At 53.7% G+C, this 115,343-nt stretch carries 105 protein-coding genes, 4 tRNA genes and 3 pseudogenes (2 of these 112 only partly in view); 54 read left to right on the top strand and 58 right to left on the bottom strand.

Annotated features, from left to right (window positions below):
• Positions 1-742 carry the start of a murein transglycosylase gene (sltY, locus tag IP582_RS03255; protein WP_039078262.1) on the bottom strand. It extends 1,199 nt beyond the left edge of the window, so the window shows 742 of its 1,941 coding nt (coding positions 1-742); the start codon lies at positions 740-742; its stop codon lies beyond the left edge, outside the window.
• A gap of 299 nt (positions 743-1,041) precedes the next feature.
• Here sltY and ettA point away from each other — a divergent pair, with 299 nt between their 5' ends.
• On the top strand, positions 1,042-2,709 hold the full coding sequence (gene ettA, locus IP582_RS03250; RefSeq protein WP_039078261.1) for an energy-dependent translational throttle protein EttA: 1,668 nt from the start codon (positions 1,042-1,044) through the stop codon (positions 2,707-2,709).
• Positions 2,710-2,846: 137 nt separating this feature from the next.
• Here the strand turns inward: ettA and nadR are convergent, their stop codons facing one another.
• From nadR to serB, 3 genes are all read right to left on the bottom strand, one after another.
• Positions 2,847-4,073 (bottom strand): multifunctional transcriptional regulator/nicotinamide-nucleotide adenylyltransferase/ribosylnicotinamide kinase NadR, encoded by a 1,227-nt coding sequence (nadR, locus tag IP582_RS03245; RefSeq protein ID WP_193795066.1) that lies wholly within the window; start codon positions 4,071-4,073, stop codon positions 2,847-2,849.
• 142 nt (positions 4,074-4,215) lie between these two features.
• The gene (radA, locus tag IP582_RS03240; RefSeq protein ID WP_039078260.1) at positions 4,216-5,598 is read right to left on the bottom strand and encodes a DNA repair protein RadA; all 1,383 of its coding nucleotides are present in this window, start codon (positions 5,596-5,598) and stop codon (positions 4,216-4,218) included.
• A gap of 10 nt (positions 5,599-5,608) precedes the next feature.
• Positions 5,609-6,580 (bottom strand): phosphoserine phosphatase, encoded by a 972-nt coding sequence (gene serB / locus IP582_RS03235; protein ID WP_193795065.1) that lies wholly within the window; start codon positions 6,578-6,580, stop codon positions 5,609-5,611.
• A gap of 105 nt (positions 6,581-6,685) precedes the next feature.
• Between serB and IP582_RS03230 the strand changes: the two genes are divergently transcribed.
• Together IP582_RS03230 and lplA are read left to right on the top strand one after the other, a co-directional pair.
• On the top strand, positions 6,686-7,330 hold the full coding sequence (locus IP582_RS03230) for a YtjB family periplasmic protein (protein ID WP_193795064.1): 645 nt from the start codon (positions 6,686-6,688) through the stop codon (positions 7,328-7,330).
• Positions 7,331-7,415: 85 nt separating this feature from the next.
• Entirely contained in the window at positions 7,416-8,432 is a 1,017-nt protein-coding gene (lplA, locus tag IP582_RS03225) for a lipoate--protein ligase LplA (RefSeq protein ID WP_193795063.1), read from the top strand.
• Between the two features lie 61 nt (positions 8,433-8,493).
• Here the strand turns inward: lplA and deoD are convergent, their stop codons facing one another.
• The 4 genes from deoD to deoC all read right to left on the bottom strand — a co-directional run bounded on the left by deoD (position 8,494) and on the right by deoC (position 12,862).
• On the bottom strand, positions 8,494-9,216 hold the full coding sequence (deoD, locus tag IP582_RS03220) for a purine-nucleoside phosphorylase (RefSeq protein WP_039078256.1): 723 nt from the start codon (positions 9,214-9,216) through the stop codon (positions 8,494-8,496).
• Between the two features lie 131 nt (positions 9,217-9,347).
• On the bottom strand, positions 9,348-10,571 hold the full coding sequence (deoB, locus tag IP582_RS03215; RefSeq protein ID WP_193795062.1) for a phosphopentomutase: 1,224 nt from the start codon (positions 10,569-10,571) through the stop codon (positions 9,348-9,350).
• A 52-nt stretch (positions 10,572-10,623) separates the two neighbouring features.
• Entirely contained in the window at positions 10,624-11,946 is a 1,323-nt protein-coding gene (gene deoA, locus IP582_RS03210; RefSeq protein WP_193795061.1) for a thymidine phosphorylase, read from the bottom strand.
• Between the two features lie 136 nt (positions 11,947-12,082).
• Positions 12,083-12,862, bottom strand: a complete 780-nt coding sequence (deoC, locus tag IP582_RS03205; RefSeq protein ID WP_197718598.1) for a deoxyribose-phosphate aldolase — start codon at positions 12,860-12,862, stop codon at positions 12,083-12,085.
• Between the two features lie 252 nt (positions 12,863-13,114).
• Between deoC and IP582_RS03200 the strand changes: the two genes are divergently transcribed.
• Positions 13,115-14,680 carry a YjjI family glycine radical enzyme gene (locus tag IP582_RS03200; RefSeq protein ID WP_193795060.1) on the top strand — a complete coding sequence of 522 codons (1,566 nt, stop codon included), beginning with the start codon at positions 13,115-13,117 and terminating at the stop codon, positions 14,678-14,680.
• A gap of 99 nt (positions 14,681-14,779) precedes the next feature.
• Positions 14,780-15,634 (top strand): YjjW family glycine radical enzyme activase, encoded by an 855-nt coding sequence (locus tag IP582_RS03195; RefSeq protein WP_193795059.1) that lies wholly within the window; start codon positions 14,780-14,782, stop codon positions 15,632-15,634.
• A 1-nt stretch (position 15,635) separates the two neighbouring features.
• Here IP582_RS03195 and IP582_RS03190 read toward each other — a convergent pair whose 3' ends face one another.
• The 8 genes from IP582_RS03190 to IP582_RS03155 form a co-directional block, all read right to left on the bottom strand.
• Positions 15,636-16,415, bottom strand: a complete 780-nt coding sequence (locus IP582_RS03190; protein WP_193795058.1) for a TatD family hydrolase — start codon at positions 16,413-16,415, stop codon at positions 15,636-15,638.
• On the bottom strand, positions 16,412-17,488 hold the full coding sequence (locus tag IP582_RS03185; RefSeq protein WP_071193587.1) for a patatin family protein: 1,077 nt from the start codon (positions 17,486-17,488) through the stop codon (positions 16,412-16,414). Before IP582_RS03185 ends, IP582_RS03190 begins: the two co-directional genes overlap by 4 nt.
• A 116-nt stretch (positions 17,489-17,604) precedes the next feature.
• Entirely contained in the window at positions 17,605-17,766 is a 162-nt protein-coding gene (locus IP582_RS03180) for a DUF1328 domain-containing protein (RefSeq protein ID WP_007373037.1), read from the bottom strand.
• A gap of 129 nt (positions 17,767-17,895) precedes the next feature.
• Positions 17,896-18,513: a molecular chaperone OsmY gene (gene osmY, locus IP582_RS03175; protein WP_039078248.1), complete on the bottom strand. Its 618-nt coding sequence runs from the start codon at positions 18,511-18,513 to the stop codon at positions 17,896-17,898.
• Positions 18,514-18,898: 385 nt separating this feature from the next.
• On the bottom strand, positions 18,899-20,488 hold the full coding sequence (prfC, locus tag IP582_RS03170; protein ID WP_039078247.1) for a peptide chain release factor 3: 1,590 nt from the start codon (positions 20,486-20,488) through the stop codon (positions 18,899-18,901).
• A gap of 91 nt (positions 20,489-20,579) precedes the next feature.
• A complete protein-coding gene (gene yjjG, locus IP582_RS03165; RefSeq protein ID WP_071193585.1) occupies positions 20,580-21,257 on the bottom strand; it encodes a pyrimidine 5'-nucleotidase in 678 nt (225 codons plus the stop codon).
• Positions 21,258-21,275: 18 nt separating this feature from the next.
• On the bottom strand, positions 21,276-21,716 hold the full coding sequence (rimI, locus tag IP582_RS03160; protein WP_039078466.1) for a ribosomal protein S18-alanine N-acetyltransferase: 441 nt from the start codon (positions 21,714-21,716) through the stop codon (positions 21,276-21,278).
• Positions 21,685-22,098: a DNA polymerase III subunit psi gene (locus IP582_RS03155; protein ID WP_107223734.1), complete on the bottom strand. Its 414-nt coding sequence runs from the start codon at positions 22,096-22,098 to the stop codon at positions 21,685-21,687. The genes rimI and IP582_RS03155 overlap by 32 nt, the downstream gene beginning before the upstream one ends.
• A 182-nt stretch (positions 22,099-22,280) precedes the next feature.
• Between IP582_RS03155 and rsmC the strand changes: the two genes are divergently transcribed.
• The 4 genes from rsmC to IP582_RS03135 all read left to right on the top strand — a co-directional run bounded on the left by rsmC (position 22,281) and on the right by IP582_RS03135 (position 23,795).
• Complete coding sequence (rsmC, locus tag IP582_RS03150) at positions 22,281-23,309, top strand: 16S rRNA (guanine(1207)-N(2))-methyltransferase RsmC (RefSeq protein ID WP_193795057.1); 1,029 nt, start codon at positions 22,281-22,283, stop codon at positions 23,307-23,309.
• A gap of 168 nt (positions 23,310-23,477) precedes the next feature.
• Positions 23,478-23,563: transfer RNA gene (locus tag IP582_RS03145), tRNA-Leu, on the top strand.
• A gap of 28 nt (positions 23,564-23,591) precedes the next feature.
• Positions 23,592-23,677 (top strand) — tRNA-Leu (locus tag IP582_RS03140).
• 32 nt (positions 23,678-23,709) lie between these two features.
• A tRNA-Leu gene (locus IP582_RS03135) sits at positions 23,710-23,795 on the top strand.
• A gap of 20 nt (positions 23,796-23,815) precedes the next feature.
• Here IP582_RS03135 and IP582_RS03130 read toward each other — a convergent pair.
• Positions 23,816-24,055: a DUF1435 domain-containing protein gene (locus IP582_RS03130; RefSeq protein ID WP_193795056.1), complete on the bottom strand. Its 240-nt coding sequence runs from the start codon at positions 24,053-24,055 to the stop codon at positions 23,816-23,818.
• 251 nt (positions 24,056-24,306) lie between these two features.
• Between IP582_RS03130 and IP582_RS03125 the strand changes: the two genes are divergently transcribed.
• Both IP582_RS03125 and fhuF read left to right on the top strand, forming a co-directional pair.
• Complete coding sequence (locus IP582_RS03125) at positions 24,307-25,377, top strand: GGDEF domain-containing protein (protein WP_071193583.1); 1,071 nt, start codon at positions 24,307-24,309, stop codon at positions 25,375-25,377.
• 104 nt (positions 25,378-25,481) lie between these two features.
• Complete coding sequence (gene fhuF, locus IP582_RS03120; protein WP_193795055.1) at positions 25,482-26,273, top strand: siderophore-iron reductase FhuF; 792 nt, start codon at positions 25,482-25,484, stop codon at positions 26,271-26,273.
• 125 nt (positions 26,274-26,398) lie between these two features.
• Here fhuF and IP582_RS03115 read toward each other — a convergent pair whose 3' ends face one another.
• Entirely contained in the window at positions 26,399-27,739 is a 1,341-nt protein-coding gene (locus IP582_RS03115; RefSeq protein WP_193795054.1) for a PTS sugar transporter subunit IIC, read from the bottom strand.
• A 337-nt stretch (positions 27,740-28,076) separates the two neighbouring features.
• On the opposite strand from IP582_RS03115, the gene IP582_RS03110 reads away from it, so the two are divergent.
• Positions 28,077-28,535 (top strand): YbaK/EbsC family protein, encoded by a 459-nt coding sequence (locus IP582_RS03110; RefSeq protein WP_193795053.1) that lies wholly within the window; start codon positions 28,077-28,079, stop codon positions 28,533-28,535.
• A gap of 40 nt (positions 28,536-28,575) precedes the next feature.
• On the opposite strand, the gene bglJ is transcribed toward IP582_RS03110, so the two are convergent.
• Together bglJ and IP582_RS03100 are read right to left on the bottom strand one after the other, a co-directional pair.
• Complete coding sequence (gene bglJ / locus IP582_RS03105; protein WP_193796174.1) at positions 28,576-29,202, bottom strand: DNA-binding transcriptional activator BglJ; 627 nt, start codon at positions 29,200-29,202, stop codon at positions 28,576-28,578.
• Positions 29,202-29,936, bottom strand: coding sequence for a LuxR C-terminal-related transcriptional regulator (locus IP582_RS03100; RefSeq protein ID WP_039078238.1), 735 nt, complete (start codon positions 29,934-29,936; stop codon positions 29,202-29,204). The genes bglJ and IP582_RS03100 overlap by 1 nt, the downstream gene beginning before the upstream one ends.
• 515 nt (positions 29,937-30,451) lie before the next feature.
• Here IP582_RS03100 and IP582_RS03095 point away from each other — a divergent pair.
• The 9 genes from IP582_RS03095 (at position 30,452) to opgB (ending at position 37,979) form a co-directional block, all read left to right on the top strand.
• Positions 30,452-31,228, top strand: coding sequence for a threonine/serine exporter ThrE family protein (locus IP582_RS03095; protein ID WP_039078236.1), 777 nt, complete (start codon positions 30,452-30,454; stop codon positions 31,226-31,228).
• Positions 31,219-31,692 (top strand): threonine/serine exporter, encoded by a 474-nt coding sequence (locus tag IP582_RS03090; protein WP_039078235.1) that lies wholly within the window; start codon positions 31,219-31,221, stop codon positions 31,690-31,692. The genes IP582_RS03095 and IP582_RS03090 overlap by 10 nt, the downstream gene beginning before the upstream one ends.
• 66 nt (positions 31,693-31,758) lie before the next feature.
• A complete protein-coding gene (locus IP582_RS03085) occupies positions 31,759-32,400 on the top strand; it encodes a TetR family transcriptional regulator (RefSeq protein ID WP_071193580.1) in 642 nt (213 codons plus the stop codon).
• 44 nt (positions 32,401-32,444) lie between these two features.
• Complete coding sequence (locus tag IP582_RS03080; RefSeq protein WP_039078234.1) at positions 32,445-32,900, top strand: MarR family winged helix-turn-helix transcriptional regulator; 456 nt, start codon at positions 32,445-32,447, stop codon at positions 32,898-32,900.
• Positions 32,901-32,982: 82 nt separating this feature from the next.
• Entirely contained in the window at positions 32,983-33,411 is a 429-nt protein-coding gene (locus tag IP582_RS03075; RefSeq protein WP_039078233.1) for an organic hydroperoxide resistance protein, read from the top strand.
• 185 nt (positions 33,412-33,596) lie between these two features.
• Entirely contained in the window at positions 33,597-34,136 is a 540-nt protein-coding gene (gene dnaT / locus IP582_RS03070; RefSeq protein WP_193795052.1) for a primosomal protein DnaT, read from the top strand.
• 2 nt (positions 34,137-34,138) lie between these two features.
• Positions 34,139-34,876 carry a DNA replication protein DnaC gene (gene dnaC / locus IP582_RS03065; RefSeq protein WP_047371948.1) on the top strand — a complete coding sequence of 246 codons (738 nt, stop codon included), beginning with the start codon at positions 34,139-34,141 and terminating at the stop codon, positions 34,874-34,876.
• Between the two features lie 73 nt (positions 34,877-34,949).
• On the top strand, positions 34,950-35,450 hold the full coding sequence (locus IP582_RS03060; RefSeq protein ID WP_193795051.1) for a DUF2501 domain-containing protein: 501 nt from the start codon (positions 34,950-34,952) through the stop codon (positions 35,448-35,450).
• Between the two features lie 237 nt (positions 35,451-35,687).
• Positions 35,688-37,979 (top strand): phosphatidylglycerol--membrane-oligosaccharide glycerophosphotransferase, encoded by a 2,292-nt coding sequence (gene opgB, locus IP582_RS03055; RefSeq protein ID WP_193795050.1) that lies wholly within the window; start codon positions 35,688-35,690, stop codon positions 37,977-37,979.
• 139 nt (positions 37,980-38,118) lie between these two features.
• Here opgB and IP582_RS03050 read toward each other — a convergent pair whose 3' ends face one another.
• Positions 38,119-39,141, bottom strand: a complete 1,023-nt coding sequence (locus IP582_RS03050) for a zinc-binding alcohol dehydrogenase family protein (protein ID WP_193795049.1) — start codon at positions 39,139-39,141, stop codon at positions 38,119-38,121.
• Between the two features lie 139 nt (positions 39,142-39,280).
• Here IP582_RS03050 and IP582_RS03045 point away from each other — a divergent pair, with 139 nt between their 5' ends.
• Both IP582_RS03045 and IP582_RS03040 read left to right on the top strand, forming a co-directional pair.
• Complete coding sequence (locus tag IP582_RS03045; protein WP_193795048.1) at positions 39,281-40,195, top strand: FCD domain-containing protein; 915 nt, start codon at positions 39,281-39,283, stop codon at positions 40,193-40,195.
• Between the two features lie 214 nt (positions 40,196-40,409).
• Positions 40,410-41,771: an MFS transporter gene (locus IP582_RS03040; RefSeq protein ID WP_039078226.1), complete on the top strand. Its 1,362-nt coding sequence runs from the start codon at positions 40,410-40,412 to the stop codon at positions 41,769-41,771.
• 15 nt (positions 41,772-41,786) lie between these two features.
• Here the strand turns inward: IP582_RS03040 and IP582_RS03035 are convergent, their stop codons facing one another.
• A complete protein-coding gene (locus IP582_RS03035; protein ID WP_193795047.1) occupies positions 41,787-42,599 on the bottom strand; it encodes a GNAT family N-acetyltransferase in 813 nt (270 codons plus the stop codon).
• A gap of 83 nt (positions 42,600-42,682) precedes the next feature.
• On the bottom strand, positions 42,683-44,344 hold the full coding sequence (tsr, locus tag IP582_RS03030; protein ID WP_193795046.1) for a methyl-accepting chemotaxis protein: 1,662 nt from the start codon (positions 44,342-44,344) through the stop codon (positions 42,683-42,685).
• Between the two features lie 299 nt (positions 44,345-44,643).
• On the opposite strand from tsr, the gene IP582_RS03025 reads away from it, so the two are divergent.
• The 4 genes from IP582_RS03025 (at position 44,644) to yjiA (ending at position 48,853) form a co-directional block, all read left to right on the top strand.
• Positions 44,644-45,186 carry a hypothetical protein gene (locus tag IP582_RS03025; RefSeq protein ID WP_193795045.1) on the top strand — a complete coding sequence of 181 codons (543 nt, stop codon included), beginning with the start codon at positions 44,644-44,646 and terminating at the stop codon, positions 45,184-45,186.
• A gap of 250 nt (positions 45,187-45,436) precedes the next feature.
• On the top strand, positions 45,437-47,590 hold the full coding sequence (locus IP582_RS03020) for a carbon starvation CstA family protein (protein WP_193795044.1): 2,154 nt from the start codon (positions 45,437-45,439) through the stop codon (positions 47,588-47,590).
• Between the two features lie 95 nt (positions 47,591-47,685).
• The gene (locus tag IP582_RS03015) at positions 47,686-47,889 is read left to right on the top strand and encodes a YbdD/YjiX family protein (protein WP_039078221.1); all 204 of its coding nucleotides are present in this window, start codon (positions 47,686-47,688) and stop codon (positions 47,887-47,889) included.
• Between the two features lie 10 nt (positions 47,890-47,899).
• Positions 47,900-48,853 (top strand): GTPase, encoded by a 954-nt coding sequence (yjiA, locus tag IP582_RS03010; protein ID WP_193795043.1) that lies wholly within the window; start codon positions 47,900-47,902, stop codon positions 48,851-48,853.
• A 7-nt stretch (positions 48,854-48,860) separates the two neighbouring features.
• On the opposite strand, the gene IP582_RS03005 is transcribed toward yjiA, so the two are convergent.
• Positions 48,861-49,646: a hypothetical protein gene (locus tag IP582_RS03005; protein ID WP_108702078.1), complete on the bottom strand. Its 786-nt coding sequence runs from the start codon at positions 49,644-49,646 to the stop codon at positions 48,861-48,863.
• 68 nt (positions 49,647-49,714) lie between these two features.
• Positions 49,715-51,253, bottom strand: coding sequence for a DNA recombination protein RmuC (gene rmuC, locus IP582_RS03000; RefSeq protein WP_228007936.1), 1,539 nt, complete (start codon positions 51,251-51,253; stop codon positions 49,715-49,717).
• A 189-nt stretch (positions 51,254-51,442) separates the two neighbouring features.
• Between rmuC and IP582_RS02995 the strand changes: the two genes are divergently transcribed.
• Positions 51,443-52,723: a DUF445 domain-containing protein gene (locus IP582_RS02995; protein WP_193795041.1), complete on the top strand. Its 1,281-nt coding sequence runs from the start codon at positions 51,443-51,445 to the stop codon at positions 52,721-52,723.
• A 49-nt stretch (positions 52,724-52,772) separates the two neighbouring features.
• Here the strand turns inward: IP582_RS02995 and IP582_RS02990 are convergent, their stop codons facing one another.
• Positions 52,773-53,879: a glycosyltransferase family 9 protein gene (locus IP582_RS02990; protein ID WP_193795040.1), complete on the bottom strand. Its 1,107-nt coding sequence runs from the start codon at positions 53,877-53,879 to the stop codon at positions 52,773-52,775.
• A 338-nt stretch (positions 53,880-54,217) separates the two neighbouring features.
• On the opposite strand from IP582_RS02990, the gene IP582_RS02985 reads away from it, so the two are divergent.
• From IP582_RS02985 to IP582_RS02965, 5 genes and pseudogenes are all read left to right on the top strand, one after another.
• Positions 54,218-55,453 carry an MFS transporter gene (locus IP582_RS02985; RefSeq protein WP_193795039.1) on the top strand — a complete coding sequence of 412 codons (1,236 nt, stop codon included), beginning with the start codon at positions 54,218-54,220 and terminating at the stop codon, positions 55,451-55,453.
• A 112-nt stretch (positions 55,454-55,565) separates the two neighbouring features.
• Positions 55,566-56,717, top strand: a complete 1,152-nt coding sequence (locus IP582_RS02980) for a double-cubane-cluster-containing anaerobic reductase (protein ID WP_193795038.1) — start codon at positions 55,566-55,568, stop codon at positions 56,715-56,717.
• Between the two features lie 9 nt (positions 56,718-56,726).
• Positions 56,727-57,491, top strand: coding sequence for a putative 2-hydroxyacyl-CoA dehydratase activator YjiL (gene yjiL / locus IP582_RS02975; RefSeq protein WP_079497322.1), 765 nt, complete (start codon positions 56,727-56,729; stop codon positions 57,489-57,491).
• A pseudogene (locus tag IP582_RS25265) lies at positions 57,491-57,736 on the top strand (DUF3343 domain-containing protein); the annotation flags it as partial. The gene yjiL and the pseudogene IP582_RS25265, both read left to right, overlap by 1 nt.
• 456 nt (positions 57,737-58,192) lie before the next feature.
• Positions 58,193-58,432 carry a DUF2164 domain-containing protein gene (locus tag IP582_RS02965; RefSeq protein ID WP_110295106.1) on the top strand — a complete coding sequence of 80 codons (240 nt, stop codon included), beginning with the start codon at positions 58,193-58,195 and terminating at the stop codon, positions 58,430-58,432.
• Here IP582_RS02965 and IP582_RS02960 read toward each other — a convergent pair.
• The 9 genes and pseudogenes from IP582_RS02960 to IP582_RS02920 all read right to left on the bottom strand — a co-directional run bounded on the left by IP582_RS02960 (position 58,426) and on the right by IP582_RS02920 (position 65,089).
• Positions 58,426-59,493 (bottom strand): DUF2955 domain-containing protein, encoded by a 1,068-nt coding sequence (locus IP582_RS02960; protein WP_193795036.1) that lies wholly within the window; start codon positions 59,491-59,493, stop codon positions 58,426-58,428. The genes IP582_RS02965 and IP582_RS02960 overlap by 7 nt on opposite strands.
• Positions 59,483-60,550 (bottom strand): HlyD family secretion protein, encoded by a 1,068-nt coding sequence (locus IP582_RS02955; protein ID WP_193795035.1) that lies wholly within the window; start codon positions 60,548-60,550, stop codon positions 59,483-59,485. The genes IP582_RS02960 and IP582_RS02955 overlap by 11 nt, the downstream gene beginning before the upstream one ends.
• Positions 60,551-60,553: 3 nt before the next feature.
• The gene (locus IP582_RS02950; RefSeq protein WP_039078208.1) at positions 60,554-61,021 is read right to left on the bottom strand and encodes a MarR family transcriptional regulator; all 468 of its coding nucleotides are present in this window, start codon (positions 61,019-61,021) and stop codon (positions 60,554-60,556) included.
• A gap of 501 nt (positions 61,022-61,522) precedes the next feature.
• Positions 61,523-61,942 carry a type II toxin-antitoxin system HigA family antitoxin gene (locus tag IP582_RS02945; RefSeq protein WP_193795034.1) on the bottom strand — a complete coding sequence of 140 codons (420 nt, stop codon included), beginning with the start codon at positions 61,940-61,942 and terminating at the stop codon, positions 61,523-61,525.
• A pseudogene (locus IP582_RS02940) lies at positions 61,939-62,249 on the bottom strand (type II toxin-antitoxin system HigB family toxin). The gene IP582_RS02945 and the pseudogene IP582_RS02940 overlap by 4 nt, the downstream one beginning before the upstream one ends.
• A 192-nt stretch (positions 62,250-62,441) precedes the next feature.
• Positions 62,442-63,401, bottom strand: a complete 960-nt coding sequence (locus IP582_RS25260; protein ID WP_228007935.1) for an ankyrin repeat domain-containing protein — start codon at positions 63,399-63,401, stop codon at positions 62,442-62,444.
• A gap of 37 nt (positions 63,402-63,438) precedes the next feature.
• Positions 63,439-63,873 (bottom strand): putative T6SS immunity periplasmic lipoprotein, encoded by a 435-nt coding sequence (locus IP582_RS02930; protein ID WP_228007934.1) that lies wholly within the window; start codon positions 63,871-63,873, stop codon positions 63,439-63,441.
• On the bottom strand, positions 63,864-64,388 hold the full coding sequence (locus IP582_RS02925; protein ID WP_193795033.1) for a type IV secretion protein Rhs: 525 nt from the start codon (positions 64,386-64,388) through the stop codon (positions 63,864-63,866). Before IP582_RS02925 ends, IP582_RS02930 begins: the two co-directional genes overlap by 10 nt.
• Before the next feature lie 53 nt (positions 64,389-64,441).
• The gene (locus IP582_RS02920) at positions 64,442-65,089 is read right to left on the bottom strand and encodes a TetR family transcriptional regulator (RefSeq protein ID WP_193795032.1); all 648 of its coding nucleotides are present in this window, start codon (positions 65,087-65,089) and stop codon (positions 64,442-64,444) included.
• Positions 65,090-65,188: 99 nt separating this feature from the next.
• Between IP582_RS02920 and IP582_RS02915 the strand changes: the two genes are divergently transcribed.
• A complete protein-coding gene (locus IP582_RS02915) occupies positions 65,189-65,851 on the top strand; it encodes an O-methyltransferase (protein ID WP_370551793.1) in 663 nt (220 codons plus the stop codon).
• Positions 65,852-65,964: 113 nt separating this feature from the next.
• Here the strand turns inward: IP582_RS02915 and IP582_RS02910 are convergent, their stop codons facing one another.
• Together IP582_RS02910 and IP582_RS02905 are read right to left on the bottom strand one after the other, a co-directional pair.
• Entirely contained in the window at positions 65,965-66,384 is a 420-nt protein-coding gene (locus IP582_RS02910; protein ID WP_193795031.1) for a FosA family fosfomycin resistance glutathione transferase, read from the bottom strand.
• 19 nt (positions 66,385-66,403) lie between these two features.
• The gene (locus IP582_RS02905) at positions 66,404-67,297 is read right to left on the bottom strand and encodes a LysR family transcriptional regulator (protein WP_193795030.1); all 894 of its coding nucleotides are present in this window, start codon (positions 67,295-67,297) and stop codon (positions 66,404-66,406) included.
• 88 nt (positions 67,298-67,385) lie between these two features.
• On the opposite strand from IP582_RS02905, the gene IP582_RS02900 reads away from it, so the two are divergent.
• Positions 67,386-68,162 carry an NAD(P)H-dependent oxidoreductase gene (locus tag IP582_RS02900; protein WP_193795029.1) on the top strand — a complete coding sequence of 259 codons (777 nt, stop codon included), beginning with the start codon at positions 67,386-67,388 and terminating at the stop codon, positions 68,160-68,162.
• Between the two features lie 107 nt (positions 68,163-68,269).
• On the opposite strand, the gene IP582_RS02895 is transcribed toward IP582_RS02900, so the two are convergent.
• The 3 genes from IP582_RS02895 to IP582_RS02885 form a co-directional block, all read right to left on the bottom strand.
• Entirely contained in the window at positions 68,270-69,319 is a 1,050-nt protein-coding gene (locus IP582_RS02895) for a DUF1176 domain-containing protein (protein WP_193795028.1), read from the bottom strand.
• A 137-nt stretch (positions 69,320-69,456) separates the two neighbouring features.
• On the bottom strand, positions 69,457-70,062 hold the full coding sequence (locus IP582_RS02890; protein WP_193795027.1) for an ATP-dependent Clp protease proteolytic subunit: 606 nt from the start codon (positions 70,060-70,062) through the stop codon (positions 69,457-69,459).
• 92 nt (positions 70,063-70,154) lie between these two features.
• The gene (locus IP582_RS02885) at positions 70,155-70,322 is read right to left on the bottom strand and encodes a DUF1127 domain-containing protein (protein WP_193795026.1); all 168 of its coding nucleotides are present in this window, start codon (positions 70,320-70,322) and stop codon (positions 70,155-70,157) included.
• 176 nt (positions 70,323-70,498) lie between these two features.
• Between IP582_RS02885 and IP582_RS02880 the strand changes: the two genes are divergently transcribed.
• Positions 70,499-71,917 (top strand): PLP-dependent aminotransferase family protein, encoded by a 1,419-nt coding sequence (locus IP582_RS02880; protein ID WP_039076868.1) that lies wholly within the window; start codon positions 70,499-70,501, stop codon positions 71,915-71,917.
• A 131-nt stretch (positions 71,918-72,048) separates the two neighbouring features.
• On the opposite strand, the gene foxA is transcribed toward IP582_RS02880, so the two are convergent.
• From foxA to IP582_RS25445, 3 genes are all read right to left on the bottom strand, one after another.
• The gene (gene foxA, locus IP582_RS02875) at positions 72,049-74,145 is read right to left on the bottom strand and encodes a ferrioxamine B receptor FoxA (protein ID WP_107223760.1); all 2,097 of its coding nucleotides are present in this window, start codon (positions 74,143-74,145) and stop codon (positions 72,049-72,051) included.
• A 164-nt stretch (positions 74,146-74,309) separates the two neighbouring features.
• The gene (locus IP582_RS02870; RefSeq protein WP_071193553.1) at positions 74,310-75,263 is read right to left on the bottom strand and encodes an AraC family transcriptional regulator; all 954 of its coding nucleotides are present in this window, start codon (positions 75,261-75,263) and stop codon (positions 74,310-74,312) included.
• A gap of 248 nt (positions 75,264-75,511) precedes the next feature.
• The gene (locus IP582_RS25445; protein WP_255520038.1) at positions 75,512-75,643 is read right to left on the bottom strand and encodes a hypothetical protein; all 132 of its coding nucleotides are present in this window, start codon (positions 75,641-75,643) and stop codon (positions 75,512-75,514) included.
• Between the two features lie 99 nt (positions 75,644-75,742).
• On the opposite strand from IP582_RS25445, the gene IP582_RS02865 reads away from it, so the two are divergent.
• The 4 genes from IP582_RS02865 (at position 75,743) to IP582_RS02850 (ending at position 82,069) form a co-directional block, all read left to right on the top strand.
• A complete protein-coding gene (locus IP582_RS02865; RefSeq protein WP_193795025.1) occupies positions 75,743-76,318 on the top strand; it encodes a TetR/AcrR family transcriptional regulator in 576 nt (191 codons plus the stop codon).
• 155 nt (positions 76,319-76,473) lie between these two features.
• The gene (locus tag IP582_RS02860) at positions 76,474-77,595 is read left to right on the top strand and encodes an efflux RND transporter periplasmic adaptor subunit (RefSeq protein WP_193795024.1); all 1,122 of its coding nucleotides are present in this window, start codon (positions 76,474-76,476) and stop codon (positions 77,593-77,595) included.
• The gene (locus tag IP582_RS02855) at positions 77,595-80,702 is read left to right on the top strand and encodes an efflux RND transporter permease subunit (RefSeq protein WP_193795023.1); all 3,108 of its coding nucleotides are present in this window, start codon (positions 77,595-77,597) and stop codon (positions 80,700-80,702) included. Before IP582_RS02860 ends, IP582_RS02855 begins: the two co-directional genes overlap by 1 nt.
• Positions 80,703-80,704: 2 nt before the next feature.
• Positions 80,705-82,069, top strand: coding sequence for an efflux transporter outer membrane subunit (locus tag IP582_RS02850; RefSeq protein ID WP_193795022.1), 1,365 nt, complete (start codon positions 80,705-80,707; stop codon positions 82,067-82,069).
• 589 nt (positions 82,070-82,658) lie between these two features.
• Here the strand turns inward: IP582_RS02850 and IP582_RS02845 are convergent.
• Genes IP582_RS02845 through IP582_RS02825 form a run of 5 tightly spaced genes read right to left on the bottom strand, consistent with a single transcriptional unit; the run spans position 82,659 to position 87,402 of the window.
• Positions 82,659-83,552, bottom strand: coding sequence for a MurR/RpiR family transcriptional regulator (locus tag IP582_RS02845; protein WP_193795021.1), 894 nt, complete (start codon positions 83,550-83,552; stop codon positions 82,659-82,661).
• A complete protein-coding gene (locus IP582_RS02840; protein WP_193795020.1) occupies positions 83,549-84,499 on the bottom strand; it encodes an ABC transporter substrate-binding protein in 951 nt (316 codons plus the stop codon). The genes IP582_RS02845 and IP582_RS02840 overlap by 4 nt, the downstream gene beginning before the upstream one ends.
• Positions 84,500-84,512: 13 nt before the next feature.
• Positions 84,513-85,565 carry an iron ABC transporter permease gene (locus IP582_RS02835; RefSeq protein ID WP_193795019.1) on the bottom strand — a complete coding sequence of 351 codons (1,053 nt, stop codon included), beginning with the start codon at positions 85,563-85,565 and terminating at the stop codon, positions 84,513-84,515.
• Positions 85,562-86,578 carry an iron ABC transporter permease gene (locus tag IP582_RS02830; protein WP_193795018.1) on the bottom strand — a complete coding sequence of 339 codons (1,017 nt, stop codon included), beginning with the start codon at positions 86,576-86,578 and terminating at the stop codon, positions 85,562-85,564. The genes IP582_RS02835 and IP582_RS02830 overlap by 4 nt, the downstream gene beginning before the upstream one ends.
• A complete protein-coding gene (locus IP582_RS02825; RefSeq protein ID WP_193795017.1) occupies positions 86,575-87,402 on the bottom strand; it encodes an ABC transporter ATP-binding protein in 828 nt (275 codons plus the stop codon). Before IP582_RS02825 ends, IP582_RS02830 begins: the two co-directional genes overlap by 4 nt.
• A 436-nt stretch (positions 87,403-87,838) precedes the next feature.
• On the opposite strand from IP582_RS02825, the gene IP582_RS02820 reads away from it, so the two are divergent.
• The gene (locus IP582_RS02820) at positions 87,839-89,998 is read left to right on the top strand and encodes a TonB-dependent siderophore receptor (RefSeq protein WP_193795016.1); all 2,160 of its coding nucleotides are present in this window, start codon (positions 87,839-87,841) and stop codon (positions 89,996-89,998) included.
• 164 nt (positions 89,999-90,162) lie between these two features.
• Entirely contained in the window at positions 90,163-93,159 is a 2,997-nt protein-coding gene (locus tag IP582_RS02815; RefSeq protein WP_193795015.1) for an N-6 DNA methylase, read from the top strand.
• A 107-nt stretch (positions 93,160-93,266) separates the two neighbouring features.
• Here the strand turns inward: IP582_RS02815 and IP582_RS02810 are convergent, their stop codons facing one another.
• Positions 93,267-94,892, bottom strand: coding sequence for a class I SAM-dependent methyltransferase (locus tag IP582_RS02810; protein ID WP_039076881.1), 1,626 nt, complete (start codon positions 94,890-94,892; stop codon positions 93,267-93,269).
• A gap of 271 nt (positions 94,893-95,163) precedes the next feature.
• Here IP582_RS02810 and tnaC point away from each other — a divergent pair, with 271 nt between their 5' ends.
• The 4 genes from tnaC to IP582_RS02790 all read left to right on the top strand — a co-directional run bounded on the left by tnaC (position 95,164) and on the right by IP582_RS02790 (position 98,587).
• A complete protein-coding gene (gene tnaC, locus IP582_RS02805; RefSeq protein ID WP_072039686.1) occupies positions 95,164-95,259 on the top strand; it encodes a tryptophanase leader peptide in 96 nt (31 codons plus the stop codon).
• Positions 95,260-95,383: 124 nt separating this feature from the next.
• On the top strand, positions 95,384-96,772 hold the full coding sequence (gene tnaA / locus IP582_RS02800) for a tryptophanase (protein WP_193795014.1): 1,389 nt from the start codon (positions 95,384-95,386) through the stop codon (positions 96,770-96,772).
• Between the two features lie 220 nt (positions 96,773-96,992).
• Positions 96,993-98,237, top strand: a complete 1,245-nt coding sequence (mtr, locus tag IP582_RS02795) for a tryptophan permease (protein ID WP_071193542.1) — start codon at positions 96,993-96,995, stop codon at positions 98,235-98,237.
• Positions 98,238-98,362: 125 nt separating this feature from the next.
• The gene (locus tag IP582_RS02790; protein WP_193795013.1) at positions 98,363-98,587 is read left to right on the top strand and encodes a hypothetical protein; all 225 of its coding nucleotides are present in this window, start codon (positions 98,363-98,365) and stop codon (positions 98,585-98,587) included.
• A gap of 164 nt (positions 98,588-98,751) precedes the next feature.
• Here IP582_RS02790 and IP582_RS02785 read toward each other — a convergent pair whose 3' ends face one another.
• On the bottom strand, positions 98,752-99,873 hold the full coding sequence (locus tag IP582_RS02785) for a cupin domain-containing protein (protein WP_039076884.1): 1,122 nt from the start codon (positions 99,871-99,873) through the stop codon (positions 98,752-98,754).
• Between the two features lie 212 nt (positions 99,874-100,085).
• Here IP582_RS02785 and IP582_RS02780 point away from each other — a divergent pair, with 212 nt between their 5' ends.
• Both IP582_RS02780 and IP582_RS02775 read left to right on the top strand, forming a co-directional pair.
• Positions 100,086-100,343 (top strand): zinc ribbon domain-containing protein, encoded by a 258-nt coding sequence (locus IP582_RS02780; RefSeq protein ID WP_193795012.1) that lies wholly within the window; start codon positions 100,086-100,088, stop codon positions 100,341-100,343.
• A 26-nt stretch (positions 100,344-100,369) separates the two neighbouring features.
• A complete protein-coding gene (locus IP582_RS02775) occupies positions 100,370-100,942 on the top strand; it encodes a DUF1349 domain-containing protein (RefSeq protein WP_193795011.1) in 573 nt (190 codons plus the stop codon).
• 119 nt (positions 100,943-101,061) lie between these two features.
• Here IP582_RS02775 and glgS read toward each other — a convergent pair whose 3' ends face one another.
• A complete protein-coding gene (glgS, locus tag IP582_RS02770; RefSeq protein WP_370551792.1) occupies positions 101,062-101,268 on the bottom strand; it encodes a cell surface composition regulator GlgS in 207 nt (68 codons plus the stop codon).
• 398 nt (positions 101,269-101,666) lie between these two features.
• On the opposite strand from glgS, the gene IP582_RS02765 reads away from it, so the two are divergent.
• Entirely contained in the window at positions 101,667-101,924 is a 258-nt protein-coding gene (locus IP582_RS02765; RefSeq protein WP_039076906.1) for a YjhX family toxin, read from the top strand.
• A gap of 227 nt (positions 101,925-102,151) precedes the next feature.
• Positions 102,152-102,913: an IclR family transcriptional regulator gene (locus tag IP582_RS02760; RefSeq protein ID WP_193795009.1), complete on the top strand. Its 762-nt coding sequence runs from the start codon at positions 102,152-102,154 to the stop codon at positions 102,911-102,913.
• Between the two features lie 12 nt (positions 102,914-102,925).
• Here IP582_RS02760 and IP582_RS02755 read toward each other — a convergent pair whose 3' ends face one another.
• The 3 genes from IP582_RS02755 to IP582_RS02745 form a co-directional block, all read right to left on the bottom strand.
• The gene (locus tag IP582_RS02755) at positions 102,926-104,542 is read right to left on the bottom strand and encodes a glycoside hydrolase family 43 protein (protein ID WP_193795008.1); all 1,617 of its coding nucleotides are present in this window, start codon (positions 104,540-104,542) and stop codon (positions 102,926-102,928) included.
• A gap of 10 nt (positions 104,543-104,552) precedes the next feature.
• Complete coding sequence (locus IP582_RS02750) at positions 104,553-105,932, bottom strand: glycoside-pentoside-hexuronide (GPH):cation symporter (RefSeq protein WP_193795007.1); 1,380 nt, start codon at positions 105,930-105,932, stop codon at positions 104,553-104,555.
• Positions 105,933-106,255: 323 nt separating this feature from the next.
• On the bottom strand, positions 106,256-108,223 hold the full coding sequence (locus IP582_RS02745; RefSeq protein WP_193795006.1) for a YjhG/YagF family D-xylonate dehydratase: 1,968 nt from the start codon (positions 108,221-108,223) through the stop codon (positions 106,256-106,258).
• A 439-nt stretch (positions 108,224-108,662) separates the two neighbouring features.
• Here IP582_RS02745 and symE point away from each other — a divergent pair, with 439 nt between their 5' ends.
• Positions 108,663-108,986: an endoribonuclease SymE gene (symE, locus tag IP582_RS02740; protein WP_193795005.1), complete on the top strand. Its 324-nt coding sequence runs from the start codon at positions 108,663-108,665 to the stop codon at positions 108,984-108,986.
• Positions 108,987-109,346: 360 nt separating this feature from the next.
• Positions 109,347-110,435: a DNA cytosine methyltransferase gene (locus IP582_RS02735; RefSeq protein WP_132439877.1), complete on the top strand. Its 1,089-nt coding sequence runs from the start codon at positions 109,347-109,349 to the stop codon at positions 110,433-110,435.
• On the opposite strand, the gene IP582_RS02730 is transcribed toward IP582_RS02735, so the two are convergent.
• From IP582_RS02730 to IP582_RS02715, 4 genes and pseudogenes are all read right to left on the bottom strand, one after another.
• Positions 110,417-111,277 carry a Cfr10I/Bse634I family restriction endonuclease gene (locus IP582_RS02730; protein ID WP_193795004.1) on the bottom strand — a complete coding sequence of 287 codons (861 nt, stop codon included), beginning with the start codon at positions 111,275-111,277 and terminating at the stop codon, positions 110,417-110,419. The two genes, IP582_RS02735 and IP582_RS02730, sit on opposite strands and share 19 nt — an antisense overlap.
• A gap of 556 nt (positions 111,278-111,833) precedes the next feature.
• Positions 111,834-112,280, bottom strand: coding sequence for a very short patch repair endonuclease (locus IP582_RS02725; protein WP_193795003.1), 447 nt, complete (start codon positions 112,278-112,280; stop codon positions 111,834-111,836).
• Positions 112,281-112,548: 268 nt separating this feature from the next.
• A pseudogene (locus tag IP582_RS02720) lies at positions 112,549-113,410 on the bottom strand (IS3 family transposase).
• A gap of 203 nt (positions 113,411-113,613) precedes the next feature.
• Positions 113,614-113,698, bottom strand: a tRNA-Leu gene (locus IP582_RS02715).
• Positions 113,699-113,943: 245 nt separating this feature from the next.
• On the opposite strand from IP582_RS02715, the gene IP582_RS02710 reads away from it, so the two are divergent.
• Both IP582_RS02710 and IP582_RS02705 read left to right on the top strand, forming a co-directional pair.
• Positions 113,944-114,957, top strand: coding sequence for an HNH endonuclease domain-containing protein (locus IP582_RS02710; protein WP_193795002.1), 1,014 nt, complete (start codon positions 113,944-113,946; stop codon positions 114,955-114,957).
• On the top strand, positions 114,957-115,343 hold the 5' portion of the coding sequence (locus IP582_RS02705) for a bifunctional 2-polyprenyl-6-hydroxyphenol methylase/3-demethylubiquinol 3-O-methyltransferase UbiG (protein ID WP_193795001.1). The gene runs 192 nt beyond the window's last position; 387 of the gene's 579 nt are visible here — the first part of the coding sequence; its start codon is at positions 114,957-114,959; its stop codon lies beyond the right edge, outside the window. The genes IP582_RS02710 and IP582_RS02705 overlap by 1 nt, the downstream gene beginning before the upstream one ends.

Genomic DNA, 115,343 nt, shown 5'->3' with positions numbered 1-115,343 from the left:
CTTCAGCCGCCATCTGGCGGGTAAAATCGGTCGCCCCCGTGGTACGGGCGAAAGTCATGACACTGCCAGGATTATTGGCAAGCGTAATGATGGCAGAAGAGATGGTCTGATAATCCGGGGGCATCTGGCCCGCCAGCAGAATAACCAGTCGGGTATTGCCCGCTTTCATAGCCAGACGGATACGTTCCAGAAACGCCAGCGGGTCTTGCGTGCCGGAAGCACGCCATGCGCCAAACAACCGGTCACAGGCGTTTGGCTGGCTGTTTCCTGTCAGCCACAACTCCTTCGCCCCCTGCCAGGCCTCGTCTGCCTGCCCGGTGTTCCATTTCGCAAAGTAGTAGTTACATTGCGCTTCCGTTGTCGTGGGTTTTTCCGGGCTGAATGCCAGCAGACCACGCCAGTCTTCCCGACGTGCCAGCTCGTTGATAAAACGTGTTTTCAGCGTGCGGGCCGGCGGCAATGTGGGGTTTGCCTGAATAAAATTGGTTACCGTTACGGCGGGTTGGTTCATCAGATCATCGGTTATCTGCCGGTACTGCAGATAAGGGTATAGCGGATAGTTTTGCAGCCCTGGCATCAGTTGCGATACCACATCCATCTGCTTGTTATCCCATGCCTGTTTGATCTGAGCATAGCGATTACGTTGTTCATCCAGTGAGTCCGCTCGCGCCACATTGCTGAGGGACAGCAAACAAATACTGGCCGCCAGAAAACGCCAGGCGGCATGTTTAGCTCTCTGCACAGCTTATTCCCCTTATAAAAACGATACCTACAGCGTCATGCCGCATCATGCCTTAATGCTAACCGCGCCCGCCGTAACGCGCCACGTAATGCACACTTTTTTACCTTTCTTGTGTCATTTAACACTACGGGTGCTGCTGGCTGGGATTGAGCACGGAAAACGGCTACACTTCGCCTTTGAAAACTATCACCATTCATTAGCCCTGAATAATTCAGGTTGCAAGGCGGCGGCAAAGGAATGAATCCTGGCCGGCATCAGCAACCTGATGGATGAAGGGATAAAAAGAGGCGAAGTCCAACGTGGCTCAATTCGTTTATACCATGCATCGTGTCGGCAAAGTGGTTCCGCCGAAACGTCATATTCTGAAAAATATCTCGCTGAGTTTCTTCCCTGGCGCAAAAATCGGTGTGCTGGGCCTTAACGGTGCCGGTAAATCTACCCTGCTGCGCATCATGGCTGGCATTGACACCGATATTGAAGGTGAAGCCCGCCCACAGCCTGGTCTGAAAATCGGCTACCTGCCGCAGGAACCGCAGCTAAACCCGGAACAGACCGTGCGTGAATCCGTTGAAGAAGCGGTTTCCGAGGTGGTGAACGCGCTGAAAGGTCTGGACGAAGTGTATGCGAAATATGCTGAACCGGACGCTGACTTCGATAAACTCGCGGCACAACAAGGCAAGTTTGAAGAGATTATCCAGGCGCACGACGGCCATAACCTGAACGTGCAACTTGAGCGCGCCGCTGACGCACTGCGCCTGCCGGACTGGGACGCGAAAATCGCTAACCTCTCCGGTGGTGAGCGCCGCCGCGTTGCGCTGTGCCGTCTGCTGCTTGAAAAACCAGACATGTTGCTGCTCGACGAACCGACTAACCACCTGGACGCCGAGTCTGTCGCCTGGCTGGAACGCTTCCTGCACGACTTCGAAGGCACCGTGGTGGCAATCACCCACGACCGTTACTTCCTCGACAACGTTGCCGGTTGGATCCTCGAACTGGACCGCGGCGAAGGCATTCCGTGGGAAGGCAACTACTCCTCCTGGCTGGAGCAAAAAGATCAGCGTCTGGCGCAGGAAGCCTCTCAGGAAGCGGCGCGTCGTAAATCCATCGAGAAAGAACTTGAGTGGGTTCGTCAGGGCGCGAAAGGCCGTCAGTCTAAGGGCAAAGCCCGTCTGGCGCGCTTTGAAGAGCTTAACAACGTCGAATATCAGAAACGTAACGAGACCAACGAACTGTTTATTCCGCCAGGCGCACGTCTGGGGGATAAAGTGGTGGAAGTCAGCAATCTGCGTAAGTCCTACGGCGACCGCGTGCTGATTGACGACCTGAGTTTCTCCGTACCGAAAGGCGCTATCGTCGGGATCATCGGCCCGAACGGCGCGGGTAAATCGACCCTGTTCCGTATGATGTCCGGTCAGGAACAGCCTGACGCCGGTTCAATCACCCTGGGTGAAACCGTCAAGCTGGCCTCCGTTGATCAGTTCCGCGACGCCATGGATAACAGCAAAACCGTATGGGAAGAAGTGTCCGGCGGACTGGATATCATGAAGATCGGTAATACCGAGATGCCGAGCCGCGCCTACGTGGGCCGCTTTAACTTTAAAGGCGTTGACCAGGGCAAGCGCGTTGGCGAGCTGTCCGGCGGTGAGCGTGGTCGTCTGCACCTGGCGAAACTGTTGCAGGTTGGCGGTAACGTGCTGCTGCTCGATGAACCGACCAACGACCTGGATATCGAAACCCTGCGCGCGCTGGAAAACGCCCTGCTGGAGTTCCCTGGCTGCGCGATGGTTATCTCGCACGACCGTTGGTTCCTTGACCGTATCGCGACCCACATTCTGGATTATCAGGATGAAGGTAAGGTGGAGTTCTTCGAAGGTAACTTTACCGAATACGAAGAGTACAAGAAACGCACCCTCGGCGCAGATGCGCTGGAGCCGAAGCGTATCAAGTACAAGCGTATTTCAAAATAAACAGCAAAAAGGCAGCGCAAGCTGCCTTTTTAATGGGAGAGGGCATCAGACCGCACAAGGTCAAAGCAAGTAGCCCGGCTAAGTGAAACGCCAGCCGGGGCATGTCCGGATGACGGCGTAAACGCCTTACCCGGCTGCTAATCCCCCATCAACTCTTTTACCAGTTCCACGCAGTGCAGAAACCGGGAATCATAATCAGGTTCTTCCACATGCCGCCATGTAATATTGTTCTCTTTGAGCATATCCACCAGCATCTGCTGGAACTCGCTGCGATCCACTGAACTGCCCAGGCTTCTCAACCCGTCGGCAACCCATGGCGTATTATTTTCCAGTAGAATCACCAGGTCGAAACGGTATTCATCGATCATCGCCTGCACAAAAGGGTGCTCACGCCCTTCATACTTCACGCAAAACGCCTGCGTAGTGACAAAGTCCGTGTCGATAAAAGCCACTTTATTGGCATATTTAACAGCAAAATCAATATACTGCGCCTGCCCCAATGCAATCTTGTCATAGTCGGAATATTGCAGCGCCATCTCATCGCCGCCAAGATGGGAGAAGACATAATCCCGCCCATACTCCCACGCGCTGGTGGTATTGAAGATATTCGCGAGCTTATTGACCAGCGTCGATTTCCCGCTGGATTCCCCTCCCAGTATCGCCACGGTGCGCACGAAAAACGGCTTCACTTCGGTCGGAATGTAATCCCAGTAGCGGAACGGATTCTCACGAATGAGCGCGCCGCTGATATTCATAAAAGTGCGTTTGGGATCGATAAGCACCGTTTCAATACCCAGGTGCTCAAGATACTGGGGAGCGTCCGCCTCTTCCGAACTGTAGATCCAGTCAGGCTGAATGCCCTTTTCATCCATAAAGGCTTTAATGCCTTTACTCCAGACATCCCAGCCATGCGGGTAAGGCTCCATTCCCTCTTCATTAAACGCATGAATACGAATGTTTTTCTGATATTTGAAGGTCTGCAGCAGCCAACGCAGGCGGTCGCTGATGGTCGGCTGCTGGGACATCGCGCTGTCTTCAAACAGTTCGCGGTCACGCTTCTCGTCATACCCCATCACAATATGCAGCTCATCCACCTGACTACAGGCACGCTGAATCAGGTAGATATGCCCGGTATGCAGCGGGTAAAACTTACCAAACACCACGCCAACGCTTTTTTCCCGACGCGGAAATTCTAATCCGAGGAAACGGTGCAGCGCCTCGAGTTTTTGCGCGCTGGGACTTTTGATTTTGGCATTCAGGAGCTGGCTCAAATAGCCTTTGGTCATGCCGCTGGCGTCGGCCACCTGCTGCAACGTGCAGCCTTTCTGACGGATTGCGGTCTTGAGATAGTCGAATGACGACACGAGTGCCTCCTGCTGGCTGAACCTGCCTGGCAGCATCAACGTGCCAGGCCTATTATGCAAAATTCCCTATGCATTTCGGGGCAGGAGGCGGGGAATAAACGCAGCCATCACACCTGCCGCCAGAAAGACGACGGGAATGTAATTATAAGTCGTCAAAGACGCTTAGTGCATCTGCGAGTTTTTTAACACCGAAGACCTGCATCCCTTCTGGTGGTTTTTTCGGCACATTCGCGGCAGGTACAATGGCGCGTCGGAAGCCATGTTTCGCGGCTTCGGAAATACGCTCTTGCCCGCTGGGCACCGGGCGGATCTCACCCGCCAGCCCAACCTCGCCAAAGACCACCAGGTCCTGTGGCAGAGGCCGGTCGCGCAGGCTCGACACCATAGCCAGCAACAACGCCAGGTCCGCGCTGGTTTCCGTCACTTTTACGCCGCCGACAACGTTGACGAATACATCCTGGTCGGCCATCTGCAGACCGCCGTGGCGATGCAGCACCGCCAACAGAATGGCAAGACGGTTCTGCTCAAGCCCGACAGCAACACGCCGGGGATTGGACATCATCGAGTGATCCACCAGCGCCTGAATCTCTACCAGCAGCGGACGCGTGCCTTCCCAGACCACCATCACCGAGCTGCCGGAGGTCACTTCATCGCCACGGCTAAGGAAGATGGCGGACGGGTTACTCACTTCCCGTAGCCCTTGTTCGGTCATCGCAAAGACGCCCAACTCGTTGACCGCGCCAAAGCGGTTCTTATGGCTGCGCAGCGTACGGAAACGAGAGTCCGCATCGCCATCCAGCAATACTGAACAGTCAATACAGTGCTCAAGGACTTTCGGCCCCGCCAGCGAGCCATCTTTGGTCACGTGCCCGACCATGACAATCGCCACCCCGCGCGTTTTCGCGAAGCGCGTAAGATAAGCCGCCGTTTCACGCACCTGCGCCACGCTACCGGGAGAAGACTGAATATCTGCCATGTGCATGACCTGGATGGAGTCAATAACCATCAGCTTCGGCTGCTCTTCATCGGCAATCTGGCAGATTTGCTCAATGCTGGTTTCCGACAACATATTCAGATTGGCAGTCGGCAGGCCAAGACGGTGCGCGCGCATCGCCACCTGCTGCAACGACTCTTCCCCGGTGACGTACAGCGTTTTCATCTGTTCCGCGAGTCTGCACAGGGTTTGTAGCAGAAGCGTCGATTTACCTGCGCCGGGGTTACCGCCAATCAGGATTGCGCTTCCCGGCACCACGCCGCCGCCCAACACGCGGTCGAACTCTTTAAAACCGGTCGAAAAACGCGGCAAGGCTTCCAGGCTGATATCGGAAAGTTTCTGTACTTTCGACGCGCCCGCATTGCCAGCATACCCGCTTAAGCGCTCATTACGCGCCACGACAGGCGAGGCGGCCACACGCACTTCGGTAATCGTGTTCCAGGCATGGCAGGCGCTACATTGCCCCTGCCAGCGGGGATAATCGGCACCACATTCATTACAGACAAATGCGCGTTTTGGAGCTTTCGCCACAGAGACCTCGTTATTTCTTCGCCAGACTGGCTGAGAGAATGCAGAACACCCCCATCAAATCAGCGTGACGGATGGTGACTTCCGCTTTTTCATTTACTTTCGGTTTCGCGTGAAAGGCGATACCTAACCCGGCGGCTTTAATCATCGGCAGATCATTAGCACCGTCGCCAATGGCGATCGTTTGAGTCGCCGGAATCTCATTTTCCTGCGCCAGACGCTTGAGGGTATTGGCTTTGTACTGCGCGTCCACAATGTCGCCCAGCACGTTGCCGGTGAACTTACCGTCAACCACTTCCAGATGGTTGGCTACCGCCGCTGTCAGGCGCAGCATCTCGCGCAGGTGATCGGCAAAGAAGGTAAAGCCGCCAGAAGCAATCGCCACTTTCCAGCCCAGCGCTTCCAGTTTTAACACCAGTTGCGTAAGGCCCGGCATCAGGGGCAGGCTATCGCGAACCTGATGCAGGATGTTTGCGTCAGCCCCTTTGAGCGTTGCCACACGTTGACGCAGGCTGGCCGTGAAGTCCAGCTCACCGCGCATGGCGCGTTCTGTCACTTCCGATACCATTTCGCCCGTACCGGCCAGTTTAGCGATTTCATCAATGCACTCAATTTGAATCGCGGTTGAGTCCATATCCATCACCATCAGGCCCGGATGACGCAGAGACGGAATTTTACCGAGCGGCGCAACGTCCAGCCCTTCATCATGTGCCAGGCGGGTAGCACGCGGGGTGAGTGAACCGGCAAGGCGGATAACCTGATAATCTTCCACACACCAGGCGGCCACGATCACCATTGCCGCGCCCAGTTTACGTTGCCAGGCGGTCAAACGTTCTTTATTCAGGGCGCGTCCATACAGAAGCCAGCCGCTACGACCCGCGTGATAATCCAGGGGCATGACCTCATCGCCACTTAAAGAGAGCGGCAACCCAGGCCACTGTGAAACGTCGTTGGGCAGGTCGCACCAGGTCAAATTATTCGGCATTACAGCTCCTGTAGGGGTATGTGCTGAGGTAAAAATAACGCATGAGGCTACCTTGTAACCAGCGCTTCTGGCAACATTAAGCCGCAAATTTTCAACAGGTGGAATATGGCTCGCGCAAAACTCAAATTCCGGCTTCATCGTGCCGTGATCGTGCTCTTCTGTCTGGCGCTGCTGGTCGCCCTTATGCAGGGCGCATCCTGGTTCAGTCAGAATCACCAGCGTCAGCGCAATCCGCAGCTTGAAGAGCTGGCCCGCACGCTGGCGAAACAGGTCACGCTAAACCTTGCGCCACTGATGCGCGCGGAAACGCCTGACGATAAGCGTATCAGCGTTGTGCTACGGCAATTGACCGAGGAGAGCCGAATTCTCGATGCAGGCGTCTATGACGAACGCGGCGATCTGATTGCCCGGTCTGGCGAAAGCATTGATGTGCGCGACAGGCTGGCGCTGGACGGCAAAAAAGCCGGGGGCTATTTCAACCAGCAGATCGTCGAGCCGATTCAGGGCAAAAACAGTCCGCTGGGCTACCTGCGTTTAACGCTGGATACCCATACGCTGGCGACGGACGCCAAACAGGTCGACAACACCACCAATATTTTACGCCTGATGCTGCTACTTTCACTGGCGATAGGCGTCGTACTGACCCGTACGCTGTTGCAGGGGAAGCGTACCCGCTGGCAACAGTCTCCCTTCCTGCTTACCGCCAGCAAGCCGGTGCCGGAAGAGGAAGAGAACGAAAAGAAAGTGTAATCTACCTACACCCTACGGATTTCACGTTGCAGCCCGCGCAGTAGCAACGTGAAAAACGGCGCTTTTTCAGGAAAGGAAATCTGCCATGTCCACACTGCGTCTGCTTATCTCTGATTCTTATGATCCCTGGTTCAACCTGGCGGTGGAAGAGTGTATTTTCCGTCAGATGCCCGCCACCCAGCGGGTACTTTTTCTCTGGCGTAACGCCGATACGGTAGTTATCGGGCGGGCACAGAACCCGTGGAAGGAGTGCAATACCCGGCGCATGGAAGAAGACAATGTGCGTCTGGCGCGGCGCAGTAGCGGCGGCGGCGCGGTGTTCCATGATTTAGGCAATACCTGCTTCACCTTTATGGCAGGCAAGCCGGAGTACGACAAAACGATTTCTACCGCGATTGTGTTGCAGGCGCTGAACTCGCTGGGCGTGACGGCAGAAGCGTCCGGGCGTAACGATCTGGTGGTCAAAACGCCGGAGGGCGATCGTAAGGTCTCAGGCTCCGCCTACCGCGAAACCAAAGATCGCGGTTTCCATCACGGCACACTGTTGCTCAATGCCGACCTCAGCCGCCTGGCCAACTATCTCAACCCGGATAAGAAGAAGCTCCAGGCTAAAGGCATTACCTCTGTGCGTGGGCGCGTGGCGAATCTGGTCGATCTGTTGCCGGGGATCAGCCATGAGCGTATCTGCGATGCGGTGACGGAAGCCTTCTTCGCCCACTACGGTGAGCGCGTGCAAGCCGAGGTGATTTCACCGGATAAGACCCCGGACCTCCCCAATTTCGCGGAAACCTTTGCCCGCCAGAGCAGTTGGGAGTGGAATTTTGGTCAGGCGCCTGCGTTCAGCCACTTGCTGGATGAGCGCTTTAGCTGGGGCGGTGTGGAGCTGCATTTTGACGTGGAGAAAGGGCATATCACCCGCACACAGGTGTTCACCGACAGCCTGAATCCCGCCCCGCTGGAGGCACTGGCGGCACGCCTGCAGGGTTGTTTGTACCGGGCGGATATGCTGGCACAGGAGTGTGATGCGCTTTTAGGTGATTTCCCGGAGCAAGAAAATGAGCTGCGGGAGCTGTCGGCGTGGATTGCACAGGCCGTGCGCTAGGTGCGGTCTGGTGCCCTCACCCCAGCCCTCTCCCACAGGGAGAGGGAGGGAAGAGACAGAATCACTCTTTATCGCCCAGCAGAACAGATTCCAGCGCGATTTTGATCATGTCGTTGAACGTGGTCTGACGCTCGGCAGAGGTGGTCTGCTCGTGGGTACGGATATGGTCAGAAACGGTACAGATGGTCAGCGCTTTCGCACCGAACTCTGCGGCAACGCCGTAAATACCGGCCGCTTCCATTTCCACGCCAAGAATGCCGTATTTTTCCATAACGTCGAACATCTCGCCGCCGTCCGGTGCATAGAACAGATCCGCTGAGAAGATGTTACCGACGCGGGCATCTACACCCAGCGCTTTGGCAGCATCAACAGCGTTACGCACCATACCAAAGTCAGCAATTGCTGCAAAATCATGGTCTTTAAAACGCATACGGTTGACTTTAGAGTCCGTGCACGCGCCCATACCGATGACGATATCACGCAGTTTCACGTCCATACGTACCGCGCCGCAGGAGCCCACACGGATGATTTTTTTCACGCCGAAATCGGTGATCAGCTCTTTCGCGTAGATGGAGCAGGATGGGATACCCATACCATGACCCATTACGGAGATTTTGCGGCCTTTATAGGTACCGGTGTAACCCAACATGCCGCGCACGTTGTTCACTTCACGGATATCTTCGAAAAAAGTTTCAGCAATGTGCTTCGCGCGCAGCGGGTCGCCCGGCATCAATACGACGTCAGCGAAATCACCCATTTCTGCATTAATGTGAGGAGTTGCCATCTTCAGTTCCTTTTCATTTTAAATTCTCCCTCTCCCTGTGGAAGAGGGCTGGGGTGAGGGCATCAGACCGCACCCGTATTTCCCGCAGGAGAGAGTCGGGGTAAGGGCATCAAACGATGCCCATTCCCAAATCAAAGCATATTTTTGCCGTAGTCCATGGGTGACGTACCGAAGTACGACGCAATAGTCTGGCCGATATCGGCGAAAGTTTCACGGTGACCGAGTGAGCCCGGTTTCACTTTCGGGCCGTAGATCAGCACCGGGATGTGCTCGCGGGTATGATCGGTGCCCTGCCAGGTCGGGTCACAGCCGTGGTCAGCGGTCAGGATCAGAATGTCATCTTCCCCCACCAGCTCCATCAGCTCCGGCAAACGATGGTCGAACAGCTCCAGACCACTCGCATAACCGGCGACATCGCGACGGTGGCCCCATGATGAGTCGAAATCAACGAAGTTGGTAAAGACGATTGTCTTATCACCCGCGCTTTTCATCTCTTTCACGGTGGCGTCAAACAGCGCATCCAGGCCTGTTGCTTTCACTTTTTTGGTGATACCGCAGTTGGCATAGATGTCCGCGATTTTACCCACGGAAACCACCTGACCATCTTTCTCATCGACCAGTTTTTGCAGCACGGTCGCTGACGGCGGCTCAACGGCCAGGTCATGGCGGTTACCGGTGCGCTGGAAGTTACCGGCTTTATCGCCAACGAACGGACGGGCGATCACGCGACCAATGTTGTAACCCCCTTCGGTCAACTCAACGCGTGCGATTTCGCACAGCTCGTAGAGTTTATCCAGACCAAATGTCTCTTCATGGCAGGCAATCTGGAACACGGAGTCGGCAGAGGTATAGAAAATCGGCTTGCCGGTTTTCATGTGCTCTTCGCCCAGTTGGTCAAGGATGACCGTACCGGAAGAGTGGCAGTTGCCGAGGTAGCCTGGCAGATTTGCGCGTTCGACCAGTTTATCCAGTAGTTCCTGTGGGAAGCTGTTTTCATGATCGGAGAAATAGCCCCAGTCAAACAGTACCGGTACACCAGCGATTTCCCAGTGGCCAGACGGGGTATCTTTACCGGAAGAGAGCTCATGCGCCCAGGCGTATGCGCCCACCACTTCCGCGTTGCCGTCCATTCCGGCTGCGATTTTACCGGTAGAACCTTCATGTGCTTTCACCAGGCCCAGGCGGGTCAGGTTTGGCAGGTGCAACGGGCCTTTACGACCGTTGTCCGCTTCGCCTTTGGCACAGGCTTCTGCGATGTGACCCATGGTATCGGAACCCACGTCACCAAAACGCTCGGCATCTTCTGTTGCGCCGATGCCGAAGGAGTCCAGCACCATAATAAATGCACGTTTCATATTGTTCTCCGTACGTAGTGCTTCAAAAAATAGCGATCAGATCAGTATATCGTTAATCGGTAATGCGTCGCCAGACTGTTGGCGTCTCTTTTGGCGCTTTATCGGCAATCACAATCGCGGCTTTGACCGCATTTGCCGCTTCCTGCCAGCTTGCTTCATCTTTTGCGTGGATCACCGCTAAAGGACGCTGCCCGTCGATCGCATCACCCAGACGCGCCATATCGGTAAAGCCGACGCTGTAATCGATGGTATCGGACGCCTGACGACGACCGCCGCCCATGGAGACCACCGCCATACCCAGCGCGCGGGTGTCCATCTGCGCAATAAACCCTTCGGTATCGGCATACACGGCCTTGCTGAGCGTCGCCGTTGCCAGGTATTTGTCATAGTTTTCGACGAAATCGGTCGGGCCTTTTTGCGCCGCCACCATACGCCCGAAGATTTCTGCCGCTTTACCGTTATCCAGCACCGCCTGCAATTGTCTGCGCGCTTCGGCGTCATCTTTCGCCAGTTTGCCGGAGACCAGCATTTCTACGCAGAGCGCCATTGTCACATCAAAGAGACGCGGATTGCGGTAATCGCCAGTCAGGAAGCGGACGGCTTCGCGCACTTCAACAGCGTTACCGGCGCTGGAGGCAAGTACCTGGTTCATATCAGTGAGCAGTGCGGTCGTACGCACACCTGCGCCATTCGCCACTCCAACAATCGCCTGCGCCAGTTCCGCAGAAAGTTCTGCCGTCGGCATAAAGGCCCCGCTGCCCACTTTGACGTCCATGACCAGCGCGTCCAGTCCTTCCGCCAGTTTCTTGGCAAGGATCGAAGCGGTGATCAGCGGAATAGAATCGACCGTCGCGGTAATATCACGCGTGGCATAAAAGCGTTTGTCAGCAGGGGCTAAAGAATTCGTTTGTCCGATAATCGCGACGCCCACATCTTTAATGATGTCGCGAAAGCGTTTGTCATCGGGGAAAATATCAAACCCTGGAATGGCTTCCAGTTTGTCGAGCGTACCGCCGGTATGACCAAGCCCGCGCCCGGAAATCATTGGGATATAGCCGCCACAGGCCGCAACCATCGGCCCAAGCATGAGCGAAGTGACATCGCCTACGCCGCCCGTGGAGTGCTTGTCGACGACAGGTCCGTTGAGATTAAGGTGTTTCCAGTCGAGGACAGTCCCTGAGTCTCGCATCGCCATGGTCAGCGAAACGCGCTCCTCTATTGCCATGTCGTGGAAGAAAATGGTCATTGCTAGCGCGGCAATTTGCCCTTCGGACACGGTGTTATCACGGATCCCGTTGATAAAGAAACGGATCTCTTCATCACTGAGTGCGTGACCATCACGTTTTTTGCGAATAATTTCTTGTGCGAGAAACACGGTAACCCCCGATAAATCAGGTTAAATGCAGCGAGCTAGCGCCCGTGCTACGTTCCTGTAGCCCGGCCAAGCGTAGCGCCGCCGGGGAGATCCCGGAGTCGGCGCGCGTGCGCCTCGTCCGGGCTACGATAATGAATTAGTAGCCGCTTGCGCTCTTACCGTCGCCATGGCCCAGTGCTTTGAGCAGGCTTGCCAGCAGGCTGGAAGCACCAAAGCGATAGTGGCGAGAATCCGCCCAGTCAGCGCCAAACAGTTCGTCGGCAATCGCGAGGAATTTCTGCGCATCTTCTGCTGAACGCACGCCGCCAGCCGGTTTGAAACCAACGGTTTTCGCCACACCCATATCGCGAATCACTTCCAGCATGATGCGCGCACTTTCCGGTGTGGCATTTACTGGCACTTTACCGGTAGAGGTTTTAATGAAATCAGCCCCCGCTTTGATAGAAATTTCAGACGCTTTACGAATCAGCGCCTCTTCTTTCAATTCGCCGGTTTCGATAATCACTTTCAGCAGAACATTGGCCGCTGCACAGGCATCTTTACAGGCCTTAACCAGATCAAAGCCCACTTGTTCATTGCCTGCAATCAGCGCACGGTACGGGAATACCACATCGACTTCATCAGCGCCGTAAGCAATCGCCGCGCGCGTTTCCGCCAGCGCGATCTCAATATCGTCGTTACCGTGCGGGAAGTTAGTGACCGTTGCGATGCGGATATCTGGCGTGCCCTGCTCTTTCAGCGTTTTGCGAGCAATCGGGATAAAACGCGGATAGATACAGATAGCGGCCGTGTTGCCAACCGGGGTTTTCGCCTGATGACACAGCGCGATCACTTTTTCGTTCGTGTCGTCGTCGTTCAGGGTAGTCAGGTCCATCAGTTTCAACGCGCGCAGGCTGCTTGCAGTTAAATCAGTCATTTCTCTCTCCGTCGGCATAAGCCGGTTAAATACGGGTCTGTTATTATTCTAACATTAACCCACCATCACACTTCGACACTCATCACAGTTAATGAAAACCACATTCATATTTGCAAAACCGTAATGAGACATTCATCAAATTTTTAGCCTTAACATAGCCCCATACCCGGATATTTAGGGGTGTGGATCAAAGGCGGGCTCCGTCCGGTTACTTACACTGGGCCAGATGCTCAAGGAATAAGAGGAACGAATATGTCCGCGCCAAATGATTCAGCATACCTGGCTCGTTGCCAGCAGATTGCGACAAGCAGCACCCTGACTCCCGCACAAAAACGCCATTTTCTTGCGCTTGAGGCCGAAAACAGTCTGCCTTATCCCCCACTGGCAAAAGAAGCGCGCGCTGCGCTTGATGAGGGCGCCATTTGCGATATGTTCGAAGGGCATGCGCCCTACAAACCACGCTATGTCTTGCCAGACTATGCGAAATTCCTCGCGAATGGCTCGCAATGGCTGGAACTCGAAGGGGCAACTGATCTCGACGACGCGTTATCGATGCTCACCATCCTTTATCATCATGTTCCGTCAGTCACCTCTATGCCCGTCTGGCTGGGCCAACTGGATGTGATACTGCAACCGTATGTTAGAATTCTAACACAAGAAGAGATCGATATTCGAATAAAACGTTTCTGGCGTTATCTGGACAGAACCCTGCCGGATGCGTTTATGCACGCCAATATTGGCCCTGCTGATACGCCAGTTACCCGTGCCATTTTACGCGCCGACGCAGACCTTAAGCAGGTTGCGCCTAATCTGACCTTTATTTATGACCCGGATATGACGCCGGATGACTTACTGCTTGAAGTGGCAAAAAACATTTGTGAGTGCAGTAAGCCCCATATCGCTAACGGCCCCCAAAATGATAAAATTTTCACAAAAGGTGGCTATGGCGTCGTCAGTTGTTACAACTCGCTGCCGCTCAGCGGCGGTGGCAGTACGCTGGTGCGACTTAACCTGAAAGCCATCGCCGAACGCAGCAGCAGTATTGAGGATTTCTTCACACGCCAGCTTCCCCACTATTGTCAGCAGCAAATCGCGATCATTGATGCACGCTGCGACTTCCTCTATTCGCAATCCGGCTTCTTCGAGAATAGCTTCCTGGTGGCCGAAGGGCTGATAGACCCGCAACGTTTTGCGCCTATGTTTGGCATGTACGGGCTGGCCGAAGCGGTGAATACCCTCTGCGAACGTGCAGGGCTCAGCGCCCGCTACGGCAAAAATGAAGAAGCCAACGCGCTGGGTTACAGAATCAGTGAACAACTGGCGACATTTGTCGCTAACACGCCGGTAAAACATGGCTGGAATAACAGAGCGATGTTGCACGCGCAATCGGGGATCAGTTCGGATACGGACACCACGCCTGGGGCGCGTTTACCCTACGGCGATGAGCCGGATCCCATTACCCACCTGCTGACGGTTGCCCCACATCATGCCTGGTACACGGCGGGTATCAGCGACATTCTGACCCTCGATGAGACCGTCAAACGCAATCCGCAGGCCGTCGTGCAACTCTGCCTCGGCGCCTTTAAAGCCGGTATGCGTGAGTTCACCGCCAATGTCAGCGGCAACGATCTGGTACGCGTAACAGGTTATATGGTGCGCCTGTCGGACCTGGAAAAATTCCGTGCCGAGGGGTCACGCACCAACACGACCTGGCTTGGAGAGGAAGCCGCCCGAAATACCCACATCCTTGAAAGACAAGCGCGCGTGGTCAGCCATGAACAGCAGATGCGCTTCAACACGCAACGTGATTCAGATTGAATCAAGGCACCATGATGGAGAAGCCTGAGCGTATCAATACAGGATGCGCTCAGACTTCGAAGGGACAGCTAAACAGCTAACAAGGAGACAGCACGAAGGATGAAGTGTTTAGTCAGTAAGATTATCCCGTTCTCCTGCGTCGATGGGCCAGGCAGCCGTCTGGCGCTGTTCTTACAGGGCTGTAATTTGAATTGTAAAAATTGCCATAATCCGTGGACGATCGGACGCTGCAACCACTGTGCACAATGTGTTCCCGCCTGTCCGCATAACGCCTTAACACTGCTTGATGGACGGGTTAACTGGGATGCCAGCGCCTGCCAGCAGTGCGATACCTGTTTACATCTCTGCCCACAGCAGTCCACGCCCATGGCGCAAACGCTCAGTGTGGAAGAGGTGCTGGCCCACGTCCGCAAAGCGGCAATGTTTATCGAAGGGATCACCGTCAGCGGCGGCGAGGCAACGACACAGTTGCCGTTTCTGGTTGCGCTGTTCAGTACGCTCAAAGCGACACCGCCGCTTCAACACTTATCCTGTCTGGTCGACAGCAACGGTCTGCTTAGCGAAACGGGTTGGCACAGACTTCTGCCAGTCTGTGACGGGGCGATGATCGATCTCAAAGCCTGGGGTAGCGACCATCATCGATTTCTGACCGGGCGCGATAATGCGCAGATAAAGTCCAGCATCCGTCTTCTGGCGGCGCATCAGCGGCTGGCGGAGTTACGTTTATTGGTCATCCCCGACCAGTGTGATTACCTGCAACACATTGATGAGTTGTGTGAATTTATCGGCGAGTTAGGGGATGTGCCGGTGCGTATTAACGCCTTTCAAACCCATGGCGTGTATGGCGAAGCAAAACAGTGGCGTAGCGCCACCGCCGGGGATGTGGAACCGCTGGCGCAGGCGCTGACTGCCCGAGGCGTGAACACCGTGATCCTGCCGGCGTTGTATCTGTAAATCAGCTTAACGAAAACGTGGCGTGGGTATTGTCGAACAGCGCCTGAGCAATCACGTCTGGCGCTTCCGGGCGTAATTCACAGAGGGTGTCAAAGACCCGAGCCGCCTGTTCCGGGCGATTAGGCTGGCCCTGAAAACCGTTTAATGGCATATCCGGGGCATCGGTTTCCAGCAACAGAGCGTTTAGCGGCAAATGCGCCATCACTTCACGGGTCTTGCTGGCGCGCGGGTAGGTAATGGTACCGCCAACGCCAATTTTATATCCCAGGCTGATAAAACGTTCCGCCTGCTGCAGGCTACCGGCAAAGCCATGTACCACCCCCGTTCGCGGCAGGTCATGACGTTTAAGGTGCATCGCCAGCTTGTCGTGCGTGCGGCGCGAATGCAGGATCACCGGCAGATCAAAGCGCTTTGCCAGCTTAAGCTGCGCATCCAGCACCGCCTGCTGACGTTCAAACTGCGGATCATCACGATACAGATCCAAACCAATCTCGCCAATCGCCACCACCTTCTGCGGACGGGTTGCGAGCAGTTGCTCAAGGCGCTCCAGGCAGCTCGGCGTATGCTCTTCAATGACGATCGGATGCAGTCCCAGCGCGGCATAGAGTGCCGGATAATCCCCGGCAAGTTTGATAACGCGGGCAAAGTACTGTGAGCCAATCGCCGGGACGATAATCCGTTCGACCCCAACGGCGCTGGCGCGGGTAATACTGTTCGATTCATCATCCTGAAAGGGGGGAAAATCGAAGTGACAGTGAGTATCGATAAAGCGGAATGTCACGCAGTATCCTCGTTATTAAAAGGCAAATCGTTGGCCTGAACGGCGCTGACAAGCGGCGTATCGACCGCATCGTTGGCGACGGCGGCTGGCGGCACCACGATGGTGGCAGAAGTCGTGGCCACGCGCGGCGCATGACGAATTAATGGCGGCTTTTCTGCCAACAGCTTACCCACCGTCGCCAGGAAATAACGCCCGCAGAGTCTTCCCAGTTTGTAATCATCCCGCAGCGCAGGTAGGCGGCTTCCCAGCGCCATGCTGTGCAGAAGCTTCGGCGGGTAGATTTCAAAAATGCGCAACTTACCGGGCGGTGCTTCGATAAATTTCTGCGTCGCCGAATAGGTCTTCTCATGATGCTGAACGAGATTAACGAAAGGCTGCAAGCTGCTTTCCCCCAGCCAGCGTTCCATTCGCTTAAACCATTGAGGGGTGTAATACATTTGCGACGGCACGGTGCGGATAACCACAATGGTCTTCGCCCCGCGTTTCGCCGCTTCCTGAACAGGTATAGCGTCGCTGACGCCGCCATCAAGGTAATTGACGCCGTTAAGGGTAACGCCCGGACGATAGAACCCGGGAATAGCGCTGGATGCGCGAATGATATCCAGCCAGGAACGACTGTCGGGGGAGAAGTATTCCGGCGTGTAGTCATCCTGACGGCAGGCGCACATATAGAAGGCTTTGCCTGTATCAAAGGCTCGCGCGGCGTAGTCCATCGCCAGCGGCATCTGACTTGAGGTAGAAGAAATAAGCCAGTCCAGATCGATCAGGTTGCCGCCACGCACGAAACGTACGGGATCAAAGAAGTCGCGAGTGGTTGTGTAGCGCATAATAACCTTACGCGCATAACCGGGCTGATTACACAGGTATGCCGACAGGTTTTGCGCCCCGGCGGAGGTCCCAAGAAAAAGGTCAAAGGGGTTAAAGTCAGCGCGCATGAACTCATCCAGTACGCCGGCCGTAAAAATGCCCCGCTGACCGCCTCCCTCACATACCAGAGCGAGTCGGCCTGGGCGAAATGGCGTTAACGCCAGTGGCGCAATGTTGCCAAGCGTTACCGGAATATATTGCCCCACCCTGCTTTCCTTTCGATGTTAGGTTTTAACAAAGTAACGCAATTTTCCCCTCGTAGAAACAATGAAAGCCAGTCACGAGGACTGGCTTGATGATTCGTTTAAGAGGGTAGCTCGCGCTACGGGCGTCTGCGGCCCATAAACAGGCTGACGAGGAACAGAATGATACCGACGATAAAGACAATTTTCGCGGCACCCGCTGCCGTACCTGCCAGACCACCAAAGCCCAGAGCGGCGGCAATTAACGCGATAACCAGAAATATAATGCCCCAACGAAACATAAGACTCTCCTTAACCATAGTTAATGTCGACCGCTAATGTGAGCGCTCAGGATGCTCACTGGCGATATTTTCCAGGTGCGTTCTACTGACTCCCGGCAAAGCGCCGGGATTGCACATTTCAGGAATTCGTTACTTAGCTTTCAGATCGTTTTTCACACTTTTGACGCCATCTACCGCTTTAGCGATACTTTCGGCCCGCTCAATTTGCGCCTGTGAATCTACGGTACCGGACAACTGTACAACGCCATCGGTCGTTTCAACTTTCACCTTACGGGAAGGAACGATGTCGTCGGCCAGCAATTTTGCTTTGATTTCACTGGTAGTCGCGGTGTCGCCGGCATAGCCTTTCGCAGAGGTGTTTTTACCATCACGAACATGGAGTTTGTCGCTTACTGAAGCAACGCCTTCCACCCCTTTCGCGACGGTTACCGCCTGCTCTGCCTGTGCCTGGCTTTCAACGAAGCCACTCAACGTCACCACTTTTTTCTCAGTTTTTACGGAGATATCGGTACTCTTGATATCTTCGTGATCGACCAGCGCTGCTTTGACTTTCGCCGTAATCGCGCTGTCATCCATGAAATTACCGACTTTATTCATAGAGCTATCGATTTTTTGCCCTGCGTTATCGGCCGCGTTTTGCGCCTTATTGGTCGTCGTGTTTTCCGCCATTACGGAACCACTTGCCAGGGTAGAACCCAGCACGACAGCCAGCAGAGTTTTCGAAATCTTCAGTCTTGTCATCGTCATCGATCTATATCCTGTTGGTTTGCCCACAATTTGGGCGGTAAGCAGCAATGAAGGCCGCTTTTCCTGCTGTGGTGAATCACCAGTCTGACAAATCAATAAGTTAGGTTATTAACGCTAACTCATTAGACTTAAGTCAGTAATTAATATTATGTAATGCCTATTTTCCTGAACAAAAAACCGCTAAACACGCATTGAATAGGATTTATATCCAGTCAAAATGTCATTACTTTGTTAAATATAGAACACAATCGCAGAAACGCTTGCGAAAGCGCTTAAAAAGTGACCAGAGAAGAGGGAAATGCGGCTATTTAAGAACTTTCCGCAAGGGGCTAAAAAGACAGGTAAAGTGACGGAGCACGGCGTCTGCCGCGCTCCGTAGAGGAGATTAGTGTTCGCGGGTCTGGTGGAACTGAACGTCGGGGTAACGCTCACGCGCCAGGTTCAGGTTAACCATCGTTGGGGCAATGTATGTCAGGTTATCGCCGCCATCGAGCGCCAGTTGTACTTCGTTTTTGCGTTTGAACTCTTCAAATTTCTTCACATCGCTGCACTCCACCCAACGGGCGGTAGCGACGTTAACGGACTCATAGACCGCTTCCACGTTGTATTCGCTCTTAAGACGCGAAACGACAACGTCGAACTGCAGCACGCCGACTGCACCGACGATCAGATCGTTGTTAGCGATGGGACGGAAGACCTGAACCGCACCTTCTTCTGACAACTGAACCAGACCCTTGAGCAGTTGTTTTTGCTTCAACGGATCTTTCAGACGAATACGGCGGAACAGTTCCGGCGCGAAGTTCGGAATACCGGTGAACTTCATCATTTCACCCTGCGTGAAGGTGTCGCCAATCTGGATGGTGCCGTGGTTGTGCAGACCAATGATATCGCCCGGATAAGCCTCTTCAACGTGCGAGCGATCGCCAGCCATAAAGGTTAACGCATCAGAGATCACCACATCTTTGCCAAGACGAACCTGACGAAGCTTCATGCCCTTTTCATATTTACCCGATACCACGCGCAGGAAGGCCACACGGTCGCGGTGTTTCGGGTCCATGTTGGCCTGAATTTTAAAGACGAAGCCGGAGAATTTCTCTTCCGCCGCTTCCACTTCACGCGTGTCCGTCGCGCGCGGCATCGGCGCAGGGGCCCATTCCACCAGGCCATCCAGCATATGGTCAACGCCAAAGTTACCCAGCGCGGTACCAAAGAAGACCGGCGTGATTTCACCTGCCAGGAAGAGGTCTTTATCGAACTCGTTAGAGGCCCCCTGAACCAGTTCCAGCTCGTCGCGCAGTTGCTGCGCCAGATCTTCACCGACAGCGGCGTCAAGATCCGGGTTATTCAGCCCTTTAACGATGCGGACTTCCTGGATCGTATGGCCTTTACCGGTCTGGTAGAGATAGGTTTCATCTTTATAGAGGTGGTAAACGCCTTTGAACAACTTACCGCAGCCAATCGGCCAGGTGATCGGCGCACAGCCGATTTTCAGCTCGTTTTCCACTTCATCCAGCAGCTCCATCGGGTCACGGATGTCACGGTCGAGTTTGTTCATAAAGGTGATGATAGGCGTATCGCGCAGACGGGTAACTTCCATCAGCTTGCGGGTCCTGTCCTCAACGCCCTTTGCGGCATCGATAACCATCAGACAGCAGTCAACCGCCGTCAGCGTACGGTAGGTATCTTCGGAGAAGTCTTCGTGCCCGGGAGTATCGAGCAGGTTGACCAGACAGTGATGGTAAGGGAACTGCATCACAGAGGTGGTGATAGAGATACCACGCTGCTTTTCCATCTCCATCCAGTCAGATTTTGCATGCTGGTTAGAGCCGCGACCTTTAACCGTACCGGCAGTCTGGATAGCCTGTCCGAACAACAACACTTTTTCTGTGATCGTGGTTTTACCGGCATCGGGGTGCGAGATGATGGCGAACGTGCGTCGCTTCGACACCTCTTGTAAATAAGGAGACAACGTCATAGTAAAATTCTTCTGTGAAAATGCGCGGCCTCGGCCACACTATGAAATTCGAAAAATGCGGCTATTGTACTCAACGGCTGAGTGCAGACAATTAATGTTTACACAGGAGTTGCTCCAGTTCGGTTAACGATGTCACGGTCCAGGTCGGGTTGATCCCCTCGGGCAACGCGCGACCGTTAGCGTTCAGCCAGCAGGTGGAAAGCCCCGCATTAATGCCGCCCAGGATATCCGATTCAGCGGTATCGCCAACCATCAACACCCGCGAGCGGTCCGGGTTTTGTGCCTGTTCCAGCGCGTAGTCGAAAATACGCGGATCGGGTTTCGCCACGCCGACCTGCTCAGAAATCACCAACAAATCAAAATAGTCGCGAAAACCGGTACGTTCCAGACGCGTCTGCTGCAATGCGGTAAAACCGTTGGTGATAATGCCAAGCTTCACTTTCCCTTTTAACGCCGACAGGAGCGAAACCGCCCCCGGCAAAGGTGCGCAAATCTCTGCCATCGCATTGAGAAAGGCGTTGTTCAGGTCGCCTGGCGCAACGCGCAGACGCTCCGCCCATCCCTGAAAGCGCTGATGCTGTAATTGTAGTGCGGTGATGGCACCGTTCTGATATTCCACCCACAACGGTTTGTTAATGGCCTGATAATCTTTAAAATCCTCAGCAGTAAATGTCACGCTGTAATCCAGAAACATTCGCTGCAGACCACCAAACGAATCAAAGGTAAACAGCGTTTCGTCGGCGTCAAAAAAGATCCAGTCCCATTTCATTACATCACCTTTCATTTATTAAATTGGCAGCGCCATGATGATGGCGTCTTCACGTCCTTGCGCTGTGGGGTAATAGTTGCGGCGAATTGTCGCCTCATTAAACCCCAGGCTTTCATATAACGCGATGGCAGCGGTATTGGAAGCCCGCACTTCCAGCCACAGCGTCAACACGCCACGTTTTTCCAGCTCGCCGATCAGATGCTCAAGCAACTGGCGACCCAGCCCCTTACGTTGCCAGGCGGGATCGACGGCGATATTAAAGAGGGTGGCTTCATCCAGCACTACCTGAGTAATGGCGAAAGCCGCCATCACATCACCCACCAGTAAACGGTAATTAAGGTAGCGCTCGCCCTGGTTACTGGCGAAGGTCTTCTCACTCCAGGGAAACGCGTGCGCCCGGGTTTCAATCTCGTATGCGCGGGCTAAATCAGTCGTCGTGAGGGAAGAAATCGTGTTCATAATTGCAAATTTGTCGCCATAGCGCGGCGCGTGCCGCAGGGTTGCCCCGTAGTTCATCGAGGCCAGGCGTCGTTACCTGCGCCCCCTTGAGCGAGAGGGGCGAGTCAATGCCCAGCCGCCAACTGTTGCAAGTACTGTCCGGCGGTAACATCTCTACCCTGTCCGGGGTGAGCTGTAAAACCTGATCCGGACTGACGGCAAGCGCACGCAGCACATCGCCAACAAGCGGCTCAGTCAATGCAGGAAGATCAGGAGCTACCATCACTAACCGGATGTGCGCGGGTAGGGAAATTGCGATTTCCCCTTGCAGCGCCGTCGGACGGCGCAGGGACCACTGGGTGATGCCCAGTTGCTGTAATTGCCAGTCGCGTCGGGAAGTCATAGCGAAACACTCCTGTCTGTCAGGCGCGCAAATATAACAAACCCGACGAATTTTCGCCATCCGGTCTCTGTCCTCTCTCTGTCTCTATTAAAGGTATTAATAGGGTGTAGACGCTGCCAACAAAGAGGCAGCGTGAAGGATAACGTGTATAATCCCCGCCTAAGTTTAATGAGGAACCATTCATGTCTGCTTTAACTCCGGCAAGTGAAGTCTTGCTGCGCCACAGTGACGATTTCGAACAGAGCCGCATTCTTTTTGCCGGTGATTTACAGGATGACCTGCCTGCAAGGCTGGAGTCGGTTGAAAGCCGCGCCTGGACTCAACAGTACCATCAGTGGCAGACACTCAGCCGTCAGATGAGTGACAAGGCCGTCTTCGGGCTTACGCTTGACAAGGCTGCCACTGGCGAGAGCGATACACTGATTTACTACTGGCCGAAGAATAAGCCGGAAGCACAGTTTCAGTTAATGAATCTGCTGTCGCTGCTGCCGGTTGGCACGGATATTTTTGTTGTTGGCGAAAACCGCAGCGGCGTTCGCAGTGCGGAACAAATGCTGGCGGAGTTTGCCCCGCTGAACAAAGTCGACAGTGCGCGTCGCTGCGGGCTTTACCATGGGCGTCTGGAAAAACAACCAACGTTTGATGCTCAGGCATTCTGGGATGAATATCACCTGGACGGGTTGTCTATTAAAACGCTGCCGGGCGTCTTTAGCCGCGACGGTCTGGATGTGGGTAGCCAGTTGTTGCTCTCTACGCTGACCCCGCATACTAAGGGCAAGGTACTGGATGTGGGCTGTGGCGCGGGTGTACTGGCAGCCGTACTGGCCAGCCACTCGCCGAAAGTACGTCTCACCCTGTGCGATGTCTCGGCGCCGGCTATTGAAGCCAGCCGTGCAACCCTCGCGGCGAATGGCTTTGATGGTGACGTTTTTGCCAGCAATGTCTTCTCTGAGGTGACGGGCCGTTTCGATATGATCATCTCAAACCCGCCTTTCCACGATGGCCTGCAAACCAGCCTGGAAGCCGCGCAAACGCTGATTCGCGGCGCGGTGCGTCATCTGAACAGTGGCGGCGAGTTGCGTATCGTCGCTAATGCCTTCCTGCCCTACCCGGCGGTGCTGGACGAAACCTTTGGTTTCCACGAAGTGATCGCGCAAACAGGGCGTTTTAAAGTCTACCGTACCGTGATGACTCGTCAGGCAAAACGCTGATCTTTTCCGGCCCGGTAGCATTTCGTTACCGGGTAATTCCACAGCAAATTCCAGGTGTTGGTTTTTAAAGCAGTTATAAAATCGACATGCAATTAACTATTGACGAAACCTGGAAAACATCTAGAATGCGCCTCCGTGGTAACGATACTTATTGGGTATCGATGGTATGCGAAGGTGGCGGAATTGGTAGACGCGCTAGCTTCAGGTGTTAGTGTCCTTTGGATGTGGGGGTTCGAGTCCCCCCCCTCGCACCATAATCCACGTTGATATTGCTCTCACCGGGCGAAGGTGGCGGAATTGGTAGACGCGCTAGCTTCAGGTGTTAGTGTCCTTTGGATGTGGGGGTTCGAGTCCCCCCCCTCGCACCAACGAGGCGATATCAAAACAGTAAGATAGATGTGCGAAGGTGGCGGAATTGGTAGACGCGCTAGCTTCAGGTGTTAGTGTCCTTAGGATGTGGGGGTTCGAGTCCCCCCCCTCGCACCAAATATCTTACAACCTCCCTGTTACATCGTCAGCTTCAAATTCAGCGTCACCAGCATTATCCCCCCGACAAGCGCAATCCCTGACGGCAGTAAAACAAAATGACGTAATCTTTTGTGATAAAGCATCGCGGACGTTAGCAACAAGCCAATGACAATCACCGAGCGCCAGGCTCCCACGGAAAGATCCGCAAAGGCCATCACCGCGACGATAATCCCTGACAACAAGATAGCCCATCCACTACCCAGTGCGCGTTGCAACATGCTTTAGACTCTCAAAACGATAATGATAACCAATATCATATGATGGTTTTTCTCATTTGTCAGCATGCCTTAGCGAATCGGTATGAACTTTACGCATCTTCTGGTGACAGGGATTCACGAAGGTGATAAATTAAGCACCACTTAATTAAATCTAAAAAAATGCTTTTTCGCGGTAACCTTTCTTCGCGTTATTTTTCAGTTTGGCAACCAGTTCAATTATACATTGCAGATTAATAACGACTTTTTTAAATATGACACCACACTCCTGGCAATCCCTTTGTAACAAGAAATATCGCTTATCCGTGCGACTCTTCTTGCTACTTAATACCATCTCGGCTCTTTTCTCTATCGCACTGCCACTTTACAACCTGCATGCGTTCACATTGCCCGTATGCCTGATCCTGGGCTCAAGCCTTGCTGGCTTGTTTGGTCACTGGAAATTTCCAAAAAAGAAAATAAATATAACGCTGATCTCGTTTTTATTTGGCTGTATGTGGGCGTGGGATATCATTATTAAATCCGCAGCATTAGGAGATAATGGTTCAACCTATCTACTTATCGCCCTATTAAGTGTTTTATTTATTGGCTCGCTCGCTTTCTCTAATAATATCATTGCATTTATGTTGCACTCTTTACCTGCTTTCATGGGGTGCGTCTTGTTAAGCAGCGGTGAAATAACATTGCGGATTGTCTACGCTTTTGCGCTGCCCATGATCGGGATTGCTATTCAGCATGTGATTCAAAAGCGTAACGACAACTTCTCACAGGCTTTGATGTATCGCCTGATGCAGGAGCGCAAAACGCTGAACGATTTAAGTATGCTGGATCCGCTTACGGGGCTCTACAACCGACGTGGTCTGCAAAACAAGCTCGATAATCTGCTGGCGCTCGATGACGGTACGCGTTTTGTCCTACTGCTGGATATCGACCACTTCAAAGCCTACAACGATCACTACGGTCATATGATGGGTGATCAGGCGTTAATTCGCGTTTCTGCCGCCATTCGTAATGCCGTGCGATCCAGAGATATTGTCGCCCGCTTTGGCGGCGAAGAATTCTTGATCTTATTAAACAGCGTTGACCTGGAACGTGCTCGTGTTGCAGCAGAACGGATTCGTCAGCATGTTTACGACCTGAAGATCCCCCATATGTTTAATGAGAGTGTCGCGACCAACGTCACTGTGAGCATTGGCATTGCCCCGCTGGAAGATGGCGACATTGAAGACGCACTCGATAAAGCAGACAAAGCACTGTACGAAGCCAAACACCAGGGACGGAACAGTATTCTCGTCAGCAGCGACTTACAGGTCCAGGTCGCATAATTCGGCCTGTCCAGGCTGACTTTACGATAAACATCTTGCTATAGGCCTGACCTCTGGCTAGGATTGGAAATCATTATCATTTAGATTTCTATCTTTCTGACACTATGGCTTATCGTTACGCACCCGTTAATGAATTTGTGATCCGTCAGGCGAGGCTTTTTACTGAGAGCGACACCCTGGCGAATGAGGTGCGCGATATCCTTGCTCGCCTGCGCCCTCATCTTCTCGATTTCATCAAGCTGAACGAACTTCCGCCACAACAGGCGCTAACGCTGGCGGAATGGGCGCGACCGGAACATCTGCAATCACTGCTGACAACTTACACAAACCATATCTACCAAAAGCAGCCGACGCTGCCGTATGAAGGCAAACCGCTTCTGTCATTATGGGCACAGTGGTACCTCGGCCTGATGGTGCCGCCGCTGCTGGTAGCCTTATTAACGCAAAAAATTGCGCTGGATCTTTCCCCGGAGCATCTGCATGTCGAGTTTCATGAAACTGGCCGTGCCGCCTGCTTCTGGATGGATGTAGAGCGGGATGAGGCTCTGACGGCGCAGGGTGACATCCCGCGTATTGAGGCATTAATCGTTCGGGCGATGGCCCCGGTCGTAGCGGCACTGGAAGCGACCGGCGAGATCAACGGTAAGCTTATCTGGAGTAACACGGGTTATCTGATTAACTGGTGCCTGGGCGAAATGAAGCCTTTGCTGGGCGATGAACGGGTCACCGCGCTGCGCCAGTTCTGCTTCTTCGAGAAGCAGCTTTCGAGCGGTAACGACAACCCTTTATGGCGGACTGTCGTCACCCGTGATGGTGTGCTGGTCAGACGTACTTGCTGCCAGCGATATCGCTTGCCGGATGTCCAGCAATGCGGAGACTGCACACTAAAAAAATAGCGTCATGCGAACAGATACCTCACGCTTGTGAAGTTGTGCGGCTTGATGCTCTCACCCCGGCCTTCTGCCACAGGGAGAGAACGTAAATACTAAAAAGGCAACTTTCGTTGCCTTTTTGCTTTTATTTAGGCCACTTGCTGGCCTTCTTCTGCGCGTTGCGCCTCTTCCGCTTCCTGTTCCAGTAACTGTTTCTCGTACACTTTAAAGAACGGGTAGTAAATGATTGCGGAGATAACGGCGAGGATCACGACAAGCACGGCGGCACGGAAATCCCAGCCCAGCGCCCACGCCCCGCCAATAGGTGCAGGAGCGGTCCACGGAACGACAGAAATCACGCGTCCAATCAGATCCATTTTCATCGCCGCCCAGGCAATAATGGCGTTCACTAACGGCGCCAGAAGGAAAGGAATAAAGAACACCGGGTTCATGACAATCGGCGTACCGAAAATAACCGGCTCGTTAATATTGAACATACTGGGGACAATACTCAAACGGCCAATGGAGCGTAGATGCACCGAGCGGCTGCGCAGATAGCAGAACACCAGCCCCATGGTTGCACCGGAGCCCCCAATAACGATAAAGAATGTCCAGAAGGCCTCCATAAAGATGTGCGGTAACGGCGCCCCCTGCGCAAGTGCCGTCTGGTTCAGCCCCAGGTTAGTCAGCCAGAACATTTGCAGCATGCCAGACACAATCGCCGCTCCATGAATCCCGGCAAACCACAGTAAATGTCCGATTAGCACCGCCAGTAAAATCGCAGGCAGTGAATCCGCAGCCGACACCAGTGGCTTAAAGAGCGCCATAATGGCTTGCGGAATCAATACATTGAAATGTGACTGAATGAGGAGGCTCAGCGGATAGAGCGTCAACACAACCACCAGCACCGGAATCAACAGGTCAAATGAGTTTTTGATCATCGGCGGCACCTGATCCGGCAAGCGGATGCCGATATTGTGCGCCTTGAGGAAACGCATCATCTCCACACAGTACACGGCAACAAGAATGGCGGTAAAAATCCCGGTTCCCCCCAGGCTATCTACCGGTAATGTGCCGTTGGTTTTGGGGGCCGCAACCAGTAAAAAGGCCATCAGCGACAGCATGGCGCACATAAAGGGATCGAGCTGATGCGACTTCACATAATGCTTGCCCAGGTTATAGGCGATGGCCGCACAGATGTAGATAGACATAATGCCCATCGTCATGTCGAACGGCGTCAGGATACGCCCTTCATACTGCTTAGCCATATCGAGCCACGCACGGGCGAAGCCCCACGTCGTGTCAGGCGAAAACGGTGGATAGGCGAAGACCAGCAGGAAAGAACCGACTATCATAAACGGCATGGCCGAAATGAAACCATCACGGATGGCCATGACATGACGCTGGGAAGAAATCCGCCCGGCTATAGGGCTGACGTAGTTTTCGATGAAGCGAAAAATCACGTTAAACACTGCATGGTTGGCAGACATAGCGGCTCTCCTGTCAGTCTATATAATTCAGCGCAACAGCGAATGTTCTGCCGTGCAGCAATCCATTTTTAGGGTTTAAGACCATGCTGGCTAACGAACCAGCATTACAGCGAAGCAGGATACGTTTCATAGACGGCTCTTATTGATTATCGGGACAGAGGAAGTGACAAAATCAGTATTAACCCCGATGAAAAACACTGCAACCGGTTACTGAAACCGGTTTCCACGATTGTGAAGGTGATCGTGAAACGCGTGGTAACGGGATTGTTTTGACAAGATATTTACAGGGATCACAGGGTTGTGACAGATTATTGAAGGTTATGTTCAGGAGAAGAAAATGAGTTTGCAGTCTGTCAGGCAATTTTTTGCCGAACACGCCCCCGATATTGACATCATCGAGCTCAACCAAAGTACCGCAACCGTCGCACTGGCTGCTGCCGCCCATAATGTTGAACCCGGTCAGATAGCCAAAACGTTATCTCTCAAAATCAAAAACGACGTGGTGTTAGTTGTCGCAAAAGGCGATGCCCGCCTGGACAACAAAAAACTGAAGTCCACCTTCGGTGCGAAAGCGAGAATGCTCAGTAGTGATGAAGTGGTCACCCTTACCGGCCATCAGGTTGGCGGTGTCTGTCCGTTCGGGCTGGAAAACCCGTTGGCTGTTTATTGTGATGTTTCATTGAAACACTACGAGGAAGTACTCCCTGCTGCGGGTGCCATCCATAGCGCAGTGCGTATTTCCCCGGAGCGCATGGCGCAATTAACAGACGCAAAATGGATTGATGTTTGCGAGTAATCGCGACAGTGCCAGGCGAACCTGGCACTGAGTAAGCGGGTTATGCTAAGGATTGAGCCCCTTTCAATGCTGCTGCGGCAGGAACCCAGGTTAAAATATCTGCCGCATTCAGCAGCCCCACATCGGAATTCACGCCTAACTTAGCCATGGCGTTAAATTTATGCGCCCGGATGGTCTTAATGTTGCGCTCCAGATATACAGCGATCTCCGGCATCGACAAACCACGCGTCATACATTGCAAAATGGCGCGCTCAGTCGGGCTCAACGTGCGGTTTTGGCTGACATACCAGTGATTGACGACGTTCTCATTGACACGGCGGGTCTCCCCCAACAGGGTACAAATGTGCCCAAGTAAAATGGGTAATGAAGCTGATTTACTTAAAACGCCATGCAATCGTGAAGGTGAAAGACGGCTGACAAGGCGCGCTTCGCGGTCATCATCCGCCAGTACGATCCGCTGGATGCCAGGGTTTGTCAGTGACAGCGCATGTAAGCAAAGCAGACATTCCCGTCGGAGCTCTCGCATACTCGATAGCGAATAAATAACTGAAAAGAAAGGCGTCTTTTTCTGCGCTTCAACAAATGCTTTGTGACTGTTAAAAAAATGAAAGTGATATGATTTCATGACTGGCGATGCGAACAGATGGCGCAGGCCAGCCTCACTCATCATGCATCTCTCGATGACGGCAACATGCTTTTTCCCGGCACTGATTTCCATTCTGATTGCTCTCCATACGCCGACACAAGATTCAGCTCTTTAGCCCCCTGCGCACTATTAATCCATGCATACATTTCCGCATTACTCCGTAATGACAGCCGACGCATGGCACTGTTTTTTTGCGCACTAATCGTTTTATTGCTTTTTTTAAGTAGCATCGCAATTTGATTAATACCCCATCCTTTACCCAATAGACGGAATACCTTTCGCTCAGAAAGCGTTAATGACTCCAGTTTATTTACAGCCTCATCTGCGTCAAAGAAATCTGCTGATAATAAAGTCTGGCTAATTCTTTCTGCACTTTCATCACCAGCGCGAATAGCATTAATAACACCATCTACTGGTTCTCTGTCTGAAAGTAAGGTGCTACAAGGTCGCATCAGTAATTCAACGGCCATGGGATAAATCGTACGTGAAACAAAGAATATCCAATGGATATCAGTATATTGAGAAAGAAGGGAATAATATTGTTCACAGGCATTGCGCATCTGACGTTGCTCACCAGAAAGATCTGCGATGACCAGAGAGGCGCGGCGTAACTGTAATAGTGTTATCTCTTCTAAAGAGCGGCAAAAAGTTAATTCATATTCGGGGAAATGACGTTCCAGAATGTCCCCCAGCCCAACAGTCATTACGGGAATTTTACTGACAACTATCCCATATTTACAGCTTCTCGATAACATGTAACCTCCGCATCCATTCGCGAGCCTTATAAAATAAGTTATGTGAATATTTACTAATAACGCCAACCACCGTGTCAGCGGATACCACCCATTAATAAATATAAAATGAAAATATGACGAGAGTGTTTGTCAATATTCGGTTGTAACAATTAGTGATTATAAAAACAGCTTAATGGGGTGTCAATATATCTAACGGGCCAATAATGATACCTGATACGTACTCTTTAGAAGATAAAAAGAGAAACATAAATTAATTAATCACAAAATATATATTTATTGAAAATAAATACACCAGAAAAATGAATCTATCTTTTTATCTCTCATCTGGCATAGGTTTCCCTTCCCCTTTCTGAAAACGGCGCACAATCCTGCCAGCGAGCAGTAAAACCGCACCATTTTGTGATTTATTGCGCGAATCTTGATCTATCACCACGCCATACACAGGGCCTCCTGTGCTAAAAATTACCTTTTCGTGCCACGCCTTGTGGACCTTGTGCAACATTACCAGGGCTATCATGCAAGAAGACCAGTCATCACAACGCGCCATTACACGTTTGTGTATCCAATGCGGCCTTTTTTTATTGCAACACGGTGCGGAGAGCGCACTGGTAGATGAATTATCCACGCGCCTCGGACTGGCGCTGGGCATGGATAGCGTCGAAAGCTCTATCTCATCAAACGCCATTGTGCTGACCACCATTAAAGATGGCCAGTGCCTGACATCGACCCGAAAAAACAGCGATCGCGGCATCAATATGCATGTGGTGACTGAGGTTCAGCATATTGTCATCATGACAGAACATAAATTGCTGGACGCCAAAGATGTCGAAAAACGTTTTTCTCAGGTAAAACCCCTTCGTTACCCACGCTGGCTGGTCACGGTGATGGTCGGCCTGTCCTGCGCCTGTTTTTGTCGGCTTAACAATGGCGGCTGGGATGGCGCGTTTATCACGTTCTGCGCCAGCAGTATGGCGATGTACGTCCGACTGCTGCTGGCGAACCGTCATATGCACCCGCAAATCAATTTCTGCATCACAGCGTTCGTGGCGACCACCATTTCCGGGCTTATGCTCACGCTACCGGTTTTCCTGCATACGCCTACGGTCGCTATGGCTGCAAGTGTCTTATTGCTGGTCCCCGGCTTCCCGCTGATTAATTCCGTCGCAGATATGTTTAAAGGCCATATCAATACTGGCCTCGCACGCTGGGCTATCGCCAGTCTGTTAACACTCGCTACCTGTATTGGTGTCGTTTTGGCTATGACCATGTGGGGGCTACGCGGATGGATGTAATCTGGTTTTTGCTTAATCTGATACAAGACATGTTGCTGGCCGCCATTCCGGCCGTAGGCTTTGCAATGGTGTTTAACGTTCCGCATCGCGCCCTGCCCTGGTGCGCTCTGCTCGGCGCAATTGGTCACGGTACGCGCTTCGCCATGGTCTCCTGGGGCTTTAACATCGAGTGGTCGACATTTATCGCCTCGATGTTGGTCGGTAGTATTGGGATTCACTGGTCACGCTGGTATCTTGCGCATCCAAAAGTCTTTACGGTTGCCGCAGTAATCCCCATGTTTCCGGGGATATCAGCCTATACCGCAATGATCTCCGCCGTAAAGATCAGTCACCTCGGTTATAACGAAGACCTGATGATTCTTTTACTGACCAATTTTCTCAAAGCGTCGTCGATTGTCGGCGCGCTCTCAATCGGCCTGTCTATCCCCGGCCTGTGGATCTACCGCAAACGTCCGCGCGTGTGAAATTTGAGTTATTTCTTTGCCATGGTGATAATCCCCCGAACCGATTGTGACTGACGAGGAGCGGATGTGGAACACCATGGCATTTATTCACCGGACAGTTTTGACGATACCCGAGTGAAGGACAAAATTTTCCTCAGCGCGATTACACTGTTTGCGGAATATGGGCTTAATGGCGCCCGCATGGAGCAAATCGCTGAAAAAGCCGGCACCACAAAGCGCATGGTGGTGTACCACTATAAAACCAAAGAAAATCTGTATTTGCAGGTTATCGAGTATGTTTATGCCGCTATTCGCGCCAACGAAAAATCTCTCGAACTCGCCACCCTGCCGCCTGTCGAGGCGCTGGTACAGTTAGTAGAAAGTAGCTTCGATTACCACGCCGACCACCCCGATTTTATTCGCATCATCTGCATGGAGAACATGCAACGCGGCCGCTTCATTCAGCAATCGGCCTGGCTACGGGATGTCAACCTCAGCGCCCTGACGCTGCTGGAAGATATTTTGCGTCGTGGTCAGCAAAAGCAGCTATTCAACCAAAGTGTCTGCGCGCGCGACCTACATCGACTGATCAGTAGCTTTAGTTTTCATTACGTTGCCAATAGTTATTCGTTCTCCATGCTCTTCGAAGCGGATGAAGATCAACAGCAACAACGTCAGCATTATCGCCGGATGGCGGTACAAGTTGTACTGCGTTATATCTGCCCCTAAAAAATAACTTGCAATTAAATCGTGCGCTATCTATATTCAGAAACATGAAAACGAAATCAACTGAACCCGCGAATGCGCAGCTCGCGTTAGATAACCAGTTTTGTTTTGCGTTGTACTCAACAAACCTGGCGCTGCATAAGCTGTATCGGCAGTTACTGGCACCGATGAATCTGACCTATCCGCAATATCTGGTGATGCTGGTGTTGTGGGAACAAGATGACGTCACGGTGTCAGAGATTGGTGAACGCTTATTTCTGGATTCGGCAACACTTACCCCGCTGTTGAAGCGGCTGGAAAGCGCCGGGTTTATTATTCGCCAACGTTCCCGCCAGGATGAACGCCAGGTCGTCATTACCCTGAGCGAGGCAGGTCGGGAATTGCAACAACAGGCAAAAGCGATACCGAATGCGGTCATGTGCTCGTTCGATTGTGACCACAAGCATCTGATGGAGCTAAAACAGCAGCTCGAAGTATTGCGCCAACAGTTTCAGCAAGCATAAGCCCGCCTGTGGACGGTTTTATGCAACCATATATATAGTGTGCTATTTTATAGTAAACGACAATTATGAAAAGGAACCTGTTATGTCTTTAGAAAAAGTGATTTATACCGCCAAAGCCAAAGCCACCGGTGGCCGTGAAGGTCGCGCAACCTCTTCTGACGGCGTACTGGACGTCAAACTGGGTTTACCGAAAGAGATGGGTGGCGCAGGCGGTGAAGTCACCAACCCGGAGCAACTGTTTGCCGCAGGTTATTCAGCCTGCTTCCTGGGTGCGATGAAGTTCGTCTCTGGTCGCGACAAGATCGCAATTGCAAAAGACGCCTTTATCGAAGCAGAAGTGGGTATCGGTCCGCTACCGACCGGGTTTGGGATTGAGGTCAAACTCAATATCCACCTGGAAGGAATGGATGCCGCAGAGGCGAAGAAACTGGTCGATGCCGCCCATATTGTCTGCCCTTATTCTAACGCCACTCGTGGCAACGTCGATGTTACGTTAAACATCATCGCGTAATACTAAGCCGGACGGGCATTAGCCAAAGATCCGGCAGCCAGCACCATTGGGAAAACACACAGCCGGGGCAACCCGGCTTTTTCGTCTCTGCTCCCCCACGCCTCCACTGTGTTACTATGTGTCATTATGTCTGCGAAAATCTTCGCAGAATGTCTTTCTGTTATTGCCCTGTTTGAGAACGCGCTATGTCTTCCAGAATTCTGACTTCTACAGTTATCGGCATTGATGATTTTATGCGCGATCACGAAAGCGTTCTGGCGCGAACGGAAGGGGGCGCGGTCGCTGTTTTTGCCAATAACAGCCCTGCGTTTTACGCCATTACCCCCGAACGTCTGGCAGAATTGCTGGCGCTGGAGTCACGTCTGGCGCGTCCGGCCAGTGATATCACGCTGGATAACCAGTTCTATGAAGAGCCAGCCGCCGCACCGGTAAATGTTCCTATGGGGAAATTTGCCATGTATGCGGGCTGGCAGCCGGATGCGGATTTTCAACGCCTTGCGGCGCTATGGGGCATCGCCCTTGCCCACCCCGTTGCGCCGGAAGAGCTGGCGGCGTTTATTGCCTACTGGCAAGCCGAAGGGAAAGTGTTCCACCATGTGCAATGGCAGCAAAAACTGGCGCGAAGCCTCCAGATAAATCGCGCCAGTCAGGGCGGCACGGCGAAACGCGACATTAACGCGATTTCCCAGCCTGACAGCCAAATTCCACCAGGTTTTAGAGGATAACGATGAAAAACGTCGCTGAACTGATGAAACGTCTGCAACGGATGATGCCTGCCAATACTCAGCCCGCGTTTAAAAACGGCGAGGAACTTATGGCCTGGCAGAAGGAACAGGGTAAGATCCGCGCCGCCGCGATTGCCCGCGAAAATCGGGCGATGAAAATGCAGCGCACGTTTAATCGCTCAGGTATCCGTCCGCTTCACCAGAACTGCTCTTTCGATAATTACAAAGTGGAATGCGAAGGCCAGATGCGCGCACTGAGCCAGGCGCGGCAGTATGTGGCTGAGTTCGATGGAAATATTGCCAGCTTTATCTTCTCCGGCAAACCGGGTACCGGTAAAAACCACCTCGCGGCCGCTATCTGCAATGAACTGCTGCTGCACGGCAAATCCGTGTTGATTATCACGGTCGCTGACATCATGTCCGCCATGAAAGAGACATTTGGTAACCGCGATAACAGCGAAGAACAACTGCTTAACGATCTGAGCAGCGTGGATCTGCTGGTTATCGATGAGATCGGCATGCAAACCGAATCACGCTACGAAAAAGTGATCATTAATCAGATTGTCGATCGTCGATCTTCCTCAAAACGCCCGACAGGTATGCTCACCAACAGCAATCTGGAAGAGATGAACAAGCTCCTGGGCGAGCGTGTCATGGACAGGATGCGCCTGGGCAACAGTTTGTGGGTCATCTTTAACTGGGACAGCTACCGTAGCCGCGTCACCGGCAAAGAGTATTGAGAGTTTTCCACTCCTTAATCCTGACGCGGGCAGGTGTATAATGTGCGCTTTCAGGCCACCCCAGGATTACGCCATGTCCTTTGCTAAACACCTTCTCTGCGTCGCCTTCGCCGGCGGCGCATTTTTCACTCACGCCAGTTATGCCTCTTCCTGGCAGGACAGTCTTTCCAGCGCAGCCAGCCAGCTTAGCCAGCAGAGCGGTTCTGGCGGTCAGCAACAAGGTGGTATGTCCCTGTCTGCACTGACGGGCCTGCTCAACGGTGGCAACCAGTCACTCAGCTCAAGCACCATGAATAATGCAGCAGGCGTAATGTCTTACTGTGCCAAACATAAGCTCGCCTCACTGACTAACACGGATAACATTAAAAATCAGGTGTTGGATAAGCTTGGCCTGAATTCCCAGACAGAACAGCAGAAAGACACTAACTATCTTGAAGGCCTGCAGGGAATGTTAAACACCAAAAACGGCGAGCAGCTCAATCTGAACAATATTGGCAGCACGCCGCTGGCGGAGAAAGTGAAAACCAAAGCCTGTGACATTGTCCTGAAACAGGGCGTAAACTTCCTCTCCTGAGTTAAAAAACGTCGCGTTTGTCGCCCCACGGGCCCAGACGCGGCGCCTGCCTTTTACCTGCGTACCTTCCCTCTCCATACAGAAAGCGACAGCGGTCATACTTAAATCTTTCTAAACCAATTCCGAATAAATCTGTATAAAGATGACACTACAATTGCAGCTATGTTACATCGCAATTAAATTGTATCCCCAAAGGATTTATGCCAGCAGGATGCTGGTGTCGCAGAGGAATGACGGTTGTCCGAGTTACTTTCTATTGTTCTATTTCTCGCGTCCGTGGCGATTTACGCCTCTAAAGCGGGCCGTAATACCTGGTGGTTCACTGCAATATTGCTGGTGCTGGGTTTCTTTGTCCTGCTAAACATCACCCTCTACGCCAGTAACTACTTCACAGGCGATGGGATCAATGATGCGGTTATCTACACGCTGACCAATAGCCTCACGGGCGCGGGGGTGCGCAAATATCTGCTGCCCGGTGCAGTTCTGGTTCTCGCCCTGACGGCGGTTTTCGGCGCACTGGCCTGGATACTACGCCGTCGTCGCCACCGCCCTTATCACTTCGGTTACAGCCTGCTGGCACTGCTGATGGCACTGGCCTCCGTAGACGCCAGCCCGGCATTTCATCAGATTACTGAACTCGTAAAATCGCAGTCTCGTGAAGGCGATCCTGATTTCGCAGAATATTATCGCGAACCGGCGAAAAAGATCCCCAATCCAAAGCTGAACCTGGTCTATATCTACGGCGAGAGTCTGGAACGCACCTATTTCGATGATGAGGCGTTTCCCGGCCTGGCGCCTGAGCTGGGCGCATTAAAAGAAGAAGGTCTGGATTTCTCGCAAACGGAACAACTGCCCGGTACGGATTACACCATTGCCGGAATGGTCGCCTCTCAGTGCGGTATCCCCCTGTTTGCGCCGTTTGAAGGTAACGCATCTGCGTCCGTTTCCAGCTTTTTCCCGCAGAACACCTGCCTTGGCGATATCCTGAAAAACTCCGGCTACCAGAACTATTTTGTTCAGGGCGCAAACCTGCGCTTTGCCGGTAAAGATGTATTTCTTAAATCACATGGCTTTGACTATTTGGTCGGCGCAGAAGAGTTAAAAGGCGAAGTAAGCGATCCTAAATACCGCAATGACTGGGGTTTTTACGACGACACCGTGCTGGATGAAGTGTGGAAAAAGTACGAGGCGCTATCGCGTTCCGGTCAACGTTTCTCATTGTTTGCGTTAACTGTCGATACCCATCACCCGGACGGCTTTATCTCCCGAACCTGTAGCCGTAAAAGCTATAGCTATGACGGTAAACCAAACCAGTCGTTTAGCGCCGTAACCTGTAGCCAACAACATATTGCCGCGCTGATTAACAAAATCAAAGCCTCGCCCTGGTTTAAAGATACGGTCATTGTGGTCTCTTCCGATCATCTGGCCATGAACAACACCGCCTGGAAATACCTGAACAAAGAGGATCGTAAGAACCTGTTTTTCGTTCTGCGTGGCGATGAGCCACAGCAGGACACGCTGGCCGTGAAACGCAGCACCATGGATAACGGCGCTACGGTGCTGGACATTCTCGGTGGCGATAACTACCTCGGCCTTGGGCGCAGCAGCCTGTCCGGGCAGTCGCTTTCCGGCGAATTCCTGAATATGAAAGAGAAAATCGTCGCCTGGAAGCCCGATATCATTCGTCTGTGGAATTTCCCGAAGCAGATGAAAGATTTCACTATCGATCGCGATAAAAAGATGATTGCCTTCTCCGGCAGTAATTTCCGCCTTCCACTACTGGTACGTGTGTCATCAAAACGCATCGAACCTATCCCGGAAAGCGAATACTCTGCGCCGCTGCGTTTCCAGCTCGCCGATTTCGCCCCGCGCGATAACTTTGTCTGGGTTGATCAATGCTACAAGATGGCCCGCCTGTGGGCGCCGGAGCTGGTGCTTTCCACCGACTGGTGTGTATCGCAAGGGCAGCTTGGCGGTGAACAGAAAGTCCAGGCGGTCGACAAAGATCAGTGGAAAGGCAAAACCGCTTTCAAAGACACCGTCATCAGCACTGACCGTTACAAGCAAAATGTGGATATGCTCAAAATTGTAGATGACGATATCCGCTACAAAGCCGACAGCTTTGTCTTCAACGTCGCAGGCGCACCGGAGGAAGTGAAAAAATTCAGCGGCATTTCTCGCCCGGAAAGCTGGGGACGCTGGTCGAATGCGCAGCTCGGCAACGAAGTCGAAATTGAGTTTAATGACCCGCTGCCAGCATCCTTTGACCTGGTGATCACCGCAAAAGCCTATGGCGCAAACGCCAACCGCCCTATTCCGGTAAGAGTAGGCGATGAGGAACAAACGCTGATGCTGGGCAACGATGTTTCCACCACCACGTTGCGTTTCAACAACCCGACACGCAGTAATACGCTGGTAATTGTGCCGCCAGAACCCGAGTCGACCAATGAAGGGAATATTCTCGGCCACTCTCCACGTAAACTTGGTATCGGGATGGTGGAAATCAAAGTCATTGAATCCGCAGGATAAAAAAATGCGCCCGAAATACCCTGGGCGCTGAATAGCAATCGTTATTGCTGCCTGTCTTTGCAATCATTCCTCCGCTGGCGGATGAATACCCCGCGACAGCCTCTGTCTCAAGCCACAACACCTGAGTGCCGAAAGGCACTCAGAAATGAATAACCCCTTTGATCAATTCGCGGTTGTTAATCACCTGTTGTTCATAGATTTCTGCCAGCGCGTGAAACGCATAGCGGTGTGTCAGCATCATTTGTGCGGTGATCTTGCCTTCCGCCATCAAATGCCCGACTTTGGCAAAATCCTCCTCCGTCGCGTTACGGCTACCCATCATGGTGGTCTCTTTTTTGTGGAATTCCGGATCGGAAAACTGCAAATCCCCTTTAAATAGCCCCACAAAGGTGATGCTGCCGCCGTGGCGAATCAGGTTCACCGTGTTATTCATCGCCTGCTGATTACCCGTTGCATCAATGACTTTTTGCGCTAGCGAACCGCCAAAGGCGGCGCGCAAAAGGGCTTCAAAATCTGCCGAGGAAGGATCGAGGGTCACCAGACCCAGATGTTTTTCGACATGTGCACGGCGGGCCGCGCTGGTGTCGGCAACCAGCACCTGCGCGCCATCGGCGTTGGCAATAGCCGCCGCCCCCAGCCCGATTGGCCCCGCCCCCACAACCAGCACCTGTTCCCCTGGCTGGATCGCGGCACGGCGCACCGCATGGGCACTGATCGCATAAGGTTCAATCAATGCGGCGGCTTCCGGGTCGATGCCCTCGGCCACCAGCAGGTTTGCCACCGGCACGCTCAGGAACTCGCTAAAACCGCCATCCTGATGCACACCGATCACCGAGATGTTCTCACAGCAGTTGGTGCGCCCACTACGGCAGGCCGGGCATTTACGACAGGCAACGTAAGGAATAACCGCAACCTGCTGACCATTGTGCAAATGGTTTATATTTTTCCCCAGACCAACAATCTCGCCACATATTTCGTGGCCTAAAACACGTGGATAACTAAAAAAAGGCTGATTACCTGCCCAGGCATGAATATCCGTTCCACATATCCCTACTGTTTTTATTTTTATTAACGCTTCATTATCGCCAGGCATTGGAATTTCACGTTTTTTCCAAATCATTACTTTTGGTTCCTGGCATACCAGTGTATTCATTGTGGTCATTATTCATTCTCCCGTATTTCTTGTTGCTCCAGATATCAGGGAAAAGCAGAAACAAAACGAAACCGGCGTGCTGAATTGTGAAACTCAGCCCATAAAAATGTTTTAAATAGGTTTTTAATAATAAAAAACAGGAGACACGATGAGCCGTTCGCAAAACTTACGCCATAACGTAATTAACCAGGTGATTGATGATATGGCGCGTGGTCATATTCCATCCCCGCTGCCCACGCAAAACGCGCTGGCAGAAATGTATAACATCAGCCGCACAACCGTACGGCACCTGCTGTCGCATCTGTGTGAGTGCGGGGTTCTGGTCAAGTCCGAAGGCGCCTGGTGCATTATCCGCAAACCGACACAGGACGATGGCTTCAACTGCATCAGCGCGCCGCTGGCCGAGCAGAATCGTCTCTTTGAGCAAGCATTCTTCACCATGATTAACCAGCGCCAGCTGCGCGCAGGCGAATCTTTTTCCGAGCTACAACTGGCGCGTGCGGCAGGTGTCAGCCCGGTGGTGGTACGGGAATATTTGCTCAAATTTGGCCGTTATAATCTCATTGAGAATGAAAAACGCGGCCAGTGGAGCATGAAACAGTTCGACCAGCGCTACGCCGAACAGCTTTTTGAACTGCGGGAGATGCTGGAAACCCATGCCCTGCAGCATTTCCTGAATCTGCCCGCAGATGACCCTCGCTGGCTGAGTGCCAAAACGCTGCTCGAACGCCACCGTATGCTGCGCGATAGTATCGGCGATAGCTTTCGCATGTTTTCGCAACTGGATCGGGATTTTCACGCGTTATTACTTTCCGCTGCTGATAACATCTTTTTTAATCAATCACTTGAAATCATATCCGTTATCTTCCATTTTCATTATCAGTGGGATGAAAGTGACCTGAAACAGCGCAATATCATCGCCGTTGATGAACATATGACCATCCTCAGCGCCCTGCTTTGCCGCAGCGATCTTGATGCCACATGTGCGTTGCGCAACCATCTGCATACCGCTAAAGAATCCATGATCCGTTCTATTCAGCAATCCCTTGCCGCTCACTATTAAGTACCAATTAAAAACAGCAAATTTCAATCGGGAGCACGCTTCTGCTAAAAGGCAAAGAACTAAAAATAACACCGCTCCTATCCTTTGATTAAGTCGACTGAATTAACTGGATGTAAGTGAGTGGTGTCAGATTTATTAATCTGGCATCGGGATTGATATTTTCTCCTTCACTGATAAAGCGCGAAGAGAGATAAGTAACATTTTGGAGTCAGGCGTGGAAAAAAACGATATTACCCTCGACCCACGGACAACGTTTGATAAAACAACCGAAGCGGATATTCCTGTTCCGCCAGATGGTTTATTAAAACGTAGCGCCCGCATTAAGCGGATTCAAACCACAGCGATGCTTTTATTATTTTTTGCTGCGGTTATCAATTATCTCGACCGAAGCTCATTATCGGTCGCGAATTTAACCATTCGCCAGGAGTTAGGGCTAAGTGCAACCGAAATTGGCGCCCTGCTCTCCGTCTTTTCACTGGCTTATGGTATTGGACAGCTCCCGTGTGGCCCTCTGCTTGACCGCAAAGGTCCGCGTATCATGCTCGGCTTGGGCATGTTTTTCTGGTCGCTCTTCCAGGCGCTTTCCGGCATGGTGCACAGTTTTACTCAATTCGTACTGGTACGTATCGGCATGGGACTGGGTGAAGCGCCAATGAATCCGTGCGGCGTCAAAGTCATCAACGACTGGTTCAACATTAAAGAGCGTGGCCGCCCGATGGGCTTCTTTAACGCCGCATCGACCATTGGCGTCGCCATTAGCCCGCCCATTCTTGCCGCAATGATGCTAATGATTGGCTGGCGCGGCATGTTCATCGTGATTGGCGTGCTGGGGATTTTCCTCGCTATTGGCTGGTACATGCTCTATCGCAACCGCGAAGATTTGCAGCTAACCGGGGTTGAACAGGCCTATCTGAATGCCGGTAGTGTCAATGCCCGACGCGATCCGCTGAGTTTCGCTGAATGGCGCAGCCTGTTTCGTAACCGAACCATGTGGGGCATGATGCTTGGCTTTAGCGGTATCAACTACACCGCCTGGCTCTACCTTGCCTGGCTGCCTGGCTATCTGCAAACCTCTTACAATCTTGATTTGAAAAGTACCGGCATGATGGCCGCGATCCCCTTCCTGTTTGGCGCCGCCGGGATGCTGACCAACGGTTACGTCACCGACTGGCTGGTAAAGCGCGGCATGGCGCCGATCAAAAGCCGTAAAATCAGTATCATTACCGGGATGCTCTGCTCCGCCGCTTTTACTTTCGTCGTACCAGAGGCCACAACCTCCATGGCTGCCGTCTTGCTGATTGGCATGGCGCTGTTCTGCATCCACTTTGCGGGCACATCATGCTGGGGATTGATCCACGTCGCAGTGGCATCACGAATGACCGCCTCAGTAGGCAGTATCCAGAACTTCGCGAGCTTTATTTGCGCCTCATTTGCACCGATCGTCACCGGGTTTATCGTCGATACGACCCAGTCATTCCGTCTGGCGCTGATTATCTGCGGCTGCGTGACAGTCCTCGGCGCCATTGCTTATGTGGTGCTGGTTCGCCAACCGATCAGCGATCCGAAGCAAAACTGACGAACAAACGGGCGATCACAACATCGTCCGCATTTCAATTTGACTGATGTTCATCGTGGAATACCCCGCAGAGGAAAACAGCGGGGTGAAGGATTCCGGCACCGCCACACTGGTCGTCAGCCCAGGGAAGTGATGACTGAGGGTGATCAGCATCTCACGGGCAAATCCTTTGTGGCGGTACTCCGGCTCGACATAAAGAAAGCGCAGTTGCGGAGCATCCATCAGCGTTGAAATGGCCGCATACGCATGCTTACGATACTCAAAAGCCCGGCAAGGAAGGGTAATGACGCAAAGAGGATCAAGCTGCCAGGGTAGCGTGTTCTTTACCTCAGCCACGGAGCGCCAGAGCAGCTCAAGGGGATTGCACTCCCGCAACAGGTTCTCTGGGATAGCGGTAAACGTATTGCTCTGATAGCCCCGCAGTACCCGCTGTTGCTCAAAACCCACTGACCGATACAGACCGATCCCCGCCTGGTTGTCTGCAAGCACCTCCAGCCACATCTGCTGAACGCCCTTTGCCTTCAGCCTGTCAATTAAGGGCACCAACAGCCGCTTACTTACCCCATTCCCCCGGTATGCCGGGCGCAGGGCAAAGGCGGCCAGCCGAGCGGATTCGGTACGCCGGGTGATAAGGGCAATAGCCACAAGCTTTTCGCCTTCCCACCAGACACAAGAGTCGGTCAGACTGATATCTTCTGCGCCGAAACGCAGCGCAAAACGCGCAGGGGTAAGAGAGATGGGAATACGGTAGCCTTCAAAGCACTCCCCTAAAAAAGCAGAAAGCTGCTCGCTACTGTAGTGAAGGGCAGAAACGGCGGTCAGATTCATAATGCTCCTCCGGGCGGAAAAACCAAGGATAGCACGATGAAAAAAGATAAAGTGCGCCCCGCGTCAGCAGGGCGCGAGGTTTATCAGAAGGTTTCCCAGTTTTCGTCGCCGACCGCCGCTTTACGCGGCATTGGGCTTGCAGATGGGGTTTTCAGCGTGGATGCCGCAACCGGTGTTTCGCGGGACACGCGACGGGTACGGAACACGGCAACCGCCTGCGTCAGACGGCTGGCCTGTTCTTCCAGCGCGGCAGCCGCAGCGGCAGATTCTTCTACCAGTGAGGCGTTCTGCTGGGTCACACGGTCCATTTCTGCTACAGCCAGACCCACCTGATCGATACCACGGCTCTGCTCATCGGAGGCAGAGGCGATTTCGCCCATGATGTCGGTGACGCGGGTTACCGCACTGACAATCTCGTCCATCGTTTCACCGGCGCTTTCCACCAGCGTAGAGCCCAGCTCAACACGACCGACAGAGTCTTCAATCAGACTCTTGATTTCACGCGCCGCCTGCGCACTGCGCTGGGCCAGGTTACGGACTTCCCCTGCTACCACCGCAAAGCCACGCCCCTGCTCGCCAGCACGTGCGGCTTCTACCGCGGCGTTCAGCGCCAGAATGTTGGTCTGGAAGGCAATGCCATCGATCACGCTGATAATATCGGCAATCTTCTGCGAACTGGCGGTAATGTCACGCATTGTCTGCACAACGTTATCCACCACTTTACCGCCTTTCTGCGCGGTATCGGATGCGCTTTTCGCCAGATGACTGGCCTGACGGGCGTTTTCGGCGTTCTGTTTCACCGTTGCAGTCAGCTCTTCCATGCTGGCGGCAGTCTCTTCCAGCGAAGCAGCCTGCTGTTCAGTACGGGAGGAGAGATCGTTGTTACCTGCAGAGATTTCGCTTGCGCCGCTGTAAATGGCATCGGCACCGTTACGGACATCGCCTACGGTACGTACCAGCTCAGCCTGCATGTGACGAAGGCTGGAGGCCAGTTGGCCCATTTCGTTGCTACCGTGCACATCGATAGTCTGTTCCAGATCGCCACCGGCAATATGGCGGATGTTTTCAATCAGATGATTCATCGGACCGATAACACCACGCTTAATGCCCAGCCATACGGCGACAATCACCACCAGTACGACCAACAGGACACTAATAATTATCCATACGGCAGTGGAGTAAGAGCCGTTACTCTCTTCGACCGCGATAGCATACAGACGGTCGTTTTGCTGCAAGTAGTCAAGGTACGGCTTCTCAAAGGCGTCCTGATAGCCCTGCGTCGGCTGATCAAAGAACTCGTTGATTTTGCCTGCACCCAGCAACTGAATCAGCTCAGCCAGCGCATTGTGGTAAATATCATAAGTACGATTGATTTCCGCTGCCGCAGCCTCGTTCTGGCGCGGATCGCGAGGTAAAGCTTGATACTCTTTCCAGTGCGTTTCCGCCTGCTTTAACGAGCTGCTGGCGATCTGCATCAGATCGTTCACCGTTGCACCGCTACCAATCTGGTTCTGATCCATCATGTAACGGATCCCGGCGCGATTCAGCGTGTTACGCGTCTGCAAAAGCGCCACCCAACTGGCGTTGAGCGTGGATTGCTGCTGACGAATAGTCTGCAACACAGTGAAGTTTTCTTTGTCGTGCTTAAGTGCGTTAAAGAATAAGCCGCCAGATGTGAGCTGCAAAAGACCAAAAAGTCCCAGTACAAAAAGTAAACTGGTGACAAGTTTCATACGATTCAACATGTTTTCTATCTTCCATTAGCCAGGTAACAGTTTTTCGGCCTGACCAGAGAAAACTTTATGGTGGATCGTATTGAGCATTTGTCTAAAGACGAACGTCGTGAAAACAGTAAGCATCCACAGTATTTAGTCTAAAACGTCGATATAAAGGAAATAAACGAGCATGTAATCATACGTTTCGCTAAAAATTTCACTTAAATAGCCGAAAAACCGGATAATTCCCCCTCGCATTAAGAATAATCTTCCCCCTTAAGCGACTCGCTGTTTTAATAGGTTACCTCTTTTAACTCAAGGACTTAAAAGTGATTAACCGCGATTTTGATCATTTATCAACTCTGTTACATTTGTTTTTCACTCGCCAGGATATTCAGCAAAAATTGAATATAATTGACCAGCATAATATTTCCGGCTGGGAAATCTGGATGCAAATTGAGTTCGCTAACCTGCTGGCTTCCACCGACCATGAATGGTGGCGCGAGATCAGCCTGGAGTGCGACAAACGCATGAATCCGCAGCGCGATTCACTGCGCACTGACTTCTTGCTGAGGAAAAAAGGCTGGACGGTGGATAGCTATATCGCACTGGAAATAAAGCAAAATATCGACCCCACCAGTTGCGTCAGAAATATGATCCTCGACCTTGAAAAATCAGCAAAAATAAAGCGTTCTGAAATCGATCTTCGCAGCTTCTGGACCTTAGGTATTACGCGAACCATTGAGGCTGAGCGGTTAGACGCACTGATTGATAATTACCTCCAGGATAAATATTACCAGACCAAAAGCAGAGAGAAGCACGTACTGTTGACCCCTATCGAAAATACCCCCTACTGCTATATCGTGATCTGACCCTTTGCTCGCAGGCCCTTTTATCAACGCCTGCGAGCCCGCGGCTCCACGTGATCCTTATCACATATTTTCAGCCGCTTAGCGCCGTATAAAACCGCTTATCCGCTTAGCTGACCGCTTACCCCGCTATTCATACCACTCAATCAGATCGCGCCCTTTTTACGCTTGTAATTTGCCATGATCGTCACCAGCAAGGCCGTCTTTTAACACATCAACTCCGATTTCATTTTTCTTGATAATCAGGTCTGACATGGATACTAAAAAGCTATTCAAACATATACCCTGGGTGCTCCTCGGCATCCTCGGCGCCTTCTGCTTATCCGTCATTGCTTTACGACGCGGTGAGCACGTCAGTGCGCTGTGGATCGTGGTCGCTTCCGTTTCTGTGTACCTCGTGGCGTATCGCTACTACAGCTTGTACATCGCGCAAAAGGTGATGAAGCTCGATCCGACACGTTCAACCCCGGCTGTTATTAATAATGATGGTCTGAACTACGTACCCACCAACCGTTACGTCCTGTTTGGTCACCACTTTGCCGCTATCGCAGGCGCTGGTCCGCTGGTCGGCCCGGTGCTGGCAGCGCAAATGGGCTACCTGCCGGGTACCCTGTGGCTGCTGGCAGGCGTTGTGCTGGCCGGTGCGGTGCAAGACTTTATGGTGCTGTTTATCTCTTCACGCCGTAACGGCGCCTCTCTGGGTGAGATGGTGAAAGAAGAGATGGGCCGCGTGCCAGGGACTATCGCCCTGTTCGGCTGCTTCTTAATCATGATCATCATCCTCGCTGTGCTGGCGCTGATCGTGGTAAAAGCCCTGGCAGAAAGCCCGTGGGGCGTGTTCACCGTTTGCTCCACTGTACCGATTGCCCTGTTTATGGGTATCTACATGCGATTCCTGCGCCCAGGCCGCGTGGGTGAAGTATCGGTCATTGGTATCGTGCTGCTGGTGGCCTCCATCTACTTCGGCGGCATCATCGCCCACGACCCGTACTGGGGCCCGGCGCTGACCTTCAAAGACACCACCATCACCTTCGCGCTGATTGGTTATGCCTTCATCTCTGCGCTGCTGCCGGTATGGCTGATCCTCGCACCGCGTGATTATCTGGCAACTTTCCTGAAAATCGGCGTTATCGTGGGTCTGGCGCTGGGTATTGTTATCCTCAACCCGGAACTGAAAATGCCTGCGGTCACGCAGTACATCGACGGTACCGGCCCGCTGTGGAAAGGTGCGCTGTTCCCGTTCCTGTTTATCACCATCGCCTGTGGCGCGGTCTCTGGCTTCCATGCGCTGATCGCTTCCGGTACCACGCCGAAACTGCTGGCGAATGAAACCGACGCGCGTTTTATCGGCTACGGCGCCATGCTGATGGAGTCCTTCGTTGCGGTGATGGCGCTGGTTGCGGCATCCATCATTGAACCGGGTCTCTACTTTGCAATGAACACCCCGCCTGCTGGCCTTGGCATCACAATGCCGAACCTGCATGAACTGGGCGGCGACAACGCGCCGATGATTCTGGCGCAGTTGAAAGATGTCACCGCGCACGCGGCGGCAACGGTAAGCTCCTGGGGCTTTGTTATCTCTCCTGAGCAGATTCTGCAAACGGCAAAAGATATCGGCGAACCGTCCGTACTGAACCGCGCAGGCGGCGCACCGACGCTGGCTGTGGGTATCGCCCACGTGTTCCACAAAATCATGCCGATGGCGGACATGGGCTTCTGGTACCACTTCGGTATTCTATTTGAAGCACTGTTCATCCTGACTGCGCTGGACGCCGGTACCCGTGCTGGCCGCTTTATGTTGCAGGATCTGCTGGGTAACTTCGTGCCGTTCCTCAAGAAAACCGACTCACTGGTCGCCGGTATTATCGGTACCGCAGGTTGCGTTGGGCTGTGGGGCTACCTGCTGTATCAGGGTGTGGTTGACCCGCTGGGCGGCGTGAAAAGTCTTTGGCCGCTGTTCGGTATCTCTAACCAGATGCTGGCGGCTGTCGCGCTGATGCTGGGTACGGTGGTACTGGTGAAAATGCAGCGCACAAAATACATCTGGGTCACTGTGGTTCCTGCTCTGTGGCTGCTGCTGTGCACCACCTGGGCGCTGGGCCTGAAACTGTTCAGCACCAATCCGCAACTGGAAGGCTTCCTGTACATGGCTAACCAGTACAAAGAGAAGATTGCTGCCGGTGGTGCTGATCTGACCGCACAGCAGATTGCCAACATGAACCATATCGTGGTGAATAACTACACCAACGCAGGTCTGAGTATTCTGTTCCTGGTGGTCGTGTACAGCATCATCTTCTACGGCATCAAAACCTGGTTGAACGTGCGTAACAACACCGTGCGTACCGACAAAGAAACTCCGTATGTTCCGGTACCGGAAGGCGGCGTGAAGACCTCTTCACATCACTAAAAAACGGCGGGTGGCGCTGCGCTTACCCGCCCTACAAAATTCTGTAGGCCCGGTAAAGCGTAGCGCCACCGGGCTTTTTCTTATCAGGATGCGTTATGTTTGGTAACTTAGGTCAGGCCAAAAAATACCTCGGCCAGGCGGCAAAAATGCTGATTGGCATCCCGGATTACGACAACTACGTCGAACATATGAAAACCAATCATCCGGATAAACCCTGGATGACATACACTGAGTTTTTCCGCGAACGTCAGGAAGCGCGCTACGGCGGAAGTGGAGAAGGTGGCGTGCGCTGCTGCTAAAGGAGAGAACATGACACCGATTGCTGTCACCCTGTTAACCGGTTTTCTTGGCGCCGGCAAAACCACCCTGCTTCGTCATATCCTCAACGAGCAGCACGGCTTCAAAATCGCCGTTATCGAAAATGAATTCGGTGAAGTTTCGGTTGATGATCAACTGATTGGCGACCGCGCCACGCAGATCAAAACGCTCACCAACGGCTGTATTTGTTGTACCCGTTCCAGCGAGCTGGAAGACGCGCTGCTGGATTTACTCGACAGCCTCGATCGCGGTGACGTCACTTTTGATCGCCTGGTGATCGAGTGCACCGGTATGGCCGATCCCGGTCCGATTATCCAGACCTTCTTTTCCCATGAGATCCTCTGTCAGCGTTACCTGTTAGATGGCGTGATCGCGCTGGTGGATGCCGTCCATGCGGATGAGCAGATGAATCAGTTCACCATCGCCCAGTCGCAGGTGGGCTATGCTGACCGTATTCTGCTGACTAAAACCGATGTCGCCGGTGAAAGTGAAAAACTGCGCGAACGTCTTGGCCGCATCAACGCCCGCGCGCCGATTTATACCGTCACCCACGGCGATATCAATCTCGGCCAGTTGTTTAACACCAACGGCTTTATGCTGGAAGAGAACATCACCTCAAGACCACGCTTCCACTTTATCGCGGACAAGCAAAACGACGTCTCATCAATTGTGGTAGAGCTGGATTATCCGGTCGATATCGGCGAAGTCTCTCGGGTAATGGAAAATCTGCTGCTGTCGTTTGCCGACAAGTTATTGCGCTATAAGGGCATGTTGTGGATTGATGGCGAGCCCAACCGCCTGCTGTTCCAGGGCGTACAGCGGCTTTACAGCGCCGACTGGGACCGCCCGTGGGGCGACGAGCCGCCGCACAGTACGCTGGTGTTTATCGGCATTCAACTGCCGGAACAGGAAATCCGCGACGCCTTTGCCGGGCTGAAAGCCTGACGTCGTACTACACAAAAGCCAGTTTACCGACCTTCGCCAGTAAACTGGCTTTTGCCTGATCCAACAGGTCCGCATTGGTGCGACTCGACAGCGTGTCGCGCGCTTTTAGTCCCAGAAAATAGCTAATCCGCTCCATATTGGCCCCGGACGGATGCGGCAATCCCGACAATATCCGTGCCTCGTCCAGCACGCCCCGACTTGCCAGCAGGTTTACCCCTTCGGTCGCCACCGGCCCCAACGGAATAAATACCGCTTTTTTCAGCGCCGCCGCTTCCTGGGCGAATCCTTCATCAATTGACGCTCTCAATAACGCGGAGCGGGAAAAATGCGGGGTGCCGTTGTAATTGACGCCTTTAACAAACAGCGGCTGGGTATACAGCGACGTGCAATGTACCAGCCCGGTATGGTCGGTAAAAAGCTGCGCCGTGGAATCCAGCGAGAGCATCTGTGCCAGGCCAATACCATCAAGCAATTTGACCAGGTTATTACGCAACGGTCCGCTAAAGGCCCCGTGTTTTTTCGCCTCACGTAACGCCAGCGCGTCATCGCCGCCCTCACGCAGCACTTTCTGCGCCGTCGTCACCGCGTTATACCACTGCACATATCCCGGTGTTATCCCTACCAGTACCACCAGCGCACGGGTATTTACCGCATCAAAAGGGATGTAGTACTGCGCGAGGTTTCCCTCCTGCGCCAGCAAAAATTCCGCAGGTAACTCACCGGGCGTTTTGCGACCGGAAAAAGTGACGATAGCGTCGCGAAAGCGGGACAAATTAGCAGAAATAGCGCTCATGGTTTCTTTTCACTTAGACTCAGGAAAGGGCTTCTCATACGCTGCACAATGATCAGGGTGCGCAGACCTTAACGTTCGTTAACGGCCTGCGAAGGGGTTTCCGGCAGCGCGACAGACTCCTCCCCGATACCCTCGGGTTCCTGTAACGCTTCAACAATCATCGCCATCCGTTCGTGCTCGAAATCGCGGTGAGAAATCTCCAGCTTCGGCAGCTCCTTGTTGACCTTCTCAGAGAGTTTGCCAAAGCGCTCCACTCTGCCATACAGCCCCTGACTACCCACCAACGAGGTCACGGTGGCGTTGTACTGGTTGCTGGCGGTGGTCAGTGTGCCGCCAAGCTTGCTTAAGCGCTCTGCCACCAGGCAGACGGTATTGAAGATTTCCCCTGCACGTTCACTGATTTCCCGCGCTTCGCTGTTGCTGCGTTCAATCATCCACAGATTAGAGACGGTACGCAGAATCGGAATCAGCGTGGTATGGGAGACCAGCACAATCCCTTTGCGGTAGCCGTATTCAAACAACCCTTTATTCGTTTTGAGCGCCTCAATATAAGCCGCTTCGATGGGCATAAACATCAGTACAAAGCTCGGGCTTCGAATACCCGCCAGGTTGGTGTAATCCTTCGACGCCAGATCATCGATGTGGCGGCGTACCGCCACGATGTGCTCATCCATCGCGTGCTGCTGCGCTTGTGGCGTTTCGGCCGAACAGGCGCGATCATAGGCATTCAGCGACACTTTACTGTCGATAATGATGTGCTTATTGTCCGGCAAGCGGATCAGGTAGTCCGTCTGTTTCCTGCGCCCGTTTTCGTCTGTAAAGGCGCTCTGCACCTCAAAGTGCTCTTTCTCCACCAGCCCGCTCATCTCCAGGGTGCGGCGCAATTGCGCTTCGCCCCAGGCACCGCGCTGTTGGGAATCGCCTTTCAGCGCCGAGGTCAGGTTGGTCGCCTCGGTACTCATTTTCAGACCGACATCGAGCACCTTTTTAATCTCTGCATTCAAATCGGCATTGCCACGAATAGAGGCGTCGTGCACTTCATTGATCCGTTTCTGGAAACCCTCAATTTGCTCGCGAAACGGCTTAAGCATGTCATCGAGGCTGTTTTTGCTGGTGGTGGTGAAGGTTTTGCCCTTCTCTTCGAAAATCTTATTGGCGATATTTTCAAACTCGCGCGACAGGGATTTTTTGGTCTCTTCCAGGCTGGCAAACTGTTCGCGGAAATGGTGCTCGCGCTGCTCAAGCGTGGTTTTCAGCTCGGTATAGTCATGATCGAGCTGGCCCGACAGACGACGCTCTTCTTCCAGTTGCGCTTCTGTTCTGGTCAGACGCTGCAAGAGCTCATCCGCTCGCCCTTTCAGATCGCTGATTTGCTGACGCATGGCGCTGACGTCGATATCCCGCTGATGCTTTTCCTCGCGCGCCGCGTCGGTTTTGGCTTCCTGCTCACGCAGCAGTTTCCTGGTTGCCGCCAGCTCGTCCTCCGCCAGCTCATGGTCATGCTCCAGCGCGGCCATTTTGCGGGTAAATGTCTGTTGGGTGAGAAGCCAGCCAAACGCGCCCCCCAGCAGGGCGGCAATCACAGCGGCAATCATCGTAAGCGTCATGTCAGAGCATCCTTTATCCATCTTTTCTGCGACTACCATACCCCCGGCAAACGAAGATGCAATATTTGCTTTCTGCGCCGCCTTTCTCCCCTTCCTCTTTGGGGAGAATGCCAGGGAGAGGAGAATCGTCGCAACGGTGCTTAACCTTGAAAACCAAGCGAAACTGGCACTCTGCTCTATGCTTAAACCATGAACAAAATCACAGAACTTAAACGTGCCAAACGCCTGGCGCTCTCATTACTGTTGATCGCGGTAGCGATCTTCATCGTCACCCTTTTTCTGCCACCCAACTTCTGGGTCAGCGGAGTGAAGGCTATTGCTGAGGCGGCGATGGTCGGCGCACTGGCAGACTGGTTCGCCGTAGTGGCGCTCTTTCACCGCGTGCCCCTGCCCTTTATCTCCCGCCATACGGCGATTATTCCGCGCAATAAAGACCGTATCGGTGACAATCTCGGGCAGTTCGTGCAGGAAAAATTTCTCGACACCCAGTCGCTGGTGGCACTCATTCACCGTCATCAACCCGCACAGATGATTGGCGTCTGGTTCAGCCAGCCGGATAACGCCCGTCGTGTCGGCCAGCACCTGATGCAGGCCATGAGCGGATTTCTGGAACTGGCGGACGATACACGCATCAAAAATCTGCTTAAACGTGCGGTACATCGGGCGATCGATAAAGTCGACCTCACCGAAACCGGCGCGCTGATGCTGGAGAGCATGACCAAAAACCAGCGCCACCAGGTATTGCTGGATGCCCTGATCGGCCAGATGATCCTGTTACTGCAAAAAGAGAGCAGCCGGGACTTTATCGCCAGCCAGGTCGTGCGCTGGCTGAAAACGGAGCATCCGCGTAAGGCCAAAATTTTGCCCACCGAGTGGCTGGGTGAACAAAGCGCCGTAATGGTTACCCGCGCGGTGAATACGCTGCTGGATGATGTCACCCACGATAGCACGCACCAGATCCGCCGGGCCTTCGATAAAGCCGTGCTGAAACTGATCGCCAATCTGAAAACCGACCCGGAGATGGCCGCCAGGGCCGATAACATTAAACGCTACCTGAAAGAAGATGACGCGTTTAACCGCTATCTGGGAGAGATGTGGGGTGATCTGCGCGACTGGATGAAAGCCGATATGCAGGCCGACGATTCACGCATTAAACAGCGCATCACCGAAGCCGGGCTGTGGTTTGGCGAAACGCTGCTGGCGGATGGCGCACTGCGTACATCGCTTAACGAACACCTGGAACAGGCGGCTCACAGCGTCGCACCAGATTTTGCCGCGTTCCTCACCCGCCATATCAGCGATACGGTGAAAAGTTGGGATGCCCGCGATATGTCGCACCAGATCGAGCTGAATATTGGCAAAGACCTGCAATTCATCCGCATCAACGGCACGCTGGTCGGCGGCTCGATTGGCCTGGTGCTTTACCTGCTCTCGCAGATCCCCGCCCTGCTTTCGCTGCCCGCCGGTTAAAAAAATAAAAACGTGAAATGAAGGTGAATCACTCACCTCCACTCAGGTGTTACATCTCATCTACCGTGACCACACGTTGCACAGCGGCAAGGACTCTCTCAGGCTTAATTATCGCCATAGGCTGATCCGGATATTCGGCAAGCTCCATCGCCTGCCTGGGAGATTCCTTAATGACGATATGGCGTTCAGGATCCTGAAGCGGCCCGGTATGAGCGGGATTTGCGGTTACAAAGAGACTGACCGTTTTCACCTTAAGGGCAACCGCAAGATGAAGAGGACCGGTATCAGGGGTAACAAGAACATTGAACCCGGCAATGCACTCAACCAGTCCGGTCAACGAGCATTTTCCGACATAATCGTTGATCCTGCCGAGTTCCTGATCGCTAAACCCATCAAGAAAAGCTTCTGCCAGTCCCCTTTCGGCTGGAGAACCGATCAGGGCTATTTCGAAATTATTTCCCGCGGCGAGCAATAATTTTGCAAGCTCTCTGAAATATTCAACCGGCCACTGGCGCAATTTTTCAGAAGCCCCCAACTGGAAACCAATGACCACCTTATCTGGTGAGGTTGAGATATTTTTGACGGGATAAGGGATCTGCATCTGAATATTTTTTGTAGAACACCCCATTAAATTAACCAACGCCAGTTTTCGCTCAATCAAATGGCCAGGAAAATTATTTTCAGGCATCGACGTCACCTGCTTACGCATGGCCAGATCGCTTCCGTTGTATGCATCTTTTAGCACAAAAGGAATTTTAGCCAGAGCAGCACAAAGCACATCATACGGACTCTTGGAATGGAGCAGGACCGCCACATCCGGTTTGCAGGCACGAAGGCGCCTGGCGACACTTGATACATTATTAACTTTTTGATCCCAATAAATAATATTTTCGAACCAAGGACTATTTTCAACGAGTGCCTTATTTTTATGGCTTGATATAAGCGTCAGCGCGGCATCAGGATACCGTTCTTTTATAGCCAGGATTGCCGGTGTATTGAGTATCAAATCGCCAAGTGCTGTTGTAGAAAAAATGGCAATGCTTTTTACGCGTTCTGCGTTATATTCACTTGCACCACAAAGTTTATTTCCCGTTAAAAAGCGATAGCAACCAATGGCCGCTGAAATAAAGGCAATTTTAAATTTTTTGGATGCCATCTAACATTCTCCCGATGAATCCGTTGTTTTATTTTATCACTTCAATAATTTTTACTGATTGATAACCACCAACCCATTGTCAGCTTCGCTTGATGCGCAAAGAACAAAGCCTGACGAATCGCCATAAAATATCATAAAAAAAGTGAATATTTCTGCGGTTGGTCATGACGCAGACCAAAAACGGTCCCGGTATGAGTCAACGCCACCAGCGCACATGTGAAACGCAAAGGTGCCAACTGCCCACCGGTTAAAAAACAGACAAAATTAACGTCGACATATAAATTGTCTACTCGCACAATAGAAGAGTGCGGTAAGAAAAACCGTAAAAGGAGACTGTTATGTCATGGAAGCCCGCATTTTTCGCCCGTTATGCCGGGGTCTTTATCTTCCCGATGGCGCTGGTGCTGTACGATTTTGCCGCCTACCTCACCACCGACATGATCCAGCCGGGCATCATTCAGGTGGTGCGCGATTTTGATGGCGATGTCAGCCTCGCCCCGCTCTCAGTCAGCCTGTATATGGCAGGTGGCATGGCACTGCAATGGGCTTTAGGCCCTCTGTCCGACAGAATTGGTCGCCGCCCGGTGCTGCTGACCGGGGCGCTTATCTTTACCCTTGCCTGTATCGCCACGCTGTTCACTACCACCTTTGAACAGTTCCTGGCGGCGCGCTTTATTCAGGGCACCAGCATCTGTTTTATCTCCACGGTCGGGTACGTCACCGTTCAGGAAGCCTTTGAACCGACCAAAGCCATTAAGCTGATGTCGCTTATCACCTCGGCGGTACTGCTGGCTCCGGTGATTGGGCCCCCTGGCGGCGCTGCGTTAATGCATTTTGTCCACTGGAAGGTGATTTTCGCGGCGATCGCCGTCCTCGGTTTTGTGGCCTGGCTTGGGCTGATGCTGGCGATGCCGGAAACCGTTAAAAGGCAGAAGACGCCCCTACGGGCAATGAGCGTCGTCCATGACTTTTGCGCGGTATTTCGCAACCGCGTATTCCTCAACGGGGCCGCCACGCTCGCGCTCTATTACATTCCGCTCATGTCCTGGGTGGCCGTCTCCCCGGTAATTCTGATCGATGCAGGTGGCATGACTACGGCGGAATTCGCCTGGGCGCAGATCCCGGTCTTTGGCGCGTTGATTGCTGCCAATATCGTGGTGATGCGCTTTGTGGAAGATCCGACCAATCCGCGTTATATCCGTCGTACCGTGCCCATTCAGCTTATCGGTCTGGTGACATTGCTTGCCGGAAATCTGCTCTTTCCGCACCTCTGGTTCTGGTCGGTAACCGGCACCAGTATCTATTGCTTTGGTATCGGTCTGATTTTCTCGACCCTTTTTCGTTTTACGCTGTTTACGAATAACTTACCGAAAGGCACTGTGTCGGCGTCGCTCAATATCGTGGTGCTGAGCACCATTGCGATCGCCATTGAGGGCGCACGCTGGCTGTGGTTCTCCGGCGGCGGGCGCATTCCATTTCATCTGCTGGCGCTGGTCACAGGCGGCGTTGCCATACTCTGCCTCAACCGTCTGGTGCGCCGGGTACAGCAGTACGAAAGCGCTCAATGCCGCTAATCTCGCGGCAGATCAACAATTCCATATATTCAATAAGGTTATAATTCTTCCTTCGGCGGCAGCAGACCGCCTCTTTTTTCATTGTCTCCCGTGTTACGGGGAAGGAAAAATCATGTCTCTTATTACAGAACTTCCGGAAGTATTTGAGCAATTCTCCGACGCCCGCCAGAAAGGTTTTCTCACCGTGATGGAACTGAAAGAACAGGGGATCCCGCTGGTCGGCACCTACTGTACTTTTATGCCGCAGGAAATCGCGATGGCCGCGGGAGCAGTCGTGGTCTCATTGTGCTCCACCAACGACGAAACCATTGAAGAAGCGGAAAAAGATCTGCCGCGTAATCTCTGCCCGCTGATTAAAAGCAGCTATGGTTTCGGTAAAACCGACAAATGTCCGTACTTCTATTTTTCCGACCTGGTGGTGGGCGAAACCACCTGCGACGGCAAGAAAAAAATGTACGAATACATGGCAGATTTCAAAGCCGTTCACGTAATGCAACTGCCCAACAGCGCGACGGATGACGCCTCACGGGCGTTGTGGAAATCGGAAATTCTGCGCCTGCAACAGCACATCGAGGAGCGCTTCGGCCAGCCGATCAGCGAAGCCGCCCTGCGCGAGGCCATCGTACTGAAAAACCGCGAACGTCAGGCAACGGCTGATTTCTACCGTCTGGGGCAGTTAAATCCGCCCGCGCTGAGCGGGGCCGACATCCTGAAAGTGGTGTACGGCGCGACCTTCCGTTTCGATAAAAACGCATTGATTGCCGAGCTCAATGAGATGACCGCCCGCGTGAAAGCGCAGTGGGAACAGGGCAAACGGCTGGAATCCCGTCCGCGCATCCTGATTACCGGTTGCCCGATTGGTGGCGCGGCCGAAAAAGTGGTGCGTGCCATTGAAGAGAACGGCGGTTGGGTGGTGGGCTACGAGAACTGCACCGGGGCGAAAGCTACCGAACGCAATGTGGCGGAGGACGGTGATGTCTACGACGCGCTGACCGACAAATATCTGGCGATTGGCTGCTCCTGCATTTCACCTAATACCGAACGCCTGCGTTTGCTGAGCCAGATGGTCGAAGAGTACCAGGCCGACGGCGTGGTGGACGTGATTTTGCAGGCCTGCCACACCTACGCGGTGGAATCACTCGCCATCAAACGCCACGTGCGCCAGCAGCACAACATTCCCTACATGGCGATTGAGACGGATTACTCCACCGCCGATATCGGGCAGCTCAGCACCCGTGTCGCCGCGTTTATTGAGATGCTCTAAGGGGTCAGGGTGACGTTCACGATAGGTATTGATTCCGGTTCAACCACCACCAAAGGGATATTGCTGGAAGGGAACGCCATTGTCCGGCGTTTCCTCTGCCCGACGTCGTTTCGCCCGGCGGACAGTATTCATGACGCCTGGGAGACACTGCGGGCAGGTCTGGAGGAAAAGCCCTTCCTTACGCTTACCGGCTACGGGCGGCAACTGGTGGATTTTGCCGATAAGCAGGTAACAGAGATTTCCTGTCACGGGCTGGGCGCGCGCCTGCTGTTGCCGGAGGCACGCACCGTCATTGATATCGGCGGTCAGGACAGTAAGGTTATCCAGCTTGATGAACAGGGCAATCTCACCGATTTTTTGATGAACGACAAATGCGCCGCCGGAACAGGGCGCTTTCTGGACGTCATTTCACGCACTCTGGGTACTACGGTGGAAGCGCTGGACGGGATCACCGACGGCATCGCGCCGCATCCGCTGACCAGCATGTGCACCGTGTTCGCCGAATCAGAAGTGATCAGCCTGCGCTCAGCGGGCGTTGCTCCCGAGGCGATTCTGGCGGGTGTGATCAATGCGATGGCACGACGCAGCAGCCATTTTATTTCGCGGCTCACCACTCAGGGACCGCTGCTGTTTACCGGTGGCGTCAGCCATTGCGCCCGTTTCCGTGCCATGCTGAGCGAGCATCTGAAGATGGCGGTGCATACCCATGACGATGCTCAATACGCGGGGGCGATTGGCGCGGCGCTGATTGGTCAGCGCCAGAGGGGACGTTGATGGAAGAGTTCCTGTTTTTATTTCACTCCACCGTTGGCGTGGTGCAGACCCGCAAGCTGTTGCAGGCATCCGGCGTGCCGTTTCGCGTGGCGGATATCCCCCGCACCCTGCGCGGCGGCTGCGGGTTATGCATTCGTCTGCAGTGCCCACCCGGAGCAGAACAGCAGTGGGTGCTGCCCGGCGCGACCCAGGCGATTTACCGCTGCGAGGGAGAAGCGTTTGAGCAGGTGGCGGTGTATGAGTCGTCGCCGGTTAAGGCGCTTGCACCGCCATCCGGGATTTCCCCGGTGGCGCTGCGCTTACCAGGGCTACAAGCACGCCCACAGGGAAGCGGGCGGAGGAGATAGCCTACAAGGACGCAGGCTGGTCCCCGACCCGAAAGTCAGACGACATAAGACGAATGGACCGCGCCAGCGGCGATTTTCCTGGCCGGGAGCCCGGGTCGCCAGGAGGGTGGCGGTGAGCCACCCTGGCACGTTCACGGGTTCTGTCGCGATAGAAAAGCAAGAAACATAAGGTGAACGGAATGGCCACCAGAGCCGCATTTTCCCCCTCACCCTGGCCCTCTCCTTCAGGGAGAGGGGATCGATCATGCTCGCGAAGGAATTCCTCCCCCCCACAGAGAGAGGGAGAAAACCATCCGGAGACGCTTCACCGCAAACCTCTGCTATGATGCCCTTTTTCTCTTACCAGGAAACCCGATGAGCAAAATCGATCTCAGCCACAGCGAACGCGAGATGCTTCGCGAAAAGCTGCAACGCTACTGCATCGACAACTTCGACCTCGAACTGGAACAATTCGACGCCGAATTCTTTGTCGATTTCGTCATTGAAAATATCGGCCCGACGCTGTTTAACGCCGGGATCGATGAAGCCATCCGCACGCACGCCGCTTACAGCGAACGCATTCAGGAAGAGATGGATCTGAAAAAAATCTACTGATCTTCGACCACAAACCGCGTCGCCTCGAAACGGTTTAAGATCAGGTGCACCAGAAACACCATCGTTAGTGTGCCCAACAGAGCGACCGTCACCGACACAATGCGATAAAGATCGCTGAACACCAGGTCGGTATCCGGGTGCAGGTTCTGCCCGAACATAATGCCGATGGTGGTAACGCTGGAAAAACCGACGCCCGCTCCCACCTTTTCCATCACGTGCAGTCGCGCGCTAAACGCCAGCCCGAGGCCTATCAGCGGCATCATCAACAACATATGGCTACTGTGATTGTAGAGAATCAACTGCACCAGCAGGATATACAGACAGGCGAGAATCACCCCCATCACACGCCACAACGAACTCATCACCGCACCGCGATAATGCATCGGGAAGAGGATCAAAATACCCGCCATCAGCGCTGACAGCGAATCACTGAGATCGCTTATCTGGAACACGACAAAAATCATCGTCGCCACGGTCCCGGAGAGCAGGGACTCATGCCGCACGCGGGCATCGCTTTTTTCGATCCGCGGCGGCGGATTGCGCGGCGCCACATCCGGGATCAGGTAATTCATCAGCGCACTGAGGGCTACTGCCATCACACTGGCTTCTATATTGGAGAAAATCAACGTATGCCAGTCGCTGGTCGGGTAGCTCATAAAGTTGAGCATCGTGCTCTGACACACCACCCCCGCCGAACCAAACAGGAACAGCGGCCCCTTACTCATAAAGCGAAAACGCATCACATACAGGCCGAAGACCACCAGCGTCATCATCAGCGGCCATTTCGACAAATAGCCGATAATCAGCACCATTTCGACGCAGTTTAGTACCGCGCTAAAAATAAACTGCTTCGCCACGTGGCGGTTAAACACCGGCACCAGCGAGAGCAACATCACCGGGTAGACGACATAAAAGACGCCATAGCTGGTGTTGTAAAAGCTCGAGATACTCAGCGCGATCATCCCGGCAAACACAATGCGCAGCGTCTGGCGAAAATCATTCGCCGTATAGACGATGTTGCCGTGCGGCGTAAAGACGCGCGCGAGGGTATTAATAGACATAGTGCAGCCAACTGACGAGATGGATTTGCAGCCCCGAGAAGAAGCGGGCAAACGGCCCTTCGCTGTTATATAGCTGCACGGTGGCGCGCGCGCCGGTCGGCAGGGATTTGGGCAAGGCGTCATCCAGCGCCACGTGAATACGCATGCGCTGCGCATCACGCACCCAGCGGTTGGAGGTTTCCGGTTCCGACAGCTCACCGTTAACCGCTTGCTGTCCGGCTAACACCCCGGCATCACTACTGGTGACATGGCCACGAAACACATGGCCCGGCAATGCATCAAAGACCACCGCGGCATCGGTACCGACGCGGGTGTGACGTAAACTTTTCTCGCGAAAATCCGCCACGATATCTGCATTGTCGTGCACCAACGCCAGGGTTGCGCTCCCGGCAGCGGCATAATAGCCGGGGCTCAGTTGCAGATTACTCACTTTACCGTCGACCTCAGCGCGTACCTGCGTCCAGCCAAGATTGAGCTGCGCCTGCTCGAGGCTATTTTGATATTTTTGCAGCGTCACGTTGCGGCTGTCATCGCGCTCGCCACGTTCGATAGTCAGAGCATGGATCGTCGCGTTGAGGTTATTCACCGACTGCACGCTGCTCTGCCAGGTCGTGCGCACCTTATCCAGGTCAGATTGCGAGACGTTTTGCATCGCCCCCAGCCGCTGATAGCGGTCGAAGGTGACTTTGTCATTTTGCGCGGTAAGCTGTGCGGTTTTCAGGTTCGCTTCGGCTGCCGCAATCTGCGCATCCAGTTGCTGATTGGTAAGACGCGCCTGCGCCAGCGCGATTTGCGCGGCTTCCACCTGGTTGTTAAACGGCGTGGCATCCAACTCGTAGAGCAAGTCGCCCTTCTTCACCACGCTGTTATTTTGCACGTAGACCTTCGCAACATAGCCGGAAACGCGCGAAGACACCGGAGTCACCACACGCATTACGGTGGAGTCCGGCGTCAGCGGGATCCAGATATCAGCAACGATAAAGTAGACAAACATCAGCAGGAAAGAGGCAATACTCACCCTTACCCAGCGGGCAAACTTTTGTTCTGGCGTCATCATGATTTATTTAGTCTTGTTATCTTCTTCGCGGATATTCCGCAAATTGCAGGCGATCTGATTCAATGTCGCGCTGAAAATGTCCATATTTTCAGCCGGGATGTTTTGCGCCGCACGTTCCTGACAGGCTTCAATCACACGGGTGATTTTTTCCAGCATGGCATGACCTTCTGGCGTGAGCGTCAGCAGGCGGATGCGCTTGTCGTAGGGGGATGTGGTGCGCACAAGCAATCCCTGGTTTTCAAGCTGCGTGAGGGTACGCATTAGCGGCGGCAGTTCGATGCCCTGCACTTCCGCCAGTTCACTGACCGAGACGTTATCGCCTAGCTGGCGAAGCTGCATCAGCACCGTCCAGCCCGACTGGGTGAGGCCGGTATCGGCAAGCGCATGATCAATGGTGGCGCGCCACTGGCGCACAATCATCGCCATTCGCATTCCCAGCGGCCTGCGGGCAAACAGTTCGTCTTCAGTCATGTGAGGTTCCTCATTAAGCGGTGAGGAGGATAATAGTTATCATGATAAGTATCAAGAAACAGAGTTAGGAAAGAGCATGGAATGGAAAAATTTTGTCGATAGAATTTCCTTGATCACACTCACGCTTACCGGAGTACGAGCGAATACTTTTCAATTGCCTAGTTCCCGGCTAGCCTGACATTTTTTAGCTATTCGTCGCTTATTTGCAGCAATATTGTGGGGATCATCCCACGAAGCCACTACTTTTTGATTGCCCGCACCAGTGATACGAAGCCGATAAATGGCTTTTTTTTTCCCGAGTATCGCGAAATTCCAAACCCCGGCTGGCGGCCTCAGACTGCTGACAAACCTAAAAAATAGCACGGGCGGTTCCCTCGCCCCTCTGGGGAGAGGGTTAGGGTGAGGGGAAATGTGTTGATGTAGCAACGAGTTATAACCCTCACCCCGGCCCTCTCCCTGAAAGGGAGAGGGAGAAAAGCGGCTCTCATTCGTTTATGACGGTTAAAAGAACCATTCTGGTTTCACGCCAAAACGCGCGGATAATGCCTTAATGTGAGAGATAGTCAGAGAACGATGGCCGGATAGGATCTGGCTCACCAGTGATTTAGAGCCGATCTCCTCTTTCAGGTCAGCATAAGACAGCTTGTGCTGGTCAATCAGAGTACGCAGCAGCGCAACGCCGACCGGCATCTCAGCGACGGCTTTGTTGAATTCAGCAAAGCGTTCGCTGTTATCTTCATGGTCCGCGATTTTGCTCGCCAGGAAGTCGATAAGCGGGTTCTCATCGTCGTTCTCAAGCAGGTAATCTACCAGCGCCAGCGCTTCACGGTAATCGCGCTCGGAAGTACTCCCGCCCAGGAAAGGGACCGCATCGACGAGTTGTCTGGTGGCTTCAATGGCTTTTGCAGCGTCAGTGATCATTCTTTGTTCTCCCTGTAATAGCGGGTCAACTTGTCGTATTCAGCGCGGGTAGTAATATGCTTCACATGAAGCGTTTATTCACAAAATCGATGTAGGCGATAACCCTCAGATTATTGCCTCCAACATCCAGAACCCACCATTTATTCCGGTACTTAAAATTATCCAGGCTCGGTATCAGCGCTTCCATCTCAGTCGGAGAAGAGAAGTCTATCTCACACACTAAGCGGTACAGCGCCCGTATGGAGAAGGCGTCATTAGGATTTCGCTTTGCCGCTTCCTCAAAAGGCTCTTTTGAAATGACATGTATCGGGCATCCTGCCCATCTGTTTACATAATAGCCTCTGGGCCCGGTATGCTGGAAACAGGTATAAATACCCTTTACCTGTGCAATCGCAAGTACGTTGTGACGGCATTGAAAGGCGTTAACTGAACCTTCTTGTTCACGAATGACCATTGTTCACGCAGCATGAACAAACATATTTCGTGAACAAGCGACACCTTATCCCCGCTCCCCCGTCCCCCACATCTCCCTTAACCACTCGGCGCGCTGCACAATAGCGGGGATGCCTTTCTGCTCCCAGAAACGCAATGAAATATGGCCGCTGCTCATGCCGCCGCGGCAAAAACGCGGGACATAAACGGCATCGGCATCCAGCATGGTTGAATTGGTTCGCGCGAGCACAACGTTACGCAGCAGCGCGGTGAGATCTTTTAGCGTGTCCGGCAGAGGGACACGGGATAACGACTTGCGCATCTCCATCCATAACCAGGGGTCGCCTCTGAGTCCCCAATCGCAGTGGTCCGGCGCGAGCAGATCGCCAATTGTCGCCCAGCTATGTTCCAGCGGAATGCATGATTTGCGTTTTTCCAGCGCCAGCAGTTGAGGTAAAAACTCATCGCGCCAGTAGTCGGTATCCACCCACCAGTGTGGAGGAATCGAGGCGTGACGTTCAAAAGGTGTAGAAAGCGGCGTTCCCGTCATCGCCATAAAGGCGGCATAAAAGCGCTCCTTCGCGCTGGCCGTGGGGGAAACACACCCTTCATCGCTGAGCAGCATCACCAGATTGTCCATCAGTAATTTATCGGGGTAATCCATCAATTCCGGCATGCCCTGCGCGAAAATCTTACGCATCAACTGGGCGAGTGTTCGCGAGGCCGGATAAAGCACAAACCGCAGATCCTCACGCTGCGCATGTTTCTTAACGGCAATGTCATACGCCGTTTGTTGTTTATCGTGCGTCTTGAGCTGGGTATCCGCGCCGTACTGCAACAAGCGCCCAATGACCGTTAAATCCGCACCGTGCCACGCGGCCTGATGCAGTGCGGAATAGCCTTTTTTCTGCGAAACATGATTAATCAGCGAGGGATATTGTTCGAGGACAGCCAGGACCTCCTCCCACTTCCCCTGCCACGCATTAAGAGAAAGCTGGCCTGCCGCCAGCGCCAGAGAATCGGCCATAGGGCCTCCTTTTGCTGTTCCGTCTTAATTTCATCCTTTAGCGAGTCATTTCATTGTTCGCTAAGGGGAAGACACTCATTTCCCCTTTTGATACGTCAACCCCTACCACTACGCTGCGTGTCGGCGGGCTTTGGGTTCTCGATTTAAGGATGTACTTAACGATAAATTTCCCGTCGCTGGCGAAAGTATAGAAAGAGGGTGGAATACACAGTTGCGCATCTTTCACCTTTAAGGGTGGCATCAAAGTATATTTATGTTTCGGGGGCGGAATATTGCGCGGATTAATAGAGATAAATACCGGCTGGTAATCTTCCGCATGATGAACGGCAAAACAGACTTCATTATTTGCGGTACGCCTCACCGAGGTGGTTTCATCGGGCCTTAGCCTGTCGCCTGAGCCCGGACAGCCAGTCAGTGCCAGCAGGGACGCCAGTAATAACATACCGCGTGTTATCCCCTTTCTTAGCACCATGGAAACCCCTGCAACGTTTTTTGATATTCAGGCAACATGCGGGACTCACGGAGATCCCCGTCAAGTGTCACATCGCCTCTCGCTCTTAATGCCATCCAGGAAGCATAGCCGTAAGTTTTGAGAATGAAATAATCGGCAATGATTTGTGCCTGCTGTTCCATCGAATAACGTCGTAAAGGTCGCCCATTTAAATGGTAGCGATAACTCACCAATCCACTGACTAAGCCATTAACACGCACATTCATGCCGCGGTTACGCTGCCAGATATGGCTGAGTTCATGAATGAATATATGCTGAAAAGGATGCGATTCTCGCGAAAAATCGTTCCGGTACCATTCGCGAACATAGATCTCGCCATCGGGTGCCATTCCCGCACTTTGCGGCTGTAAGCCAAACGGAAAATAGCTCTCGTGATGCACCCAGACTTTATGGTATTCAATACTATTACCGAAGACACTTCTGGCCAGACGGATTTCGCCCGGCTGCAATAACCGCTGACTCCCTTCCCCGTCCATAGACACTCTCAGATTATGGCGACCTCATATATATAAACCTTACGAATGATTTTTCAATCGCCGCTGCGTGACATTTCGTCTTTCAACTGCAGATATCCACACACCATTTCTCCCAGTTCTGCCGCAAACGCGGTGATCTCCGCCTCGCTACGCGGCACAGAAGAGAACGCTTTGCCCACCGCGCCAATGGTGATGGTCACCAGTTCGCAGACCAGCGCCTGTCTGGCGGGCGTCTCACTCGGTAGCACCTCCTGCACAAAGGTCTGAAAGATACCCTCACCCGCGGCTTTAGCTGCCATCACCTCCGGCGCATCACGATACAACGGCGCAGCGTCATCCAGCGCGGTACGCATTGCTGCCTCTTCGCACTCCGAGCGCACAAAAGCCAGCACCAGCGTGCGCATTCGCTGGAGTGGCGGATAATGGGTGTCCTGCAAAATCTCCCGCATCAGTGCGGTCGTACGCTGCCACTCTTCAAGCTGGAGCTGGAAAAGAATCGAAGCTTTATTGGGAAAGTACTGATACACCGAGCCAACGCTGACACCCGCACGTTCCGCCACCCGCGCGGTGGTAAAACGCGCTGCTCCTTCCTCGGCTAAAACCTGAATAGCGGCTTCCAGGATTGCCGTCACCAGCGCGGTAGAACGTGCCTGACGTGGCTGTTTTCGTGAGGAAATACGCGGGGTTGAACGGGATGTCATCGGGTGAGTCTCCAGCGGAAGGAATGCGAATAGTGAATGTGACGAATCCATCATATTCTAAATGCGAATAATTCGTCATATTTTATACTGGAGTCCTGCATGACCATGACCACCCTCACCACCGCACCGCTGGCCCTGCTGCTGGAACGTCTGTTTGCCGAGGCCGAGGCAACCACCAGCCCCGTACTGGATGATGTTTCCGAAGAGGAACAGATGCGCCTGTTACAGAGCAAAACCGACTACCGGGATCTCTACGGACGCCTGAAAGATCTGTGGCTGCCAGTGTCAAAAGAGACCGGCACACTGCTGTATATGCTGGCGCGCAGCAGTAACGCGCGCACCATTGTCGAGTACGGCACCTCGTTTGGGATCTCCGCGCTCCATCTGGCGGCGGCACTGCGTGATAACGGTGGCGGCAGGCTGATTACCTGCGAGTTCGAGGCCTCCAAAGCGGCGCGCGCCCGGCAGCATTTTAACCTGGGTGGCGTGAGCGATCTGATTGAGATCCGCGAAGGCGATGCGCTGGAAACCCTGCGTCAGGATCTGCCTGAATCGATTGATCTGGTGCTGCTCGACGGCGCGAAATCGCTCTACCCGGAGATTCTGGCGTTACTGGAGCCGCACCTGAGAAAAGGCGCGCTGATCGTCGCCGATAACGCCGATTATTACCCGCCGTATCTGGAAAAAGTACGCTCGCCAGAAAATGGCTATTTGTCGACGCCGTTTAGCGAGGATGTGGAGCTGTCGGTTTGGCTGGGGTGAAAGGCCACTAATCCCCCGGTAGCGCTGCGCTTACCGGGGCTACAACTCGTAGCCCGGATAAGGCGTTTACGCCGCCATCCGGGATTTCCCCGGTGGCGCTGCGCTTACCGGGGCTACTCGTCAAAAAACATCATCCCTTTGTATGGCTTCGCGCGGCAGGCGGCCAGCCGTTGCGCGAGGCTACCCACGTGCGCTTCCAGCTTGTGCCCGTCCGGATCGAGAAAATAGAGCGACTCCCCTTCGCTTCTGTTCTCTTTCCACGACGTTATCCCCGCTTGCGTAAGGCGCGCCACAAAGGTAGCAAAATCATTTTCATCGATACTAAAGGCATAGTGGGTATAGTCGCTCTCCTGTGGGGCGATGTACCGCCGCTGCGCGTCCAGCGACAGGCAGAGCCACAGATCGCCACAGCGCAGATACGCGCCGTTATCCCAGCGTGCATGCAGGGGCAACCCCAACAGATGATGGTAAAAACCGATGCTGCTGGCGATATCGCTGACCGCCAGCGTCAGGTGATTAAGACCTTTTAACATGTTGTCATCTCAGCAGAAATTAAAGGCAGTCGAGTAAGTGTTGTCGCAGCCACTGGTGTGCAGGGTCACGGTGCAGACGTTCATGCCAGAGCATCAGCATATCGAACCCCGGCAGCGGCACGGGCGGCTCCACCACCTGCAAGGCTCCTGCCTTTTTCACCAGACGTTCCGGCAGCACGGCTACCAGGTCGCTGGTGGCCAGCGCCTCCAGCATAAACAAGAAATGTGGCACAGAGAGCACGACGCGCCGCGAAAGCCCACTTTTTGCCAGCACCTCATCGGTTATCGCGCTAAAGCCCCCGCCTTCCGGCGAGACAATCACATGCTCCAGCCTGCAGAACTGCGCCAGCGTCGGGCGACGTTTTAAGGCCGGGTGATTCAGCCGCCCGGCCAGTACATAGCGTTCGGTAAACAGCAGTCGCTGATGCAATGCAGGCGGCGATCCTTCTCGGGTATGAAAGATTAGATCGACATCGCCCTGCTCCGCCTGGCGCAAAATCTGCGGGGGATTGAGCTCGAAGAGCGCCAGCCGGGTACCCGGTGCGGCCGCCCGCAGGCTGTTGAGCGCAGGCAACACCACGGCCGACTCGGTGTAATCCGTGGCCACGATCCGCCAGGTAAGATTGGCACTCGCCGGAGCAAAAGGGCTACCGGACGAGACAGCGCTTTCCAGCGCATCAAGCGCCTGTCGCAGCGGTAGACGCAGTTCATCGGCACGGGCGGTCGGCTGCATGCCACGCGGCCCCGGCAGCAACAGCGGGTCACCAAAGATCTCCCGCAGGCGGGCAAGCTGCACGCTGACCGAGGGCTGCGACAAATTGAGCCGTTGCGCCGCCCGCGTCACGTTAAGTTCGGTCAACAGGACATCCAGCGTCGCCAGCAGATTCAAATCGATACGACGAAAATTAACCATGGCTATACCTGCAATATCAGTAATTAATTTCTACTATACCTTCCCATTCATTACCGTGGGGTGACTTTCCCAACACCAGGTACACACAATGAATGTTTTGATTGTTTACGCCCATCCCGAAGCCCACTCTCTGAACGGTGCACTGAACGCCTTTGCCATTTCGCACCTGGAAAATAGCGGACACCACGTGCAGGTATCCGATCTCTACGCCATGAACTGGAAATCACAACTGGATGCCAGCGACACGCTGGCCCCGCTGGCGGGTGACCATTTCCACCCGTCACTGGATTCAAAAAAGGCCTTTGAGCAGGGTTTGCAAAGTGCGGATATCGCTGGCGAACAGATGAAATTACGCTGGGCAGACGCGGTCATTTTCCAGTTTCCGCTGTGGTGGTTTTCGATGCCTGCCATTATGAAAGGGTGGTTCGACAGGGTTTACGCTTATGGATTTGCCTATGGTGTGGGCGAACACAGCGACACTCACTGGGGCGATCGCTATGGCGAGGGGAGTCTGTCAGGCAAGCGGGCGATGTTGCTGGTGACGACAGGCGGCTGGGAATCACACTATAGCCCGCGTGGGATCAACGGCCCCATCGACGATATTCTGTTCCCCATCCAGCACGGGATGCTGTTTTATCCGGGCTTCGAAGTGTTGCCGCCGCTGGTGATTTATCGCACCAGCAAGACAGATGATGAGAAATATGCAGCGTATTGCCAGCAACTGGCACAGCGTCTGGACACGCTTTGGCAGGCGGAACCGCTGCCCTTCCGTCGGCAGAATGCCGGGGATTACACCATTCCCGCACTGACCCTGCGCCCGGATATCGCACCAGGCGAGAGCGGGTTTGGTGTGCATGTGAAGTGACATCCATTCAGGTATGAAATACGTTACCCGTATATGAATAAAATGGCACCCTGCTTACCCAAAAAGACCAAAAGGGTGAACCGGGATGCCATTCAACGATAAATGCCTTATTCCGGCTCTTTGACCTGCGCGACAAATGACGGGAGATCCCAGGTGCCGCCCGCGCGTATGTAGCGGCACATACCGGTGGTGGATTCGCTGCTCTGGGTGAACGCTTTACCGTCCCACACCCACTCCGCGGATGCCCAGCAGTCGCCTATCCCGCGGCCACGCTGACCCAGCGAAATCAGGCCATCGCTGTAATCCGAAGCGGAATCAGTCACCAGCACGGGTTCGCCCGCGAGCTTGCTGTCGATAACCCAGAAGCCATAGCCTTCGTTATAGGCCGCGCGCCAGCAGAGCGTGGAAATCAGCGCATGGGTATCGTCAAGCGGCGTCAGGCTGATATCGTTATCGCCCTCGTCCGCCTGCGGGTCCGGTGATTTCAAACGCTCGCAATTGGTGTCTTTCGGTAACGAAGCAATCAATTTAGGCTTAAGCGCGGCGACTTCCGTTTCATTGAGCACGCGCTCCTGCGCATCGCTCACTTTGGCGGCCTGAATCACCGGGGGCTCTTTCGCCGCCGGTACGCCACTTTCCGGTTTATCGCCTTTCTTCACCAGCGCGCCGGGGGTGTCCAGACGCCCCTGCACATCATCCATTTTCAACAGCACCGCTGTCGCGCCATCGCCAGACAGCTCGAACGGCTTGGCACCGCCTTTAAATTCCACTTTGCCGCTGCCTTTTACTGCCTCGATCAGCGCCTGAGTTTGCGCGGGAGATAACCGCCAGGTATCGGTGTCCTCCGGCTCAACTTCACCGACCTCTTTGTCATCAATCCACAGAACCAATTTGGGCTGCGGTGCAGTCTCATCGGATTCCATTTCCGCGAGCACAACATCGACAACAAGCGGAGCATCCGCACCGGCTTTACGCACCAGCAGTACCGACCCGCTGGCTTCTTCTTCCTTGCTATAACCCGCAGCGCGACAGGTCAGCGTGTTGTCACAAACGACTTCCCAATCTTTGTGGTTAAACGTGGTGCTATTGTTTTCTGCCATTGTCGGCGCACTGAGCGTCGCTATCATCACCAGTGCGGCTTTATAACTTTTATTCATGCCGTTTCTCCGTATTCACCATCGCCGACAGTGTGAAGAATTTAGTGCATTCGGAGAAGTGAAATTTTTTCTACGGCGAAAGGAAATAACGTGGATTTGATCCCCCTCGCACAGGAAGGGGATCGGGAGAGGGGAAATTAATCCAGCTTCAGGTCCCCGTAGCTGTTTACTACGCGGGAGACAATACCGTAATCAATCGCTTCTTGCGGGTTCATCCAGTAGTTGCGGTCAGTGTCTTGTTTCACTTTCTCAACCGGTTGCCCGGTCGCATCGGCGATAAGACGGTTAACGCGATCCAGCATGCGGATGATCTCTTTCGCTTCAATCTCAATGTCGCTGGCCTGCCCACGCACGCCGCCCAGCGGCTGATGGATCATAAAGCGAGTGTTTGGCAGCGCGTAGCGATGCTCTTTTTTCGCCGCCAGGAAAATGGTGATCCCGGCGCTCGCCACCCAGCCAGTACCAATGATATGCACTTCCGGCTTGATGAATTTAATGATGTCGTGAATGGTATCCGCAGCTTCAACATGGCCGCCCTGGCTGTTCAGGTAGATTTTGATCGGCGCATCGCTGATCCCCTGCAACAGCAGCAGTTGGGTCACCACTTTTTCGGTCAGCGTCTGGTTAATCTCACCGGAGATAATGATCGAGCGCGAATCCAGCAACTTCTGCTGCATCATCTGAGTGACGTTGCCGCCTTCGCTCTCTTTTTTATCGTCGTCTTTACTGCCCATATAATGCATGGTGAATCCCCCGTAGTGATAATGGCATTAAGCATAGTCTACGCCATAAAAGGCGGAAAATAACAAGATGTTATCTCCGCACTTTTGGGGGATCAATAACCCAGATCGTCACGACGCAATCCCAGGTCTTTCAGTTGCTCATCGCTCAGATTGCTCAAAATTATCCGTGTCTTGCGCCGTTCCCAGTTTCTTTTCACCCAATGCCACAGTTGTACTAACCCGAAAAATGGTCGTTGCGGTCTATTTTCAAAGAATTCCATCGCGTCTCTCCTCACCTGAACAGAGCCCTATTGTCTCTGGAATTCCTGTATGCAATACAGACGCAGAAATTACTTTTCTTTAACATACAGATCGCCTACAACTGTATCTGAACGGCATTTTTCTCCGCTATCTGTACTGATTTTACAATCTGTATGGTGACAACAAAGGATACAGCATGACACGTTATGAAAACCTGGCCACCTTACTGGCGGAGCGCATTGAACAAGGGCTCTACCGCCATGGCGAGAAACTGCCATCCGTCAGGAATCTGAGCCAGGAGCATGGCGTGAGCATCAGCACCGTACAGCAGGCGTATCAGGTGCTGGAAAATCTACAGTTGATCACCCCGCAGCCGCGCTCGGGCTATTTTGTCGCCCCGCGCAAAGCTAAACCGCCGGTGCCTGCCATATCGCGCCCGGTTCAGCGTCCGGTAGAAGTGACGCAGTGGGATGAAGTGCTCACACTGCTCGATGCCCGTTCGGACAAAGAGATGCTCAATTTTGGCGGCGGAGCGCCGGACATTTCGCAACCGACGCTGAAACCGCTGTGGCGCGAAATGGCGCGTCTGGTGCAGCACAATCAGTGCGACATTCTGAGCTACGACGCCCTGCAAGGACGGCGAGAACTGCGCGAGCAGATCTCCCGCCTGATGGTTGATGGCGGCACGGTGGTGGACCCGGAGGATATCGTGATCACCAACGGCTGCCACGGCGCGCTGAGCATCGCCCTGCTTTCGGTATGTAAACCGGGCGATATCGTGGCCGTGGAGTCCCCTTCCTACTATGGCACCATGCAGTTACTGCGCGGTTTTGGCATTAAAGCGATGGAGATCCCAACCGATCCGGAAACCGGGATCAGCATTGAGGCACTGGAACTTGCGCTGGAACAGTGGCCGATCAAAGGGGTGATCCTTGTGCCGAGTTGCAGCAACCCGCAGGGCTCGATCATGCCGGATGCGCGCAAAAAAGCGATACTGGCGCTGGCGCAGCGCCACGACATTGTCATTTTTGAAGACGATATCTATGGCGAGCTCGTCACCGATTATCCCCGCCCGCGCACCATTAAATCTTTTGATATCGATGGCCGCGTGTTGCTGTGCAGTTCGTTTACCAAATCGGTCGCGCCGGGGCTGCGTGTGGGCTGGATTGTACCGGGGCGCTATCGCGATCGGGTGCTGCATATGAAATATGCCGCTATCGGCAGCACAGTACCCACTAATCAGTTGGCGATGGCGGCGTTTATTCGCGACGGCCACTACCATCGCCATATTCGCCGGATGCGCCAGTTTTATCAGCAGCACCTGGAAACCTATACCTGTTGGATCCGCCAGTATTTCCCTTGCGGAATCTGCGTCACGCGGCCAAAAGGTGGCTATATGCTGTGGGTGGAGCTACCGGAAGGGGTGGATATGCTCTGTGTCTCGCGCCAGCTTTGTCGGCTGAAAATCCAGATTGCGCCGGGCTCGCTTTTTTCCGCCTCAGGGAAATACCGCAACTGCCTGCGCATTAACTGTGCCCTGCCGCTGACTGAACGGTATCGCGAGGCCATTTCTAAGCTGGGCGAAGCTATTCATTTCGCGATGGAGGAGAGTTAATCTCCCCTTCGTTTTCCTTCCCCGGTGGCGCTTCGCTTACCGGGGCTACCAAACCACCGCACCGCGGCCCCGGTAAAATCGTATCCCGGGTAAGGCGCGTGCGCGCCGCCACCCGTGAGTTCTCAAGGCACTCAGAACTTATACGACAGGCTGCCCACAATGCTGCGCTCGGCACCAAAGTAGCAGTAAGAGAGCGAGTTACAGGCGGCGATATAGCTTTTGTCCGTCAGGTTATTGACGTTAACCTGCGCGCTCAGCCCTTTCAAACCCACCTTCGACAGGTCATAGCCGACCGCCAGATCCACCAGTGTATAGGACGGCAGCGTATGCGTGTTCTGGCGATCCGAGGTAATGCCATTCACATAGCGCACGCCGGAACCGACGGTCAGCCCGTCCAGCGGCCCGCTCTTCACATCGTAGCTCAGCCAGGCGCTGGCCTGATTACGCGGTGCGTAGACGGCGCGCTTGCCCTGCTCTTCCGGGCTGCTCTTCTTGTAGCGAATATCGGTGTAGGTATAGGCCGCCTGTAGACGCAGGCTATCCGTTAACTGCCCCACCGCTTCCAGTTCCACCCCTTCGGATTCTATCTCGCCGATAGAACGGTACGGATCGGTCGGCTCTTCTTTGGTGGCGATATTCTTCTGGTTAATGCGGAACACCGAGGCGCTGTACATCGTCTGCGTCCCTTCCGGCTCGAATTTCAACCCGGCTTCCCACTGTTTCCCCTTCATCGGCTCCAGGATCTTGCCGTTTTCATCGGTAAAGCTGGTCGGCGTGAACGCGGTTGAGTAGCTAACGTAAGGCGCAATCCCGTTATCGAACAGATACAGCAATGCCGCACGGCTGCTGTAATGGCCCTGATCCAGGGTATCGCTGGTGTCATTGAGCTTATTAACGTTTGTGACTTTCACCTGATCGTGGCGGCCGCCCAGCGTCAGTCGCCACTTATTGAGTGACATCTGATCCTGGACGTAGATGCCGGTCTGCTCCAACTTATGCTTCTCGCTGCTGTACTGCGTGATGTAATCCGGATCTGCGCCATACACCGGGTTAAACGCGTCGATCGCCGGGAAAGCGCCGTAGTAACCGGCCACATTATTGCTGCGGCGCTGGTAATCCACCCCCATCAACAGGCGATGGTTAACCGGGCCGGTCTCCACGCTGCCATCAAGTTGGTTGTCCAGCGTGATGGCATTCATCTTCTCATCAGAACCGGAATAGCCACGGTTCAGTTCGGTATCGTTGAGCCAGCCTGCCGCATACACCTGATTCAGGTTCACTTTAGTGTGCAGATAGCGCAATTTCTGGCGTACTGACCAGCCGCTATCAAAGGCGTGTTCGAAGTTGTAGCCGACCATGTTTTCGCGGCGGTCGTATTTGTCGTAATCGTCTTCCCCTTCATAGAAGGTATTGGAAATTTTCTGCCCGGCGTGAGGGACAACGGTGCCTTCATACGGTAAGCCCGAGTGACTACCGCCTTCCGGATCGCGATGCAGATAGGCCATCAGATCCAGGCGTGTGCTATCGGTGATGCGCCAGGTGAGGCTCGGCATCAGGGCATAGCGCTCTTCTTTTAAGGGATCGAACTGGGAATCCGCATAGCGGGTCATGCCGGTTAAACGTACGGCAACGCGGTCGTTATCATCCACCGGGCCGGTCACATCAAAGGCCGCGCCGCGCTGGTTGTTATTCCCGGCGAACACTTTGATTTCGCCCCCTGGATCAAACGACGGTTTACGGGAATTCAACGCCACAATCCCACCAGGCGAAGAGCGACCATAGAGTACGGAAGCCGGGCCGCGCACCACTTCGATACTGTCGAGGAACCACGGGTCCACCACCAACGAACTGTGCGAGTTGGTGTCACCCATCATTTTCAGGCCGTCGAGATAGATATTATCCAGACTCCCGTCGGAAAAGCCGCGCAAGACGATGTAATCAAAGCGGTTGGAGGCACCAATCTGGTTGGCATAGACACCCGGCGTGTAGCCCACCGCCTGGCGCACGCTGGTGGCCCCCTGCTCTTCATACTGCTGGCGCGTCACAATAGAGACCGATTGCGGGGTTTCGATATCCGGCGTTTCCAGCTTGGTTGCGCCACTTTGCATTTGTGAGGTCACCACCACCGTCTCTTCTTTTGTCGACGAGGTGTCCTGTGCCAGGACCGTCGCGCTCAATCCACCCGTCATGCAGCCAATCATCAGCGCCAGTCGCGTTTTTGCGAACATGAAAATCTCCAGAAGCCGTTTTTATTGTAAATAAGAATTATTACCCTTTTGCCGACGGCGGCAGCTATGCGCAATGACAAGAGACGTATGCGCGGTGACAAAACGCATCACCACTGTGGAACTTTGGTCTACAGGCCCGTGGATGACCGGATGAATAACGGGGATTAACAGGCGTGGCGCGCCTCTCCGGGGGTAATGCCATAGCGACGGCGAAAGGCGGTAGAAAAATTGGTGGCATGCTGATAGCCCGACATCCACGCTGCCTGCTGTACGCTGTACCCCTGTGCCAGGTAGCGGCGGGCCAGCTCCAGACGGCAGTCGCGAAGATAATCAAACACCGAGTGACCATAGGCCTGGCGAAACTTGGTCCGCAGGCTGCTGCTGCTCATGGCTGCCAGTTGGGCCAGTTCCGTGAGGGTGTACTCTTTCTCCGGCTGCTGCTCCAGCAAGCGACGCACGGTTTCGAGCCGATGTTGTTCGCCGCTGGGGGCATGGCGGGAGGTGTGATTTTGCAGGCGCTGTGACAGGCCGTGACCTAACAGTTGTAGCATGACGCCTTCGAGCATTAACTGGCGCGACAGCCCCGGTTGGCTGGACTGCTGGATGTATTGCAGGCCAGAGAGCAAAAAGCCCGGCACCTGCCATAAGAAGGTTGGCGCACCGCCGTTTTCCCACTGCTGAAGCAACGCAGAGAGCAGCGGCGATTGCCAGCAGCGCGCCGGGTCTACGCCCAGTGAAAGCGTGCGTAAGTGGTAGTCGGCAAGGTGTACGGCGTTCATCACCTGCTGCTCGCCAAGGCGCGAGGTAAAGGCCATACCGGAGCGCACCACAAATTCCTGACCGTTGACGCGCAGCATCACGCTACCTTCCAGCACCACCAGCATATAGAGCGGGCAGCTATGCAAGGAGGTGGTTTCATAGGGTTGCAGGACGCGAATATCTGAACTGGTGAGGTTGAGACCGGATGAGAACGACATTTCTTCGACATCGCCCTGAATCACAATGTGTTTTTCTTTACTGACGTCGCGGCAGGCAGAGAGTGACGGGAAGCGATAATCAATGCCGTAGCGTTCGCCAAACCCGATAAAATCTTCAACGGAAAAGTGTCTTTTTTGCATAGCGGGCAGCCATTGTGATCCTGTCCAATGTTCAACATTCCACCGGGGATGCGCGAAAGTTTCCGGGTCGACGCCCTGAAAAACGCCTACAGATTACCATTGCCCCCGCCAGGCGGCAATAATATTGAGAATTGTTCTCACCTTTAGGTCAATCCTGGATGCGGCGTAGCCCCGGGAAGCGCAGCGCCGCCGGGGAAAAGGAATATTATGGCGATAACATTATACTGCGTTAATTAATTCCATAATAATCAAAGCCGCAAAAAAAATATTATGGACATTACCCCCATTAATATTCCCAATGGCTTATCGACACCTTTCTCCTTAATTTCCCCATTATCTTCTTCATTATTTCTCCACAATATGGACTTTTGTAAATCCATATTATCTCCTCAGAAAATGCTTAACGCCTGGCGCAAAATTCATATATTCTTACGGCAAATGAGAACGATCATTCTCAACACCACTACCCGGAGCCCGGCATGACACAAAAAGTCTCGCAGCAAGAACGCCATCAGATGCGCCAGGACGAAATCATTTTCGCGGCGCGGCGCTGCTTTCGTGCCAGCGGTTTTCACGCGGCCAGCATGTCGCAAATCGCGCTGGAGGCTCAGTTGAGCGTCGGGCAGATTTATCGCTATTTCGCCAGTAAAGACGCCATTATCGAAGAGATGATCCGCCGCATCATCGACTACCGTATCGCGGAAATGGAAAGCAACGCCCAGACTCAGCATATCCCGCAGGTGCTGGCCTGGCGGCAAACGCTCAGCCACGATGATGATGCGCTGATGCTGGAAGTGGCGGCCGAGGCAACCCGCAATCCACGCGTTGCAGCAATGATGGCGCAGGCCGATGCGCGCATGTATGAAACTGCCTGCGCCCACCTGAAAAAGGCACACCCGCATCTTGAAGATAGCCGTGTCCGCTGCTGCGTGGAGATTATGGCGACGCTGATTGAAGGCACCATTTTTAGAAACCTGACGCCGCAAAAATGCGACCCGGCGCAATTACAGAAAATATATCATGACATAATGCATATGTTATTTACTGAAAAATAATCCGGGATTAAACGAATTTCAGGCGATGTATAACGACATCGCCCGTCATCATTTCCGCTAATAGCGGAAGTGGCGTATTGCCATCGCCAAAATATGGTCAACCAACCGCCCTTTGATTATCAATGGGCAGGCCTTTTACACGCCGGGAAAATATAATGAAGTTAATAAAAACCACCGTCGTGGCATTATTCGCATTAACTGGCTGCGACAATGCCACACCACCTGCACAACACAACGCGGCCCCGGAAGTCGGGGTCGTCACGCTCCAGAGCCAACCGCTTGCCGTATTCAGCACCCTGACCGGGCGCACCTCGGCCTCGCTAAGCGCGGAAGTCCGCCCGCAAGTTGGCGGCATCATTCAGAAGCGCCTCTTCACCGAAGGTGACACCGTGAAAGCCGGCCAGCCGCTGTATCAGATTGACCCGTCCAGCTATCGTGCCGCCTTCAATGAAGCCGATGCCTCACTCAAACAGGCGCAATCGCTGGTGGAATCCGACTGCCAGAAAGCGCGTCGCTATGCGCTGCTGGTAAAAGACAACGGCGTATCACAGCAGGATGCCGACGACGCGAAATCTACCTGTGCGCAGGACCGCGCCAGCGTCAGCGCCAAACAGGCGGCGCTGGAAAGCGCGCGTATCAACCTGAACTGGACCACCATCACGTCGCCGATTAGCGGGCGGATTGGCATCTCGTCTGTCACTCCCGGTGCGCTGGTCACTGCCGAACAAACCACGGCGCTGGCCACCGTGCGCGGGCTGGACACCATGTATGTCGATCTCACCCGCTCCAGTGCCGACCTGCTGCGTTTACGTAAGCAGGCGCTCGCCAGTAACGACAGCACGCTGAATGTATCGCTGATTCTGGAAGATGGCAGCACCTACAGCGAAACCGGCAAACTGGCGCTGACTGAAGTGGCGGTGGATGAAGCCACCGGTTCTGTCACCCTGCGCGCTATCTTCCCTAACCCGCATCAGCAACTGCTGCCCGGCATGTTTGTCCGCGCCAGAGTCAATGAAGGCGTGATGGAAAACGCTATTCTCGCCCCACAACAGGGCATCACCCGCGACAACAAAGGCAATGCCACGGCGCTGGTGGTCAACGCTCAAAACAAGGTCGAGCAACGCAGCGTCGAAACGGCTGACACCTACGGCGATAAATGGCTGGTCCTGAAAGGGCTGCAAAGCGGCGACAAGCTGATTGTTGAAGGTACCGATAAAGTCACCGCCGGTGCAGAGGCGAAAGCCGTTGAAGTGCAAAACAACGGAGGCAAAGCCTGATGTTCTCCAGCTTCTTCATGCGTCGCCCGGTCTTTGCCTGGGTGATCGCCATACTGATGATGATGGCCGGGGTGCTGGCTATCCGCACGCTGCCCATCGCGCAATACCCGGACGTGGCGCCCCCCTCGATAAAAATCACCGCCACCTACACCGGCGCATCGGCGCAAACCCTGGAAAACAGCGTGACTCAGGTTATCGAACAACAGCTTACCGGGCTCGATAACCTGCTCTATTTCACCTCCACCAGCAGTTCCGATGGCCAGGTGACCATCACCGTCACGTTCGAACAGGGTACCGACCCGGACACCGCTCAGGTGCAGGTACAGAACAAGGTGCAACAGGCCGAGTCCCGCCTGCCAACCGAAGTCACCCAATCTGGCGTGACGGTGGTGAAATCCCAGAGCAGCTTCCTGCTTATCATGGCGATGTATGACAAAACCGACCGTGCTTCCAGCTCCGATATCGCCGACTGGCTGGTGAGTAATGTGCAGGACCCGCTCGCGCGCGTTAACGGCGTGGGGAGCCTGCAGGTGTTCGGTGCGGAATATGCCATGCGTATCTGGATGGACCCGGACAAACTGGCCTCTTATGCGCTGATGCCGTCTGATGTGCAGACCGCCATTGAAGCGCAAAACGTGCAGGTCTCCGCCGGGAAGATCGGTGCGCTGCCGGCCTCAAACAGTCAGCAACTGACGGCCACCGTGCGTGCGCAGTCTCGCCTGCAAACCGTGGAGCAGTTCCGCAATATCATCATCAAAAGTGAAACCAACGGTGCGGTGGTCCGCGTCGGCGACGTTGCCCGCGTGGAGATGGGCAGCGAAGACTATTCGGCGACAGCGAAACTAAACGGCCACCCGGCGGCAGGTCTGGCGGTGATGCTGGCTCCTGGCGCGAACGCCCTAGATACCGCCACCCTGGTGAAAGATAAAATTGCGGAGTTCCGTCATAGCATGCCGCAGGGCTATGACGTCGCCTACCCGAAAGACAGCACCGACTTTATCAAAATCTCCATTGAAGATGTGGTGCAGACGCTGATCGAAGCCATCGTACTGGTGGTCTGCGTGATGTATCTGTTCCTGCAAAACGTCCGCGCCACCCTGATTCCGGCGATGGCAGTGCCCGTTGTGCTATTGGGAACCTTTGGGGTACTGGCGCTCTTTGGCTACTCGATTAATACCCTGACGCTGTTTGCGATGGTGCTGGCGATTGGCTTGCTGGTGGATGACGCCATCGTGGTGGTGGAAAACGTCGAGCGTATTATGCGCGACGAAGGGCTGCCCGCCCGCGAAGCCACTGAAAAATCAATGGGTGAAATCTCCGGTGCGCTGGTGGCGATTGCGCTGGTACTCTCCGCCGTATTCCTGCCAATGGCCTTCTTTGGTGGCTCTACCGGGGTGATTTACCGTCAGTTCTCGGTCACCATCATCTCGGCTATGACCCTGTCGGTGATTGTTGCGCTCACCCTGACCCCGGCGTTGTGCGGCACGGTGATGCAGCACAGTAAGCCCCATAAGAAAGGCTTCTTCGGCGCGTTCAATCGCTTCTATGCCCGCACTGAAAATAAATACGAGCACCGTGTCCTGCGCGTCTTGCGCCGCTCTGTGATCGTGATCGCTACCTATGGCGTGCTCTGTGCGGCGATGGCGTTTGTCATGTGGCGCCTGCCCGGCAGCTTCCTGCCGACCGAAGACCAGGGCTCTGTCATGGTGCAGTTCACCCTGCCCGCCGGGGCCACTGCCCCGCGCACCAATGCGGTCGCCAGCAAAGTGACCGACTGGTTCCTCACCAAAGAGAAAGCCAATACCAACGCCATCTTCACGGTCACCGGCTTTAGCTTTAGCGGTAACGGCCAGAACGCCGGGATGGCCTTCGTCTCGCTGAAAAACTGGTCAGAGCGTAAGGGGGCGGAAAATACCGCCCAGGCAATCGCCCTGCGGGCCACCCAGCAGTTAAGCACTCTCCGCGATGCCAGCATTTTCGCCATGATCCCGCCGTCAGTGGACGGTCTGGGGCAGAGTAACGGCTTTACCTTTGAGCTGCTGGCAAGTGGCAGTACCGATCGCGACGAACTGCTGAAAATGCGTAACCAGTTGATTGGCGAGGCCAGCAAAAGCCAGGAGCTGCAAGCCGTTCGCGCCAACGACCTGCCACAAATGCCGCAGTTGCAGGTGGATATCGACAGCAATAAAGCCGTCGCGCTGGGTCTGTCGCTCAGCGATGTCAGCAATACGCTCTCCAGCGCCTGGGGCGGGACCTATGTGAATGACTTTATCGATCGTGGACGCGTGAAGAAGGTCTATATCCAGGGGGATAGCGCGTTTCGCGCCGCGCCGTCTGACCTGAAAAAATGGTACGTACGCGGCAGCGATGACAGCATGACGCCGTTCTCCGCCTTTGCCACCACCCACTGGGAATATGGCCCGGAAAGTCTGGTGCGCTACAACGGTTCGGCGGCCTATGAAATTCAGGGTGAGAATGCCAGCGGGTTCAGTTCCGGCGTGGCAATGACCAAAATGGAGACCCTCGCTAATAATCTGCCCGCCGGTTCTACCTGGGCCTGGAGCGGCCTGTCATTGCAGGAGAAACTCGCCAGCGGCCAGGCCATGAGCCTTTATGCCATCTCGATCATGGTGGTGTTCCTCTGTCTGGCAGCGCTTTACGAGAGTTGGTCCGTGCCGATTTCGGTCATCCTGGTTATTCCGCTCGGCCTGCTTGGGGCGGCGCTGGCGGCCTGGATGCGTGGTCTGAACAATGACGTTTACTTCCAGGTCGCGCTGCTGACCACCATCGGTCTGTCGTCGAAAAACGCCATTTTGATTGTCGAGTTTGCCGAAGCGGCCGTGCAGGAAGGCTATTCCCTGAGCAGGGCGGCGCTGCGTGCGGCACAAACCCGCTTGCGCCCGATTATGATGACTTCGCTGGCGTTTATCGCCGGGGTGCTGCCGCTGGCAGTGGCGACCGGGGCCGGAGCCAACAGCCGTGTCGCCATCGGGACCGGCATCATCGGCGGTACGCTGGCCGCCACGCTGCTCGCCATCTTCTTTGTTCCGCTGTTCTTTGTGCTGGTGAAACGTCTGTTCGCCGGTAAACGTCAACGCCAGGAGTAATTATGTTTCGAATTAGTGTGCTTGTTTTGGCTCTCCTGAGCGCGGGCTGTGTGTCGCTCGACCCGACCTATCAACGCCCGGCAGCCCCGGTTCCTGCCACTTTGCCGGGTAGCAGCGGTGAGGCGAAGGCGGTCGCCACCGACTGGAAGCAGGTGGTCAATGACAGCCGCCTGCAGCAAGTGGTAAGCCTGTCGCTCACCCAAAACCGCGATGTGCAAAAAGCGATTGCCGATATCGATGCGGCACGCGCGCTCTATGCCGAAGACCGGGCCGCGCTCTTCCCCACCGTCAATGCGGAGTTGAGCAACACCCGCAGCCGTACTGCGGCCACCGGCGTGACGTCCAGTGCAGAGGCCAATGGCGCGGTGTCGAGCTTTGAACTGGATCTGTTTGGCCGTAACCAGAGCCTCGCGCGGGCCCAACGGGAGACCTGGCTTGCCAGCGAATATACCGCGCAAAACACCCGCCTGACGCTGGTGGGGGAAATCACCACCGCGTGGATTACGCTGGCGGCGGATAACAGCAACCTGGCGCTGGCGCAGCAGACAATGGCGAGCGCGCAAAATTCGCTCACGATTGTGAAGCGTCAACAGCAGGTGGGGACGGCGGCGGCGACGGATGTAAGCGAAGCCATGGCGGTTTATCAGCAGGCACGAGCGAGTGTCGCCAGTTACAAAACCCAGGTGGCGCAGGATATCAATGCGCTCAATCTGCTGGCGGGAACGACCGTGGCGCAAACGCTGCTGCCCGGTACGCTCGAAAGCCTGGCGCAGGACAGCATCAAGCTAACGCCTGCGGGGGTGTCGTCTTCGGTATTGTTGCGCCGTCCGGATATTCAGGAAGCGGAGCACAACCTGAAAAGCGCCAATGCCAACATTGGCGCGGCGCGGGCGAATTTCTTCCCGTCGATTTCGTTAACCGTCAGCGCAGGGGTGGGCAGTTCAGCCCTGTCGTCGCTGTTTAATAACGGTATGAAGGTCTGGTCGTTTGCCCCGTCGATTTCGCTGCCGCTGTTTACCGGGGGCAGCAACCTGGCGCAGTTGCGCTACGCGGAAGCAGAGAAGAAAGGGTTGATCGCCACCTACGAGAAAACGATTCAGAGCGCGTTTAAAGATGTTGCCGATGCCCTCGCCCGCCGCCAGACGCTGGATGAACAGCTCGACGCCCAGCGTGAATATGTGGCTGCCGAACAGAAAACGCTGGATATCGCTCAGCGTCAATATCAGGCGGGGGCCGGGGATTATTTATCGGTGCTGACCGCACAGCGTTCGCTGTGGTCGGCGCAGGAGGGGTTGATTTCGCTGCAGCAGACAGATCTTGAGAACCGGGTAACGTTGTGGCAATCCCTGGGGGGTGGCGTGGGGTGATTTTCCTCTCACCCTAACCGTCTGCCCAAAGGGGCGAGGGGACCGTTCGACTGCCGCCATACGGGGATCCCCCCGGCGACGCTGCGCTTGCCAGGGCTACGAATTTCTTTTCCCCCTCTCCTCTGGGGAGAGGGCCGGGGCCAGGGTGAGGGGGGAAAATGCGGCTCTGATGGTCATTCCGTTCACCTTATGTTCCTTGCTTTTCTGTCGCAACAGAACCCGTGAACGTGCCAGGGTGGCTCACCGCCCCCCCCCCTGGCGACCCGGGCTCCCGGCCAGGAAAATCGCCGCTGGCACGGTCCATGATGCTTATGTCGGCTGACTTTCGGGTCGGGGACCAGCCTGCGTCCATGCAGGCTATCCCCTCCGCCCGCTGCCCTGCGGGCGGCCCCGGTCAGCCGCCAACGCCTCATCGATTTTCAGCCGGACCCTGTCATCGCTGTCACGGTTTTATTCTTATTACGCGGCGTTATCGCTGTAAAACGTAAGATGACTGGGGATCCCTCTCCCCTCTACGATCGGGCACCGAACCCGTAGCCCGGGTAAGGCGCTGCCGCATCCGGGAATCCCCCCTTGCCCATCGCCGGAATTACACCTTTTTGCCGCTGGGCTTCAGGCCACGGTGAAACTCATTGATGCGCTTCACCGTTTTAATGGCACGCTGGGAGGTAGCCGACGCCACGGACAACACAATCATCTCCAGACACAGCAACACCGTGCCATGCAGCGGGATTTTGCCCTTCTCACCGCCGCGCGGCACATGGATCACCACGTCCGCCTCTTTGCTAAAACGCGAATCCAGCGCATTGGTCAGCAAAATCGTCGGGATACCCAGCCGTTTGGTCTCTTTCAGGGTCGTCAGCCCCTCCCGATGGGCCGATTTCTGCGCCATCATCACCAGCACATCGCCGCGTTGCAGGCTAATCAACTGCTCTGCCAGCCCAATACCGGTACGGTTGAGCGCCACCGCGGGCAGCCCGACACGGCTGAACAGGCGGGCGGTGTAATCGGCCAGAATCCCCGAAGCGCCAATCCCAAAAATGGCCGCCTGACGCGCCTCCACCAGCAGGGCGACAGCCTGTGCGATGGCATAACGGTTATCCGGCGCAGATAACACCTCGCAGGTGTACTGGTGCCCTTCGAGCACAAAATCGATGCCGGAATTAACATCGCATGACAGCGCCCCGACCGTGGTACTCATCTTTTCCGCCGAGGTCACCGTCGGCCCAAACCAGTGCTCCATCGTCTGTTTCAGGTCGCGTAATCCGGCAAAGCCGAGCGCCTGAATCGCGCGCACCACCGTGGCGTCCGAGGTTTGCGTGGCCGCCGCAATTTCAATGGCCGTATGCTCCAGCACCACGTCCCGGTTATCGTGGATGTAACGCGCCACCGACAATAAGCGCGGCGACAGTGTATGCGCCCGCGCCCGGTAGCGCTCGCCATAGACATCCACCCGCCCTTTGCTTTTCGTTGCGCGCATCATGGCGTTGCACCCGGTAACGGACGCCCGGCAATCTGCGATTGCACCTGCGCCGCCATCAGCCCCAGCGCCGCATAGGAGTTGGAAATGGCCTCTTCCCGTGAAATCAACACATAATGCCCGGTACGGCAGGCCGACAGAAAATTACACCAGCCCGGCATTACCGCATCCATCGCCGCCATCTCATCCTGCGGCTTACCGCCGGTATCCCCACGCCAGGTAGCGAAGACAAAATCGGCATCCAGCTCCGGCAACCGCTCCGCGCTGACATCAATACGTCCGCCTTCCGGGATGCGCTCAATCAGCGGCGGGAAGGTGAACCCGGCATCACGCAGCACACGTCCCAGCGAATGATAGGTATGCAGGGCGTTGATTTTCCCCTGGTTGGCCTGAATCACCGACACGCGGATTTTACCGGTATCCACCGTCGCTTTTAGCGCCGCGATTTGCGCCTGATAGCGACGTTCAAGAATGGCAAGTCGCGCCTGACTGCCGGTCAACTCCGCCAGTTTGCTGTAGATACGCGGCGCGCCACCGTCAAGGTGATCGATACTGACGGTTGGGGCGATTTTTTCCAGTTGCTCCACCGGCGTATTGCGACTTGGCTCGGTAATGATCAGATCCGGTTTTGCCGCCGCCATGGCTTCAATATCAATGGTTGCGGTGCCGATAAACGCGATCTGGCTGTTATCAAAATCCACCCCGGTCAACATCGCACTGGAGCGCAGCGTATGGCTGCCGTCGGGTCGGGTGCGGCCATGGCTGGCGACCGGCGGCACGCCCAGCTCAATCAGCGGAATGGTGATATCGAGATCGTGCAACGAGACAATACGCTGCGGATGCAGCGGCACGGTCACCGTCCGTCCCAGATCATCGGTAAAGGTGCGGGTCGCGGGTTCGGCATGCACCGCCGTCACCGCCAGTAATAAGAAAGCGAAAAGTAAACGCATACGGCTCCCTGAGTTATAACCGGTCCCGCCGCTGCCAGAGCAACAGCAGGAAAAATGGTCCGCCCGTCAATGAAATCACAATGCCCGCCGGGATTTGCAGCGGCGCAAATGCCAGCCGCCCCAGCGAATCGGCCACCAGCACCAGCAGCGCACCGAGCAACGCACTGCCGGACAACAGCGCCACCTGGCCGCCGCGCAGCAGAAAACGCGCCATATGCGGCGCAATCAGCCCGACAAAACCGATGCTACCCGCACAAGAGACGCAGGCGGCGGTCAGTAACACCGGAGCAAAAAAACGAATGCGCATCAGCCACGCCATCCGCACGCCCAGCCCGGCGGCGGCCTGATGGCCGAGCAGCGCCACATCTGAGGCCCGCGTGGTAACAAACAAAATTAGCGCGGCAGGCAGCGCCCAGCAGGTCGCCACCACCAGCAGCGGCCAGGTGGCGGTATGCAGGCTGCCCGCCATCCACACCAGCGCGGTCTGTACATCGCGCACATCGGCGGTGGTCATAAACACCCCAATGCCTGCCGCAAACGTCCAGGAGACGCCAATGCCGAGCAAAATAAAACGCGGACGCGAAAAATCCCGCGCCAGCAGCAGCACGATCAACGCCGCCAGCAGGCCGCCCGCCATGCCCGCTACGGGCCGCCAGGCCAGCCCCAGCGCCGGGAAGAGGAGGATTAACGCCAGCACCGCCACGCTACTGCCCTCTTTCACCCCCAGCAGCCCAGGGTCCGCCAGACCATTGCGGGTGATCGACTGCATCGCCGCCCCGGCCATACCCAGCATTGCGCCGCACAGCAGCGCCATCAACAGGCGCGGCAAACGGATATCCCACACGATGTACAACTGTTCGGCATTAAGCGCCTGTGGGAAAAAGAGAGCACGCCCGATCGCCGATGCGGGAACCGGCAGCGAGCCTTGCATCAGGCCAGTAAGTAATAACCCCAGCGCGAGCACCAGCAGCACGGCGCCCCACACTGCCGTCTTTGGCCGCCATAAACGGGAAAAACGCCCCAGACGAAACGAACGAAAGCCTGCGCGCGATAGCAGCGAACTCATTTGAATAACCTCGCTGCCAGCAGGATAAACAGCGGTGCTCCCACGAGCGCGGTCATCACCCCGGTTGCCAGCTCATGGGGGGCGACCAGCGTACGGGCGGCGATATCCGCCAGCAGCAACAGTAATGCCCCCGTGAGCGCGCAAAGCGGCACGCCCAGGCGCAGGTCATCGGTAGCAAAACGGCGCACCAGATGCGGGACGACTAGGCCGATAAAGCCGATCGGCCCGGCCAGTGATACCGACGCCCCGCACAACAAGGCAATGGCAACAAGCCCAAGGCCACGGGTACGCGCCAGCGAAATCCCCAGCCCGATAGCCACCTGCTCCCCCAGCGCCAGCATATTGAGCGCCGGGGCTACCCACAGTGCCAGAACCAGCCCCATCGCTGCCACCAGCGCCGCAGTGCGAACCGCCTCCCAGCGTAGCCCTGCCAGATCCCCGGCAAGCCAGGTGCGCATTGCCAACAGGGTTTGTTCATCAAGGATCAGAATGGCGGCGGTGAGAGAGGAGGTAAACGCGGTGAGCGCCACGCCACACAGGGTGACCTTCATCGGCGTTAGCCCGCTTTTCCCGGCGCTGGCAATACCCATCACCAGCGCAAACAGCGCCCCGGCACCGCAGGCGGCGATCAGCGGTTGCCCAGGCCCGAAAGCGAGCCCAAGCGCGGTGGTCGCAACCACCGCCAGCGCCGCTCCTGCGTTCAGCCCAAGGATATGCGGCTCACCGAGCGGATTGCGGATCACCGTCTGTAACAGCGCCCCGGCGACGCCGAGCGCCGCCCCTACCACCAGCGCCGCCACAAGGCGCAGCAGACGCAGGCTGATAATTATCTGATGGTCGAAGTTGCGCGGGTCGAAGGCCAGAAACGCACGAACAACGGTTTGCGGGCCAATTGCGCGCGCGCCCAGCCCCAGATGGGCCACCGAGGCCAGCACGAGTAACACCAGCACCAGCAGGAGTGCCAACCCGCTTCGCCCGCTACGGCGGCGTAAAAGAAGGGGTTGTATGGTCATGCGTGCGGCTCGTGCTGACGGCGAAATGGCATAAAGAAGGGTTTCCCGGTCATCGGGTTAATGGAGACATGCACATCAACATCAAAGACCGATTTGATAAGCTCCGCCGGGCAGGGATCGCCCTCGTGCAACACGCCTTCCACTTTGCCCTGACGCAGAAAGACCAGCGTATCGCCGTAATTCACCGCGAAGTTCAGATCGTGTAATACCGCCACTACGGTGCGCCCGTGATGGCGGGTCAGCGAGTGCAGCAGTTCAAGGATCTCCACCTGATAACGCAGGTCGAGGAAAGTGGTGGGTTCGTCGAGTAAAATCACCGGGGTTTGCTGGGCCAGCGCCATCGCAATCCAGCAGCGTTGACGCTGACCACCGGAGAGGCTGTCGACCGGAAGATGCGCGAACGCTGTGGTGCCGGTCACCACCAGCGCCTCTTCAACCGCCTGCTGGTCGTCGTCACACCATTGGCGCATAAAGGTTTGCCAGGGGAAACGTCCACGGGAGACCAGTTCAAACACGGTGAGCCCTTCGGGGACTAACGGTGACTGAGGCAGGATCCCCAACTGGCGCGAGACCGCTTTGGTCGGCTGTTGGTGAATAGCTTTGCCGTCAAGCTGGACGCTGCCGCCCAGCGGTTTGAGCAGGCGCGCAATGGTACTGAGGAGCGTGGATTTGCCGCTGCCGTTCGCACCGACCAGCACGGTCATTTTGCCGGGAGGGATGGCAAGGCTGATGCCATCAACGATCACCTTTTGTTGATAACCTGCCGAGAGATTATCCAGCACAATTCCGGGCCGACTGGCCGCGTTGTCCAACTGCTGTGGCATGTATACTCCTGCGCCGCAACCACGTGGTACACTCCGCGCGCGCCAGCTTAACAAATAAAAATAAATATCATTCTCTTTTAGATTTTGCCGCCAGGCAATGTAGTAGTCAAGAGATTCAAATACCCATAACTTCACCGGGTATTTTAGGGTGGCTACAGCCACTCCATTGGCTGAGCCTTATTTTTAATGTGTTTATTTTCAATAAATTAAATGGATAAAGAGGATATTTCCAGGCGCATTTTCACCCGCAAAATGCGGTGTAGTCATTTTTCTTACTTTTCCATTTACTACTACATTTTGCCATGATTGAATGATTCTCAATTACATATCCGGCATGAATATTTCACGCCGAAGGATAGATTTACAGTCGCGGGCAATGAATAAAAATCTTCCCTTATGCATGACTGGCAGAGGGCATTTTGGAAAAACGGACAACATGGCTGAGTTAACTTCTTCGATCTCCGGGAAAAAAGGGCACGCACTGTTTTCTGCGTTGTTCCTGGGGGCAACCTTTTCACCTCTGGCACAGGCAGCAACAAACGCTGCGCAGGATAAAGACAGTGACACGCTGACCGTACTGGCAGGCGCGTCATCGGCAGATCAGGCTGCGACGGCGGGCTATCAACCGCTGAACACCTCGGCGGCAACGCTCACCACCATGCCGCTGCTGGATATTCCGCAGGTGGTTAACACCGTGAGCGATAAAGTGCTGGAAGATCAGCATGCGACAACGCTGGATGAAGCGCTGTATAACGTCAGTAACGTGGTGCAGACCAACACATTAGGCGGCACGCAGGATGCCTTTGTGCGCCGTGGCTTTGGCGCGAACCGCGACGGGTCAATCATGACCAATGGTCTGAGAACGGTGCTGCCGCGCAGCTTTAATGCTGCGACCTCGCGCGTCGAAGTACTGAAAGGCCCGGCCTCCACGTTGTACGGTATTCTGGATCCCGGCGGGCTTATCAATGTTGTAACGAAACGCCCGCAAACCACTTTTGGTGGCTCCGTCTCTGCCACCTCTTCCAGCTTTGGCGGTGGCACCGGGGATCTCGATGTTACCGGGCCGATTGAAGGCACTCGCCTGGCGTATCGTTTGACTGGCGAATATCAGAATGAAGATTACTGGCGCAACTTCGGTAAAGAGAAAAGCACTTTTATCTCCCCGTCGCTGACCTGGTTTGGTGATGACGCCACGGTGAGCGTGCTGTACTCACACCGAGACTACAACACCCCGTTTGATCGCGGCACGATTTTCGATCTCAAGACCAAACAGCCGGTGAATGTCAGCCGTGAAACCCGCTTCGATGAGCCGTTCAACATTACCGATGGTGCGTCTGATCTGGCGCAACTGAATGCCGAATACCATCTCAACAGCGCATGGACGGCGAAGTTTGACTACAGCTTTAGCCAGGACAAATACACCGATAACCAGTCGCGCGTGATGGCCTATGACGCCGCCACCGGGAATCTAACGCGCCGAGTGGATGCCACGCAGGGATCGACCCAGCGGATGCACAGCACCCGCGCCGATCTGCAGGGCAACGTGGATATCGCCGGGTTCTATAACGAGATCCTGACCGGCGTGTCGTATGAAAATTACGATCTGCTGCGTACCGATATGATCCGCTGTAAAAACGTCAAAGATTTCAATATCTATAACCCGACCTACGGCAATGCCAGCAAATGTACGTCGGTGTCAGCATCGGACAGCGACCAGACCATCAGGCAGGAAAGCTACTCTGCCTATGTTCAGGATGCGCTGTACCTGACGGACAAATGGATCGCCGTCGCCGGTGTGCGCTACCAGTACTACACCGAGTACGCAGGCAAAGGCCGTCCGTTCAATGTGAACACCGACAGCACCGACGAACAGTGGACGCCGAAATTCGGCCTGGTCTACAAGCTGACGCCGTCCATCTCCCTGTTCGGCAACGTGGCGCAGTCGTTTATGCCGCAGTACTCCATCGCCAGCTATATTGGCGATCTGCCGCCCGAAACCTCCACCGCGTGGGAAGTGGGGGCGAAGTTCGACCTCTTTGACGGCGTCACCGCCAATATTTCCCTGTTTGATATTCACAAACGCAACGTGATGTACAGCGAGATTGTCGGTGACGAGACCGTGGCGAAAACCGCAGGCCGCGTGCGTTCGCAGGGCGTGGAAATGGATATCGCCGGCGCGCTGACCAGCAATATGAACGTTATCGCCAGCTACAGCTATACCGACGCCAAAGTACTCGAAGATCCGGAATATGCCGGGAAACCGCTGCCGAACGTGCCGCGCCATACCGGTTCTGTGTTCCTGACGTATGACATCCGCAATATGCCAGGCGGCAATACGCTGACGCTCGGCAGCGGCGGTCACGGGGTGAATCGTCGCTCGGCTACCAACGGCGCGGATTATTATCTGCCGGGCTATTTTGTGGCTGACGCCTTCGCCGCTTACAAGATGAAGCTGCAATACCCGGTCACGCTGCAATTGAACGTGAAAAACCTGTTCGACAAGTCCTATTACACCTCGTCCATCGCCACCAACAACCTGGGTAACCAGCCTGGCGATCCGCGTGAAGTGCAGTTCACGGTGAAAATGGATTTTTAAGGTTAATGTTTGTGAGCATTGCCCCGCGCTTGCGGGGCTTTTTTTTGCCTGTCGCAAGCCGCTCCGGTTTCCAGGGAAAGACATCGTTGCGCGTATTGCCTATGATGATCCGCTTAGCGTAACGCCCACAGGGAAAATACCGCACGTCAGGATCGGGAAATCAGATGACAAAAATTGAGCAGCTTGAGCAACTGGTGGCGAAATACCAGAATGATTTGGCCTATTACCACTCCAGAAAATATAACGAAACGCAGCTACGAACTGATTTTCTCGATCCGCTGTTTACCCTTCTGGGTTGGGACATTATCAACGCCCAGGGTAAACCGACCAACGAGCGTGAAGTGCTGGTCGAAGAGGGATTAAAAGCGCGGATGGGGGAAAACGCGAAGAAACCGGATTACACCTTCCGTCTGTTCTCTGAACGCAAATTCTTTGTCGAGGCCAAAAAGCCGAGCGTGGATATTACCCTTGACCCGGAACCGGCAAAACAGGTGCGACGCTACGGCTTTACCGGCAAATTAAAAATCTCGGTGCTGACTAATTTCGAATATACCGCCATTTATGACTGCTCCAATCCGGTAGAACAGAGCGACCAGACCAGCCACTCACGTATCAAGCTGTATCACTACAGCGAACTGGCGGCCCATTTCGATGAAATTATGGCGCTAATTGGCCGTGATAGCGTCTATTCCGGGCAATTTGATAACGAATGGTCCGCCATTGAAAGCAAAATCCTGCGCTTTAGCGTCGACGATCTTTTCCTCCGGCAAATCAATCAATGGCGTTTATTGCTCGCCAGGGAGTTTCTCTCCCTCAAGCCCGGTCTGAATGAAGAAGAGATCAACGATCTGACGCAGAACTACATTAACTGCATTGTCTTTTTGCGCGTCTGTGAAGATCGTGACCTAGAGGCTTATGAGACTCTCTGGTCTTTAGCGCAGAAACAGGATTACCAGGCGCTGGTGCAGACGTTGCAGGCCTCGGATCGCAAATATGACTCCGGCCTGTTCGCCCTCGACCATATTGCGGAGCTTATCAGTAATGATAATTCTGCGATCTGGGAGATCATCAATCAGCTCTATTTCCCACAAAGCACTTACTCCTTTGCGGTCTTTTCTTCCGATATTCTCGGCAGTATTTACGAGATCTTCCTGAGCGAAAAAATCAAAATTGGCCCCAACGGCACGCCCGAAATTCGTCCTAAAGAGGAACATCTCGATCGCGATGTGGTGACCACACCGGTACACATCATTAAAGAGATTATCCGCAACACAGTAAGCGAATTTTGCCGGGGCAAAAACGATGAGCAGATCCTTAATGCCAAATTCGCCGATATCGCCTGCGGCTCGGGTGCCTTTCTTCTGGAGGTCTTTCAGTATCTCCAGGATACGCTGGTCGACTATTACATCAGGCACGATCGCTCGAAGCTTCAACAGCTTTCGCCGCACAGCTTCAAACTGAAATTGTCAGTGAAAAAAGAGCTGCTCAGCCGCTGTATTTACGGTATCGATAAAGATTACAACGCGGTAAAAGCCTGTGCTTTTGGTCTGCTGCTCAAGTTGCTGGAAGGGGAATCGAAAGAGACGATTGGCGATGACAAACCCATCCTGCCGAAAATTCAGCGCAACATTATTTTCGGCAATAGTCTGGTGGATGCAAATGACGGGGTTGCGGCGGCGGACAGCTATAGCGTGAACCCGCTGCATATCGATGAAAACAGCTTCGATGTGATTGTCGGCAACCCTCCGTATATGGCAACGGAGCATATGAAGCAGTTCACCCCTGCCGAATTGCCTGTCTACAAAAAGAAATATCAGTCGGCTTACAAACAGTTCGATAAATACTTCCTGTTTGTTGAACGCGCCATGCAGTTGCTAAAAGAGGGTGGCTATCTGGGCTATATTCTTCCGTCCAAATTCACCAAAATCGGCGCGGGGAAAAACCTGCGTAAACTGCTGGCGGATAACCGCTATCTGAGCAAACTGATTTCGTTTGGTTCGCATCAGGTCTTTCTCAATAAAACCACCTATACCTGCCTGCTGTGCCTGCAAAAATCGCCGCAGAATGAATTCGCTTTTTATGAAGTGAAAGACTTTAAAAAGTGGCTGACCCGTGAAGATAAATCCTCGCTGTTAAGTCTCCATTCGCCCGATAAGCTGGACTCCGACACCTGGGTGCTGGAGAAAGAAACGAACGATATTTTGCAGCAAATGTTCAGCAAGTCTGCCGAACTGGGGGAGATTCTGGGCAAAGGAGCCATTGCCAACGGTATCCAGACCAGCGCCAATGAATATTACGTACATAAAAGCCTGAAAACGGAAAATGGCTATGTCTGGTTCGTTTACGACGGCGTGGAATATTCCGTTGAAGAGGCCTTAACCCGCCCCTATTTTGAAACGCCACGTTCGGGTCAGGATAATTTCTACAGCTATAAAGATGTGGAACCGAACGCCTTCGTCATTTACCCCTATCATAAGGTGGATGGCCGCATTCAGTTTATTGAGTACGACGATTTACGTGCCCTTTATCCGCAGACGTTCGCTTTTCTGCAGGTGGTCAAACCGCATCTTGATAATGGCAAGCGGTCGATAAAACCAGACCCGACAACGCCGCATGAGTGGTATCGCTATGGGCGCAGCCAGGCACTGGAGAACTGCGATGTGCCGCAAAAAATTATCGTCGGCGTGCTGTCGAATGGCTACAAGTACGCGATTGATAACCACCGGACGTTTGTCTCTTCCGGCGGCACCGCGGGCTACAGCATTATTAACGTTCCCGACGACTGCCCCTACTCCATTTACTATATTCAGGCGCTGTTGACTTCCCGCCATCTGGAGTGGTTCGCATCGATTTATGGGGAGATTTTCCGCGGCGGCTTTATCGCCAGGGGCACCAAAATCCAGACCCGGATGCCGATTCCGACCATCCGCTTTGCCGACAGAGCGGACGCGGCGCGCCATGATGATATCGCCACTCTGCAAAGACAGCTCAACCACCTGTACGCGCAGATTACGCAGGCATCCGCACGGGAAAAAATCGTTTATCAGCGCCAATTTGACACCCAGCAGGCGCGGATGGACGCGTTGATTGCGGCGCTGTTTGATTTGGGTGAGCTGGACGAGAAAATCCCGTCGATAGAGGCGTTGTATAAGGGGCTGTGAGTGGTTTTCTCCCGGATGGCGGCGCAAACGCCTTATCCGGGCTATCCCACAGGGAGAGGGAGAAAACCAGTCGTAGCCCCGGTTAGCGAAGCGCCACCGGGGGAGGGTTATTTCCGTAACCGGCGATCCTTTAACTTTTCCCAGATCGCCATCAGCCTATCGTTATCGCTTTTGCTAAAACCTAACGCCGCGAGGATCTTCTCGCCCTGGCTGCGGATCACGGCGGCGATCTCACCGGCTTTCACCTGCTGGTTGATACCCGCCAGATCGTGTTCCATCCCCTCGATAACCGGGATATACAGTTGTTCAATCTCCGACGGCACCAGCTCCAGCACGCCGCCACCGTAATAGCGCCCTTCCAGTTCAGCGGTAATGGCCGTCAGCGGATTTAAAAAGCTGCACACCAGATTTTCACTGCTGGTAAAGGTCGAACGCACACGATAGGCGGTATCGGTGGTGTAGGCCTCTGCCTGATTGAGGATTAAACGCGGCGCTTCATGGCAGCGTTTCAGCATGCCGATACTGGTGCTGTAAACCGAAGGGACCTTGTACCACGGCTTGCGAATGCGGCATTTATAGCGCGTGTGCAACTCCTGCGACTGGCCGAAAAGGATGTACTCCTTCACTTTTAACGGCAGAGCGTCGAACTCGTCGGCGATATACAGAAAATTAGTCGGCAGACCGTCACGCTGGTTTTCCGCATGCTGGTTTGCATCGTACAAAATCCCCGGACAATGCTGGCTGCGGCCAAACATCGGATGGGCATAATCGGCCAGTTGATACTGCTCAACGGTCTGATTATCCACGAGGAAAAACTCATTCGCCCCGGTGACGATCCCCACGTCCACGGTGGCAATATCATTAAACTGATGCACCGACGCATGATTGATAAGCGACTGAATCAACGCGAGCTCATCGCGCTCCAGCACCGCTTTGGTCCATTTCCCGGCGACGGTTTCCCCGTTGATCCCCGGCGTACGCGCAAAGAGCGCGTTGGGATCTTCGGCAAGGAAATCAAAGCCGTTAACGCTGACGATCCCCACACCTTCGGTTTCCTGCTGTGGATCGGTTTTCTTCTCAGCCAGGATGATCACCGCGCCCTGCAGGGTGTCTTCAAACCAGATCTCTTTCGGATCGATAATTACGATTTTCGAGCACACCTGCCCCGCGTAACTGCGCAGCGACTGCGCATGCATCACGTGAATGATTTCCGATGGGATCACCATGCCAAGCCGCCCGCCCTCTTTAAGAAGCGCCAGCGAGGAGAGCAAAAACGGGACCCAGGCGTTGGTATGTTTGGTGAATTTCTGCTTGAGCTGTTTAAACACCAGCTCCGCCTGCACCTGAAATTCATTTTCGAGGAACTGGTAGCGGATAAACGGCGGGTTGCCTACCACGCCATCATAAAGCGTATGGTTTTCAGCGAGTTGCTTATTGGCCCACACCAGGTAGTCGCCTTCGGTCACCGTCGCGTTGGAAAACCCCAGGGTCTCGCAGCGCTGCACGGCTTTTTGCGCCTCGATATCAAAAAGCTCAAAGCATTCCAGGTTGACCGCTTTATCGCCATTGTTGTTATGAATAGCCTGAATAAATGCACCATCACCGCAACTCGGTTCCAGCACGCTGGCCGGATGTGTGCTCAACACCCAGCGGGTCACGTAATCGGCTAAGTTTTGCGGCGTATAGTAACCACCCCGGAGTTTCTGGCTGGTCTGGTCTGCTTTGAATTTCATTCGTTACCTTTGAAAAGCCCGCGCGGTCAGTGCGCCGTTTCTGCGCGACATAGGGTACAGCCTTTGCTGCGATTCTCAAAGGATGAGGAAAACGGTAGCAAGCCCCTTAAATCCGTCGGGTTATTGCGATTAAAAAAGTGAACGCAAAATGTGTCTGCCATCATATTTCACAGTGAATAATTCTCTCAATAAACTATTTGTGAGTTTAATCGCGGATATTTTTTCATATTTATCTATTTTTAGTACTCCCGTAACGTCAGAGGACGCTGTAATGAAATACCGATTGAGTTACCGCCTCATTGCTCAGGGCGGTCTGAACGCCTGGTACAATCTCGATCCGCGCATTACCAACGACTTCCCTCGTTAATTCTCCGCTGCCTATTATTCATTAAAAAAATCAAACTCAACACGACGTTGAGCGATATTTTTTTGCGCGCTTTATACCGCCGGAAATATCGTGACGTCGCAAGGCACGCTATTGGAGAAATATTATGAAACGCATCCCAGAACCTTTCCGCATTAAAATGGTTGAGAATATCCGCATGACCACTTACGACGACCGCGTCAAAGCGCTGGCCGAAGCCGGATATAACCCTTTCCTGCTTAATAGCGAGGATGTGTACATTGACCTGCTGACTGACTCTGGCACAGGGGCCATGAGTGATCGCCAGTGGGCCGGGCTGATGATGGGCGACGAAGCCTATGCAGGCTCACGTAACTACCAGAATTTATGTGCAAAAGTGAAAGAGATCATCGGCTATCCGTTCACCATCCCAACCCACCAGGGGCGCGGTGCTGAACAGATCCTCTTCCCGTCGCTGATCGCGCGCTGCAAATCGAAAAAACCGGTCTTTATTTCCAACTTCCACTTCGACACCACCGCCGCACATGTGGAACTGAACGGTGCGAAAGCCATCAACGTAGTGACGCCGAAAGCGTTCGATACTACCTCCTGGTACGACTGGAAAGGCAACTTCGATATCGATCAACTGAAAGCGACCATCGCCGAGCAGGGTGCGGAAAACGTGGCGGCGATCGTCACCACCGTGACCTGTAACAGCTCCGGCGGCCAGCCGATTTCGCTGGCCAATATGCGTGAAGTCTACCAAATCGCGAAAAGTCATAAGATCCCGGTGGTCATTGACTCCGCGCGCTTCTGCGAAAACGCCTGGTTTATTAAGCAGCGCGAAGAGGGCTGCGCGGATAAATCGATTAAAGAGATCATCCGCGAGATGTACACCTATGGCGACATGCTGACCATGTCCGCGAAAAAGGATCCGCTGGTGAATATCGGCGGCATGTGCTGCTTCCGCGAAGACGAAGATCTGTTCAACGAAGTACGCATCCGCTGCGTGCCGATGGAAGGCTTCGTCACTTACGGCGGCCTGGCCGGACGCGATATGGAAGCGATGGCTATCGGTCTGGAAGAAGGCACCAACGAAGATTACCTCACCTACCGTATTGCACAGGTGGAGTATCTGGGCGAGCGTCTGCGCGAAGGCGGTATTCCGATCCAGTACCCGACTGGCGGCCACGCGGTGTTTGTCGATGCCAAACTGCTGCTGCCGCATATCCCGGCAGAACAGTTCCCGGCACATGCACTGAATAACGAGCTGTATCTGGAAGCGGGTATTCGTAGCGTGGAAATTGGCTCGCTGCTGTTAGGGCGCGACCCGGCCACCGGCCTGCAAAAACCGTCGCCAATGGAGCTGCTGCGCCTGACTATTCCGCGCCGCGTCTACACCAACGACCATATGGACTATATCGCTGATTCGCTGATTGCCGTGAAAAAACGCGCATCGTCCATCAAAGGCCTGACCTTCACCTATGAACCGCCGGTATTGCGCCACTTTGTGGCCCGTTTAAAACCGGTGGAATAAAACTCATCCGGACGCGCCTGCAACGGGCGCGTCCTTCCGATGTTACGCCTGAATAGCTCTACCCCAAATAATTCGAGTTGCAGAAAGTTAGCAAGAGCGTGAACCTCCACGAGCTTACTGAAGGGGGTGAGCACACCAATGCATATGCAACGTGAAATATGACTGGTATATACGTCGCCCACTCGGGCGATGCGGAATATGACGTCTATGGAAACGTACTATGGCTACTCTATCAGTAACAAATAAAGCGCCATCGCTCGTTGGTGGCGCAATGATCATTGGCGGCACCATTATTGGCGCGGGCATGTTTTCTTTACCGGTTGTCATGTCTGGCTCATGGTTTTTTTGGTCACTGCTCGCATTAGTTTTCACCTGGTTTTGTATGTTGCATTCAGGATTAATGATCCTTGAAGCTAACCTGAATTATCATATTGGCGCCAGCTTCGACACTATTACCAAAGACCTTCTCGGTAATCGCTGGAATATTATTAACGGCCTTACCGTCGCGTTTGTTTTATATATTCTGACGTACGCTTATATTTCCGCCAGCGGCTCCGTTATTCACCATACCTTTTCACAAATGAATATAGACTTCCCGGCACGGTTGGGTGGGTTGTTATTCGCGCTGGTCGTGGCCTTTATTGTCTGGCTGAGCACACGGGCCGTCAGCCGCATGACCACCATTGTGCTGGGCGCCAAGATCCTCACCTTCTTTATGAGCTTTGGCGGGTTAATCTGGCACGTGCAGCCAGCGGTACTGTTTAACACCGCCGAAGTAAACCCCAGCTACCTGCCCTATCTCGTGATGACTCTGCCGTTCTGCCTGGCCTCGTTTGGGTATCACGGCAATGTGCCCAGCCTGATGAAATACTACGGCAAAGACCCGCTGACTATCCGCCGCTGCCTGCTGCTCGGTACGCTGATGGCGCTGGTTCTCTACGTTTTCTGGCTGGTCGGTACGATGGGTAATATTCCTCGCCCGGCATTTATTGATATCGCCGGGAAAGGCGGCAACATCGATGTGCTGGTACAGGCGCTGAGCGGTGTGCTGAACAGTCGCGGGCTGGATTTGCTGCTGACGGTGTTCTCAAACTTTGCCGTCGCCAGTTCGTTCCTCGGCGTGACGCTGGGGCTGTTCGACTATCTGGCGGATCTGTTTAAGTTTGACGACAGCCCGCAGGGGCGTTTTAAGACCGCGCTGGTCACATTCCTGCCGCCAATTATTGGGGGCGTGCTGTGGCCGAACGGGTTTATTTATGCGATTGGCTTTGCCGGATTAGCCGCGACTGTCTGGGCGGCGATTGTGCCGGCACTGCTGGCCAGCGCATCGCGTAAACGCTTCGGCAGCCCGCATTATCGCGTGTGGGGCGGTAAAGCAATGATTATATTGATTCTCTGTTTCGGCGCGGGTAACGCCATTATTCACGTGCTTTCCAGCTTTCATCTGTTGCCGGTGTACCGTTAGTTTGCCCTCTCCCAGCCCCTCTCCCACCGGGAGAGGAATCCCCCGTCATCTTACGTTTTACAGCGATAACGCCGCTTAAAAAGAATAAAACAGTGACAGCGATGACAGGGTCCGGCTGAAAATCGATGAGGCGTTGGCGGCTGACCGGGGCCGCCCGCAGGGAAGCGGGCGGAGGGGATAGCCTGCAAGGACGCAGGCTGGTCCCCGACCCGAAAGTCAGACGACATAAGCATCATGGACCGCGCCAGCGGCGATTTTCTTTGCCGGGAGCCCGGGTCGCCAGGGGGGTGGCGGTGAGCCCCCCTGGCACGTTCACGGGTTCTGTCGCGACAGAAAAGCAACGAACATAAGGTGAACGGAATGACCATCAGAGCCGCATTTTCCCCCTCACCCTGGCCCTCTCCCTCAGGGAGAGGGGACCGTTCGTGCTCGCATTTTTGTGGGGATTCCTCAGCCCACCGGGAGAGGGGGTCAGGGCCGTGACCCGGATATGAGACCACCACCGGAACGGCGATTATTCGTCGAAATACCAATAGCCCTGGTTCACCAGCCCGGTCAGCTCGGCAATAAAGGTTGGGTTATTCAACGCCTCCCCCAGTTCCTCTTTACCGATCAACAAATGGCGGCACAGCGCTTCTGCGGCTTTCGGCGCAACGGTATCGAAACGCTCGCTATTCACGAAGAAACAGTCGCTAACCTGGAACACGCGCAGCCCGCCCAGACGCGTCAGCACCTGGCCTTCCTGCAACGCTTCCAGCACTTCCTGCGGCTCATACGGCGGTTCGGCCGGGGCGATATCCAGCTCATGGCGCGGCGTAGTGATAAAACGGCCAAACCACTGCTTGAAATCCTCCGGCTGATTGATCATCTCGATCATCATGCCGCGCAGACGCTCCAGCTCGTACTCTTCAACCCGACCCGGATTTTCACGGCAGGTTAAATCCGGATCGGTGTAGTGATCGCCGCCCAGATCTTTATCAACCGCATAATCAGCAAAGCTGCTGATCAGATCGCGGCCATTCGGCCCACGAAAACCGATGGAATAGTTAAACGCGGTCTCGTGGGTAATACCGTCGTGCGGGAATCCCGGCGGAATATAGAGAATATCGCCCGGCGCCAGGTCTTCATCAATAATCGGCTCAAATGGCTCAACGTGGAGCAGCGCCGGATGCGGACAGAATTCTTTCAGGGGCAATTTATCCCCTACGCGCCAGCGGCGGCTGCCCATCCCCTGGATAATGAAAACATCGTACCAGTCGATATGCGGGCCAACGCCGCCGCCCGGTACGGAAAAAGAGATCATCAGATCGTCAAAGCGCCACTCCGGGATCGCACGGAAGGGTTTAACCAGCTCGGCAGACGGCGCGTGCCAGTGGTTTACCGCCTGCGCCAGCAGCGACCAACCCGTTTCCCCCAGTCCATCGAAATGTTCGAACGGGCCGTTACTGGCCTGCCATTCACCGTTGAAATGGCTGACGAGGCGGCTGTCGACTTCCACTTCCATCGCCAGGCCTGCCAGCTCATCTGGGGTGATCGGATCAACAAAGTTCGCAAACGCGTTTTTCAATACAACCGGCTTTTTCTGCCAGTATTTCTCTAAAAATTCAGGCCAGTTAAGGTTTAGTTGGTAAGCCATGGGGTCACACCTGTGGAATGATAAGCGGGCGTGATTATGTGAGGGATCGGCGGAATTTACTTTGTCGGTGGTCAAGGGTTAGACGTAAGCAGGATCACGCGTAGCACAACTGAAAATCCACTTTTTATTTGTGGTTATATGATCGTGCGGCACTTCTGCTCTGGCGAAAACATGTACATTTATTGTTCATCTCATCAAACAAGGAGTGTCCTATGTCCCAACATGAAGCGTGCTGCCATTCCTGCGGAATGCCGCTTTCCGCCCCCGATGCCCGGGGGCCGAGCGACAAATACTGCAAGTATTGCACCGACAGCGAAGGCAATCTTAAATCCTGGGAGGAGGCGGTAGCCGGACTTGCAGGCTATCTTGATTCATGGCAACACGTCGGGCCGGAAGAGTCACGCAAGCGCGCGGTGCGCTATCTGACAGCCATGCCGGCCTGGGCAGACAAAGCGCAGGGTCCGGTATAACACGAAAAAGACAAAGGAGAAGCGTCATGCACGAGGAGTTTCAATGGGTTAACGAACCTGCCCAATGGCAATGTGAAGAGGGTGTCCTGTCGGTTGTCACCGATGAACACACCGATTTCTGGCACAAAACCTGGTACGGTTTCGAACGCTTCTCCGGTCATCTGTTCGCCAAAGAGGTCGCTGAGGATTTTACTTTTCAGGTCAAAATCTGTGCGGAATTCACCACCCTTTATGACCAGGCGGGCATTATGTTGATGACTGATAACCGCCACTGGCTGAAGGCGGGTATTGAATTCAACGATGGCGCCCCCGCTATCGGCAGCGTGCTGACACTGGACTATTCCGACTGGGCAACAGGGATTTTTCCGGGCAATCCGCGCGAATTCTGGCTGCGTCTGACGCGTAAAGATGACGCCCTGCGTCTGCAATATTCGACGGATGGTCTGAGCTGGCCGTTGCTGCGTTTGTGCCCTTTTCCCGCCGGAAAGGTGAGGGTCGGGGTAATGTGCTGCACGCCGGAGCGGCAAGGATTATCGGTGAAATTCAGCGACATGACGTTAACACCGCCGCTCAATAAGTCCTTGCACGATCTCAGTTGATAATCATGGCATCTGGTTTTCAAAGAAATGTGACAGGCAGAGATGAGAAGTGGCAGCAGACCGCAAGAACCCCCGAAGCCAGAAAACGCAACGGGCCATCAGGCCCGTTGTGGTTATCGCTATTGCAGTTCCTTCACTCTGGCGCGCTGCGCCTGTTTGCAATAATGGTCGTAATGTTCCTGGAACCACTGTTTCTGCTCTTCGGTCATATTGCCGGTAACGGCATCAATATCAACTGGCTGGCCCATCGCATACATAGGGGCAAAACTGCGTGCCAAAAAATCAAAATTCTTCACTGCGTTCAGGTCTTGTCTTTTCATTCGCATACTCCTTCAGTCCGCCGACGTGCTGTGTAAGGCCATATGCATCTCTGTCTTAAGTATTGTCTTATAAATGAACATTTCATAAGCATTGCGTGCCTTCGCAACGACCCGATTGTCCATAACGTCGCCTTGCGCACAGAGTGAAAAAAAGCGTGCCACTGAGTACCCACACAGATCACACTCCTTAAGCAAAATAATTCCCTTATAGATGTTGCGTGTTAACATTGGCTGGATAAATATTTCTTAGCGAATACCGAGGCTTCGATGCTGGAGAATGCAACCATCTGATAATCAGCTTTCCGACCCGTGCGGCCGGGCTGGTTATCACTGCGCTAAACACTCGCGCTAACACCCCAGGGTGTTGGCAGGTTTTGCACAAGATGATTACAGGCATTTTCAGCATGAATATTTCCCGTCAGGAACAACGTACCCTGCACGTCCTTGCCAAAGGCGGACGTATCGTTCATACCCGCGACACCTCCGGGCGCGTCACCGCCGTTGAGTGTTATACCCGTGAAGGGCTATTGCTCAGCGACTGCACGCTCGCCGTCTTCAGGAAACTGAGAAGCAAAAAACTCATCCGCTCGGTAAATGGTCAGCCCTATCGCATTAACCGTACCGGTCTGAGCAATGTCCGCGCGCAGTTGGACAACCAATAATTGGTGTTAAGCAATCCCCACCCGCAGGTGGGGATTACCTGGCAAGTCGGCGACCAGGTTAAAACCTTGAGCTATAGCCGTGCGCTGATAGTGCCCGCCCGCCCACTGGCAGCAAGGGAGGATCAGCACACTGTAGCCGTTTTGATAACTCTAGCCCCCGCCATTGCTTTTCCCCGGTGAAAATAGTACGGTCACACGCAGAGAATTCCTCGTGAATGGTAAAAATTATGCCGATAATTCAGTCTGTTGAACGTGCTTTGCAGATCCTCGACCTGTTTAACGATCAGGCGACGGAACTCAAAATCACCGAGATAAGCAAACAGATGGGATTAAGCAAAAGCACCCTTCACTCGCTGCTGAAAACGCTTCAACTTCATGGCTATATCGATCAGAACCCGGATAACGACAAATATTGTCTGGGGATGAAACTGGTGGAGCGCGGCCACTTTGTCGTGGGCACCATGGACATTCGCCAGAAGGCGAAAAGCTGGCTGTCCGCCCTTTCCCAGGAGACGGGGCAGACGACCCACCTGGGGATTCTGGACGGCAACGAAGGCGTTTACATAGAAAAAATCGAAGGTAAGCAGGCGGCCATCGCCTATTCACGCATTGGCCGCCGCCTGCCGGTACATGCCACGGCCATTGGCAAAGTGCTGCTGGCCTGGCTCGGGGACGAGGAACTTAATGCCATACTGGACGGGTATGCATTCACGCGCTTTACGCCAGCCACCCTGACTGACCGCGACGCGCTGCTGACCGCGCTGGCACAAACCCGCCACAACCATTACGCACTCGATAACGAAGAGAACGAGCCGGGCGTGCGCTGCATCGCGGTGCCGGTATGGAACCACGAATCGCGGGTTATCGCCGCGCTCAGCCTCTCCACCCTCACCTCGCGGGTTAACGACGACCAACTGGCCGCCTGCCGCCAGAAGCTGATGGAAGCCGGGCTGGGGCTGTCAAAAACGCTGGGCTACCGCGAACGCTAGCCCACCATCCTGCTACGCCTCGGGCTGATAGGTGAACGAGGCGAAATCAGCATGGCAGCCGTCGCCGCTGATATCCTCGCAGTGCAGGCCAACAAACGCCCCGGTAAAGAAGCCCCTACCGCCAATATAGTCATCCGACAGCTTCCACGCCTCAAAGGTCAGCGGAATGGCCTGCCAGTTTTCCCCATCAAATGAATAGCTGTAATGGTACTCAAGCTGATCGACATCCACCCGCAGCCAGACGTACTCCGCGCTCCGGGGTACTTCAATCGGGTTATCGTACAGGTGCCAGTGGGCCACGTTATGGTCGAGCCGGATAATTTTCAGCGTCCGCCCGCGCCCCTCGTCATAGTCCATAAAGCAGTACGACCAGTTTTTGCTGTTGTAATAGCAGGTCAGCCCGGCGCTCTGCTGGAAGTGGCGCGGCGAAAAGGCCATCTGCGTTTCGGCACGAAAACGGAAATGCTGCCAGCGGCGGGCCACCGTTGACTGGGTAAAGGTGGAGTTGAGCGAGTCATTGCCGTAGAGGCGCAAAAAGCCGGGACGGGCAGTAAGCGAACCTAACTGCTCATCAAACGGAATACGCAGCGTTTGCAATTCCGGGTCAAGCCGTTCGCTGTCGAAGTCTGTGCGCCATGCGCCTGTGCCTGCGCCAGGCTGCTCCGTCATCCGTGGCCCCGGCACCGTCAGCGCCGCATGTTTGCCCCCCTCAACGTAAGGCCAGCCATCACGCCATTCGATGCGGGTTATCCCCGTCTCGCGCCCGAGCGGGCAGTATCCGCGCCCGCCAGCCGCCAGCCGTGGAATACCCGGCAGATGCAGAGGCCGGCTGGTCAGATACGCCATATACCATTCGCCGGTATGGGTCTCCAGCAGCGAGCCGTGACCGCTCTTTTGCAGCGGATTTTCCGGCAGGTGCCAGCTCGTCATCATCGTCACATCCGGGTGCAGCTCATAAGGCCCGGTAATGTCCTTCGCCCGCAGCACCACCACCGCATGTTCGTAGCTGGTGCCCCCTTCCGCCACCAGCAGATAGTAGTAGCCATCGCGGCGATAAATATGCGCCCCTTCGGTATAACCCAACGGCGTACCGGTGAAGAGCGTGGAGCGCTGCGGCGAGAGAGAGTGTGTGTCGGCAAAAAATTCCTGCATCACAATGGTGTTATGAGGGTTGCTGTGATGGCGCGGCCCCCACGGCCGATAGATGTAATATTTGCGCCCGTCCATATCGTGGAACAGCGACGGGTCGAACCCGCCATTGCCCATAGGTATAGGGTCGCTCCACGGCCCCTCCACCGAGGGGGCGGTCACCAGGAAGTTGCGGCCATTTTTCCACGGCGAATCGACAATTTTCACATCGGTATAGAGCAGCCAGAACTTGCCGTCGGCGTAGCTCAGGCAGGGTGCCCAGATGCCGCCGGAGTCCGGGTTGCCTTTCATATCCAGCAGCGCCACGCTGTCGAGCGGCGTACTCACCAGCGACCAGTTTTTCAGGTCGCGTGAGTGGTAAATACGTACGCCGGGGAACCACTCAAACGTGGAGGTGGCGATGTAATAATCCTCCCCCACGCGGCACAGTGACGGGTCCGGGTTGAAGCCGGTCAGGATCGGGTTTTCAATCTGGTACATGGTTCTCTCCTCAGTTCACCGCCGCCGCGGCATCGGCAGGCTGCGTTGCAGGGTGCGCTGCGCGTTGACGTTGCAGTTGCTGGCTGATCTCTTCCACCCGTTTGCTGCTCAGTTTGTAGAACGACAGCAGCGTAAACATGCCGGCATAGAGCACCACCGGCACAATGCAGAAGAGGATTTTAATGGTGGTCAGGACGTTATCCGGCTGTACGGCGTTGCTTGCCGAGTAGCTGGAGAACGCGAGGATCCAGCCCACCAGCGCGCCGCCAATCGCCAGGCCGATTTTCAGGCTGAACAGGTAGGTGGAGAAGACCAGCCCGTCGAGGCGACGCCCGCTGCGGCTCTCTTCATAATCAACCACATCGGAGGCCATCAGCCATTGCAGCGGCGTGGTGGTGTTAAAGACAAACAGGAACAGAATATTGAGCGCGAAAATCAGCGCGATATTGTCTGAGGGAATAAAGAAAATGCTCAGACTGATCAGGGAATAAATGCCGATGATCCACTTGAACGAGGTCACTCGGTCGAAGCGCCCGAGCAGGCGAGATGAGCACAGGGAACCGAACATGGTCGCCAGGCTTCCGTAAAGCAGGAACTGCGTTGCCAGCTCCGGATGGTCCATTACGTATTTCACAAAATAGAGCGTCGCGCCACCGCGCACCACGTTGGAGCCAGTCGCCATCATTTTAAAGGCGCACATAATTCGCCACTGACTATTACCCATTAAGAGTTTCAGGTCTTTCTTAACGGAAGCGCCCGGCTGAACGTCAAAGGTATAACGTTCTTTGGTGGTAAAGAAGCAGACAAACAACAAGATAACACCGCAAATACCCAGCACGCACATCGCGCCAAAATAGCCCACCTGCTCATTGCCTTTGCCGATAATATTTACCAGCGGCAGGGCAATACCGCTGATGGCTAATGAACCGGCGGCGGCGAGGAAAAAGCGCCAGGATTGTAACGCGTGGCGCTCTTTAGGATCAGAGGTAATAACGCCAGGCATGGCGCAATAGGGAACGTTAACGAAGGTATATACCAGCGTCAGTAAAATATAGGTAATCGAGGCGTAGATAATTTTCCCCTGTGCGGAGAAATCCGGCGTATAGAACGTTAAGACGCAGACGATACCAAACGGGATCGCGCCCCACAGCAGATACGGGCGGAACTGGCCGTAGCGGGTACGTGTACGGTCAACCACCAGCCCCATCAGCGGGTCGGTTACCGCATCCAGCACGCGCGAAATTAAAAACAGCGTGCCCATGACGCCCGCAGACAGGCCAAAGACGTCGGTATAAAAGTACGCCAGCAAAAACATGGTGGCCTGCCAGACAAAACCGCAAGCGGTATCCCCCAGCCCGTAGCCGATTTTATCTTTCATCGTTAATTGCATGTCTACCTCCAGTCATATGAGAGGGATGGATTGCGAATGGCCGGGACCTACAAAATAAAATGCGTGCAGTGCATTTTGCGAGGAATACACCCTTTATTCGTACGTTTATTAGATGTTCAGTGCGGATTTGATTCTAGGAAGGAATATATGCAGCAACAATTATCAATTTTGCTTTCGCAATTATGTATTTTAGCTTCTGTGATAGCGATACATTTTACCTGGTGACAGAAACAGTTATTTCTCCCGTGAGGGATACTTTATTTCGTAATATTCTTTAGCCGCCGAAACATTTATTCGGCGGCCCGGCAAATTCGTTTAATTATTTAAAGACCCAGCGCTTTTTTACCGGCATTGATCACCTCAATAATTTTATCCGTGTCGTACACGCACCCTTTCCAGGTGCCACCGCTCACCGCCTGGAGCGCCGCCCACAGGCGGGTGTCGTCAGGCAGGTAATCATGCGCCTTCAGCTCCGGGTGCAGCTCGCGCTGCGCCAGTACCACTGCGCCCTCTTCCGGCGTCAGGCGCGCCTCCGCTGTGCCGATAAAGTTCACGCTTCCTGCCAGTGACAGGCGATCGACAATAATCTCGATCACATCGCCGCTGCGAAGCTTGCCAATCGGCCCGCCCGCCAGCGCTTCCGGCGCAACGTGCCCCAGGCAGGCCCCGGTCGAGACACCGGAGAAACGCGCATCGGTAATCAGCGACACGGTTTTCCCCCACGAGATATGTTTCAGCGCCGAGGTGAGCTGGTAGGTCTCTTCCATGCCGGTGCCGGATGGCCCGCCACCGATAATGACCATGATGTCGCCCTGCTTGATCTGTCCCTGCTTGATGGCTTTGATGGCCGCCTCTTCCGAGACAAAGACCCGCGCCTCGCCGGTATGGCGATAGACGCCGTCCTCGTCCACCACTGACGGATCGATGGCCGTGGCTTTGATGACCGAGCCATCCGGTGCTATGTTGCCCACCGGGAAGGCCACCGTGGAGGTCATCCCTTTGGCTTTTGCCCCTTCCGGCGAGAGGATTACCTCATCCGGCTCCACGCCATCCTGTTCGCGCAGGCACTGGCGGAACTTCGCGCGGCGCTCGGAGTGCTCCCACCAGTCGAGGTTTTCCCCCAGCGTCTGCCCGGTGACCGTCATCACATCTTCATGCAGCAGCCCCAACCGACGCAGGTGGAGCATCACTTCCGGTACGCCGCCCGCGAGGAACGCGCGCACCGTTGGGTGGTAATCCGGCCCGTTGGGCAGCACGCTCACCAGGCGCGGCACTTTGCGGTTGATGGCGCTCCACTGCGCCACGTCCGGCATACGACACTTAGCCGCATGGGCGATGGCGGGGATATGCAGCAACAGGTTGGTGGAGCCGCCAAAGGCCGCATGCACCACCATCGCGTTTTCGATGGCTTTGTCGGTGAGGATGTCGCGGGCGGTAATGCCCTTCTCATCCAGCGCCATGACCACGCGCGCCGACTGGCGGGCAATTTCCAGCCAGACGTCCTGGCCCGATGGCGCGAGCGCCGAGTGCGGCAGCGCCAGCCCTAATGCTTCGGCCACTACCTGCGAGGTGCCCGCGGTGCCGAGGAACTGACAGCCGCCGCCGGGGGAAGCACAGGCGCGACAGCCCAGCTCGGAGGCCTCTTTGAGGCTCAGTTCGTTGTTGGCGTAACGCGCGCCGATGGTCTGTACCTTTCCGGCGTCTTCGCCGAAGGTAGGCGGCAGGGTCGCCCCGCCCGGCACGAGGATCACCGGCAGATCGTGCATTGACGCCAGCGCGATCATTGTGGCGGGCAGGCCTTTATCGCAGGTGGCGACGCCTATCACCGCCCGGCGCGTGGGCAGCGAGCGGATCAGGCGGCGAAAAACAATGGCCGCGTCGTTACGGTACGGCAGGGAGTCGAACATGCCGTGGGTGCCCTGGGAGCGGCCATCGCACGGGTCGCTGACAAAGGCGGCGAACGGGATGCCGCTCAGGCGGGTGATCTCTTTTGCCGCTGCCGACATTTGCAGGCCGATCTCCCAGTGCCCGGTGTGATAACCCAGCGCAATGGGGCGACCGTCCGAGTGACGGATGCCGCCCTGGGTGCCGATCAGCAGGACTTCTCTGCCGGTGAGTTTGTTGGCATCCCAGCCCATACCGGCGTTTTGCGTCATGCCGAACAGGTTGCCGCTGGGGGATTCGAGCAGCATTTGCGGGGTGAGCGGCAGCGCGCCCTGCGGCCCGGCAGCGTGGGTTTTCACCGCATAGAATTGTTCATCCTGCGGCGTAAATATGGTGTCGATGGACATTGTCGTATTCTCCCGGTCAACCGCGTTCAAAGAACGGCTGGCGACATCTTTTTGGAAGTTGTTCTACATTATAGAACAACGTTCTTATAATTTGATTCACTGTAATCCAGGTGTTGCACAGAGGTAAATCAGAGAGACGGGGAGACTGCGCTTTTTTGAGGCTTGATCACAAAATGGGCGGCAACGGGATGTAATGGGGGGATGGTTAGGGGCAGTTGTGGAAATGACAAGAAAATGATTCCAAAAGAATTTATAAAGCGCTGATTTTCATTGATTTACATCTGGACTCTCGGAGAGATACTGGGTATTTTTACAGGTGTATCATCTGATTCAGCAGGCGTCACTGGCGCAAACAGTTTGAACAGAGATAGCGCGGAGAAAGTGTGCGCCAACACACTTTTCCGCTAACCACAATCACTATTAAACAGGAATAGTAATCATGACTAACGCGGATTGTATTGCAGATATTGAGCAACCAGAAGTTCTCCCGTCGAATAAGCACAAACTAACGGTAAGTTATGCGAGCCGTCATCCGGATTATGTGCGTATCCCGGCTCTCACGCTGAAAGGCCACTGGCTGGAAGCCGCCGGGTTCGCCACCGGCACAGAGGTGGAGGCCAGAGTGATGAACGGTTGCATTGTGCTGACCGCGAAAGAGCCAGAACCCGAACTGCTGGCGTCGCTGAGGGTGGTGGAAAAACTGTCAGCGAGGAAACAGAAGCAGGTGAGAGAGTTTATTGGGGTGGTGAGTGGGCGAACTTAAAAACCAATAGCACACAAACCACCGTAAAAACGGTGGTTTGCTTTATAGCAATGCAAACAATCAATGCATCTAAGATTGATTTTTATTTTGGAAATAATTGTGGCAGTACATATCCAATCTATTAATTATCAAATACTTAACGTAATCAGGCGGTAACTTTTCATCTTGAAGCCAGCTTTGTAAAGTACGATGTGGTACACCATATAGAATATCGCACATTTCTAACTGTGTGATATTCAAATCATCTTTGTATTTCTTTAGAGTTATAGAAAAGTTATCCATCAGCAAAATCACATATTGACTTTACGCACTGAGTGCGTATCATGGTGAAATTTTCATAAAGTAAGGTTACATTAACCAATGGAAAAACCAATAATTTTTTCTTTCTTTTCAGGATCTGGTTTCCTTGATCTTGGGTTCGAAGCGTCTGGTTTTAAAGTAGAGTTTGTGAATGAATACCACAAACCTTTCCTAGAAGCATACAAATATTCCAGGAAAAAACTCGGTATCCCAGAGCCGAAGTACGGTTATTATCAAGGGGATATAAGAGATATTTCATGCAATCAAAAAGATGAATTTGCTGCAAAAATTATTGATGCAAAAAAAAGCAGCCTTGTTGGGTTCATTGGAGGTCCGCCTTGCCCTGATTTCTCTGTGGGGGGAAAAAATAAAGGCGAACACGGCGAAAACGGTGTACTGACTAAAGCATACGTTGATACCATAATTGAATTTAAACCAGATTTTTTTATTTTCGAAAATGTAAAAGGTTTATGGAGAACCAAAAAACATAGAGAATTTTATAATAGGATGAAGGATATTCTTTCAGAAGAATATTCTTTGACTGATAGGCTGACAAACAGCATTGAATATGGTGCTCCGCAAGATCGCGATAGAATATTCTTGTTTGGTATTAGAAAAGAAATGAGCCTTAGCATCGCGGATTTCCCTTGGGAAGAACATATAAAATATAAGAAAAACATCATATTAGATAAAGAAATCTGGCCTTCTACTGACGGTTATCTTTTGAAATGGAATCCTGTGTATGACTGGCAAGAAAAGGTTACTATTGAGTACTGGTTTAATAAAAATGACGTAGACTCACATCCTAATGCAAAACATCATTTTATCCCCCGGAATGGGTTATCAAAATTTATGACGATAAAAGAAGGTGATGTTAGTAAAAAATCTTATAAAAGGCTCCATAGAAGCAGATTCTCGCCCACAGCTGCATATGGAAATAATGAAGTACATATTCACCCATTTATACCTAGAAGGATTTCAGCGGCTGAGGCAATGGCAATCCAATCTCTCCCTAAAGAGTTTGAATTACCAGCCAATATGTCTTTAACAGATATGTTTAAAACTATAGGTAATGGAGTACCGTATCTAGCAGCGAAAGGTTTAGCCAACACTGTATATTCATATCTTTCTCAACTAAATAAGATGTGAGTCATACAAGTATTTACATCACTTATAGAGTTTATCTTAAAGAGTTCATCTACTGCGCTCTGAGGTAAACTCTTTACATCTGTTATAGAGTGAGTTGCAACAGTTTTAAGCCCTATTTTGTCAGCCGGGCCTATAGATGTCGCAGCAGCATAATACTTAACCCCTCTGGGATTAATATTCCACGTTCTAGTTTGAAGATGAGTATAAAGAGCTTTCATCAAACTTCCTTCATGTGCAAGCTGAAGACGCCTGTCAGGCCTAAATGTTGTTTTAACTGATAGAAACGAAACTATACTATCTAATTCAGCATAATTTACAAATTGCTTGTATAAATTATCAAGCTTGCTTAAAGTAGATAAATCTAGATTATAGAAAGAAATACCAGACAAATATTCTTCATAGTAAGCGCGAGCCTCACCAATTTCTATAATAGAAAAGTCAGGATTAGAAGTAATCAAATTTACATCGTTTACTTTAAGTTTCTCTCTAAGATCATAAATAAATCCACTTAGATATTCTTTATACATCGATATAACGTCAAATGAAGAAGCATTTGGCATTTTAATTAACAGGCGATTCGTATTATTATTTAGAAAAAAAACAATTGATTGGATAGCTATTAACCATTCATACCAATCGCCATTACACTTGTTGAAAGAATTGTCACTAACGCTTCCTCCTTTCTCAGATGCCGCATTGTTAACAAAATGCTTCAACCCTGTTAGTACGTCACTAAAATGCATCTCCGATACATCAACACGAGCACTATAGGCAATGAACGCATTTGCTGAATTTATCGTTAATGTCTTTCCACCCAAAGCTCTTCCCGAAACAATTTCCATAATTTAACCTTCAACACATAAAATTGTTTATTTTTCAAAAAGTTAAATGCATAAAGGTGAATTTTTCGCCTTATTCACCTTATAAAGCGATGCATCAAATCGCTCTCATCAGCAGTTAACTTTCCATTGACTTATGTATAATAAATTTGAATAGTTTTGTATAGTAAAATCTCATTTTGCCGTAATCATTTATTTGTGACCTTCGACAAATTATTTTGTCATGAAGGATTATGTTAAATACAATAAATATATATATATTGGATAATGACCTGACATTATTATCTAAAAACATTTAAATACATCCATCCAAAAAAGATAAATCGCGAACTTGATGTGTTTAAATATTAAACAGATTTATATCTCAGTTTAACTATCTCGGTTAAACAATAATTTTAAGAAACCATTTAATCTCTTAGAATTACTGTCAGCTATAAAAGAAAACGGAAAGATGTTATATATGCCACAGAATTAACAAGGCAACATCCTTTATGCCGCTTATGATATTTGGCAATAAAAAATATTAGACATAATTAAATGACCAAACCGTGTAAACATGTTAAAACTTAAATGTCGGCATGGGATTTATTGCGCTCATTTCGGTCGATTGCGCCAGCCCTTTAATCCACCACTCTATATAATCAATGACGTCATAAAAATCAATATATTTCGACTTTACGGCACACTCCCATATAACTAAAACCCGAATATTATGATTTTTAATATATTGCTGATCACGTAAATCTCTTTCTTTATTTCTTTCAATTTTTTCACGCCAATAAGTTTCATTTCTCTTGGGTATATGGGAAATTTGACATCTATCATGACCATGCCAAAAACAGCCATGAATAAAAATAACCGCATTATATTTTGGGAAATATAAATCTGGCTTGCCGGGCCATTGTGCATCATACAAACGATAACGAAGCCCTCGAGCAAATAATGGTTTCCTTATTTTTAACTCAAGCTTTGTATCCTTTGACTTGAATAACTTCATGTTAGGCATATTCCCCCCATGAATATGGATTCCATTGTACACCCCATAGCAAGCTATAACATCGACACTTTATTTATATTAGTATTATTTTTGTCATTTGCAATTATAAAATATTTTTTGACGTAATATCGCCTATCATCTCTTGACTATTTAATAATAGATAGTTGATAACATTAAAAAACCTTAAAAGATATTGTAAATAGATCTATTTTAGTTCCATGCATTTTTTGAGTTCCCGGTCAAATTGACCTTCTCCCAAAATCAGTGCAGTGCTAAATCAGAGACCTTCGCCTTTCTGGAGACTTCGGTTAAATTCAGCCAGAGTCATGTCATTTAACGATGAATGCGTTCTCTCATGATTATATTCCCTGCGCCAGTTGTCGAGTTTCTCCTGCGCATCTTCCAATGATAAAACCAGTGAATATTCAGGCATTCGTCGCGCAGGCTACCGTTAAATGATTCAATAAACGGATTATCTGTCGGTTTTCCGGGGCAGGAGAAATCCATCGTGACACCGTGTTCATACGCCCATTTATCCAGACTTTTCGAGATAAACGCGCTGCCGTTATTCGTCTGGATACGTATCGGCAGGCGCTTATCCAATACCCGAAGCACTTCCATCACGCTGACCATATCGTCACCTTTCAGCGATTTTCCAGCATGGATCGCCAGACATTCCCGACTAAAATTATCCACTACAGTCAGTGCCCGAAAACGCTGCCCGTTAAACAGATTATCCGACACAAAATCCATACTCCAGCACTGATCGACATGCGTCAGCGCCGGGCGCTGCTGACGGCGTGCTGCACTGAAATGCCTGCGGGGCCGTTTTCTGCGCAGATTCAGTCCTTCCAAATAATTAATCCGGTGGATTTTCTTGTGATTAACAGGCCAGCCCTCCCGGCGTAACTAAATATGAATGCGTGGACAACCGTAGCGTATCCGGGTTTCTGCTATCTCCCTGATGCGCAGAGTTATTGGCCGATAGTCACGCCCAGATCGGCAAATTTCTTTTTCCAGTTGCAAAAGGTGGCCTCAGAAATCCCCATCTTTCTGCAGACTTCCCCGAGGCGGGAGCCGGTTTCGGGCTGTTTCAACGCAAACGCAATCTGTTCTTCGGTATAACGGGTCTTTTTGATGGCGATGTGCCTCTCGGCGAGATGGAAGAAAGACAGGATACTTCAGTTTAGATTGGCACTGTTTTCAGGGAGGAGATCAGTAAGTTGATGTCGATGGAATCAGATTGATTTAGGTTGAGTGAAAAAGCGGGACAACACCTTACGGATACTGGAGTTTAGACACAAAAAAAGCCGCCCTTAGGCGACTTGATTGTTGCATCTTTTGGTGCCGAAGGCCGGACTCGAACCGGCACGTATTTCTACGGTTGATTTTGAATCAACTGCGTCTACCGATTTCGCCACTTCGGCACTGAAGGGGATGCTGATAGCGGGTTGCATTATACCTGTTGCAGATCCCCGCGCAAGCATTCCCCCGCCTTGTCGCGTCTAAATGCCGAAAAAATCGACACATCTCCACCGTACTCCCCCACTATCTGGAACGCTTCTCGCAAAACGCTGCAACGTGACGGCGGCGGTTTACATTTATCGCGTCTTGTTATCTGATCCTGTTACGGGTTTTACCCATTCCCCACATCCATAGATCAGGACAAGGCATGCGTTTTTATCAGGTTGAACCCACGCTGGAGAACTACTGGCGCGGCATAATCCTCTTTGGCAAAAATGTCGCTTCCTACAAATTCGCGCTGGCCCATGCGCTGTACGACGTGAAACGCGACGGCAGCGACCTCATCCTGCTCGAAGATCTTGCCGTCCCGTTCAGCCAGCATCTGTGTCGCCACCTGGCGCAGGCACCAAAGCAAATCACCTCCTCCAGAAGTCAGTATCTGGATGCCTGTCGCCAGTTTAATGCCGGAGAGATCGACCAGAATGCGCTGACAGAAGCGACGCTGCGAAACGGCTTTAATGTTGTGCTCAATGCGTTTCACAACGTCAATCAGGGCGAAATCGAAAAACGCTTTTTTATCGACGAGCGTAAAACCCACAAAGGCATACGCCTGACGACAAATTTTCATCAGCTCACGGAAGGTATGCAGTATCAAAACCTTAAGCTGGAGACGGACGCACGCTGGAACCTGGTCGAGCAAGGCTGGGCGATGGGCGTGTCGCGCAACCTCATCGCCGTGGAGCATGACGAACAGGACAACATGCTGTTCAGCATCCAGAATAACCGCCGTGTCGATATCACCAGCTGTCGCGACAGCCTCAACGGCTATCAGAAAGGCCGCTGCTTTTACTGCTTCGCGCCTATAAGCGTAGAAACCGGCGACGCAAACCTGGCCGATGTCGATCACTTTATTCCGTGGATGCTCAAAGACCAGGTGAGGAATGTGAATGGCGTCTGGAACCTGGTGCTGGCCTGTAAATGTTGTAACCGGGGTAAACAGGGGAAATTTGCCCACGTCCCCTCATTGAAACTGCTGCAGCGCCTGCACGATCGCAACGAGTACTTCATTACCAGCCACCTCCCGCTGCGCGAAACCCTGATACGCCAGACCGGTGCGAGCACTGTAAAACGGCATGATTTCCTGTCAAATGTCTGGAGCACTGCTCGCGTAAACTTATTCCACGAATGGGAGCCAAAGGCCGCCGGGCCGGATACTTTCTGATGACCATTAACTACTATCAAAACCATGCACAGGCATTCTTTGCCGACACCATCGGCGTCGATATGTCGTCGCTCTACGCCCCTTTTATCGCGCACCTTGCCCCTGGCGCGCGCGTGCTGGACGCCGGATGCGGTTCCGGGCGCGACAGCCGTGCATTTCTGGAGATGGGTTATCAGGTCGAGGCCTTTGATGCGTCATCCGAGATGGTTCGCATGGCATCGCAGCATAGCGGGCTGGCGGTTAAGCAAATGACATTCAGCGATGTCGATGCCACTGACCGTTACGACGGCATCTGGTGCTGCGCGTCCCTGCTACACGTCGAAGCACACGCTTTACCGCAGGTGATGTCTACGCTGGCGCAGGCGCTGAAACCCGGCGGAATCTGG

The organism is Citrobacter sp. BDA59-3 (assembly GCF_015167655.1).
In the GTDB taxonomy this organism is placed as follows: domain Bacteria; phylum Pseudomonadota; class Gammaproteobacteria; order Enterobacterales; family Enterobacteriaceae; genus Phytobacter; species Phytobacter diazotrophicus.
The sequence above is the reverse complement of the archived record's forward strand: the minus strand, read 5'-3'. Positions and strand labels throughout refer to the sequence as shown.

Bases quoted from the DNA above. Each gene is read 5' to 3' on its own strand.
- prfC (WP_039078247.1), bottom strand. From the start codon at position 20,488: ATGACGTTGTCTCCTTATTTACAAGAGGTGTCGAAGCGACGCACGTTC.
- IP582_RS03195 (WP_193795059.1), top strand. From the start codon at position 14,780: ATGAAGTGTTTAGTCAGTAAGATTATCCCGTTCTCCTGCGTCGATGGG.
- IP582_RS02840 (WP_193795020.1), bottom strand. From the start codon at position 84,499: ATGCGTTTACTTTTCGCTTTCTTATTACTGGCGGTGACGGCGGTGCAT.
- IP582_RS02960 (WP_193795036.1), bottom strand. From the start codon at position 59,493: ATGTCTATTAATACCCTCGCGCGCGTCTTTACGCCGCACGGCAACATC.
- IP582_RS02725 (WP_193795003.1), bottom strand. From the start codon at position 112,280: ATGCCTAACATGAAGTTATTCAAGTCAAAGGATACAAAGCTTGAGTTA.
- IP582_RS02850 (WP_193795022.1), top strand. From the start codon at position 80,705: ATGTTTCGAATTAGTGTGCTTGTTTTGGCTCTCCTGAGCGCGGGCTGT.
- IP582_RS03130 (WP_193795056.1), bottom strand. From the start codon at position 24,055: ATGTTGCAACGCGCACTGGGTAGTGGATGGGCTATCTTGTTGTCAGGG.
- bglJ (WP_193796174.1), bottom strand. From the start codon at position 29,202: ATGAGTGAGGCTGGCCTGCGCCATCTGTTCGCATCGCCAGTCATGAAA.
- IP582_RS02870 (WP_071193553.1), bottom strand. From the start codon at position 75,263: ATGCAAAAAAGACACTTTTCCGTTGAAGATTTTATCGGGTTTGGCGAA.
- rimI (WP_039078466.1), bottom strand. From the start codon at position 21,716: ATGAACACGATTTCTTCCCTCACGACGACTGATTTAGCCCGCGCATAC.
- IP582_RS02750 (WP_193795007.1), bottom strand. From the start codon at position 105,932: ATGCAATTAACGATGAAAGATAAAATCGGCTACGGGCTGGGGGATACC.
- IP582_RS02955 (WP_193795035.1), bottom strand. From the start codon at position 60,550: ATGATGACGCCAGAACAAAAGTTTGCCCGCTGGGTAAGGGTGAGTATT.
- IP582_RS02925 (WP_193795033.1), bottom strand. From the start codon at position 64,388: ATGGACGGGGAAGGGAGTCAGCGGTTATTGCAGCCGGGCGAAATCCGT.
- lplA (WP_193795063.1), top strand. From the start codon at position 7,416: ATGTCCACACTGCGTCTGCTTATCTCTGATTCTTATGATCCCTGGTTC.
- IP582_RS02775 (WP_193795011.1), top strand. From the start codon at position 100,370: ATGCACGAGGAGTTTCAATGGGTTAACGAACCTGCCCAATGGCAATGT.
- IP582_RS03155 (WP_107223734.1), bottom strand. From the start codon at position 22,098: ATGACTTCCCGACGCGACTGGCAATTACAGCAACTGGGCATCACCCAG.
- IP582_RS03050 (WP_193795049.1), bottom strand. From the start codon at position 39,141: ATGACCACAATGAATACACTGGTATGCCAGGAACCAAAAGTAATGATT.
- IP582_RS03075 (WP_039078233.1), top strand. From the start codon at position 32,983: ATGTCTTTAGAAAAAGTGATTTATACCGCCAAAGCCAAAGCCACCGGT.
- IP582_RS02990 (WP_193795040.1), bottom strand. From the start codon at position 53,879: ATGGCATCCAAAAAATTTAAAATTGCCTTTATTTCAGCGGCCATTGGT.
- IP582_RS02755 (WP_193795008.1), bottom strand. From the start codon at position 104,542: ATGTACCAGATTGAAAACCCGATCCTGACCGGCTTCAACCCGGACCCG.
- IP582_RS02745 (WP_193795006.1), bottom strand. From the start codon at position 108,223: ATGTCCATCGACACCATATTTACGCCGCAGGATGAACAATTCTATGCG.
- IP582_RS03045 (WP_193795048.1), top strand. From the start codon at position 39,281: ATGAGCCGTTCGCAAAACTTACGCCATAACGTAATTAACCAGGTGATT.
- IP582_RS02950 (WP_039078208.1), bottom strand. From the start codon at position 61,021: ATGACTGAAGACGAACTGTTTGCCCGCAGGCCGCTGGGAATGCGAATG.
- tnaC (WP_072039686.1), top strand. From the start codon at position 95,164: ATGAAATACCGATTGAGTTACCGCCTCATTGCTCAGGGCGGTCTGAAC.
- IP582_RS03005 (WP_108702078.1), bottom strand. From the start codon at position 49,646: ATGAGCGCTATTTCTGCTAATTTGTCCCGCTTTCGCGACGCTATCGTC.
- IP582_RS02965 (WP_110295106.1), top strand. From the start codon at position 58,193: ATGAGCAAAATCGATCTCAGCCACAGCGAACGCGAGATGCTTCGCGAA.
- IP582_RS02905 (WP_193795030.1), bottom strand. From the start codon at position 67,297: ATGGTTAATTTTCGTCGTATCGATTTGAATCTGCTGGCGACGCTGGAT.
- IP582_RS03230 (WP_193795064.1), top strand. From the start codon at position 6,686: ATGGCTCGCGCAAAACTCAAATTCCGGCTTCATCGTGCCGTGATCGTG.
- IP582_RS02845 (WP_193795021.1), bottom strand. From the start codon at position 83,552: ATGATGCGCGCAACGAAAAGCAAAGGGCGGGTGGATGTCTATGGCGAG.
- IP582_RS02865 (WP_193795025.1), top strand. From the start codon at position 75,743: ATGACACAAAAAGTCTCGCAGCAAGAACGCCATCAGATGCGCCAGGAC.
- IP582_RS02815 (WP_193795015.1), top strand. From the start codon at position 90,163: ATGACAAAAATTGAGCAGCTTGAGCAACTGGTGGCGAAATACCAGAAT.
- IP582_RS03080 (WP_039078234.1), top strand. From the start codon at position 32,445: ATGAAAACGAAATCAACTGAACCCGCGAATGCGCAGCTCGCGTTAGAT.
- IP582_RS02880 (WP_039076868.1), top strand. From the start codon at position 70,499: ATGACACGTTATGAAAACCTGGCCACCTTACTGGCGGAGCGCATTGAA.
- IP582_RS03095 (WP_039078236.1), top strand. From the start codon at position 30,452: ATGCAAGAAGACCAGTCATCACAACGCGCCATTACACGTTTGTGTATC.
- IP582_RS03200 (WP_193795060.1), top strand. From the start codon at position 13,115: ATGTCCGCGCCAAATGATTCAGCATACCTGGCTCGTTGCCAGCAGATT.
- IP582_RS02855 (WP_193795023.1), top strand. From the start codon at position 77,595: ATGTTCTCCAGCTTCTTCATGCGTCGCCCGGTCTTTGCCTGGGTGATC.
- deoD (WP_039078256.1), bottom strand. From the start codon at position 9,216: ATGGCAACTCCTCACATTAATGCAGAAATGGGTGATTTCGCTGACGTC.
- IP582_RS03115 (WP_193795054.1), bottom strand. From the start codon at position 27,739: ATGTCTGCCAACCATGCAGTGTTTAACGTGATTTTTCGCTTCATCGAA.
- IP582_RS02825 (WP_193795017.1), bottom strand. From the start codon at position 87,402: ATGCCACAGCAGTTGGACAACGCGGCCAGTCGGCCCGGAATTGTGCTG.
- rsmC (WP_193795057.1), top strand. From the start codon at position 22,281: ATGTCTGCTTTAACTCCGGCAAGTGAAGTCTTGCTGCGCCACAGTGAC.
- IP582_RS02945 (WP_193795034.1), bottom strand. From the start codon at position 61,942: ATGATCACTGACGCTGCAAAAGCCATTGAAGCCACCAGACAACTCGTC.
- tnaA (WP_193795014.1), top strand. From the start codon at position 95,384: ATGAAACGCATCCCAGAACCTTTCCGCATTAAAATGGTTGAGAATATC.
- IP582_RS02885 (WP_193795026.1), bottom strand. From the start codon at position 70,322: ATGGAATTCTTTGAAAATAGACCGCAACGACCATTTTTCGGGTTAGTA.
- IP582_RS25445 (WP_255520038.1), bottom strand. From the start codon at position 75,643: ATGGATTTACAAAAGTCCATATTGTGGAGAAATAATGAAGAAGATAAT.
- IP582_RS02930 (WP_228007934.1), bottom strand. From the start codon at position 63,873: ATGGTGCTAAGAAAGGGGATAACACGCGGTATGTTATTACTGGCGTCC.
- IP582_RS02780 (WP_193795012.1), top strand. From the start codon at position 100,086: ATGTCCCAACATGAAGCGTGCTGCCATTCCTGCGGAATGCCGCTTTCC.
- IP582_RS02920 (WP_193795032.1), bottom strand. From the start codon at position 65,089: ATGACATCCCGTTCAACCCCGCGTATTTCCTCACGAAAACAGCCACGT.
- IP582_RS25260 (WP_228007935.1), bottom strand. From the start codon at position 63,401: ATGGCCGATTCTCTGGCGCTGGCGGCAGGCCAGCTTTCTCTTAATGCG.
- IP582_RS02765 (WP_039076906.1), top strand. From the start codon at position 101,667: ATGAATATTTCCCGTCAGGAACAACGTACCCTGCACGTCCTTGCCAAA.
- dnaC (WP_047371948.1), top strand. From the start codon at position 34,139: ATGAAAAACGTCGCTGAACTGATGAAACGTCTGCAACGGATGATGCCT.
- osmY (WP_039078248.1), bottom strand. From the start codon at position 18,513: ATGACGATGACAAGACTGAAGATTTCGAAAACTCTGCTGGCTGTCGTG.
- IP582_RS03180 (WP_007373037.1), bottom strand. From the start codon at position 17,766: ATGTTTCGTTGGGGCATTATATTTCTGGTTATCGCGTTAATTGCCGCC.
- IP582_RS02735 (WP_132439877.1), top strand. From the start codon at position 109,347: ATGGAAAAACCAATAATTTTTTCTTTCTTTTCAGGATCTGGTTTCCTT.
- IP582_RS02915 (WP_370551793.1), top strand. From the start codon at position 65,189: ATGACCATGACCACCCTCACCACCGCACCGCTGGCCCTGCTGCTGGAA.
- rmuC (WP_228007936.1), bottom strand. From the start codon at position 51,253: ATGACGCTTACGATGATTGCCGCTGTGATTGCCGCCCTGCTGGGGGGC.
- IP582_RS02985 (WP_193795039.1), top strand. From the start codon at position 54,218: ATGTCATGGAAGCCCGCATTTTTCGCCCGTTATGCCGGGGTCTTTATC.
- IP582_RS02890 (WP_193795027.1), bottom strand. From the start codon at position 70,062: ATGCATTATATGGGCAGTAAAGACGACGATAAAAAAGAGAGCGAAGGC.
- foxA (WP_107223760.1), bottom strand. From the start codon at position 74,145: ATGTTCGCAAAAACGCGACTGGCGCTGATGATTGGCTGCATGACGGGT.
- IP582_RS02860 (WP_193795024.1), top strand. From the start codon at position 76,474: ATGAAGTTAATAAAAACCACCGTCGTGGCATTATTCGCATTAACTGGC.
- IP582_RS02790 (WP_193795013.1), top strand. From the start codon at position 98,363: ATGAGGCGTTGGCGGCTGACCGGGGCCGCCCGCAGGGAAGCGGGCGGA.
- IP582_RS02900 (WP_193795029.1), top strand. From the start codon at position 67,386: ATGAATGTTTTGATTGTTTACGCCCATCCCGAAGCCCACTCTCTGAAC.
- IP582_RS02730 (WP_193795004.1), bottom strand. From the start codon at position 111,277: ATGGAAATTGTTTCGGGAAGAGCTTTGGGTGGAAAGACATTAACGATA.
- tsr (WP_193795046.1), bottom strand. From the start codon at position 44,344: ATGTTGAATCGTATGAAACTTGTCACCAGTTTACTTTTTGTACTGGGA.
- deoC (WP_197718598.1), bottom strand. From the start codon at position 12,862: ATGACTGATTTAACTGCAAGCAGCCTGCGCGCGTTGAAACTGATGGAC.
- symE (WP_193795005.1), top strand. From the start codon at position 108,663: ATGACTAACGCGGATTGTATTGCAGATATTGAGCAACCAGAAGTTCTC.
- glgS (WP_370551792.1), bottom strand. From the start codon at position 101,268: ATGCGAATGAAAAGACAAGACCTGAACGCAGTGAAGAATTTTGATTTT.
- IP582_RS03060 (WP_193795051.1), top strand. From the start codon at position 34,950: ATGTCCTTTGCTAAACACCTTCTCTGCGTCGCCTTCGCCGGCGGCGCA.
- IP582_RS02995 (WP_193795041.1), top strand. From the start codon at position 51,443: ATGAACAAAATCACAGAACTTAAACGTGCCAAACGCCTGGCGCTCTCA.
- dnaT (WP_193795052.1), top strand. From the start codon at position 33,597: ATGTCTTCCAGAATTCTGACTTCTACAGTTATCGGCATTGATGATTTT.
- fhuF (WP_193795055.1), top strand. From the start codon at position 25,482: ATGGCTTATCGTTACGCACCCGTTAATGAATTTGTGATCCGTCAGGCG.
- IP582_RS03015 (WP_039078221.1), top strand. From the start codon at position 47,686: ATGTTTGGTAACTTAGGTCAGGCCAAAAAATACCTCGGCCAGGCGGCA.
- IP582_RS02835 (WP_193795019.1), bottom strand. From the start codon at position 85,565: ATGAGTTCGCTGCTATCGCGCGCAGGCTTTCGTTCGTTTCGTCTGGGG.
- IP582_RS03020 (WP_193795044.1), top strand. From the start codon at position 45,437: ATGGATACTAAAAAGCTATTCAAACATATACCCTGGGTGCTCCTCGGC.
- IP582_RS02810 (WP_039076881.1), bottom strand. From the start codon at position 94,892: ATGAAATTCAAAGCAGACCAGACCAGCCAGAAACTCCGGGGTGGTTAC.
- IP582_RS02895 (WP_193795028.1), bottom strand. From the start codon at position 69,319: ATGAATAAAAGTTATAAAGCCGCACTGGTGATGATAGCGACGCTCAGT.
- IP582_RS02910 (WP_193795031.1), bottom strand. From the start codon at position 66,384: ATGTTAAAAGGTCTTAATCACCTGACGCTGGCGGTCAGCGATATCGCC.
- IP582_RS03125 (WP_071193583.1), top strand. From the start codon at position 24,307: ATGACACCACACTCCTGGCAATCCCTTTGTAACAAGAAATATCGCTTA.
- yjjG (WP_071193585.1), bottom strand. From the start codon at position 21,257: ATGAAATGGGACTGGATCTTTTTTGACGCCGACGAAACGCTGTTTACC.
- mtr (WP_071193542.1), top strand. From the start codon at position 96,993: ATGGCTACTCTATCAGTAACAAATAAAGCGCCATCGCTCGTTGGTGGC.
- IP582_RS02830 (WP_193795018.1), bottom strand. From the start codon at position 86,578: ATGACCATACAACCCCTTCTTTTACGCCGCCGTAGCGGGCGAAGCGGG.
- yjiA (WP_193795043.1), top strand. From the start codon at position 47,900: ATGACACCGATTGCTGTCACCCTGTTAACCGGTTTTCTTGGCGCCGGC.
- serB (WP_193795065.1), bottom strand. From the start codon at position 6,580: ATGCCGAATAATTTGACCTGGTGCGACCTGCCCAACGACGTTTCACAG.
- IP582_RS02980 (WP_193795038.1), top strand. From the start codon at position 55,566: ATGTCTCTTATTACAGAACTTCCGGAAGTATTTGAGCAATTCTCCGAC.
- IP582_RS02820 (WP_193795016.1), top strand. From the start codon at position 87,839: ATGGCTGAGTTAACTTCTTCGATCTCCGGGAAAAAAGGGCACGCACTG.
- IP582_RS03090 (WP_039078235.1), top strand. From the start codon at position 31,219: ATGGATGTAATCTGGTTTTTGCTTAATCTGATACAAGACATGTTGCTG.
- IP582_RS03100 (WP_039078238.1), bottom strand. From the start codon at position 29,936: ATGTTATCGAGAAGCTGTAAATATGGGATAGTTGTCAGTAAAATTCCC.
- IP582_RS03035 (WP_193795047.1), bottom strand. From the start codon at position 42,599: ATGAATCTGACCGCCGTTTCTGCCCTTCACTACAGTAGCGAGCAGCTT.
- IP582_RS03110 (WP_193795053.1), top strand. From the start codon at position 28,077: ATGAGTTTGCAGTCTGTCAGGCAATTTTTTGCCGAACACGCCCCCGAT.
- deoB (WP_193795062.1), bottom strand. From the start codon at position 10,571: ATGAAACGTGCATTTATTATGGTGCTGGACTCCTTCGGCATCGGCGCA.
- IP582_RS02760 (WP_193795009.1), top strand. From the start codon at position 102,152: ATGCCGATAATTCAGTCTGTTGAACGTGCTTTGCAGATCCTCGACCTG.
- IP582_RS02785 (WP_039076884.1), bottom strand. From the start codon at position 99,873: ATGGCTTACCAACTAAACCTTAACTGGCCTGAATTTTTAGAGAAATAC.
- IP582_RS02710 (WP_193795002.1), top strand. From the start codon at position 113,944: ATGCGTTTTTATCAGGTTGAACCCACGCTGGAGAACTACTGGCGCGGC.